Below are 115,343 nucleotides of genomic sequence, written 5' to 3'. Positions count from 1 at the left end.
ATCCGAAGCCAATCGCGATGATCACCGGGACGACACCGATACCGCCCGTGACTGCGATGATCGCGACCGCAAGTACAATCTCCGGGAACGCCCACTGCAGGTCTATGTAGCGCATCAGCAGTGAGTCGATCCACCCGCGATAGTAGCCCGCCAACATACCAATCGTCGTTCCTACGAGTAACGCGAACCCGACCGTCGCGAAGGCCACCAGCAGCGATATCCTGGCCCCGTAGATCAGTTCGGTCAGGATGTCTTTGCCCTGCGAATCAGTTCCCAGTGGATGCCAGATTTCCTCCGTCGTGCCGTCCAAGTCGAAGTCGCCTTCCGAGTGGCTGTTCGGTGGCTCAAGTAGGTCGTACGTGGTCTGTGGCTCGGTGGGCGCCAGATACGGTGCGAAGACCGCGAGGATGATGATCGAAACGACGACGACGGCACCAACTACCGCGCGCTTGTCTGAGAGGACGGTTCGCATCACGGGACCGAGCCAGTCACGTTGCAGTCGGTCCGGTGCGTGGGGTGAATCGGTGAGAGAACTCATCGGCGGGAATCACCACCGTAGGATATCTGTGGGTCCAGCACGGTGTAGGTCAGGTCGACGACGATATTGATCAGTATCATCATAGCGGCGATCAGAATGATAACGCCCTGCGTGACCGGGTAGTTCCGCTGGAGGATCGATTCGACCAGCAGCCGACCGAGCGCGTTGATTCCGAAGACGAACTCGACGGTCACCGTCCCGACGACGATGATTCCGAACTGGATTCCGGCGATGGTCACTACCGGAAGGAGCGCGTTCTGCAGGGCGTGTTTGTACAGTCGAACCCGGCTGCCGACCCCTTTTGCTCGCGCCGTTTTGAGGTAGGGGGCATCGAGCGTGTCGATGAGCGACGACCGCGTGATTCGCAGGACTACCGCACCGTACGGAAGCCCGACAGCCGTCGCGGGGAGCACCACCGACTTGAGCCACGGAATCACACCCTCACTGGGCGGCGTGTAACCGAAGACTGGTAACCACCCGAGGTAGACGCCGAACACCAGTGCGAGGAGGATTCCGATGAAGAACCCGGGCATCGAGAGCCCCATGTACGCGATGACTGTCGAAACGATGTCCGGCAGTCTATCCTTGTGGGTCGCGCTGATGATCGCCGCAGGGAACGCCAGTGAGAGTCCGATCACCGCGCCGAGTACCGCAATGGAAATCGATTTCGGTGCGGCCTGCAGGAGGATCGACGTGACCTGTTCACCGCTCGTGATACTACGGCCCCAATCGAGGAGGACGAGATTACTCATCCAGTCGAGATACTGCAGGTACAGCGGTTGGTTGAGTCCGAACTCGGCGGCCATTTTTTCGACAACCGCCGGGTTGGCCTGTTGGCCAAACATCGTCTGAAACGGGCCTCCCGGGAGCAATCGAACCCAGAAGAAGACGATGGTAGAGACCAACCAGACGAGAACCACCGACTGACCGAGGCGGGCTAACGCGTATCGTTTCATGATTTCAAACACCCGCGTCGGTCATTCGGAAGTCGAGAGATACTCCAGACGACGCTGGAAGGGAACGTGGACGAACCCGCTCACATGTGACCGGTGACCGACCACGTCTTCCCGGTGTCCGAAGAATGCGGTCGGCGCGTCCTTAATGACCCGATCCTCGATCTCCTGGAGTTGTTCGCGCCGCTCGTCGCGGTCCGTCGTCTCGCGCTGGGCTTCAAGCAGTTCGTCGACGCGTTCGTTATCGTAGCCCGCGTCGTTGAAAATACCCTCGCTGTGGAAGCTCCGGTAGATACCCGTGTCCGGGTCGTAGTCGCCAGAGGACCACGTAATGACGGCGTCCGCGTCCGGGACCCTATCCCAGTAGACCGACGTGGAGACCTGTTCGATACTGACATCGAGTCCAGCGTTGCTCAGTTGTCGCTGGATGATCTCCATCAGTCTCTTCGTCCGACCGTCAGCGAGCAACGTGACGCTCGCGTCGGCTACACCGGCCTCTTCGAGCAGCCGCTGCCCCTCTTCGGGGTCGTACGCCTGGTCTTGGGGCTTGTCTTCCCAGTCGCGGTAGATCCACTCGTGAGCTGGGGAGTACAGCGTCGGTTCGGGGTTGGCGTTCCCGAAGAACCCCTCCTCGACCATCTGCTCGGAGTCGATGAGTTTCGCAAACCCGAGCCTAGCCGTCTTCGTGGTGAACGGCTCCACATCGCTGTTCATCGACAGGTTGTAGTAGTTCAAGTCCGGTCGCTGGTGAGTGACGATGTCGGAACTCTGCTTCAACTGGGGCGCATTCTCCAGTGGCACCTCGTTGATGAAATCGAGATCGCCACTACGGAGCGCGTTCACGATAGTCCCCGCTTCTGGAACTGCACGGACAGTCACCCCATCCAGGTACGGCAACTGGGTTCCGTTCTCGTCTGTGCGGTAATAGTCGTCGAAAGCCTCGAGTTCTATTCTCTCACCGACATCGTGGGAGACGACTTCGAAAGGACCGGTTCCGACCGGGGTCCGCTTGAAATCTTCGCGCCCCATCTCCTCCAGTGCGGTCTGGTTGATCACGTTCGCGGCGCGCCCCTCGCGGCTGAAGTAGATCAGGCCCGGAATGTAGGGCTGTTCGAACTCGACCGCAACGGTATAATCGTCGATGACCGAGACGCCTCCGTCGTCAATGGGCTTGAGCGGCGAGAGAAGGTCGGAGTTCGGCGCTTCCTCGGTGATGGACCGCTCAACGCTGAAAGCCACGTCGTCTGCAGTGAATTTTTCGCCGTTGTGAAACGTCACGTCTTCGCGCAACTCGTAGACGATCCTAGCGCCGCCCTTTTCGACGGTCCAGTCAGTCGCAAGATCCCCCTGCATTTCGACCTCAGGGGTCAACATCGTTAGGCCGCTCGTAATATTAGCAATCAACTGGAATCGCTCTCCGCTGGTCACGTAGTGAGGATCGAGATCATCGAGTCCAGAGGCGTACCAGCCGGCGGTGATACTGTCGCCAGTATCAGGCGTCCCGTTTCCGGTCGCCGATGTGTCGCTGGTGTTCGTGTCGGCAGATCCGTCGGATCCGGCACAGCCCGCGAGTCCGGCGATACCTGCGCCTGAAAGGAGTTTGATAGTTGTTCTCCGGTCAATCGTGGGTCCCTGGAGATTCTCAAGGGAAACGCTCCCGGAATCCGTGACCATATCGGATCGGTCTTTCATTCGCTACGGCTCGATCGATCTGACGTATTTGATTAAGGTTTTATAATAGTGCTCCCGAGTCTTCTAAGCAGTTGATTGGCCGCTATATCGCTATATAGTGGGACAGGTCGCCTTAATTTGCGAACAGTCTGTGGACACGTCTCGGGGGCAATCGATAAACCGACTATACATCTCGAAGATCTCCCGACTCCTCTGCTGTTCTCTGTGGAAAAGTTAATTCCAACGGGAAGTTATGGCTACTGGAGAGACCCCAGAACCGTGTCTAACTGCTGCTTACTGGCTACTATGTACTCCGGATTCTGTGTATGAACTTCGAGAGAAAGCGTCCCGGTCCAGTCAGTTCGTTGTAACGTCTCGAACAGGGAACGGAAGTCGACAGTCCCGGAGCCGAACGGAAGATGTTCGTCCTCTGGATACCGGGAGTCGTTCAGGTGGACATGTGATATCCGGTCACTGTACCGTTTTACGAACTCACTGAGTCGGTCCCTAGTGTAACCGGATATGCGCGCGTGGCCCGTGTCAAGCGTCATCGATGTGTCGGTCTCGGCGAGCAGTGTGTCGAAGTTTCCGATCGTGAACGCCGTCCCGAAGATGTTCTCGGCACAGAGTTCGATGTCGTGACCGGACGCCTTTCGATGTAATTTGCGTATCGACTCGACGATTATCGGACGGAGTTCCTCGGCGTCATACGCCTTTTGCCACACGTTAGCCGTCGGATGGACGACGGCCTTCTCTGCGTCCAACTGGGCTGCAGTTGCGAGACAGTCCGACAGTTCCGAGACTGAGGCTTCTCTAATACGGTCGAAGGGTGAACCGATATCCAGAGAGAATGGGAGGTGAACGACCAGCGAAAGATTCGTTTCCTCGAGTTGTTTCTGATGGGTCTCCAAGTTCTCCATTAGCTGTTCTCTAGCAAACCGTCCCTCCATGAATAGTTCGATGAAATCGAACTCCTCCTGTTGTGCGACTGTTATTGATTCCTCAAAGGGGACGCCGATATCTGTCACGAACCCACGGGGCATGGACTGCATAATCAGCCTAACTGTATCCCGGCCCCGTTTGGACGTTTTATATTTGTTATATGTATTGTTACGTATGGGGGTTGTAGGGGTCATATGAATATTTAGAGTACATATATTTAAACCAACACATCTAAGCATACCTGATATTCAAAAAGATATGGTAGTTTATGAATTCCTGGATACAAACCGTTGAGAGAGCCGCTACAGCAGGAGCAACTGTCGCCAAATCTCATTTTGATAGCGATTTGACTGTCGATACAAAATCCGACAAAACTGATGTCGTAACGGTCGCGGATCGATCAGCACAAAAGCGAGTCATCGATGAGTTACGGAAGCAATTCACGGAGGAACCGATAGTTGCAGAGGAAGGCGAGTTGCAAAAACACCCCAGTTCGACGGGGACCTGCTTTGTGGTCGATCCTATCGACGGCACTAACAATTTCGTTCGGTCTATCCCACTATGGGCGACGAGTGTGGCTCGTCTTGAGGATGGGGAGTGCGTGGCAGCGTCAACCGTCGCCCCACTCGGTTTCGGAACCTTCGTCGCTGACGAACGTGACACGCGTCGGGACGGAGATTCTATCTCTGTTAGTGACCGTTCCGACCCGGAACTGTGCAACGTCGTTCCGACACTGTGGTGGGACTACAACGACCGAGACGAATACAGTGGTGTCTGTGAGGGTATCACCAGTCGGTTTGCCGACCTGAAACGGTATGGATCGACACAACTAGAATTGGCCTTCCTCGCGGCGGGGCAAATCGATGCGGTGGTCACGAACCGACAGGGGCCCGCCTGGGACACTGTCGCAGGCGCCCACCTTGTCCGACAGGCTGGCGGCACAGTAACGGATATCTACGGAGACCGATGGACCCACGAATCCAAGGGTCTCGTCGCATCAAACGGAGAAATTCACGAGATAGCACTCGAAGCTGTCGATGTGTAGATACTAACAGATGTCTTCAAAACTATCTAAATTAGTGTCTGTCAGAATCAGAACAAACCGACGAGGTCGACACCTGCTGCTCGGATACAAAAAGGGTGGGAGCTGATGAGTATGCTCTCGATACCGATTCTCGGATTAGTTCTCGCTGTCGTGGCCTCGGTCGGTTTTGCACTGCAATATATTTTTGTCCGCATCGGAACGAGGTCAGGCCGCGTTGAGGACGTGGTCTGGATATCACTCCTATGTAACACCGCGATCATCGTGCCGCTGGCGGTGGTGTTCTCGAACGGTGTGGTATCTCCCAGATCAATCATGGCGTTCGTAGCTGCCGGTGTCGCAGGGGCCTTGCTCTCGCGGATACTCATGTTCCAGAGTATCCAGCGAATCGGTGCGAGCCGCACGTCGCCCATCGTAGCCTCAAACGTCATCTTCGCTACCGTCTTCGCGATGTTCACTTTCGGTGACACTGTGACATTGATCCACTTCCTCGGGATCGTCCTCATTGTTGTCAGCATCGCGTACATCTCCTACGAGACTTCGAACGATCCAGAATCAGTGAACCAGAATCCAACGGCCAAAATAATCGCACTCCCAATACTCGCAGCGCTTTTTATAGGAGTGGAACCGATATTCATTTCTATCGGCCTGTCATTTGGTACATCGACTCTGACCGGACTCGCCGTAACGGTCAGCACAGCCTTCGTTGGGTTCAGTACATATCTTGCAGTCTCGTCCGGTATCCCACGCCCTGATGTGATATCCGATCCTGAATTCAAGTGGCACCTCGGTGCGGGGCTGATCATAACAATCTCGATGCTTAGCTACTTCGCCGCCCTGGAGAGTGCACCTGTCGTCTTGGTTGTACCTGTCATCCAGACATCGCCGCTGTTTATAATCCTCATCTCGATGTTCGCTCTTCCCGATCAGGTGGAGAAAATAACTTGGCGACTCACCGTTGCAGCTGTCGGCGTCGTGATCGGCGCTACGTTTGTCTCATTATACGGATAGCAATATCGATTATCGTAGTCCCCGAAGCAGGTTCTGTGAATTTCTCATACATCTGCTCGGCTCTGCTGAAACCCTCAGTGTGTTACATTTTCGCCGCGTAATTTGACGAAATGAAAGCCCTACCAAAGTCGCAGATTCTCCGGTTTACTGAGAAGACGATCCATCCGGCACGGCGAGCCGTCTCCCGGTACTCCTCGAAGTTCTCCAAACACCGCTATACACTCCTGCAGCACGTTGTTCTGCTGCGTCTCAAAGTTCGGAAGAACACGACCTACCGTGGCCTGCTTGACGAACTGATCGAGGGGCCACGCATCCGTCGTGCTCTTGGGTTAGCGCGGACGCTCGACGAAATCGCAGTCGTCAGCCGTGTCGACTCGCTGGAGATCAAACGCACCTACAGATACGTCGTTCGGGAACTCGACGTGCAGATTCCACCGACGGATCCAATAGAATACGTCGGGCGTATCGTCTCCGAACTGGACTGTAGCGATGACACGACGCGACAAGCCCGCCAACTGGTCGAAGCAGCTACGGCTCATGGTGTCCACAGCGGGAAAAACCCAGTCGGTATTGCTGCGAGTGCCGTCTATGCGGCGGGCAGGCTCTGTGGGGAACATATCACGCAAGACGACGTGTCTGCGGCTGCTGACGTCAATAACGTCACTATTCGGAACCGGTATCGTGAAGTTCTCAACGCCTACGAAGAGCGTGAAAATGGGTGAACATTCCGGGGATATCCAGTGCTATGCCTGCGGCCACAGTTACTGGTATATTGGGGAGGGAGTACATTTAGGCCGCTGTCCGAAATGTGACTCATACTGTGTTAGTCCAGCGGGCAAGCTGTCGACAGTGGGTTCTAATGCGGCTACAAAACGATCGATTACGGAACTGATTGTATTGGCGATTGACCAACGACATCGGCATTACCTCTATCAGTGTGTCGATAACGAAGATGGTTGCAAGCTTACTGCGCTACACGTTGAAGGGCATGTCGTCCGACCAATCAATGCGGACATCCCCATACCCGAAACGATAAGAGATGAAATAGAAGATTACAGACACGGTGCGAAAATAGAACAGAGATGAAATCTGTTGTGAAAATCTGCTCTGTTTAGCTTGACAGCCACGCGGAAGTTGATTTTCTAGTGTTACGCTTATTGCAACTGTAGAGACGACATCTACGAGAATCGAAGCTGATTGCAGGCGTTAGCCTCGTGTGCACAGCCCATTACTCGTCTAGCAGTTCGTCGAAGACCTTCTGTTGTGCAGCCCGGAGGTGTTGTGTCATCGTTGCACGAGCGATACCGAGCGTCTGGGCTAATTCGGACGCGGACACCTGGCGGGGCCGCTCGAAGTATCCACGAAAGTACGCTTGGCGGAGGACAGATTCCTGTTTGTCAGTGAGGGGGGCGAGCGGGGACGATAGCTCCTCGGGCGATTCCCTCTCGGTGTTCCACAACGCGGTCATCCTGACAGTCTCGAACTGTTCTTTGAGCGTGTCAACGATCGGGGTCGCAGTAGCTTGGTCAGGCACTGCTGATATGAGGTTGACTGTTCCGTCCATCGCGGTAACCTCCTCGACTGTCGCCCCATGAATCACCAGCGTTGCTTCCGGTGGGAATACAGTGCTGTAGACATCACAGCGAATGCCATCTGCGGTTTTGACTGGCGACTTCAGCTCGAACGTGCCCGATTCCTCAGCAGCCGCCTCAATTTCCTCAATCGAGCTATCTGCGATCATCGTCAGGTACTGCAGGGTTCCATCGTCTTGTCTGCGCGTCGAGAGCACACGAGCGCAGGTGGAGCCACCGAGGGTAGACGTGAGCTCGGCTAGAGGAAGTGACGGATCGGTTATCTCGAGTTCTACCCACTGGCTGGGGTCGCCGAGCAGTGACTGTGCCAATTCCTCGTTGTGTTGTGCGTGGCCGATTACGTCTGCGTACTCGGTGAGCGTTTTCCAGCGGCGTCCGGTTAACGGCGGATCGTCTGGGGAGAGATACACACAAAGCGTTCCGATTCGAACGTCGTCGTAGGTTATCGGGAGGGCAGCGGCAGTAGTAAATCCATGCTCACGCGCGAGTTCGGCCCAGCGCTCGGAGACGAGTTTGTACGCTGTGGGGACTCCCTCGCTGTCTTGGCTCTCGGGCACAGAAACGACAACGGGTTCGTCCCGAGAGAGGACTTTCGTTGCTGGATCAGCACTATCCGATCGAATGCCAGCCGAACCAGTTACTGCTTCGAGATACGACTGACACCCTGTGACTGCTCGTGGAACGACCGCACGTTCCGAATCCGTGTCAACTGCGCCGATCCACGCGCCGGTATACTGATTCTCCTCGACCAGAATCCGACAGAACTGTCGCAAAAGCCCCTCAGACAGCGTCGTAGAGCGGAGCAGATCCAGTATCGCCGTCTTGCTCTGGTACTCCCGGCTCAACTGCCGCTGGAAGTTAGCCGAGGCGATGGCGTTCCGCACCCGGTTGCCAATCAGTGTTGCCTCGCTGTCGTCGCGATTCTTGATGATATAGTCGGTGACACCCCGATTGATCGCCTGACTCGCAATCTGTTCGTCACCCCTGCCTGTAACGAGGAGAAACGGGCAATCCTGCGTCTCCTCTTGGATGTCCTCGAGCAAATCGAAGCCAGTCCCATCGCCCAGTTGATAATCACAGATGATGCAGCGCCACGGCTCCGCATCGAGCACCTCGCGTCCGCCTGTGAGACTGTTCGCGATCGTCACCTCTAGCTTCGGCTCGGTGGTCTCGAGCAATCGAGCCGTCGCTCGGGCCCACTGCGGGTCGTCGTCGACGAGAAGTACCGGCATAGGGCCGAGTAGTGGCTCAGTTGCTACATCTCGCCCATCGGTTCGTCCGTTCACGGCTCTTGGTTCGGTTGTATCATAGACGTGAATATAAGCTGTATACCTTCAAGCGCTGGTATGTGACACCGCTCAACCACTGACATGTGCGCTTTCGGTCTCGATTTCGGGTGGTCCTGTTTCGATGTGGACATCGAATCGGGCCCCGCCACTCGCACTCTCGGTCGCGGAGATCTCCCAGCCGTGGGCCTCGAAGATGGTGCGGACGATCGCAAGTCCGAGCCCCGACCCGGAGCCAGTACTCATACCGTAGTCGAAAATCTCCGTATCCTGTGTCGCAACGAATCCCGGCCCGTCGTCGGCAACGTAGAACCCCGATTCCGTTCGTCCGACAGTGACCGTTGATGCGCTTGTTTCACGCTGGATTGCGTTCGAGACGTCGGTCGGCGGCGTAGCAGACGCAGTCGACGAATCCGGTCGATTCCCTGGCCACTCAGTAGGGACGTTCCCGTGTATAACGACGTTCTCGAAGAGATTCTGAAAGGCCTGTTCGAGACGGGTGGCGTCACCGATGAGCTGGCGCGACGACACGATGTCGAGTTTCAATGGTCCGGTTTCGACAACGTCCCACGCTGACGCCGCGACGTCTGCCAGCTCGCAGTCTGTGGGGTCGCCGATCGATGCACTCTCGCGTGCCAGCGTCGGTAACTGGTCGGCAAAGGTGGTCAGACGGTCGTGGACCGCCTCCAGATCGTCGATGGTTTGCGCGGCTTCTGTGCCGGATACGCCCTCATCGAGACGGAGTAGCGTTGTCAGTTTATTCGCGGTCGATAGCGGCGTTTGAAAGTCGTGTGAGACAATGTGGGCGAGCCGTTCGAGCTGTTCGTTCTGGCGCTGTAATTCCAGCCGTTCCCGCCGGGTCGTCACGTCTTGGATCAACAGTACAACCCCGCTGGAGTGAATCTGTGAGCGGGTGATCTCGTAGACGCGATCGTTTTGCTTGACGGTGACCACCGGGTCGTCGATTGGGCGGCCTGCGAACTCGTCAAGAACAGCCGCCGCTGATTCACCTGTGGCTACGTTTGGACGCTCAAGACCGAGATACTCCGTAGCAGTCGGATTACAGCGGATGATGGTATCGTCCTCGGCGACGACGACACCGGCGTCCAGTTGGTCGAACGCCTGGTCGACTCCGATGTTCCCTGTTGCGGGCAGCACGCTGAACCCTTCTGCGACCGCGAAAAAATACAAATAGGCCGCAGCGGCGAACGGTCCGACGACTCGTGGCAACGGAAGTGTTCGGGGGACAATGCCGACGATGCCGACCGTCGCAGCGAGGAGAAACACCAGCGCGGGAACGGCGAGCACGGCTGCAGTTCGCACTTTGACGACGCGCTGGGAGAGTGCGGCTCGAAATAAGAGGAGACTCCCCATCAACAACGCAGCGAGTGTCGATAGCAGAACGACCGAGCCGACCGCGTCGAAACGCGGGCTCGAACTCGGCGTCCCCCAAAGCGGTGCGACGCTCGGCTCGACGTATATGCCCGGAATAGCCGCCAATAGCAGTGGGAGCCCGACTACTCCCCCCATCACCGCCGCTTGTTGCCACCGCGAGACGTCCGCGAGATAGCCGAGATATCCGAGAACGAACAACACCCAGGTCGCCGTTGCTGCCGGGGCGAGCCCTGTCGTGAGTACCTGTATCCGTTCGATGAGTGCGACGCTGCGCGTGGTGAGGACGGCGATATCCGACAGTGAAAAGAGGATGATAAAGACAGCTCCGAACACGAAGTACCAGACGCCGGGCTTGTGGCGATTCCACCACGCCACGAGGGTGACGGCCACGTACGCGAAGAGATTCACGATGAGAACGAGGAGGACTGCTTGAACCCCGCTGATCATACAAGACAAAACGCAGTACAGATATTATATAATTTCAGTTTGGATGTGGCGGGCAGCGCTTTAGGGCATGCCCCCTGGACGACTCACGGCTCGTCCCTTCGCCGCAGTGCCCACACGGCGACTACGACCAGCACAGCAGCCACCAACAGGACGAGGAATCGTCCACCAGGGGCCGATCCGTCGGCTGTGTCGGAGGGCTCATCGGTGGCATCTTCGGCGTCCGCGGTCGGTTGTACTCCCGCGTCTGTCGTTCGTTCGGACCCATCGGCATCGCTGTCTTCGACGGTGAACTCTCCCAACGATTCTCCTGCGATAGTAAGCGCCAGCCCATCGGCGTCGGGGACGGTCGCTCGCACGGTTGCCTCGACGGTCTCACCCGCCGGCACCGACACCTCGGTCTCTGCGAGGACGACACCGTCACCGCGCAGTCGAACCGTGTACGTCCCCTGCTCGGTCCCGATGTTCTCGACCGGGACGCTCGCGTCGATCACACCGGTCTCCACATCGGCTTGCTCGAGCGTTGGCTCTCCGAGGTCGAATATCGGGGCCTCTGTGCCGATCACGAACGTCGAGAAGCCCGGCGTGTCCGCCTCGAAGTAGTAGTACGCGTCGTCTTCACCAACGCGCCGCGTCGACAGCGCGCGGTAGCTCTCCGGTTCCTCGCGGTACAGGGCGACACTCTCGGCGGTCGCGCCAGTGGCCGCCAAGTAGCTCTTGCGAACACGGAACCGGTGTGTCGCCGTCTCGAGGTCGTCCGAATCGAACGTGTGTTCGACGGTGATGAAGCCGACGGGTCGAGCGGAAGTCGCCTCGACGAACCGTGTGCTCTCTTCGTCGAAGGCGTCCGTCGAGAGGTCCACCTCGCCGGACGACTCGCCCTCGCCACGATCCGTGTCCTCTCCGTCGGAAGGCTCGGCGTCGCCATCACCCGATTCGGCGGCCGTGGCGAAGACATCGACGTCGCGTGCGGTCACGGTGAGTTCGTGGTCGCCCTCCTCGCTGATGGTGAGTACGAGGCCGTCCGATTGGACGTTGCGGGGCGCCGACTCCCCAGATGGCGTCTCCTCGTTCTCCGTCGGCGGCGCGTCTCCGTCTGTGGGTTGGCTAGCCGTCGGTCGGCGCTGTTCGGTGAAGTCGACGGCGATCTGCTCGCCACCGTCGACGTTCCGCATCGAAACGACGAACCCGGTGGTCGAGGTCGGGGCCACATCGGACTCACCATCCTGCGCTCCCGCGGCGTCGGGTTGCGCCATCGAGCGGACGTCCACGCTCGAACGATCGTCATCGTCGTCGTTACTACTCCCACCGCTGGTACTGGCGCCGTTGCCGCTGTTGTCATCACTGTCGCTGCTGTCCTCGTTGCTTTGACCGCTGTCGGGATCGTCGTTGCCATCGCCGCCCGCCCCGGGTGTGGGAGCAAGCTCGTGTAGTCCCGGTGGCGGCGATTGAGTGTTGTTTAGCAGGTACGGGTAGGAGCTGTGTGTCTCGTTGTCCACGACATCCCACGTGTGCTGGAAGTCGAAACCAGCCAGACTCTCGTTGGCCTTGAGTTGGCTGGTGTTGAGATCGGTGCCGCCCTCCGAGGACGATTGGGCCGCCGTCTCGGTGTCCCAGTAGGCGCTCTCGACCGTCGGCGACGCCTGCGTCGTGCCGATCAGACCGCCGACATCGGTTCCCCCGGAGACTGTCCCGGCGGCATACGCCTCGGTTACGTTGGCGTTCGTTCCGGTGTGATTGCCGACGAGTCCGCCGACGGCCGTGTCGCCGGTGACGTTGCCGACCGCGTAGCTGTGGACGACCGTCTCGTTGCGGGTCGTTCCGACGAGGCCGCCCACGGACTCGTTCCCGGTGACGTCACCGGTGGCGTAGGACTCGCGGATGGTTCGTACACGCCTATTGTTACTCTCGGTCCCATCGGCGTAACCGACGAGCCCGCCGACGTGGGTGGCATCCGGCGCGTCGACAGTGCCGGAGGCGCTCGACCGGGTAATTGTGCCGCGATATAGCTGGCCGACGAGCCCGCCGACTTTCTCACCAGTCACTCCCGCTGGGGCGGTTACGGCTCCGGTGGCCGTTGAATTGCTGATTGTGCCGCCCGGGAATGATTGGTTCTTATTGAAATCAACCGGAAAACTCTCGCCTCCGTTTCCGCCGACAAGCCCTCCGACAGACTTGTTGCCTTTGACTTTCACGTTTGCGTGCGAATCAGCGATTCTGCTGAAGGTGCTGCTGAAGGTGCCACCGATGAGCCCGGCGACGAAGCTGTCTCCTTTGACCGTCGTTCTCCCCGTGGCTGAAGAGGCGTTCACTGTCCCGCCAGCGTGAATGCCAATAAGTCCACCAACGTGGAGAGTTCCATTGACGGATTTAATCTCCTCTGCTGATGAAGTGTGCACTGTTCCACCGGAATTTCCGCCAATAAGTCCACCAACCTGTAAGCTTCCCGCGACGGTTTCCATTCCCTCTGCTGAGGAGGCGTTCACGGTCCCAGAATTAATCCCAACGAGCCCGCCGACAAGAAGTCCCTTTTTGAGTTCCACCGTCCCGCGTGCAGTCGACGATTCGATCGTTCCGACGTTGTTACCAACAAGCCCGCCAGTTTGTCCGCTCTGTCCAGTTACATTTATTGTCACGTTCGCACTCGATCGTGTAACCGTACCCGAGCCCTCGTTGCTCCCAACGAGGCCGCCAACATTACGGCGGCCATCGGTACCACTGAGAGTACCATGCACAGATACGTTATCGACGAGACCACTATTCTTACCAACGATGCCACCAGTCGCAGGTCCCGAAGATGCTGACGTGAAGCTTAGATCGGTGACTATTAGATTATGTACAGTTCCGTCTTTGACGGTAGCGAACAGTCCAACATTACCCGAGGTCCGATTCATATATAGGTCCGAAATATTCTGATCGTTCCCATCGAACGTTCCGACAAATGGCTCGTCAGCCGATCCGATCGGCTCGAATCCCTTCCCGTCGTTCGCACTCGCATTAGCCACCTCGTCGTAGCCAGTCGTACTCGAATTCAGGTCGGCGAGGAGGGTGTAGTTCGCACCCGGGAGCCGACTTACGTTGTCAAGATGATACCAGTTTTTGATCTCGAACGGAGACGATTCAGATCCAGTGCCGCTAGCAAACAGACTCTCAAGCCCCGGTGGCGGCGATTGAGTGTTGTTCTGCAGATACGGGTAGGAAACTGCCGCCCCACTGCGGACATCCCACGTGTTCTGGAAGTCAAACGCTGTCATATTGTTCGATGCAGCACTGCCTCGCATCTGATCGGTGGCCAGTCCCGCCCCACCGCGACTCGACGCCTGCCCGGTCGTCTCCGTATCCCAGTACGAGTCCTCGGTCGTTGCACCGTCTTCTTTGAATCCAACAAGCCCCCCCACGTCGTTTCCGGAGCCGCTCACACCTCCGGTCGCATACGAGTTAGAAACCGTTCCACGGTTCGTGCCGACGAGCCCACCGACTTCCGCCTCCCCAGTTACTTCCCCTGTCGCATACGACTCGGAAATCGTTCCAACGGCAAAGTTACCCACGAGCCCGCCGATAGCATTGCCAGAAGCATTGACTGTGGCTGTGGAGTACGACGCCGAGATGGTCATTCCATCCGTCCCACCGACCAGTCCACCAACGCGGCCCTTACCACCGGACTGCGTCACCGTCCCGTGTGAGTCGAATCGGAGGATCTGATTCAGGCCTTCACCTGCTGAATTCCACCCGCTTCCGACGACAAGTCCAACGTACTGGTCAGTTCCAGTAACCGTCCCGCTTACACTCCCGTCTCTGAGCTCACCACCTTCCATTTTTCCGACGAGCCCACCGACACCTCCGTCCTCGTAGTCTCCGTTTCCAGTGACGTCCACGTTCGAGAGGTGGAGGTTTTCGATGACACCCTTCTCGCCAGCCGTCGTACCGACGAACCCGAACAGACCGACGCCATCCTCCGCTGGCCGGGCGATGACGATTTCGTCGATCTCGTTGTCCTGTCCGTCGAACGTCCCGGTAAACGGAGCTTCTGATGTACCGATCGGGTCGAATCCCTTCCCGTCGTTCGCACTCGTGTTAGCCACCTCGTCGTAGCCTGTCGTATTCGAATCGAGGTCGTCGAGGAGGGTGTAGTTGGCAGCGGGGTTCTCGCGCACGTTATCGAGGTGGTACCAGTTACCGATCCCGTAGGGATCACTCTCGGAGCCATTGCCCTCAGCGTATGTGATCATCGTGGCGGTGTCGGTGATCGATTTATCTACAGCCGTAAACGTGGGACTGTAGGCGGCCTCTGCTCCAGTCTCGACCGTGAACGTGGTCTCGCCGTTGGTCTCGGTGCTGTTTGTGTCCTTGTCGAAAGAGAGGCCGTCGGCATCTTGTACCGTGATCTCTACGCCCTCGATCGGGTTCCCGAATGCGTCCGTCGCTCTGACCGTTAGCGTATCCGTACTTTCCGAGGCGAGGGCGACGGGAACAGCTTCGATGTTGGCGACGGACGTACCGTCCACTGCTGCAGCCTCCCACTGGAACACCGGGTAGTCGCTAGCGACGCTCTGCCAGGTCCCATCCCAGTCGAAATCCATGTTCTCCTCGGCGGTGACACCCTGCATCTCGGCTGTCGAGAGCGGGGTCATATCGACTGTACCGTCCTCGTCTCTGACACCGAATCCGTCGCTTTCGAGTGAACTGTCCCAGTAGACGGAGGACTGGAAGTCGTCGCCGTCATCCCCGACGAGACCGACGATGGCTCCGACATTACTGTCGCCAGAGATGTTCCCCGCGTAATACATTTCTTCGAACGTAGACGGTTTGGTCGAGGAATGACCGACAATGCCGCCGACCTCGCTACCGGCAGTGATATCAGCCACGACGTAGCCGGTGCTGAGGCTCGTCTCGTACCCCGTCCTGCTCACCATTCCCCCGACCTGCGTCACGCCAGGGGCATCGATCTCCCCAGTGAAGACGGCTTGATCCTCGAGTAGGAATCCGTTGCTCCTGCCCTCAAAATCAACCGCACCGGCGACGATGCCAGCGACGTTGTAGCCGCCCCCGTCAGCGGTTATCGTTCCGTTCACGCTCACATTGACGATTCGCGCATGTGACGTGTTCGTCTCGGCATTGACACCGCCGAGGAGGCCTGCAACCCCGCCACCTCCCGTCCCGGCATATCGGTGACTCCCGGCCTGTCCGGTTATATTGACCCCCTCGAGCCGAAGATTTCCGATCAGCGGTCGGCTGTCGGTCGTGCCGACGGCGGCACCGAATAGGCCGACGAAGTTGTCGTTTGGCCGATCAATCGCTAGCCCCTCGATCGAGTTTGCGTTCCCATCGAACGTGCCAGTGAACGGCTGGCTGAAGTTCCCGATCGGCTCGAACCCCTTCCCGCCGTTCCACCCGCTCGTCGCCGAGGCGTCGACGTCGGAGACGAGTTCGTAGTGTGCATCGAGATCTTCCTCGATACACTGCAACTGGCTCACGTTCTCGATCTCGTAGGGATCGTCTGCGCTACCGTCACCCACCGAAAACGATACCTCGGAACACGTCGGTGCCGTGTCCTGTGCCGCCGCGACACCCACGAGTCCACTGCTCGTGAGGCCCACGACGGCGACGAGGACGACAGCGAGCCACACCAGCGGGCGTCTCACGCCGACTCACCCTCCCGAGTCGTTCGGCCACCGAGGACACGTTCTTCGTGTCGGTGCGGAGACGCACCCACTACAGAGGGTGTTCCCCCGTATCGAGAGTTCGCCGCCCGGTTCCCTGCCGTCAGCACGTCGACGGGAGGCCGACTCGTTGTCGATCCGACGCCACTCCCGGGCCGGCGTGTCGAGGGACCGCGTCCGTAGGCACTCATACGGAGATGATGTGGATGCGGGGCCAAAGGTAGGATACCAGCACTCGGTGGTATACCGAGCTACCGGACCCGAACTCCATTCGACAGGTGGAGCAAGTCAGGTGCCTCGGGGGCTGACCCCGAGGCGGTTCACGTCATTCGCGTCATTCGCGAACGGTAGCGTGCGTACAGATACGTCGGCTGCATCTCACCACTGACGCGAGGATCTTTTTGTCTCAAAACGCTACGAAGCGAATCAATTACAGCAGACGAGTGAAGACTGAGAGTGTGTATGAGACCCCCCCAGAATGCATATGCGTGGGTGCGTACTACGTTGAGTGAGTAGTTGTTCATCGCCAGCGACAACCCTTGCCGCGGAGTGTCGGCAACCACTCCGGCCAGAAGTGAGGACAGTGATGCCCGATCGATGATCTGTCCTGTCCGATTAGACAGAGCAAATAAAACGATATCAACAGCCAGCAGTTTCCGTGATGAGAATAAACGGATCGCGCTCGCGATTGTAGTCGGCGACGTCTCCGGCGACCGCTTCGATGAGTCGGCGATGAACTTCTCTGGCTGCTCGTCCCTCGTCTGGGCTCAAGTAGTGGAGCCCGCCCAGATCCGTCCAGAAACCACCGTCAAGCCAAAAGAGTGTCTCGTCGTTCGACTGATAGATAATGTCGCCGTTATCGGTCAGTCCCTCGGTGTCGAGTTGGCGACCCGAGAGCTGGGCGCGTGCCAGCACCGCGACAAGCTGCCGGCGTGAAATGGATGCATGAACAGCAACATCGTCGATCAAACTCCCAAAGTAGGCTTCGACAGTATCAATCGTTTGGGAGAACTCATCAAGCGTAACAGAATCTAACGGTATTGTATCCCTTGGTACTTCTCGAGTTTCCCAAGATCGAGAGCCGCTAAGCAATACGTCAGATGCAAGGTTGAGTTCAATACTATCCGCTGTTCGACAGTACTGTGTTCTATCCCTGCTCTCGTCCGCAGTGACCTCTTCTAAATACATATTCTCAGAAAGTTCCTTCACACGTCTATAACAGGTGGCAATCGGGATATCTAGCTCTTGACTCAGCCAGCTAACTGATCGCGGTTCCTTTGCCGCCCGCAGGATATCAACGCTGTATTTCCGCCCGAGTACCGCAACTGCTTCCGTCGACATCTTGTTACTACAATTGATTCTCAAGGGTGAATAGCTACACCCTATATTCATGGATCCAATTCTATCAGGGCCGATATGAAATGGTTCTCTAAGCAAAAACATAATACAGCGGAACAACAACATCGGATGTATGAGCGATGGAGACGCGTACACGGAACATACCTCCGCGGGACTTCTTGAGTTGTCTTCGGAACTGAACCAAGCCGGTTCGATTGAGGACGTCTCTGCCGTTGCTGTCCGAATGTTGGATCTCAATTTTGATGCGCCTCTTTCGGCGATCTGGGAATACGATGAAGAGGGAAACGAACTCCGCCCAATCGACGAATCAACTGAGGCACAAGAGGTGATCGGCGATGCACCGATCCTTCCACTTGATTCTCTCGCCGGGCGTGTGTACAGACAGAATCGTCCGGAAGTGTTCGACGATGTCCACGAGGCCGACGGCACGTATAATTCAGACACCCCGATTCGGAGCGAAATTCTTGTGCCAATTTCAGATTTCGGCGTCTTGAGTGTCGGAGCTACTGAAGTGGATGCCTTTACTCAGAAAGACGCAGAACTGGCGAAACTCGTCGCCTCGAATCTCGAACCTGCAATTTCACGAATCCGACACCTCGAGGAGTTACAGGCTGAGCGTGATTGGACACACACGTTGTTTGAAGGCTCCAACGATGCCATTTTGATTAGTGATTCAGATGCGAATTTCGTCCAAGTGAATCAGGCTGCTTGCGAGTTAACTGGCTATGAGCGTGAGGAACTCCTCTCGATGTGTATTCCCGATCTTCACGAAGAGGTCGACTTACATGCCTATCAGGATTCCCACGACAAAATTTTAGGTGGCGAACCAGCAACCACTGAGGCGAAACTACTTCGAAGCGACGACAGTAAAATCGATGTCGAGTTCTCGAACCGTCGGATCGAGCGCGATGGGGCGGCCTATATGCATACCGTGGCGAGAGATGTGACGGAACAGCGGGAACGCCGGCGTCGCCTAGAGTCGTTTCAGTCGGCCATCGAGAACGCGAGTGATGGGATTGCTATTCTGGAGAACGAGGAGTACACGTACGTTGATCAAACGCATGCCGAAATGTACGGGTTCGAGGACCAAGATGAGTTACTCGGGCAGACTTGGCGTGAGTTGTATACTGATGCCGTTGAAATCGAGCGCATAGAGGATGAGGCGCTTTCAGCGCTCCGATCTGATGGAGAGTGGAGAGGCACTGTAACTGCCTCTCCAGAAGGCAAGGGAGAATTTCCGACCGAACTATCGCTGACACGCTTGGAAGACGATCGAATCGTCTGTGTTGTCCGTGACGTGTCTGAAAAATATCGGCGTCAAGCGGAACTCCGGGAGAATGAGCGGCGTTTCGAGTCGGTGTTCGAAGACCCCGAAATGCTGGTGGCGTTATTAGAAACTGATGGTGAGACGATTGAGGTCAATGAAACAGCGCTAGACTACGTTTCGAACGACAAATCCGATATCTTGGGGGAACCGTTCTGGGAAGGAGACTGGTGGTCGCATTCCTCGGACCTACAAGAAGATCTAAAAGACTGGATCGAACAAGCGGCCGCTGGCGAGTACGTCAGTTTCCAGGCGGAACATCCGGATCGGGACGGTAATATGCGGTTCGTTACGGGCACAATCCGTCCGGTTACAGGGGAATCAGGCGTCGAATCGCTCGTTATTTCCAGTCGTGATATCACGCCCCGCGAGCAGCGCCGTCGCGAATTAGAGACGTTCCAACAAGCTGTCGAGGATGCGAAAGACGGCTTCGCCATCCTCGAAGATGAAGAATACACCTACATCGACGAGACACACGTGGATATGTATGGATTCGATGATACTGACCAACTCATCGGGAACTCCTGGCGGATGCTCTATGACGAAGATGAGGTAGAGCGCCTTGAGTCGGAAGCCTTCCCTGTTCTTGAGTCGGAGGGGCACTGGCGGGGCAAAGTAACCGGATCCCAACCGGACGGGACGACATTCCCGGCCGAAATCTCTCTGACCATCATCGATGATGGCCCTCTTGTGTGCACTGTGCGCGATGAAACTGCAAAACAGCAACGGCAGCGTGAACTCGAACTCAAGGAGCAAGCGATTGACTCCTCGAATGTTGGGGTCATGATCACCGACCCACAGCGAGAAGACAACCCAATCGAGTACGTGAATAAGGGATTCACCGACATTACTGGCTACGAAGAGGACGACGCGTTGGGTCGTAATCCACGTTTCCTCCAGGGACCCGAGACAGACCCAGACGAAATATCGAAGCTCCGAGAGGCGATCGCGGCCGGTGAACCGGTGACAGTAGAGCTGAAAAACTACCGAAAAGACGGGAGTGAATACTGGAATCGATTGTCTGTCACGCCAGTCACTGATGTAGATGGGACGCTTTCGAAGTTTATTGGCATACAGCAGGACGTAACAGGTCGGAGGCGACGGACTCGGAGCCTGGCAGAACAGAATCAGAAACTCGAATTGGTTCTTTCTGGAACGGACACTGGTATTGCAGAGTGGAGTCTTGAGACGGATTGGATATCATTCGACGACACGCTTGTCGAGTTGCTTGGTCACGATCCGGACAATCATGAAGAGTTCGTACAGATCGTCGCGCCAGAAGATCGGGATCGTGTTCGTGATTCACTAGAACGAGTCGGCGAGATCAACGACTTGTCTGCAGATTTCAGAGTTATCGGTGCGAACGAACAAACGCGATGGATACACACAGATGCTGTTCTGATATCCGATGACGAAACTGGAGAGAGGCTTGTCGCGATTGCAACGGACATCACGGAGCAAAAACGACGTGTTCGGCAGATTCAACAGGAGCGGGAGCGATTCAAAATCCTCTCCGAGAGTCTCGAAGAATACGCCTTCATACTACTTGACGACGATGGACAGATCGACAGCTGGAACGATGGAGCAGCCGACACCTTTGGGTATGATGAAAAAGCTGCAATTGGTATGCCAGCAGCAGAGCTACATCCTGAACAGGAGCAAAAGCGTGGAACTGCTGACCGGTTATTAAAACAGGCATCACTCGCAGGCGAAAGTACTCATGAAGGACAGCGAGTCCGTCAGGATGGATCGTCGTTTCCTGCAGAAGTCTCATACGTCCCGCTTCAAACTGAAGATGGAGTGTTCCTGGGATACGGGATGGTCATCAGAGATCTTACGAACCAGCGTCAACAGCGGCGTAGAACGGAGCGGTTCGTTGAGGAATCAGTCGACGTCGTGTCTATCTTGGATCGCGACGGGTGTTTCACCTATCTTAGTGGCTCTGCTGAACAGGTTCTTGGATATGATCCAACGCAGCTAAATCAAGAGAGCCTCTTCGATTATATCCACCCCGATGATCGGGAACGTGTAATGGAAGCATTTTTCGCCACCGTGGAGGACTCCGGTTCAACCGTTCAACTAGAGTTCCAAGCAAGGGATGCGGATGGCGGGTGGATTACCGCAGAAGCACGTGGACGGAACCTCTTTGACGATGACGCAATTGGCGGGTTTATGTTTTATATTCGCGACATCAGTGATATAAGAGAACAAACAAAAAAATTCGAATCCGTATTCAATCAAACGTTCCAATTAACGGGACTGATGACCCAGAGTGGTGAAATCCTCGAGCTAAACGACCCCCTCACGGAGTTCGGCGGCATACGTGCAGAGGAGAGCAGAGGCACACCACTCTGGCAGTGTCCTCTGTTCGCGCATTCGTCAGAAGTGCAAACTCAAATCAGGCAGGCAGTTACTCAAGCATCTTCGGGTTCATTCGTTCGGTTCAACGTGGAAGCAGAGGGCGTCGACGGACTCGCCAGCTTCGACTTCTCGGTCAAGCCGATCGCAAGCCAGCACGGGGAGCTTAGCTTCTTGGTATTCGAGGCACGAGACATTACAGCTCAGGAGCAACGTCGGCAACACGTCCAGGTCTTACACCGGATTATGCGGCACAATATCCGAAACGATCTGACGAAACTGAGAGGGTACGTCGATCTGCTTGCGTCGGACACAGAGACAGACACCCGTGAACAGCGCGCTGCGACCATCCGAGACATTCTCGACAAGTGGGAACGAATGGCAAATAAGAGCCAAGAGCTCCAGAATATACTCACGAGCGAGAGCGCTCTCGCTTCCCACCAGAGTGCTCAGCAAATAGCTGAGGATATTCAAGCCAAGAAAGAAAACGAGCATGCTAATGCGAATATCACTATCACAGCCGACCACGATATAGAATCACAAATACCGAGTGACCTTGAGAAGGCGATTTCTGAGCTCGTTGAGAACGCCATCACAGCGAACGATACTGAGCATCCATCCGTACAGATCAGTGTCTCGCAAGCCGATGAACGGTGGGTAGAGATTTGTGTGTCCGATACTGGGCCTGGACTCCCGGAAATGGAGAAAAATCTCCTCGAAACTGGCGAAGAAACGCCGCTGAGTCACGGGCAGGGACTCGGATTGTGGATGGTGCGATCACTGGTGACTCGTGCCGGGGGATCGATTTCAGTTGAAACCTCGGGCGAGGGGAGTGAGATCAGACTCGAAGTCCCCACCCAACCGCCTCGAGCGGACTCAGAAAAACCGAGTATCCTGTCGTAAACTATGACCCAAAACGGAAACACAAAAATCCTGGTCGTCGAGGATGACCAGAACTTGGCAGAGTTGTATGCGGAGTGGCTCGCAGATCGCTATGTTGTCGAAACCGCGTACTCTGGTGAAGAGGCCCTAGAAGTGTTTGATCAGACGGTCGATATCGTCCTTCTGGATCGGATGATGCCTGGATTATCCGGCGGAGAGGTTCTCACGCGACTCAGACAATACGAGTCGAACCCTCAAGTGGTCATTGTCTCTGCGGTGACACCGGACTTCGATATCGTCAAAATGGGATTCGATGCGTATCTGGAAAAACCCGTTGAAGCTGACGACCTCGAAGACGTTATATCGCAGATGCTCACTCGTGCGGAGTATAACGAGGATCTGCAAGAGTTGTTCTCGCTGATAGAACGCCAATCGACCTTGGAAGCGGTCGTGGACGCAGATACCCTCGAAGTAAGTCCGCAATACCAGGCACTCGCGAACCAAATCACAGAACTCGAGGACAAAGTCGAACGGTACCTCCAGAACCTGCCAGATAGGGATTTTCGAGTGGCTATCGAGCGCCTGCAACGAACAGCGGCAGAGCGCAGGGAACAACAGCAGTACCAGTCGCTCACTGAAGACGTACTGGACACATCAGAGGAGGGGGTGGTCGTAATTGATCGCGACAGACAGGTCGTATGGGCAAACGAAACGACCGAAGAATTACTCGGTGTGGATAGAAACGACATGCAAGGGTCTGACTACAGTCGCATTGCTTCTGAATCGTACCAGGAATATCCCTCAGGTGAGCAAACACTGTCTGACCTGGTAACTCATTCTCTAGAGAATATGCATTCCGAAGTCGAAGCCATCGTCCGAATCCCTGAGACGGCTTCGAAAGAGCAGCAGTGGTTGGAGTACTGGAGCGGGCCGATTCAAACTGGTCTTTATTCCGGTGGGCGGATTGAACACTACCACAACATTACAGAGAGATACGCGTATGAACAACAGCTTGAGGATCTGCATGCGGTTTCTCGCGGTCTAATGACAGCGGACTCGGAACGTGCCATCGGTGAGACCGTGACAACTGCCGCAGTTGGGGAACTCGGATTCGAGTTTGCCGCGATATATACACGAGAAGAGCACACAGGACGCTTGGTCCCACTAGCACACGCATCCATGGAGGATGGTACTGAAATCGAACTTCCATCCATCTCTGAAGGAGACACACCAGTCTGGACGACCTATGTGACTCGAACAGAACAATTGAGTCCCGACGACGTTGCAGATACTCAGTCGAGCAAGTGGTTAGCAGAGGAGTTCTCGTCGTGGCGTCTCTACTCACTAGAATCAGAGGGGGTTCTGTTGGTGGGGATGACCACGACGCCAGAGATTCCCTCAAGAAAGAACAAATTGGCAAAGACGTTAGCAGCGAACGCAGCAAGCGCATTCGAACGAACAGCACAAGAGGCGGCCCTTCGGGAACGCGACCAGCGGTTAAACGAGCAAAACGAACAGCTGACACGACTGGATCGCATTAACACACTGATACGGTCGATAAGTGCCACGGTTATCAGTGCAAATACACGAGAAGAACTGGAGCAAGAGGTCTGTAATGCTCTAGCTCACCTGGATCTGGTTAGTGGGGCCTGGATCGGTAAAAAAGATATTAATACGAATACGATCGAGGTCAGAGCCAAAACGGAGTCGCTCACATATCAAAACGTGGGAGCGGACGACGGTTCAGCAGATGACAATACCCAACGGAGTAACTCTACATTGCCACCTGCTGAACGGGCATACAGGATTGAAGATTCAGTCGTGGAGAGCGACTTAATCACCGCTCGCTCTGAAACGGAGTGGGAACAAGACGCACTGAAATACGGCACCAACTCAATTGTGGCTGTACCACTACAGAGCGAGGCTTCGATCCTCGGCGTATTAGAAGTCCATTCCAAACTGCCAAACGCCTTCGCCGAAGAAGAAGTGACAGCCCTCACAGAGCTCGGTCAAATAATAGGCCACGGGATATCAGCACTCCGGCAAAAGGCAGCGCTTCTATCCGGTGGGGGAACGATCCTCGAAATCCAGTTTGAGGACGATACCGGCCTCGCAACTCTTGTTTCCGATGTGGAGACAGATCTCGAAGTGTTGAATGTACTGACTAATAATCGACATAATTTCCTGTTCGCGCGATTGACCGGAGAAAACGTGACTCCGGAGGTGTTCGAAGCTGCTGGTTTCGATCCAGAGACGGTCGTTTTGAGCGACTCCCAGGATGGTCTTTATTGTAAAATCCCGGTGCAGAACAGCAGATTTTGCGAGAAGCTGACCGACCAAGGAGTTGCAATAAATCAAATCACCGCCGATTCCGATTCCGACGACATCGTCGTTTCAGTAACGGTGCCGTTCACCGTCGATGTCGGTGAGTATCTGAGCTCACTTCGTGAAGACTACAGTGATCTCATTCTGTTATCCAAACTGGACAGTGAGCGGGCAGATACCAATACCACTCTCTCAGCACGTCTTGATGGGGCTCTTACCGCTCGGCAAAAAGAAGTCTTGCAGACGGCACTCTACGCAGGATATTTTAATTGGCCTCGGGATGCAGATTCGACGTCAACTGCCAAGACTCTCGACATCGCACAGTCCACCTTTAATCAACATCTTCGAGCTGCTGAATCTAATTTGTTGACGACTCTCTATCAGGATGCAACGGAACTATAGACGCTGTTGAGGGCCCCTGGATGTTGGTTCACCTTTCAGTATAGGTCCAAACTTTAGCACTCCATTACATATACTAATAGCGGCTAACATCTCCCAACGAGGAGATCGCATTACAAGCAAACTCTCGAAATGAAGTGTGTTCTTATACCTGAAACGATCTCGGTACACAACTACTGATCTTTAGATGTTGTGTCTCTGGAGAGTGTCTACGATACTACTGCCGATTCCGCGCGAACTGGCACGTTATGGCCGATTTTACGTATAAATGAAGACTACCGCTGCCCTACTTACTGCTCTCGTTCTCGTTTCAGTCACAATTATACCAGCTGTTGGTTTTGGAGCTGTTTCTAATCAACCAGCCGTAAATAGTAATGTCCAGGTGACAATCGAAGAGGGTTCAAAAATAAACCAAATTACTAACGCCTCGTTAGATTCGAGTGATCCAGACGGCAATTCAGTCTCGTACAACGTCACCGTTGGTGTGTTGAATGGCACACTGTTTGTCGATGGAAGCGGGAGCGGATCCGCAAACGGACTCCTTGACGACGGCGAAGCTGTTGAAACTGAGACGTTTACACAAGCGAACATAGACAACGGGAGACTGTACTACAGCCACGACGGCTCCGAGTCGGCGAGCGATAGCTTCAGCTTCGAGATTACAGACGGAAACGGGAGTTCGTCTGGCCCCCACACGTTCAATATCAAGGTGACGGCGATCGACGATCCTCCAGCGGTGACTACGAGTTCGCGCGAGAGTAATTACACGGCCTCGGCCGACAGATTCGTCGTCGACGATAGCCTTACTGTGACGGACGCGGACGGTGGACCGATCGACGGCGCGACCGTTGCAATCGGGTCAGGCTTCGACGCGAGTGAGGATACGCTCGCAGTGAACAGCACTGCAGTGTCGGATGCCGGTCTCACCAGTAGTTACGATACTTCCACGGGTGTATTGACGCTCACCGGGACCGCGTCAGCTGACGAGATGCAGACAGTTTTGCGAACGGTCACCTACACCTACTCGGGCGACGCCACGGCATCGGCGCGCGACCTCGATGTGTCGTTTACGCTGGGAACCGATACCGGCCAGAATATGGAGTACCTCCCGGCAACCGGCCACTTCTACGAGCACGTCTCGACAGCGGAGACGTTCCAAGATGCCGAGCAGAAGGCTGGCGCACGATCGTATCTCGGATTGTCCGGGTACTTGACGACGATAACCAGCGAGCAGGAGGATACCACGGTAACGGAGCTATCCGACGCAGCATGGATTGGAGCCTCCGATAGAGACGAGGAAGGAAACTGGACGTGGATTGCAGGCCCAGAAAAGGGGATACAATTCTGGCAGGGAAGGGATGATGGGTCGGTCGAAAACGGGCTGTACACCGATTGGGGTACCTCAAATCCAAACGGTAATAGTGCTAGCGAGGACGCCATTGTGATAAACCAGTACGGTACTGGGGGGGATTGGCATGACGAGCTTACTGATGAAGATAGATCCTACGGATATGTCGTCGAGTACGGCGGGCTTAACAGTAGTCCGCCTACGACAGCCCGAGTAACCGTCACCGTCGATACTGAGGCACCGACACTGACGACGAGTTCCGGATCGGTATCGAACACCACCGCGAGTGGTGATTACCTCGTCGACGACGAGTTGACACTGACGAACCCAGACGGCGGAACGATCGACAATGTGACGGTGAGTCTCGGGGACTTTGACCCGAGCAGTGATGACCTCTCGGTGAACACGACCCTCGCCACCAATCGTGGTATCACGAGCACGTACGACGACACGACGGGCGTGATGACTCTCTCAGCCGACAGCCAGGCCACGGTGACTGCCGACGACTTCCAGGCAGTACTTCGCACCGTCACCTACAGATTCACCGGGGCATCTACTGCTGACGGGACAGATCGAACGGTTCCGATCAGGTTCACGCTGAATGCGAATCAACAACAGGTCACCGCCTACGACGGGCACTACTACGAATTCGTGTCGGACGGAGCGACGTGGGAAACAGCCAAGAGAAACGCCGAGAACCGGTCACACCTCGGGCTCCAAGGCTACCTTGCGACAATCACGAGCGAGCAAGAAGACGATGAAATCCATAGCCGGTTCAGCGATAGCGCATGGATTGGTGCATCCGACAAAGACTCGGAGGGTAATTGGACGTGGGCCTCCGGTCCAGAGAACGGGACGCTGTTTTGGGTAGGCTATGATTCAGGGTCCGAACAAGATGACGAGTACGCTGGGTGGGTATCTGGCGCGCCGAACGATGGTAACTTCGATGAAGACTATGCTGAGATCAATTACAATGGTGGGTGGAATGATAACAAAGAAAAATCTCAAGGCTACCTCGTCGAGTACGGCGGGCTGACTGCCGACTCGGCGATCACCGCCCAACGCACCGTCACGGTCGACACCGGTGCACCGAACGTCAGCGACGTCACAATAAAACGAGTCGATGGCGGCGGAGTCGTTACGACGAACGACACGATCGAGGTGAGTGCCACTGTGACGGACACGTCTTCGATCCAGTCGGTCACCGCCTCCGCGATCGCATTCGATGCAGGAACGGTGACTCTCAGCGACGAGGGTCCCAACTCCACTGCGGCCGACGACGTGTACAGCGCGACGTTCACTGTCGGTCCCGATCCGAGCGAGGAGACTCAGTCGGTGACTGTCACCGCGACCGATGCGGCCGGAAACGGCGGCACCCCACCGGGGAACCTCGTGTACGACTCGATCACGGTCAACCCAGGGGGGACGACCGACTTCCTGACCGTCAGGCTCCCGCGCTCGTTCGAGAACCCGGTGGTGATCGCAAAGCCGCTGGAGTCGACCTCTGATGGCAATGTCGCTCCGAACGACCTTCGCGGACACACCCGGATTCGGAACGTTCAGTCTACGTCCTTCGAGATTCGCGTCGAAGAGTGGTCGGTCCAAGACGACGAGGCGCACCCGGCTGCGAACGTTTCATACATCGTAGCCGAGGCTGGCACGACGACACTCAATGATGGGACAAACGTCTCCGCTGGGACGATTACGCTGAATGAGGATGACGGATCCCAGTCGATCACGTTCGAGGAGTCACTCAGCAATCCCGTCGCGTTCACGCAGCCGCAGACGGTCAACGACCCGGACGCAGTCAGCACGCGGAACAGCGGTGTAGGATCGGACGGCTTCAACTCGAAGATCGAGGAAGATGAAGCCGGCGGGAGAGTTGAGGGAACACACGGTACCGAGACGCTTGGGTACATTGCCATCGAACAGGGGGATTCGGTGCTGGGCGAGACTGGCTTCACTGCTGGGAGAAAGGGTAGTGTCAATCACAAATTGACCAGCATCAATTTCGGCGACTCGTATCCTGCCGGTTTCGTCGCGGATATGCAAACGAGTAATGGAGGTGAACGATCGTACCTCCGATACGACGACCGGACCAATACCAGCGTTAGTGTCAGAGTGGAGGAGGATCCGGTCGACAACAGTGACACTCACGTCGGTGAGGAGGTCGGCTACCTCGCCTGGAACGCCAGCACCCAGGTAACGGGCACTCGGTCGAACGACCTCTCAGTCGACACGTCTGCGCCGCAGATCGACGATCTATCTGCGTCGCTCATTGCCGGTAGCCCGCCGGTCTCGGCTGGAGACGAGTTCCGGGTGACGACGACCGTGACCGACGCCGGGGCCATCTCAACGGTCGAGGCTGACGTCACTGCGCTGGACGCGAGTTCCGACACGATCACGCTCGATGACACCGACGGCGATGGCACGTACGAGGGAACGTTCGTGGTCGGACAGAACCCGGACCCGACGCGAGCGATCGCGGTGACCGTGACAGACTCGCTGGGGAACAACGCCAGCGCAACGACGATTGCCGGGAGTCAGGCGTCGTGGGACCACACGGTCAACGGCACCGTCCAGACTGGCACGTTCGCCGGTAACGGGTCGACGGTGGACCCGTACATCATCGACTCGCTTGTCGATCTGCAGGCGATCAACAAGAACGCCACCACGCGCGGGTACAATTATCAGTTGGGCACCGACCTCGACGCCTCGGCCACGCGGTCGTGGAACGTGCCCAGCGAACACGGGAAGGGGTTCGCGCCGATCGGTGGACGGTTTGGCATCGACAGCGGCGACACATTTAGTGGCTCACTCGACGGCGGCGGCCACACAATTTCGAACCTGTCGATCGATCAGCGTCTGACTACAAAAAACGAGCTCGGGTTCATCGGTACACTGGAATCGGGTGGTGCAGTCCGGAACCTCGCTCTGACGAACGTTTCGGTCGTCGGTGACAGATACATCGGTGCGGTGGTCGGAGAAAGCGCCGGGACCGTCGAGAACGTCACCGTATCCGGGACGGTCGAGGGCCGCCAACAAATCGGTGGCGTCGTCGGCGCTGTCACGTCTGGAGGGACAGTGAACAACGTCAGCGCGAGTGTGACTGTCACCGCGAGCGGGCAGTACGCCGGTGGGCTCATCGGCGATCACCAGAGTTCGACGCCGGTGAGTGACGTGAACGCCTCCGGGACGGTCACCGGAACCAGCTACACTGGTGGTCTCATCGGGCGAGCACAGGCCGGCGTGGTCAACGCTTCCGCCAGCGGCGACGTGAACGGCACCTCTGGTGGATACGTGGGCGGACTCGTGGGATACTTGGACGCGCACTCCGACGAGGAGGTCAGGACAGTCAGGGCGACAGGCAACGTCTCTGCAGGAAGCTCCTACGTTGGTGGGCTCATTGGGTCCGTGGACCAGACCCACGGCAGTAACGAAGTTACGATGTCGGACGCCCACGCCACCGGCGGCGTCAATACGACGAACAGCGGTGGTAACGCGTATGTCGGCGGACTCGTTGGTCGCTTCCACGAAAGCAGGGACCTCACGAACGTCTCTGCAACCGGCGACGTTACCAGTGCAACTGGCAGCTATGTCGGTGGATTGGTCGGTCGACTCCAGATGGAAAACGGCAATCAGGTCGTCAGTAACGCTTCCGCAACTGGTGATGTCACCACCACGGGAGACAGGGTCGGCGGACTCATGGGCTCTTCTAACGGGATAATTACCGATTCATACGCGCGTGGTGCTGTCAGCACCACGGGGGGACGGGTTGGTGGACTGGTCGGGAGTCATCAGGATGGGCCGATCAGGAATGTCACAGCAACGGGTGATGTGCTGACTGAGGGAGGCAAAGTCGGTGGGCTCGTCGGCTACACACAGGCATCCGTCACGAACGCCAGCGCGAGCGGTGAGGTCACCACTGATGGACAGGAAGTCGGCGGGCTTGTGGGACAACTGGAGGCGCACTCCAACGAGGAAGTCAGGAACGTCAAAGCGACAGGCAACGTCTCTGCAGGTAGCTCCTACGTTGGTGGGCTCATTGGGTTCGTAGACCAGAACTCGGGTTTTGACGAAGTTACGATGTCGGACGCCCACGCCACCGGCGACGTCAATACGACGAACAGCGGTGGTAACGCGTATGTTGGCGGACTCGTTGGTCGCTTCCACGAAAGCAAGCACCTCACGAACGTCTCTGCCACCGGCGACGTTACCAGTGCAACTGGCAACTATGTCGGTGGATTGGTCGGTCGACTCCAGATGGAAAATAGCAATCAGGTCGTCAGTAACGCTTCCGCAACCGGTGATGTCACTACCTCCGGGATCTACGTTGGCGGATTGATCGGGAACCACGAGGATGGTCGAAGAATCAGGAACGCCACGGCGACTGGGGATGTGTCGACTACTGGAGATTATGTCGGCGGGCTCGTCGGTAATACACGAGCGTCGATCACGAATGCCAGCGCGAGTGGTGAGGTCACCACTAATGGACAGCGAGTCGGCGGACTCGTGGGATACTTGGACGCGCACTCCAACGAGGAAGTCAGGACTGTCAGGGCGACAGGCAACGTCTCTGCAGGTAGCTCCTACGTTGGTGGGCTCATTGGGTTCGTAGACCAGAACTCGGGCAGTGACGAAGTTACGATGTCGGACGCTCACGCCACCGGCGATGTCAATACGACGAATAGCGGTGGTAGCGCTCATGTGGGCGGACTCGTTGGTCGCTTCCACGAAAGCAGGGACCTCACGAACGTCTCTGCAACCGGCGACGTTACCAGTGCAACTGGCAACTATGTCGGTGGATTGGTCGGTCGACTCCAGATGGAAAACAGCAATCAGGTCGTCAGTAACGCTTCCGCAACCGGTGATGTCACTACCTCCGGGATCTACGTTGGCGGATTGATCGGGCGTCACGAAAGCGGCAGCGTCGAAACCTCGTACGCACGAGGCAACGTCTCTGCTGATGGTGACTACGTCGGTGGACTCGTCGGCGATGCTAACGGTGGGCCCGTCACCGACTCGTACGCGCGCGGTGACATCACCAGTTCGGGCGACAGCGTGGGCGGGCTTATCGGGAGAAGCAGCGAAGGTGTAACTCGCGTGTACGCGAGCGGTCGCGTTGAGGGCGGTAGCAGTGTCGGCGGCCTCGTCGGAGACAATAGCGGAGCCCTCTCGGACGCTTACTGGGACAAAGGCGCGACCAACCAGAGTGCTGCGACTGGAAGCGGTTCGTCGGAGGGCGCGACCGGCTACGGGACAGTCGGTGACACCCGCGCGCTGAAGATGCAGGGCCGAGCGCCGACGACGTTCATGAAGGCGCTGAACTACACGTCGCCGTGGAAGCTCACGAGTACGTATCCGGTCTTCCAGCGGGAGTCGAACACGACCGAGCCCTCGCTCTCGCCTATTGGCTCGATGGAGGCCTCCGACACGACAGCACTACAGACCGAGCAGACAACAATCAACGTTACCGCGACGATTGACGGCGAGCCTGCTGACGCAGGCTACGTAATTCGTGTCGACAACGCGGACGGTCTCACCGAACTCGTTGACGCCGGAGCTGTGACCGACGAAACCGGCACTGCAAGGTTCACGTTTTCGGAATCGAGCAATGGGACGTTCGAGCCGACGTTCGGCGCGGCGGGAGAATCGACTGTATCGACGAGTGCGACGGTCAAGGTGAATCCGGGCTCGGTGCGGACGTACACCCGCGATGACGGCACCGAGCTAACGGCGACGTACCCCGGGAAGGGGACGAACACGAAGCCGTACCTTCTCGACTCGCTCGCGGATCTACAGGCGATCAACATTAACGCGACCACGCGTGGTGAACAGTACCGACTCGCCGATGATATCGACACGTCAGCGACGAACAACGCCTCGTGGAACGGTGGCAGCGGATTCGAGCCGATTGGCGGTGCTTCCGGAGAGTCGTTCGAGGGTACGATCGACGGCAACGGGCACGCGATTTCAAACCTGTCGGTTAACCGGAGTGATACGAGTACGGCCGGGCTTGTCGGCGAGCTTGGGTCGAGCGGATCGATTCAGAACCTGACGATCGAGAATGCCTCGATCACTGGGAACGACGACCTCGGTGTAGTAGCCGGGACCAGCGACGGAGCAATCCAGAATCTGACCATCCAGAACGCCTCTGTCACCGGGAACAACGACCTCGGTGTAGCAGTCGGAATCAACGATGGTAGAGTCGAGAACATCACCGCCTCGGGGACGATCAGTGGAAACGATCGGATTGGTGGTCTCGTCGGGACGATTGAGGCCAGCGGGACTGTCACTGGTGTAACCACCACCGCAACTGCAAGCGGCAGCCAGTCCATCGGTGGACTGGTTGGAGAGAGTAGCGGCGCAGTGAACAACGCCAGCGCGAGCGGGACGGTCACCGCAACCGGGCAGTACGCAGGCGGGCTCATTGGCGATCACCAGAGTTCGACGCCGGTGAGTGACGTGAACGCCTCCGGGACCGTCACCGGCACGAGCTACGTTGGTGGTCTTCTCGGCCGGGGGCAGGCTGACGTGATCAACGCCTCCGCAGGCGGGACCGTGAACGGCACCTCTGGTGGATACGTGGGCGGACTGATCGGCCAATACAACCCTAGTCTAGCGGCAACAATCGCGAACGTTTCGGCGTCGGGCGACGTGTCGGCCAGTGGCAACCGAGTCGGCGGATTGGTCGGCCAGGCGTCGTCAAGCTCTAATAACCCGATCACCGTCTCTGATGCTCATGCTTCGGGCGCGGTCAACGCGACGGATGCTGAAAATACTGACTACACTGGTGGGCTCGTCGGCGAGTTCCAAGACGCAGGAAACGTGGCGGACGTCTCCGCGACCGGCGACGTGTCGAGTGAAGCCGGGTACGCGGGCGGACTGTTCGGCGAACTCGACCGCGCTTCGGCAGACTACGTCGTGGCGAACGCCTCGGCGACCGGCGACGTTGACGCAATCGAGAGCTACGTCGGCGGGCTCATCGGACATTCTGGTGAGGTGCCAATCACCGACTCGTACGCGCGCGGTGACGTCACCAGTTCGGGCGGCACCGTCGGCGGTCTCGTTGGTTACACAACGGCAGATATCACGAACGCCAGTGCGAGCGGTGACGTGACGAGCACATCTGACGACAACGTGGGTGGACTAATCGGACATTGGAGACTGAACGCTGATGATGGGGATCGTTTTTCAAGATCACCAGCACTGGCAGGTCATCAGATGGTGAACGCAACCGCGTCGGGCAATGTCAGTGCATCTAGTAGATACGTCGGTGGGCTAATCGGACAAGTGAGTACAGACTTCGACTGCAGAAAAACCACTGCCACCAACGTGTTTGGTAATACATATTATCCTTGTGTTGACGGTACGCGGCTACGTGGAAATGCGCCGATATCTGACGCGCACGCGACCGGTAATGTTAACACGACGTACGATGGCGCTGACGATGCGTACGTGGGCGGGCTCATAGGCTCCATGGACGGTGCCAGACAGCTCACCGATCTCTCCGCCAGCGGCGAGGTCACGAGTGCCAGCGGTAACAAGGTTGGTGGTTTGATCGGATACATACACCACGAGCATTACACTAGCCAAAATCATAACATCATAAATGTCTCCGCAACGGGCAACACCACGACTACCGGGAGCAACGTCGGTGGACTGATCGGGTATCATGATCGCAGCAGCAGTGGTAGCGTACAGCTCATCGAAGACTCGTACGCGCGCGGTGACGTCACCAGTTCGGGCGGCACCGTCGGCGGTCTCGTTGGTTACACAACGGCAGATATCACGAACGCCAGTGCGAGCGGTGACGTGACGAGCACATCTGACGACAACGTGGGTGGACTAATCGGACATTGGAGACTGAACGCTGATGATGGGGATCGTTTTTCAAGATCACCAGCACTGGCAGGTCATCAGATGGTGAACGCAACCGCGTCGGGCAATGTCAGTGCATCTAGTAGATACGTCGGTGGGCTAATCGGACAAGTGAGTACAGACTTCGACTGCAGAAAAACCACTGCCACCAACGTGTTTGGTAATACATATTATCCTTGTGTTGACGGTACGCGGCTACGTGGAAATGCGCCGATATCTGACGCGCACGCGACCGGTAATGTTAACACGACGTACGATGGCGCTGACGATGCGTACGTGGGCGGGCTCATAGGCTCCATGGACGGTGCCAGACAGCTCACCGATCTCTCCGCCAGCGGCGAGGTCACGAGTGCCAGCGGTCACAGTGTTGGTGGTTTGATCGGACACTTACGCCACGACCGATACAGTAACGAAAATCATAAGATGATAAACGCCTCCGCGACAGGCAACACCACGACTACTGGGAGCAACGTCGGTGGACTGATCGGGTATCGTTCTCCCCGCAGCAGTGGTAGCGTCGAGACCTCGTACGCACGAGGCAACGTCTCTGCTGATGGTGACTACGTCGGTGGACTCATCGGCGATGCTAACGGTGGGCCTGTTGTCGATTCGTACGCGCGCGGTGACGTCACCAGTTCGGGCGACAACGTGGGCGGGCTTATCGGGAGAAGCAGCGAAGGTGCGACACGCGTGTACGCCAGTGGGCGCGTCAAGGGCGGCAGCAGTGTCGGCGGCATAGTCGGGAGCAACGGTGGCACACTCTCGGACGCTTACTGGGACAAGGGCGCGACCAACCAGAGTGCTGCGACTGGAAGCGGTACACCGCCTGGAGCCACCGGCTACGGGACAGTCGGTGACACCCGCGCCCTGGAGATGCAGGGGCGCGCACCGACGACGTTCATGTCGGCGTTGAACTACACGTCACCGTGGAAGCTCACGAGTACGTATCCGATTTTCCAGCGCGAGTCTGCCACAAGTGGGAGTCTGCTTGCGACCGTCGACACCATTGAAGCGAGTACCGCGACGGTCGTCCAGACACAACAGATGACAGTCGAGGTCAACACGACGATCAACGGCAGCCGGGTTGGCCCGGGCTACCTCATCACCGTCTCGGATTCGAACGGTCTCGCCGAACTCGAAGGCCAAACGGCTCTGACCGACCAGAACGGGACCGCGACGTTCACCTTCGCCGAACAAAGCGCTGGGACATTTACCCCGACGTTCGAGGCGGTGAGCGACCCGAATGTCACGGCGACCGCGACAGTGGACGTGAACGAGGGAGCGGCGCGAACCTTCATCCGCGAAGACGGCACCACGTTGACTGCGGTGTACAGCGGAAACGGCACTGCTGGCAATCCCTACGAGATCGATTCGCTTGCGGACCTCCAAGCCATCGACAATAGCACCGCAGCACACGATGATCACTACGAGTTGAACACCAGTATCGACGCGTCTGCCACCGGTGAGTCGTCGTGGAACGGTGGCAGCGGCTTCGAGGCAGTCGCGAGTGCCACCGATGAGGCATTCACCGGCACGCTCGACGGTAACGGGTACACGATCTCGAATCTCTCGATCAATCGGAGTGGGACAAACAGAGGCGGGCTTGTCGGCGAGCTTGGGTCGAGCGGATCGATTCAGAACCTGACGATCGAGAACGCCTCGATCACCGGGAACGACGACCTCGGTGTAGTAGCCGGGACCAGTGCGGGTACCATTCGGAATGTTACTGTCACGGGGACAGTCAGCGGAAACGACCGAATCGGTGGTGTTGTCGGCAACGTCGACACCGGTGGGAGTGTTACCAGTTCGACTGCGGCAGTGGACACGTCTGGAAACAAAGCCATCGGTGGACTGGTCGGAGAGAGTAGCGGCACGGTGAACAACGCCAGTGCGACCGGGGACGTCACCGCGACTGGCCAGTACGCTGGTGGTCTCATCGGTGATCACCAAAGTACGACGCCGGTGCATGACGTGAGTGCGTCTGGGACCGTCACCGGAACCGACAGTACTGGCGGGCTCCTCGGTCGAGCACAGGCTAACGTGACGGACGCCACTGCCAGCGGTGAGGTGAACGGCACCACCGCCGGCACCAACGTTGGCGGACTGATCGGCGAGTACGACCCCAGCCAGCAGGCGACGATTGCGAATGTCTCGGCGTCGGGCAACGTTTCGGGCAGCACAGGGACCGGTGGACTGGTCGGTATCTCGAGGCTCAGTTCCCGCGTCACTGTTTCTGACGCCCACGCCACTGGTGACGTCACCGCGGCGGTGGGTGGTACAACTCACGCGTATGTTGGCGGGCTCGTTGGCGAGCTTCAAAACGCCGGAGACGTGAGAAACATCTCCGCAACCGGCGACGTCAGTGTCTCTGGTAACAGCAATTTTGTCCACGGGACGAAGGTAGGTGGCCTCATCGGCCAACTTACCCACACGTCGTCGACCAGGGTTGTGGCGAACGCCTCGTCGACCGGCGACGTCAGCACTACTGGCGGCGGGAACGTCGGTGGCCTAATCGGCCGCTACACCGGCGATGGGACGATCGAGAATTCATATGCACAGGGGAACGTCTCCGCTGAGTCGGGAGACAATATAGGCGGGCTCATCGGCCAGGGAAGCGGTGAGATCGTCCGCGTCTACGCCAGCGGGCTGGTCACTGGGAGCGGTAGCACCGGCGGCCTCGTTGGTTCTGGCGGACAACTCTCCGAGTCTTACTGGGACAGAGGCGCGACCGCCCAGTCGGATGCGACAGGAAGTGGAACACCGGACGGGGCAACTGGATACGGATCTGTTGATGACACCACGCCGGCACCGCAGATGCAGGGTCGAGCGGCGACTGAGTTCATGGATGGGCTACACTACACGACTACGTGGAACGTCACACGGGGCTATCCGGTCTTGCAGGCACAGTCGACTGGAACGGAACAGCCACCTCGCACGGTCGATACGGTCACTGCCACCAACGCCACTGGTGTCCAGTCCGAGCAAGTCTCGGTTTCGGTCACAGTGACGACGGCTGACACTGGCACCGGAGCGGCAGCAGGGCTCGTCGTCAGCGTTCAGGATACCGGAGGTCTCACCAGCCTCGACAACGCCACGGCCGTGACGAACGAGACGGGGACCGCGACACTCACCGTCACTGAATCGGCTACCGGGACGTTTACCCCGACAGTTACTGTGGTCGGTTATTCGAACGCAACGGCGAACGCGACGGTCACCGTGAACGAGGGAGCGGCGCGAAGCTTCATCCGCGAAGACGGCACCGAGCTGACCGCGGTGTACAGCGGAAACGGCACCGCGGAAAATCCGTACCTGATCGACTCGCTCGCAGATCTGCAGGCAATCGACAACAGCAGTGCTGCACGTGCCGATAACTACCGACTCGCAGCCAATATCGATGCGTCGGCGACGAGCGACGCCTCATGGAACGACGGCAGCGGGTTCGAGCCGATTACGCCATTCACTGGCTCACTCGACGGTAACGACACCACGATTTCGAACCTGTCGATCAACCGAAGCGGAGCGAGCACGGCTGGGCTCGTCGGCACGCTCGATTCGAACGGGGTAATCCAGAATCTGACAATCCAGAACGCCTCGGTCACCGGGAGCGACGAACTCGGCGTGGTAGCCGGGACCAACGACGGCACAATCCAGAACCTAACGGTCGAGGACGCCTCGATAGATGGGAATAACGACCTTGGCGTGGCCGTCGGAATCAACACTGGGACCGTCCAGAACGTCACCGCCTCGGGAGCCGTCCGCGGAAGCGATCGGATTGGTGGTCTCGTTGGAACCGTCAATAGTGGCGGTGTCGTTACCGACGCGACCACGACGGCGACTGCAAACGGCAGTCGGTCTACCGGTGGACTGGTGGGACAGAGTAGCGGCGCGGTGAACAACGCCAGCGCAAGTGGGACTGTCACCGCGACTGGCCAGTACGCTGGTGGCCTCATTGGGGATCACCAGAGCACAATTCCGGTGACTGACGTGAACGCCTCGGGGGCTGTCACCGGGACGAGCTACGTTGGCGGCCTCCTCGGCCGGGGGCAGGCTGACGTGATCAACAGCTCTGCAAGCGGGAGTGTGAACGGCACCCGTTCGACTGGAGCCTCGAATTCCGGTGGATACGTGGGCGGATTGATTGGCCAGGCGACGTCGAGTTCCGGGAACCCGATCACCGTCTCCAACGCTCATGCTTCGGGCGTCGTTAACGCGACGAACGCAGGAACATATGCGTATACCGGCGGGCTCGTCGGAGAGTTCCAGAACGCAGGAAACGTGACAGATGTCTCTGCTGCCGGTGATATCAACGCCAGCGAGCCCGGAGGCGGACACCGAGTCGGCGGACTATTCGGCGAACTTCACCACAATTCAGCTGATTACATCCTGGCGAACGCCTCGGCCACCGGTGACGTTGTCGCAACTGGACGGCGGGTCGGTGGGCTGATTGGGTACTACAAGGATGGCGATGGTGTCGAAACCTCGTATGCACGAGGCAACGTCTCCACTGACGGCGACTGGGTTGGTGGACTCATCGGCGATACGAATAATGACGGGGCTATTACCGATTCGTACGCGCGCGGTGATGTCACCACCTCGGGCGACAAAGTTGGTGGCCTCGTCGGCGAGACTGAGGGTGTAGATGTAACTCGGTCGTACGCTAGCGGACGCGTCAAGGGTGGGAGCACCGTTGGCGGGCTCGTCGGGAACAGTATTGGGCAACTTTCGGGCGCTTACTGGGACAAAGGCGCGACCAACCAGACGGACGCGACGGGAAGCGGAACACCGGTTGGAGCCACCGGCTTCGGGACCGTCGGTGACGACACTCGAGCCCTAGAGATGCAGGGTCGCGCGCCGACGCAATTCATGCCGGCGCTGGACTACACGTCACCCTGGAAGCTCTCGAACACGTATCCGATCTTCCAGCGGGAGTCGAACACGACCGGAAGTCTGCTCGCGACTGTCGACACGGTTGAAGCCACCGACGCGACTGGTGTCCAGACAGAACAGATTACAGTCAAAATCAATGCAACAGCTGACGGCGACCGCGTCGGTCCGGGATACACGGTCAACGTCTCGAATGCGGACGGTCTCTCCGAACTCGAAGGCGAAACGGCTCTGACCGACGCGAATGGCACTGCGAAGTTCACCTTCGCCGAACCGACCGCCGGGACATTCGAACCTGAGTTCGTCGCGGTGAGCAACTCGGCCGCTTCGGCGACCGCGACGGTTACGGTAGAAAGCGGAGCGGTGCGAACCTTCATCCGTGAGGACGGCACCGAGTTGACTGCGGTGTACCGCGGAAACGGCACGGTCGACAGGCCCTACGAGATCGATTCGCTGGCAGATCTCCAGGCGATCGAAAACAGCACCGCGGCACACGGCGATCAGTATACACTGGTCGCCAATATCGACGCGTCTGCCACCGACGATCCGTCGTGGAACGGTGGCAGCGGCTTCGAGCCGATCGCAAGCGCGACCGATGAGGCATTTACCGGCACGCTCGACGGCAACGGGCACACGATCTCGAATCTCTCGGTTGACCGAAGCGGAGCGAACAGAGCAGGCCTCGTCGGCACCCTCGGCTCGAACGGAACGATCCAGAACCTAACGATTCAGAACGCCTCGATCACCGGGAACAACGACGTCGGAGCCGCAGTCGGGACCAGCGCCGGTACCGTTCGGAACGTTACCGTCTCTGGAACGGTCAGCGGAACCGATCGGGTTGGTGGCCTCGTGGGTGAAACTACTGCTGATGGTGACATCACCGACTCGACTGCGTCCGTAAACACATCCGGAAACCAGGCCATCGGCGGACTGGTCGGAGAGAGTAGCGGCGCGGTGAACAACGCCAGCGTGAGCGGGACCGTCACCGCAACTGGGCAGTACGCTGGTGGCCTTATTGGTGATCATCAGAGCACGACTCCAGTGACCGATGTAACCGCATCCGGGACCGTTAGTGGGACCGGAAGTGTTGGTGGTCTAATCGGTCGGACAAACGTGTCTGTCAGGAACGCCACTGCCAGCGGCGATGTGATGAGTACCTCTGGCAATAAGATCGGCGGCCTGATCGGTAATCATCAGGCTGGCCAGACGATTGCGGACGTCAGCGCTACGGGCACCGTCTCGAGTGACGGTGACGATGTTGGTGGGCTCGTTGGATTCACGCGTGCCTCCCTGCGGAACGCCACTGCGAGCGGTGAAGTCGAAAGTACCACCGGAGCGAATGTTGGTGGGCTGGTCGGACGGTTGAGCCACGACAACAGTACCCAGGTTACGAACGTTACCGCGACAGGAGCCGTCTCTGCAGGCGCTGATTACGTCGGTGGGCTGGTTGGGCTCATCGAAGATCCAGACGACAACGGCAACATCACGATGTCTGGAGCACGCGCCACAGGCGACGTCGAGATGACGTCCGACGATGGAGGCCCCGCGTCCGTGGGCGGTCTCGTCGGACGGTTCGAACACGGGTCTGCGATTACCGACGTCTCCGCGACCGGCGATGTGCGTAGTGTCGGCGGGAATGAGGTTGGCGGCCTGATCGGACGGCTAGATCAACTGGCCAGCACTGATGTACTCAAAAACGCCTCGGCAACTGGCGATGTTTCCACGACGGGTGAGAAGGTTGGCGGGTTGGTCGGGTTCCACCGAACTGGAAGCGTGGACGACTCACATGCGCAAGGGAATGTCTCCGCCGGATCGGGCGACAACGTCGGTGGACTCATCGGACTTCACGGACGGAATGGGGGCCGCGTCGGTGATTCGTACGCGCGCGGGAATGTAACCACTTCAGGCAATGACGTCGGAGGTCTTATCGGTCGGAGCGAGGGCGAAGTACTCCGCGTCTACGCGAGCGGACGGGTTGAAGCCGGCAGTACCGTCGGCGGACTCGTTGGAAGCAACGATGGGACACTCTCCGAGGGCTACTGGGACAAAGGCGCGACCACCCAGACAGACCCGACCGGAAGCGGCACCGACATCGCCGACACGGTGAGCGGCTACGGATCTGTCGGTGACACCACGCCGGCACCGCAGATGCAGGGCAGGGCTGCGACTGAGTTCATGCCCGGATTAAACTTCACCACGACGTGGAACACCACGCGTGGCTATCCGGTCTTGCAGGCACAGTCGACCGGAACCGAACAGCCACCTCGCACGGTCGCCACGGTCACCGCTACCAACGCGACTGGAGTCCAGTCCGAGCAGTTCCCGGTCGCTATCACGGTAACGACGGCCGGCACCGGCACGGCTGCAGGACTCGTCGTGGACGTCCAGGACGCTGCCGGCCTCAGCAGTCTCGACAATGTCACCGCTGTGACGAACGAGACCGGTGTTGCGACGTTCACCATCGCCGAATCGTCGCCTGACACGTACAGTCCGACGTTTGGCGTGGCCGGCCATTCGACAGCACCGACAAACGCGACAATCATCGTGGACAACGGGGCGGTGCGAACCTACACCCGCGAAGATGGTGAAGCGTTGACCGCGGTGTACCGCGGGAACGGAACGGTCGACAGTCCGTACGAAATCGACTCACTCGCAGATCTCCAGGCGATCAACATCGACTCTGGTACGCGTGACGAACAGTACCGACTGGCTGCCGATATCGACGCCTCGGCGACGAACGACTCGTCGTGGAACAGCGGCAGCGGGTTCGAGCCGATTGCAGACTTCACCGGTTCACTCGACGGCGACGGGTACGCAATCTCGAACCTGTCGATCGACCGCGGAGACGAAGCGAGCGTTGGTCTGTTCGGCGACACCAACGCGGGCAGTAGCATTACCAACGTAACGCTTTCACAGCCTGCTGTCACAGGTGGGCAAGGGACTGGACCGCTCGTCGGTTCACATGCAGGATCGATCAGTCGAACTGTGGTGACGAGTGGAACGGCGACAACGGAAGCGGATGGCGAGGCACACCTGGGCGGATTGGTCGGTGTCCTCGTCGACGATGCGAAAATCACCGAGTCGCATACGTCTGCGATTGTCGATGCGAACGGACACAACGAAGCGGGCGGGTTCGCCGGAGATATCGGATCTAACGCTCGGGTCGAACAGGTGTCGGCAACCGGCGGTGTGAAAAATGGAGGAAGCGAGATCGGCGGCCTGCTTGGTGATGCAAACGACGGCTCCCAGATCGTCGAGGCGTTTGCAGCCGGGAACGTCTCGGGGACGACCAATGTTGGCGGCCTTCTCGGTCGCCAGGACGGTGGTGGCGTAACCGTCGATCGGGCGTACTGGGACGAGCAGTCGACCGGCCAGACGAAAAGCAAAGGCGACACCGAAACTGCCCTGCCGACGGTCAAGATGCAGGGTACGGCGGCGACTGAATTCATGCCTGGGTTGAACTTCACCACGACGTGGAACACCACGCGAGGCTATCCGGTCTTACAAGCACAGACGACCGGGACCGAACAGCCGCCTCGTTCGGTCGACACGATCGAGGCGACCGGCGCGACCGGAGTCCAGTCTGAGGCGGTCGCTATCACGCTCACTGTGACGACCACAGGTGGTGAGCCTCGTGATGGGTTTGTCATCACCGCCCGAAACGCAACCGGACTCACCGACCTCGAGAACGCCACGGCCACGACAGACCAGAACGGCACCGCGACATTCACCGTCACCGAGTCTAACGCGAGCACGTACGAACCGACGTTCGAGGTGGCCGGCAATTCGACCGTCTCAACGACGGCGACTCTCACTATCGAAGAGGGCGTGGTACGGACGTACACCCGCGAGGACGAGACGCAACTGAGGGCTATATATCGCGGTAACGGCACCTCCGAGAATCCGTATCTGATCGACTCGCTCGCGGACCTCCAGGCGATCAACAACAGCACTGCGGCGCGCAATGACCACTACCGACTGGCTTCCGATATCGACGCCTCGGCGACGAACGACTCGTCGTGGAACGGCGGCAGCGGGTTCGAGCCGATTACGGAGTTCAACGGAACACTCGACGGCAACGACAGTACGGTCTCGAACCTCTCGATCGACCGAAGCAATGCGAGCCCGGTCGGGATCGTCGGCAGCCTGGGTTCAGACGCAACAGTCCAGAACCTGACTCTCGAAAACGCGTCGGTCACCGGAGGCGACGACGTCGGTTTGGTGGCTGGCACAAGCAATGGAACGGTCCAGAACGTGACCGTCTCGGGATCGGTCACCGGCGATACGCGAGTCGGAGGGCTGGTCGGGACAACTGAGTCGGGTAGTACTATCACCGACTCTTCGGCGGCAGTACACACGTCCGGTTCTGAACGGGTTGGTGGACTGGTCGGCAGTGCCAGCGGACATCTAACAAGGTCTACAGCAAGCGGCGCTGTCACCGCGACTGGGCAGTACGCTGGCGGGTTGATCGGGGAACACCTGGGCACGACCCCGGTGACTGACGCGACAACATCAGGGAACGTCACCGGAACCGCCGACGTGGGTGGGCTGGTCGGTCGCTCACTGGCTCCGGTACGCAATTCCTCGGCGGCCGGTGCGGTGACCGGTAGCGCAGACGGTGTGGGTGGTCTCGTCGGGAACACAAGTGCCGACGTGACGAACTCCTCGGCGAGTGGTGACGTGAGCGGTGCGGCTGGGAGCGACGTGGGCGGGTTGATCGGACGACTCGACGGTTCATCTGACATCCGTGATTCGTACGCAAAGGGAGCCGTCACCGCGTCAGGTAGCAACGTGGGTGGCGTCGTTGGCCGGGTCGCTGCCGGCAGTGTGGCCCGTGTCTACGCTACTGGGCAGGTCGAGGGTGGCACCAGCGTCGGTGGACTCGTCGGAGACAACAACGGAACGCTCTCGGACGCCTACTGGGACAAAACAGCCACCAACCAGACAAGCGCTACCGGAAGCGGAACTCCCCAGACTGTACGCGGCTACGAGGCAGTCAGTGCTGACACACCGGCTGCCAAAATGCAAGGACAGGCAGCGACGACGTTCATGTCCGGATTGGACTTCACCACGACATGGGCCGACACGAGAGGGTATCCGATACTACAAGCACAGGCGACCGGAGACGAACAGCCGCCGGTGACAGTGAACACGGCCGAGGCTGCAAACGTGAGCGCGGTGCAGTCCGAGCAGGTCTCGATTCCGGTTACTGTGACGACGCCCGGCACCGGTAAGGGACTCGTCATTATGGTTCGAGACGCGGCCGGACTCACCGATCTTGAGAGCGCCACGGCCGTGACCGATCAAACCGGAACCGCGACGTTCACCGTTACCGAGTCCACTGCGGGCACGTACACGCCGACGTTTGGGGTGGCAGGCAATTCGACCGTCTCAACGACGACACTCACCGTCGAAGAGGGCGTGGTACGGACGTACACTCGCGGGGACGGGACGCCACTGAAGGCGGCCTACCAAGGGAATGGGACCTCTGAGAATCCGTATCTGATCGACTCGCTCGCGGACCTCCAGGCGATCAACAACAGTACCCAAGCGCGTGACGAGCACTACCGACTGGCTTCCGATATCGACGCCTCGGCGACGAACGACTCGTCGTGGAACGGCGGCAGCGGGTTCGAGCCGATCATGGGGTTCAACGGAACCCTCGACGGCGCCGGTAAGATGATCACGAACCTCTCGATCAACCGAAGCGGGACGAGCCCGACCGGTCTCATTGGGGTGACCGAATCAGCTGCGGTGGTCAGTAACCTGACCCTCGCAAACGCCTCGATCACCGGGGACAACGATGTCGGAACGGTGGTCGGCAGTAACGCCGGGACTGTTCAGAACGTGACTGTCTCGGGGAGCGTCCGTGGCGGTGATCGAGTTGGCGGCGTCGTTGGCACTATCAGCGACGGTGGTGCCGTCACCGACTCGACAGGCGCAACGAATACGTCCGGTGACCAGCGTGTTGGGGGGCTTGCCGGCCAGAGCAACGGAACGGTGTCCGGCTCTACCGCCAGTGGCGCTGTCTCCGCGGACGGAAACGAGGCTGGTGGGCTGGTTGGCCAGAGTAACGGTGCGATAGATCGTTCCAGCACGAACAACACAGTCACTGCGAACGGCAGTCGAGTCGGTGGACTGGTCGGTCAGAGCAACGGTAACATCTCTAACGCTAGTGCGAGCGGGACCGTCACTGCGAACGGGAGTAGCGCTGGCGGACTGGTCGGTCAAAGCGACGGGATAGTGTCTAACTCCGAGGCGAGTGGCGATGTCTCTGTCGAGGGTGACGAAGCCGGCGGACTGATCGGCCAGAGTACCGGTGATGTGAAAAACGCCAGTGCAAGCGGGAACGCCACCGCAAACGGCAGCCGGGCCGGTGGATTGGTTGGCCAAAGCGACGGGAATGTGACTAGTTCCAGTGCGAGTGGCGATGTCTCTGTCGAAGGCAACGAAGCTGGTGGGTTGATTGGTCAGAGTGACGGGGCGGTTACCAACACTAATGCGAGCGGTACCGTTAGTGCGGGCGGCAACAGAGTTGGTGGACTAATCGGTCAGAGCGACGGAGACGTGACGAGTTCGACAGCGAACGGCACTGTCAACGCGAGTGGCAACGAGGCTGGCGGGCTCGTCGGTCGGAGTAACGCTGCGGTCAAGAACTCCAGTGCGAGTGGCGACGTCTCCGCGAATGGAGACAAAGTTGGCGGGCTGTTGGGTGAGAGCAATGGCGCAGTTAACGGCTCAACTGCACGCGGCGATATCGCCGCAACCGGTCCCAACACCGGCGCGTTGATCGGGAATCAATCGAGTGAGAAGGCGATCACCGATTCGGCCGCCTCCGGTGACGTGCAGGTTGATGGCGACTCGACAGGTGACTTGGTGGGAGGGGCCGGCGGCTCTTCGACGCTGCCAAGCGTCGAGACTGTCACAATCACGGACGAAACCAACGGCGACGGCACACTCTCCCCGGGCGACCGCGCTCGGGTCACCGTGGAAACCGGCTCTGGAACGATTTCGTCAGTAACGGTCAACGCATCCGCGTACGACGCCGGAGAGGTCACACTGAGCAACGCAGAGACCGACAAACCCAGCACCCACACCGGCGTGATCACCGTCGGACCGACCGCGACAGACGGAACGGGCCAGTCGCTCACGGTGACCGTGACGAGCGAGAACGGGAACGAGATCACCCGAACGGTTGAATCGACCGCTGTCAGTGTTGATACAACGGCACCAATCACACCAGTCGATGCGGTGTACAACGTGACCGTCGAGAACGGCGTCTTCGTCGTCGATAACGTCCCGCGAGACACCCTGACGCTTGAGCGCGGGTCGACGTACCGGTTCGTCGTCGACGCGAGCGGCCACCCGTTCCACATTGCGACGACTCCGGGAGGCGGGAACTTCGACACCATCTACACGAAGGGCGTCACCGTCTCATCTCCCTCGAGCTCGAATACGAATGCTGTCGAGAAAGGGAACCTCACGTTCAGCGTCCCATCCAATGCGCCGGACGAGCTCTATTACGCGTGTGGTATCCATAGTGGAATGGGCGGGCGTATCGATATCGTCGATGCGAACACGGCCGGAGAGGACGGCGATACTAGTACGCCGGACGAGGAGGACTCGCCCGCTGAAGATAGCAATGATCAAGCGGGCATCGACACGGGAATCGCTCCGGCAGTCGCAGTAACAACGAGCGACCTTGATTCGAACACGCTGTCGGCAGTGGACGTGACGTACAACGCGACGGGCGAGGTTGGGTCGGTCGATGACCTCGAAATCCAACTGTACAACGACACCGACTCGACAACGACGCCGATCGCGACCCGTACCGTCGGGAGTCTCGAAGGACTCACGAGTCTTACCGTGCCATCGTCGGCGGTCGGCGGCGGGACGTTCACCGGTCGAGCGACGCTGGTGAACACAAGCGCTGGAGAGACGGAACTGGCGAACAAAAGCACTCAGATCGTCGCGTACGAGAACGTCTCGACGAGTGTCACAGCCGGATCACTCGAGGATGGAACAATCACTGTCGCGTACGACCTCGGAAGCCTCGATCCAGAAAATGCGATCATCCGGGTCTCCCCGATAACGATCGGGAGCACGTTCAGGACAGAGACGGTGCGTCCGGGTCAAAGCCAGGGCATGGTAACGATCGATGTGCCGAAACAAGCTAACAGCCGGTTCAACGTGCAAACCGAGATCGAAGACACGTCGCGATCCCGCCAGATTCAGTCTTCACTCGGCTACGGCTGTGTCGGCTCACAGAAGGACCCGTGCCCGACAGTGGGCGAGAGCGGGACCACGGTCGTCGACGCGACGACCGGTACTGAAGTCGGAATCGAAGTGAACGCCACGATCGATCATAACCGCGGCGCGGTCGACTGGTATCTTCACCCGACCGGCTCGCCGGAGCAAAAAGACATCAGCGTCGTCGATGGTGTCAACGCGAGCACACCGCTCGAAGTAACGCTCACCGTCGACGACTTCGATCCAGTGTTCGTGCTCGGAACCGGGAACGCCGACGGGTGGGAAAAGACTAGAGTTGGTAAGGGCACGAAAGAGATCAGCATCACGGTAACCCCTGCGGAGGCGTACGTCGAGCCAGACATCCAAAACCCCGATCCGAGGGAGTGGCCGTTGAGCGACCACACGGCCTCGAAGCGATATGGTGCTATCGTCGACATGATGGCCGTCTCGATGGAGGGCCAGGTGAATCCGAGCTACCGAAGCCGGCTCGACGGGGCCTTCATCGGGACCGACGCACAGGCATTTAGCGTCCCGCAATCCAGCGTTGGGGGGAGCGACTCTGCAGGGTCACTGTCAATAACTGTCGCAGCCCCGCACTACGAGACTGACGGCGAAACAGTCAACACGGGCTTTTACAACGCTCGGATTCCGATCAGGGTCCTCAATGCATGGGAGATCACTCCTGGCCAGGTGACGGCAACGTACAAAGGCGAATCCGTCGCTGAATCGGATCTGACAGTCGAGCGTAAGAAGGGGGCTATACTCGTCTCCATGCCGGTCACGTACTCGTCGGGGACCGTTACCGTGAGTGGATCACAGGACTCCTCGGACACGACGGCGCCAACGCTGTCGAATGTGGCGCTCGGCTCTGATGGGGCCGGCAACCTCAGCTTCACTTTCGACTCGGACGAGCAACTCGGTGCGGCGACGAATGACGTGTCCGTGCGTGTCGATGGGCCCAACGCGAACAACGTGTACGCCTTCGACAGAGACGACTTCGTCCAGTCCGGGGCCGGTCCGTACACGTACACGCTCGATTCGACACAGGCGTTCGACAACGGCGAGGGAACCTACACAGCGACGATCGACACTGCTACTGATAGTGTTGATAACGACGGCGGTGGATCGGGTCTGACAGCCTCACACGAACACACCGTGGAGGAGTCGACACCCGAATTCGTCTCGACAGGGACGATCACGAGGCTTGAGAACCAAGATGGTCCGCTCGTCGATGTGAATGCGACCGACGGCCCAGGTGGCTTATTCGACGACGGAGTCACGTACACGATCACTGGCGGCGCTGATGCCAGTTCGTTCACCGTCGACAGCGACACCGGCGTCCTGTTGTTCACCGACTCTGCAGACTTCGAGACTCCAGCAGATGCCGACGGCGACAACACGTACGAGGTCGACGTGACCGCGGCCACCACAAGTGCCAACACGACACAACCAATCACTGTCACCTTCTACAGCGACACTGACGGGGATGGACTGGCCGATGATAACACTGCGGTTGGCGTGCCGACTGACGACGACGACGACAACGACGGAATACTAGACGCCGACGATCCGGAGCCAAAGGTCCCACAGATGAGCTCCGTTAGCGGCACCATCACCGACGAGGACGGTTCGCCGGTGACGAGTGGTACCGTGACGATCGTTAGCTCAGATGGGAGCCACAGACAGTCGGTGTCACTCAATAATACCGGTGACTACACCGCGACGGTGCCCGCCGGGAGCTACCGACTCGTCGTCGATAACACCTCGGCACCGGTTCGAGAACTCGAGGGTATCGACGTTGGGCCAGAGACAGCGGAATCACAGGATCTCACGCTCGAAGGCTCGGGGACCGTCAGTGGAGCGTTCACGAATCCCAACGGCGCGCCCGCGACAAATATTCCGGTTCAGATTACGAGCCACGACGGGAGCGAAACCTACTACACGATGACGAACAGCACCGGGCAGTATGCCGTCACGGTAGCACCCGGCGAGTACGTCGTTGCGCCTCTCGGTAACGACGCCGGAAACGGCTCTCATAAGGTGAATGTGACACGTGGCGAGAGGATAAGCCAGTCCGTGCGGCTGGATCCACAGCCGGTCGAAACCTCGGCGTCACTCAGCATCGTCGATGGTACTCCGGGTAATCTGAGCGTCGACGGTCACAAGATGGTGGTGATTCCGGAGGTCACTGACGGACTGTTACAGATTCAAATCGCGAATGCGAGTGATCCGAATCGCGACACGTCTGTTGTACAAGACCCCTCGGAACTGGAGGCGTTCGGCGTGACGGACGACACCATGTTCGAGATCCGGGTGACCGTCACAAACTACACGCCGCACACGTTGTTTTGGGCGCTTCGCGACGCCGAATTCAGTTCGCAACCGAACGCAACGAACCCGGCGGCGACGGACATCACCATCACGGGCAGTCCGGTGTCGCTCGCGACGACGTCGAGTCAGAAAAAGCGGGTTGGACCGCTCGTCAGCGAGGATCCGTCGACGGTATCGTGGCCGAGTGGTGCATCAGACACCGCTGACGCTCGGTACAACCAGACGGTGTACTTCTCGATTTACGACCTCTCTACGAGGCCGGACTCGCTCCGGGAGCGCCTGACTGGGTTGGTCCTCTCGACGAACGCGCAGCGAATCTCGCTGCCTGTGGTGTCGAACGACCGACTGCGAACGTGGATCGCCGGGCCGCGGTACGCGACGGCCGACGGTACGGTATACGAGGGATTTTACCAGGCACAAATCCCGCAATCGCAACTCGAAGCGTGGGGGGTTGCGGACCATCCCGAGCACAAACTCTTTGGTGAGTACAAATCCAGCGACCGAGAACTGACGGTCGAATCCACAGACGATGGAATAAGCGTCGACGTCTCGGATATCTCGTACTCAGCATCATACGTGGATATCAAAGCCGACGCTGATGCACCGGTTCCGGGTGAGCCTCAGGGAGGTGATGAGGAGAGCGTCGAAGAAGAGCCACCGAGCGTCGGAGACGACACCGAATCTGCCGATACCAGCGATGACGGAAGTGGTGACGAAGAGCCACCGAGCGTCGGAGACGACACCGAGTCTGCCGATACCAGCGATGACGGAAATGGTGACGAAGAGCCACAGTCAAGCACTGGCGAAATCGGTAGCAGTGCTGGCACAAGTAGCGGCGTTGGAGGTGATGCTGGTACTGGTGGAAGCGGTAGCGGTGGCGGTAGCGGCGGCGGAGGCAGTGACAGCGCAGGTGGAGCCGTCGGCGTCCTGCTCGCTTCGTTAACCGCTCCGGTACGGTGGTTCGGCTCGCTGTCTACCGCCGGCAAGGCAGCGGTTACGGTCACCGGTGGTGCTGGTGCGGCTGGAGCCGCCTACAGCTTCGGTGGCGACCGGATCCAAACACCGATGAACATGGCCCGCCGCCGGCTTCAATCGTGGCTCAGACGCCGGTTGCGCGGCTCGACGCGCCAGCAGCTCACGCGGCTCGTCACTACCCTGCGAAAACGGCTCGCCTGGTCGAACATCCGTGTACGGCTGGCGGCGCTTCGCAAGTACTTTACGCGGTCGTACTGGCGTGAGTGGTTCGAGAGCCGCCGGGAACTAGCGACTCGCGAGGGACTCCAGGCGTTCCTCGTCGGGACGTACCGGTCGTACCGGAAGCGCCAGTGGCGCGGCTGGTTGCGGAGCCGCCTTCGCGGTGGCGTCGATGCCGCCTCTGGCGGGCTCGTCACCACGCTCATCCCCAGTTGGCTCGCACCCGTCTCTGGGCCTGTTGGGGCCGCACTGAGCGTCGTGGTCGCCGAGATACAGCGCTGGATCGAAGACATCGTGATGGGCAAGTTCGACGCACTCGGCAAACGCTACTCGACGCTCATGCTCCGGTCGGGTGCACTGCTCACGGACACAACCGATCGATTGTGGTACGCTGTCACCGGCGAGAACCCTCCGGCGAGTAATTCGTCGGTCTCGTCGATCGCAGGCGAGCACGCTGGGGCGTTGCGCGAGGTCGGCATCGAATCGGTCGGCCAACTCGCGTCGGCGGACCCCAATCACCTCGAGAACGCGGTTGCGGTTGCGCCCGCGGTTATCGACAAGTGGATCGAGCAGGCGGACCGGCGGGAAACGAAGTCCGACCGTCCCCCGATCGCGGAGACTGTGAATGGAAGGCGGGTCCGCCAGCGAGTTGATCGAGTCACCGCCCGAGTGGCCACAGCGAGTAAGACGATACTAATACGTACCGCAGAGACGGCGGAACTGGGTGTACGGTTGCTGCGCACGCGGACAGCTGTTGCACCGACATGGCTCCGTAAGGACGCGCTTCCCACCATTATCGCGTCGGCACAGCGAACACGCACTGCGGTACGACAGCGAACCTTTGAACAAGCAGAGCGGGTGCGGCCGACTCTCCGTCAGTTCATCATACTTATAAACGACCGGTTGGGGACGACAGACAATGGTTTGCGATCGATAGATGGAATCGGGCCGGCGTACAGCGAGCGACTCAGCGACGCGGGGCTCACGACTGTCGATGAGTTAGCGCGTTCCGACCCCGAGCGAGTGGCGGTGAGTATCGGCGTGTCGCCGAAACGTGTCTACCGATGGACTGCGCAGGCTAGGTCCGCAGAGTGGATCGGTCAGCGTCTCCGACGACGGGTCGCGGTCCGACTCGTGAAAACGGAGGCATCGGTCGCCGAGCTCCGCGACTCGGACCCTGCACCGCTTGACCCTGCTGTCAACAGCCGAGCGTGGGGGTCGTTAGACACGCCGTCGGAAGCCGCAATGCGATGTCTGTCAGCGGTCGGTATTGAGTCCGTCTCTCAGCTAGCCTCGGCGGACCCTGACCGCCTCGCTGCTGCAACGAACTTCGACACCGACCGCACGGCGGCGTGGGTCGAGGCAGCCCGCATCTATCATAAATACATCCTCGCACACTAAGTGATAATGAACTACACAGAAGCGCGATCGTTCACCTACGAGATATTCGCTCCACGATTAGGGGGAAGACTCGGGGCAGCGTTCGATTGGGGTATCATGGGGCTGATCGTGATCAATATTATCGCAGTGCTGCTCGAAACCGTGGACCCCGTTGCGGCCGCGTACAGACGTGAACTGTATCTGATCGAACTGATTTCGATTATCGTTTTCACGATCGAGTACGTGGCTCACGTCTGGTCGATCACCGAAACGCGGTCGTACGCGAAACCGATCCGAGGACGCATCCGTTTTATTTGTACACCGCTGATGATCGTTGATCTCCTTGCGATCCTTCCGTTCTATCTCGCAAGCATATTCGCCGTAGATACGCGCTTTCTCCGGGCGATGCGGCTTGTGCGGGTGATCCGGCTGCTCAAGATCGCTCGCTACTCCGAATCGATCAGGTCATTAGGAGCCGTCTTTCGGAATCAAAAAGAGAAACTGGTCGTTTCGGCGGCGATGAATATCATTCTACTCGTCTTGGCTTCATCAGTTATGTACCAACTTGAACATGAAGCACAGCCCGAACTATTCAGTTCGATCCCGGCGACGCTGTGGTGGGGAGCAATGACACTCACGACGGTCGGATACGGAGACATGTACCCGGTGACCAGAGGAGGACAGATTGTCGGTTCCCTTATCGCCGTGTTCGGGATTGGCTTGTTCGCTCTCCCAGCATCAATACTGGCCGCAGGCTTCATTGAGGATTCCCAATCAGGCTCGGAAAATACCTGCCCACACTGTGGAGAGTCGCTGGACAACCACTAATCACACCAGCAGGCACCAACGGTATGTGCTGTGACACGTGAACTGTCTCGGGCGCATCTCCTGAGGCAGTCGGATTATCGATCTGGTAGGCGTTCGTACGAAGTCTCTCGAAAGTACACCTATATGATTAGGTTTTTTTTTTGCTGTACCAATACTAGTAGGCTACATCATTAACACAGAGCACTATGTTTATTTTCCATGGCCGAGACGTCACCGTACTCTACGTCCGTAGTGGAAATATGGAGTACAGACACGCAACTTGTAAAAGGGTTTGAAAGACCGGTCGTGGTCTCCGAAGCAGTTCTTAGCACACTTATGGAAGCCGTAGATCACTGGCCAGAACTCAGTAGATCCCCACCGGTGTTCGAGTTCGTGGATGTAGACAAGCTAAATGGCTTGTTCAAAAGTCGTGCAGTCGACGAGACCAGCTACACGCCCTCTGTAGAGTTTCTTTTCCAAGACGCACTTGTTACGGTTCTGTATGGGTCAACGGTGCGTGTCATCGTCGAACGAGATGTGTAAGTAAAATAGATGACACATTGTAGCACTGTTCTGATCGTCGACGACGAAGAAAATCTCGCCGACTTATTCGGTATTTGGCTACGCGAGCAGTTCGAGGTTTATGTGACCTACTCTGGGGAAGATGCACTGGAAATTTTCGCTGAGGAATCCATTGATATCGTCCTTCTAGACCGTCGAATGCCGGGGCTCTCTGGCACGGAAGTGCTACAATCAATTCGCGAAAACGGTGATGGCCAGCAGGTGATTATGGCGACAGCTGTGCAGCCAACGGAGGATCTAGCGTCCATCGACGTGGACGACTATCTCATCAAACCGATTGACCGGAGAAAACTTCTTCGAACTGTCGAAGCTGCGGAGCTGGTTCTCACATACGAAGATTCACTCACAGAGCTTTTCTCACTCACCGCGAGGAAAGCCACACTAGAGGCGAACCTCGACAAAACAGAGCTTCAAAAAGACGATCGATACGGCAATCTCCTCAAGAGAATACGGGAGTTGGAAGAAGACGCTGATACGACACTCAAGCGTCTCGAGGCAGAGTATCAGATCGATATGCTGGTCAGAGACCAGCGTATCGGGTCCCAACCTGTAGATCAGCTTTGATATGCTTCGAGGAGCTGTGGCGTCCACTGATTATGCTACCAGCAGCAATGTCGCAGTACTCGCAGAAAACAAGTATCCGATGCTCATCGGATTGGCCTTCGTACGAGCTATTGCATTTTTTAATTATATTAATTATGCCATTTGCTATGCTGCCTTCTCTGTTTTAGTTTCTGCATTGAAGTTTCAAACCCCTTTTACAAACAGTGTATGAGAATGCCTTAGCCCTGCGGCAATTCACCGATCAAAGATAGAGAGGTAGCGTATTAATACCTATTAGTAAAGCTTGTCCACGCTTTACACTATACATAAAGGCATAATACAAATACCGTATATGAGCGATCGTTCTGATGTAATATGACCCAACCAGGCAGCGAGTCACTATGGCTGTGGCTAGGGACAGCAGGAATGCTCATTGGTATGCTATACTTCATCGCCCGCGGATGGGGTGAAAAGAATAGACGCCGTCAAGAGTTCTATATTGTCACGATATTCATCACTGCTATCGCATTCGTAAACTACCTGAGCATGGCACTCGGATTCGGGTTGACGACAATCGAGATCGGCGGTGAGGAGCTACCGATTTATTGGGCACGGTATACCGATTGGCTGTTCACAACGCCACTCTTGCTCATTGACCTCGGATTGCTTGCTGGGGCAAACCGAAACCAACTGTCTACACTCGTTGGCCTTGACGTACTGATGATCGGCACTGGTGCCGTGGCAACGCTATCGACAGCTGGTGTGCTGCTCAGCCCTGTCGGGGACCGCATTATTTGGTGGGGTGTCTCGACGGGCTTGCTATTGGTGTTGCTATACTACCTCTTCGGCACTCTGACCGAAGAAGCAAACCAACTGTCGGGAGCCGCCCGATCGACGTTTAGCACTCTTCGAAACCTCATCGTGGTCGTTTGGCTGGTCTACCCAGTGTGGTGGATCCTCGGCACGGAGGGGCTCGGAATGATCAGCCTCTACAGCGAAACTGCCGGGTTCATGGTGCTCGACCTCGTCGCCAAGGTCGGCTTCGGTATCATCTTGCTATCGAGCCGTGATGTTCTCGACGCAGCGGGCGAGGCTGCTGGTGCGGCGCTAGGAGACGCAGACCCCACTGACTAATTGCGAAAGGGAGTCTGCTACCTGTAGCTATCGACGAGAAACGTGCTCTCGGAGAGCGGTTTCCACTGAGTAAATAAAACGCGCACGCGTCGAACCAGTGTTGCACAGCGCGAACACCTGAACGTCGAGAATCGATTTGTGTCGATAGCTATTGTAGCATACTAACCGTGTCATAGAAGACAGCTCATGCGGTTACAGAAAGCAAGTGGCCGAAGTCTGATGTTCCGGGCTCTCTGATAACGAACAGATGCGTTAGTTTCGAAAAGCACGGTACGCAGTCGCTCTCCTGGTAATTCCACTCACTGGCACCGGCTTCACAACACAGATCGATGAGCACTCGCTGCGGTACGTTGTATTGGGATCTCTCATTTTGACAGGAATGGTTGTACTGTCCGTGAGGATCGAATACGCAGACCGTTCAGTAAACGAATGGCCCTCGGAGTTCGCGAGTGATTCTATGACACGCTGACTGAACGGATAACTCACTCCGGCTGTCGTCGAAAGAAAGGCAAGCATCAGTCCAACCCTCCAAAGCCGTGGCCGTGTGCAGTGAGATAGTTGGTCTCGATTTCCGATCCAACCTTCAGGCGTAAACGAGAGGGCCCAGTCGTCGCCGGGTTCGCCGTCCATCGCCGGGCCGAGCGATATCGTCTCCGCTAAGTCGTCAATCACGTAGTGCCACTCCGTACCCCGAGTGATTTGGTCGTGCCCCTCGGGTCGGGGAGCCCCAGGATCGACGTCATCTATCCTCCGAAACTGTGAACTTCCAACATTCGAATTTAGTATCGCGATAAGTGGTTTATATATCGCGTGTCTCAGCGTCCAACGCGGTTACTTTCGGCGTTTCCCTCCCGATTACGGCACTACTCGGCCTCCGAAGACGGCCCGAAGAACTGCGACCGACGATTTCGCACGGAGGCGTACCGCAGCGCGTACACTACTCAACTGAGGGACGACCCACGACCGACCAACTGCCTGTCCGGCGGGTCGTGTCGACCGCGGTTGTAACGCGAAAATGGGGGTTAAAACCTCTGCGTTGAGGCTGATCCAGTTGCCTGCCACGATCGAAACGAGGCGTTCTGGAACTGAGCTATGTACGGTACTCGTCGAATTTCTGGGTCACGTACGGGCTCGAACGGCCGGGCAGTTTTCACGCAGGGTCGACGACTGCACCGATCAGGTACGGTAACCGCCGTCCAGCAACGCACGTCCCTTCGCTCGGTGTTCGGTCAGACCGAGGTGTCGATGCCGTTGATCGTGACGAACCCGTACTCGCAGTTGATGCAGCGCCACTTCTTTTTGATACCGAGATGGATCCGCATGCTCGCTGATTTGTAGAACTCCGTTGAGTCACAGTCGGGGCAATCGGTCTCCAATGAGAGAGCCATACCGACACTTGCTCCGGGTACGCATTGTATTTTTCTGGTTCGGGTGGCCGCGTCGGATTGGGTGTCGGCCGGGGGTTTGATCGGTTCGAAGCCTAGAGCGGTGCTGAGTGCATCGTCCTCACGATCCATCTGAGACCAGTGTATGGCCAATAAATCATATATAGCGATACAAATTCCCAGCCGCGGTATCGACTCCACCTGTCGGCGGTTATCGGCGGGCCGCACGCGACGCGCCCGCCGAATCCACCGTCACCGGTATCGGCGAGTGGCGAGCCACGCGACGGCGAGGACCGCGGTAACGGCCGGGAGAACGCCGAATCCAGTTTGGTCGACGGGGGCTTCGTCGTCCAGTTCTGCCGCTTCGGTCCGCGCAGGGGTTGGGTTCGATGCCGATTCACCGCCGATGTTCGCCGCACTATCGGTCGTCTCACTCTCGCTGGAGCTATCGTCAGCGGCGGCGTTCTCCGCATCCGTCCTCTCGTCGTCCCCACGTGCGTCGGTGGGCTCTCCGATCCCGTGTCGCGTCCGTCCGTTCCGTCCGAATCGCTATCCGAACTGGTGTCCGACGAACTGGCATCGACATCGCCGCCGCCACTCCCCGCGGTGCTCGGATCTGTCTCAGAACCGTCGTCCGTACCGCCGTCGTTGGACGGTCCGACGGTGGCTGTCACAGAATTCGACTCGATCTCTCCGTAGCGCTCGCCCGCCCCGTCGAACAATCGGATCCCGCCAGTGCCCTCGATACTCCCGGCGGACACCTCGACCGCCCCGCTCGATTCGTCCATCACCGTCACCTCGGCGATCGAAACCGGACCGGTCTCGTTTGTGTCAAAACAACGCAGGCGGGACGGTCGGTCCCGGTGTGGCGTCAGATCAACTGGTCGAACAGCGCCTGAACGTCACCCACGTCGACGACCTCGTCTCCGTTGAAGTCGAACGCGGCTGCGTTGTTCTGGACTGCCTCGGTGTTTCGGTTCGCGAACAGCGCCTGTGCGTCTCCCATGTCGAACTCGTCGTCCCCGTTGACATCCTCGTAGAGACCATCCCCGTCGAGGTCCTGCGGCGGGGTCTCGAACTCGCCAAGCGCCGGCGGCGTGATGACGATCTCCGCGGTCGCGTTGCCGTCCTCGGTGACGACGCCGTGGGTGTACGTCCCGGCGGAGATCTCGCCGCTCGAAACGGTGAACGACACGTCGGCGCTCGCTCCGGGGTCGAGCTCGACGTCCTCGGAGTCGACGGTCGCCCCGTCGAACTCGAAGGAGACCGTCTTGATGCCGGTGAGTTCACCCGTGTTCGTCACCGTCGCGGTAACCGTGATGTCGTCGCCCTGGGCGACCTCGTCGGGCGCATCGAGGCTCGATACCTCGAAGAACGGCTCTTGGAGCTCTTCGACGGTCATGCCCACTCCTTCCGTCGCCCCGATCTCGTAACCGTCGCCGGACTCGTCGTAGACCAGCGCTTCCTGAACCGAGATGTCGACCTCGCCGGGTGCATCTCCGCTGACGTTCACGGTCCCGATGACTGCCTCTGCGCCAGCGACGCTCTGTCCGGCGACTTCGATACGGATCGCGTCGCCGGTCTCGATAACGTCGGTCAGGTCGGAGTCATCGCCATCGATCGACTCCCCGTCGACTTCGACGCCGTCGAAGGTGGCAACGCCGCCGTTGCTGAGCGCGAGCGTGATATCGTATGCGCCGACGCTACTCCCTTCGAGGTTGGACACGACGATGTCGAATTCGTCGGATTCGCCCTCCGTGATCGTCGACGCGGACGGTTCGAGACTCACGCCGATCCCGCTTCCGGGGGCGACCGGCGCGTCAGCGACCGAGATCGTCTGCGTCGCGGTATCGGTTTCGCCATCGTCGTCGGTGACGGTCAACGTGACGTCGTAGTCGCCTTCAGAATCGAAGCTCGTGGTCGTCGTTTCGCCGGTTGCATCGGAGGTGCCGTCGCCGTCGAAGTCCCACTCGTAGTTCGCGATTGCGCTATCATCGCCCGACCCCGAGGCGTCGAACGATACTTGCTCGCCCGTTTGCGGTCCGATCGGACTGTGCGTGAACGACGCCCCCGGGGGTTCGTTCTGGCTCGGCTCTTCGACGGTGATCGTCGTCTCTGTCGAACCGAGGACCTGTGTGTCGTCATCGGGATTGATCCCCGACCCCTCGACACCGACGGTATAGTCGTCCGGTTCGGCGTCACCCGGAACGTCGATTTCGTAGGTGATCTCGTACGTCTGGGTTCCCGCAGTGAGCCAGACGACCTCGAGGACGTTTGGGCTCCCGGATGGTGAATTTGGCGCGCCGCCGTCGGCGTCGGTCATCGTTCCCTGCCAGTCTGTCGGGAGGATGACCTGCACGCCGTGCCCAGTGATATCTTCGGTGGAGAAGGTCGTCGTCAGTTCGACCGTCTCACCCGGCGCCGCCGTCACCGCGCTCGCTGATTGTTCGACCGTTGCGTCCTGTGCTGCGACCGTCCCCACGCCTCCGAAGATCGAAAGGGCGACCATCAGCGCTACGAGGACCGTTGCCGTCTGTGTAATTCGTGTTGTCATAGTTCGTGTCCGCTAGCGTCGCTCTGTTGTCCACGCGGTGCTGCCGTTCTGACTGAAAATCGCCGGGCGGGTCGCCGGCGCGTTTGAGGATACTCCTCGGGTCGCCGGCGAATCCCGATATCCGGCGCGAGAGAGCCACCTCTCACGAGAGGCGACGGGACAACGGTGTCGTCCGCCGTCGGAGATCCGTCGTGACCGTCATTGGGAGGCCACTCGGTGACGGTAGGTGCGCCGCGATGGCCGTGTACCTCGAACGTCCGCGCGGATTCACTACCGATTCGGTCGGCTCGTATCATCGACGATCAGATCGATCCTCCCGCGCCGGTCGCGACGATCTCGATCGCGTTGACCTGCGGATTCTCCATCGGCCCCTGCTCGAAGTCGACGTCGACGGTCCCGTCGCTCGTGATGGTGACGCTCTTCATCGCCCCGTTAGCGTGGCCGACATCGGCGACCGGATCGTACTCAGTCAGGACCTGTTGCCCCTCGACCGAGACGTTGAACTGTCGATCTTCGGGCTCGCTGGTTCCGGGGTACTGATTGCTGAGGTAGAGTCGAATTTCGACCTCTGCGTCGACGTCGGTCGAGAACTCCCACTCCATCTCCCCATATCGCTCAGCGTCGAACACTGCTCCCGGCGTGCTATCGGGAATAGATCCGGTCGGAGTGACGTCGTCACCCCCGGCGTAGTTCCCGCTATCAGTTTCGGGGACCGAAACGAGGTACGGCGAGGAATCGTCCGCGACGCCGGTCCAGTCGGGTCCGTCGTCGATCGAGCTTACGTCAGCGCTTTCGCCCGCGTTGATCCGGTAGAGCACCTGTGGTTCGGGGTCGGCGGCTTCCTCGACGGTGAGCTGGAAGCTCTCGGTCGCGGCGTCGGTGCCGTCGTCCGCCGTGACGTCGACCGTGTAGGTACCGGCGTCGCCGGTTTCGGGTTCGATGGTGAGCGTTCCGGTGCCGTCTCCCGCGTCGGAAAAGCCCACGAAGGCCGGCCCGGCCGCGGACAGCGACAGCGCGTCGCTGTCGTCGGCAGAAGCACTGACTGGAACCGTCACCGAACCGCCCTCTGTCACGGTCTGATCGGCGATCGAATCGACCACAGGTGCCTGGTTTTCGTCACCACCGTCGTCGGCTGGCTCGACCTCGACCGCCGACAGTTTCGCGTTGTCCGCGACTGTCGAGAACCCGATGTTCAGCTCGCCATCGGTGACGTCGGCGGTGATCGTCTCTTGCACCGCGCTGAGCGACCCGCCAGCTTCCGCGTAGATGTCGTAGCCCGACAGGGCCGGTTCGCCCTCGACCGTCACGTCGAAGAGCCGTTCGCCGGTCTGGTCGGCGCCGGGGTTCGAATCTTCGGACGTCCCCTGGAAGATCTCGGCGAAGTGGAGCGTCACGTCGTAGCTCCCGTCTTCGAGCGGCACGTCGTAGCTGAAGTTCCCGTAGCGTTCGGTCTGGTAGAGCGGGTCGTCCTCGGTGCCGTCGATTGGCTTCGCGGTATCGTAGGCCGTCCCGCTGTCGAAGCCCGTGTCGGCTTCGAAGGCCGTCCCATGCGCAGCGGTGTACGCCGCCCCGCCCGCGTTCACGGCGAAGCTCGTGGCGCTGTCGCCGGTCCCGTCGTCGGTGCTGTCGTCGTACTCTAACACGACGACGTTCGAGTCGAGTCCGGTGTCGCCGCCTTCCTGGACGGCGGCAGTTATGTAGTTGAACCCGCCATCGGACGTCGAGTCGGTGAGCGTCAGATCGACGGTCGCCTCACCGTTTTCGTCGAGCGTGACGGTCGTCGTCTCGACATCGAGCGCCTTGTTCGCCTCGTACGCCTCGATGTCGTAGCCGGGTGATCCGGAACCGTCAGCGTCCGGTACGTTGTTCAGGTCCAGTCCCCCCTCGACGCGCGCGACCTCGACCGTTGCGTCGGCGGGACCGGCGACGGTAATCGTCTGCTGGGCCTCCGAGACGGTCGCGGCCGCGGTGTCGCCGCTCAGTGCCGTCGATTCGAGCGGGACGCCCTGCACGCCGATCGCAGTCGCGCTGGCCACGTCGCCCGTGATCGTCGATTGCGCGCCGCCGCCGCTACCGTCGCTGAACAGCGTGTTCGTCTGCGTCTCGCCGATGTCGTACTCAACGGTCACCGTCGCGCCCGCGAGTTCCAGCCCCGAGACGGGGCCGGCCGCCTGCGAGCCGACGGTCGCACCCTTGATGCTCGTCGGATCGTTGTCTGCCGAGAAGGACAGTTCTTCGCCAGCGTCGAAGTCCGTGAACTCGATCGTCAGCGTGTCGTAGCCGTCGTCGCCGTCGACGCCGTTGTGGGGATCGCTGAAGACGTCTCCGTCGGCGGTGCTGACGACGCCGACGCCGTCTCCGGACTCGCTGTCGACGACGAGGCCCTTACCGGTCGGGTCGCCCGCAGTTCCCTCCGGGTCCCACACGATGTCGGGTATGGTTCCCGAATCCAGTTCGATCGTCACCGAAGAGATTCCGGCGTCACCGGTGTTCGACAGCTGGAACGAACCGCCGCCGTAGGTGCTCGAATCGACGCCGCTGTCCGGCGTCACGAGCAGCTGCGACGATCCCTCCGCCGCCACGGGTTCGCTGACGGTGACGGTCTGGGTGGCGGTGTCGGTTTCGCCGTCGTCGTCGGCGACGATCAACGTGACGTCGTAGTCGCCGGCGGCCGCGAAGCTGGTGGTAGTCGTTTCGCCCGTTGTTTCGGTGGTGCCGTCGCCGTCGAAGTCCCACTCATAGCTCGCGATCGCGCTGTCGTCGCTCGATCCCGAGGCGTCGAGCGTCACGTTTTCGCCGACCTTCGGCGCGGCCGGGTCGGCGGTGAACGACGCGGTCGGCGGCTGGTTGTCGCCACCGCCCCCGTCGCCGACCGTCGCCTCCGATTGCCAGAGGCTGATGAGCTGTTGGATCGTCTGGAAGTCGATCGTTTGGCCGCCGGTTCCGGGGATCTCGGACTCACTTTGCCACCAGCTGATCGCCTGCTGGATCTCGGCGAACTCAATCGTCGCGTCGTCGCCGTCCTCGTCGTGGGCCGCGACGGCCTCCTCGACGCTCACCTCGCTGCCGGATCCATCGTCGAGTTTCACGATCTCGATGGCGTTCACCTGCGGGTTCTCCGCCGCGCCGTGGTTGAACTCCACGTCGATCGTTCCGTCACTCTCGACGGTGAACGCCTCCATCGCGGCGGTCTGGTCGCCGTAGGTGTCGATGACGTCGAAGTTCGAAAGGACCTGCTGATCCTCGACCGAGACGTTGAACACGCGGTCACCGACCGCGCTCGTGCCGTCCCACCCGTCGTGGAAGTACAGGCGGACCTCGTAGGTCGCCCCGTCGTCCGTGGGGAACTCCCACTGCATCGGCGGCTCCTCGGCCGGATCGTACTGCTCGGTCTGGAACAGTTCCGTCGGCGTCCCGTCCGGGACCGAGCCGTCGACGTTCTCGACAGTATAGGTGCTACCCGGAATGTCGCCGCCCGAGACGAGATACTCGCTCGGCGAGCCGCCCGTGTCGGCACTCCAGGCCGGCCCGTCGTCCGTCGCGGTGACCTCGGGACCGCCCGCGTTCACGCGGTGGACGGCGTCACCCTCGGCGTATGCATCGTCGGTGTCCTCGACGGTGATCGTCACCGTGTCCGTGTCGGTCTGCTCGCCGTCGGAGACGCTGACTCCGAAGGTGAGCGTCGTCTCTCCGTCGACGTCCGGCGCGGTGAACGTCGGGTCCTGCGCGTCGTTGATGCTGAGCCCGACGTCCGGGCCGTCGAGTTGCGTCCACGTGTAGCCGAGCATGTCGCCGTCGGGGTCCGAAGAGCCCGACGCGTCGAGTTGCACTTCGGTGTTCTCTTCGACGGTCTGGTCGGTCCCAGCGTCGGCGATCGGCGGCTGGTTCGTCTCGCCATCGTCCTCGAGCGGCGTGATGTGGAGGTTCGTCCACGTCGCATCGAAGCTCGAGCTCGCGCCGTTCGATGTCGAGACGACGCCGGCGGCCATCCCCTGGTCGGCCGACTCGATCCACTCTGCGGGAATCGTCGTCTCGCCGACGGCGACCGGCTCACCGCCGTCGGTCGCGTAGTACGCGTGGACTGTGTCGTTGCTCGGGTAGACGCGCAGGTAGAGATCGGTGTTCGTGCTTTGGCCGGTGACGCTCGCATCGTCCGGCTGGGCGACGCTCTCGAAGCTTCCGCCGACCTCCTTCGCGAACTCCACCCCGCCGGTGCCGCCGTTGGCGGAGACGACCAACTTCGCGTAGTTGTCCTGATCGCCGTTACCGAGATAGACCCCCGTGGACTGGTAATCCTCGGGGCTGTTGGGGAAGCCGTTCACCGTGGTGCTGACGACGAACGGTTCGTCGGGCGCGTTCGCGCCAATCTGGAAGCTGTACTGCTGGGTGTTGGTGTTCTGGTGGGCGTCTCCCTGCGGGACCCCCTCGACGGTCAAGACGTTCGCCGCGCCGCCGGCGATGACGCTGTCGCCGTCGTAGAGATCCATGTAATCGTCCTCGCCGTTCGTCATCACGCCGGTGAAGCCGAGACCGAGGACCGTCTCGGGCTGTGCGTTCGGCTCGAAGTTCAGTTCGATCGGCAGATCGCCGTCGAGGCCGTTCGACGCGTCGCGGGCGAACGGGTCCTCGCCGTCGGGCAGGCCGTCCCCGTCGTCGTCGTCGTCGGTGATATCGGAGACGCCGTCGTCGTCGAAGTCATTCGGCGTCGAACCCGCCGAACACGGGTCGGTGCCGGCCGCGATCTCGTCCGCGTTGCTGTACCCGTCGCCGTCTTCGTCGAGCGACGGATCGTCCGCACCGGTACACTGCCCCACGTCGCCGCCACCGTAATCGTTCGGCTCAAAGACGGTGATGTCGTTGCCGCCGTGGTTCGCCGTCCAGATCGTGCCGGGAAGCGTTTCCGCGTCGCCCTGGGCGGTGATGCCCAGCGCACCCCCTTGGGTCAGCGGCGATGACACGTCGGTGACCTCGTCGCCCGCGGCGTTCAGCTGCACACGCTTGATCGTGCCGCTGCCGGCCTCCACGACGAGCAGATCGCCGCTCATCGCGCTGCCGAAGTTGGAAGCGGTGTACTCCGTGATGCCGCCGGTCCAGCCGAACGTCGGCCCGATGGAGTTGTCCTCGGTGGGGTCCTGGTAGTCGCACTCGATCGGGTTCGCCATGTCGAACGGAACCGGGGTGTCCGACGCGTCGAAGTCGTGGTACTGGTTGCCGTCGGCGTCCCAGAGGCCGGCGCCGTCCGGGTTGGCCCGGACGGGCGCGGCGTGGCCGCCGTACGAGCCCTCGGTGGCAAGGTGGAGCTGGTCGCCGGTCCCGTAGCTGCCGTCCTCGTTGGGCTCGTTGGTGCACATCCCAGTCGAGCCCTCACCGACGGGCTGGCCACCCCAGCCGCCGTTCGGCCCGTTGTCGATGACGTAGAGCTGCCCGTCCTGCGAGAGGACGATGTCGTACGCGTTCCGGTAGCCGGGCGAGTAGATCTGCACCGGGCCGCCGTCGACGATTTTCGCCTGGTTCAACCCGTCGTTCCCGCCGAACGGGAGGGATCCACCCTGGACGGTCGGGATCGAGTAGTAGTAGTCGAGGTCGGGGTACGCCGAGTCCTCGTCTTGGAGGCTCTTCGGCTGGTTTTCGGCTTCGATCTGCGCGAGATCGATGTCGAGCACGGCCGCCGAGAGCGCGTACTCCGGCGTGTGCCCGAAGTTGTTCCCGGGCGCGCCCTTGTTGGTGTGGCCGCCGACGGCGAGATACAGCGTCTCGCCGTCCGTGGAGAGGTCCAGCCCGTTGGGCGAGTGGTTCTCCTCCGAGCGTGGTAAGCCGAGCACCATCACGTCGTGGTCGACGCTCGCGAGGCTCCCGTCGCCGTTCCAATCGAACGTCAGCCGTGAGACCGCTCCCGAGTTGGTGTCCTTCGAGTCGTCGTCGTCGCCGACGTCGATCTGCGCGTCGCTCGAGGAGACGTAGACGACCGGTTCGGCGGCCGTCCCGCCGGCGGTAATACCAGTGATCTGCCGGGCGGTCCGCCCCGCATCGTAGTTCCCGAGGTCGTCGTGGTTCGGGATATCCTTGATCGCGGTTATCACCTCCTCGTTGAGGACCTGATAGCTATCCTCGCCGTTGCGCTCGACCTCCAGCGCGTACACGTTGCCGCCCTGTGTCGAGACGTATGCGCGGCCGTCAGGGCCGAAGTCGACCGCCGTCGGGTTACCGGCGCTGAACCCCTGTAGCGTCGATTTGCTGAACCCGACCGGCACGTCGCTCGCGCCCTCACCTGAGAGCCCGATCGTCAACGGATCGTTCGTGCCGCTGTGGCTCACTTCGAGCGCGGCGGTCTTCGACTCGACGTCCGACGGCGAGAACGTCACCTGCACGTCGATCGACTCGCCGGGTGTGAGCGTCGTGCTTCCCGTGAAGTCGTGGGAGAACGCCGCCGCGTCAGAACCGGATATCGAGACCCCCGTTACGTCGATGTCAGCGTCGCCGCTCTCGCCGAGATTGGTCAACGTCACCGCCTCGGTCCCGCTGTCGCCGGCGACGACGGTTCCGAAGTCGACGCTCGACGAGCCACCGAGCGTGTCGGGCTCGGGCTCAGAGGGAACGATCTCGACCGCGGAGATCTTCGCGTTGTCCACCTCCGTCGTGAGCTCGATGTCGATCGTCCCATCCGTCGGGGCCACCGTCGTCGATTTCATCACGCCCGTTTCGGGGCCGACGTCGGCGTAGATATCGTAGTCGTCGAGGAACTGCTGTCCCTCGACGGACACGTCGAAGACCCGAGCACCGTCTCCCCCTTCGGGATTCCCGCCGGAGACGCCCTGATAGATCTCCGCGAAGTACAGGCGGACCTCGTACTCTTGACTGCTGTCAATCCCATCAGAAAACGTCCACTGCTGATCGCCGTACAGCTCGGATCCGAAGATCTCCGTCGGCGTCCCCGACGGCACCGACGAGTCGAGATCGACCGTTCCGGAGTACGCCTCGTACGTCGAGCCGCCACTCACCGTTACGCCGCTCGTTGATCCGGGCGGGGTCCAATCCATGCCGCCGTCGACCGCGCCGACGGTCCCGCTACCCGCGTTCACGCGATACTCGGCAGTTGCCGCCTGTTGAGCATGTGTCGGACCGACGGCGAACGCCACGCCGCCGAGGGCGATCGACGTTACCATCAGGACCGAAAATACGAGTGCGAGCGTCTTCCAGCGAATGCGATTCGAACGCCGCTGAACCAGGCTGGCCATGGTAGATGGCCATCTGTATACATAATAGTAATAAACCGGCTTCCGATCTTAATGGTGGATTTTTTATTAATTATCGAATGTATTCTAGCTAAGCGGTCTCATCGGGACGTTAGGGCCCGATTCTGTGGCTCATTGTAATGTTTTCATCGCAGTATTTTACGGGAGTAATACACTCCTACTTCGGTGAGCATCACGGATTCGTACACGACGAAAACACCATGGCTACGGGACATTCATCCACATCTGGCAGCCACTAATGGACCCGGATCGGTTTGGACGGACTTGTTCCCCAACCCATTCAGCGTTCGTTGCGAGTTAAAGGGATATTAACCTCTCCTCCGTACTCCCGGTCGAGTCACGACTGCCGGGATGGCTGTGTGCCGTCGTCGTCGGCCCTGCGATCCACACCGCGGCGGAGCGTCGCCCGCCACGAACGGCCGCTGGGCCGCCTTTCCGACCGGAACTCGTCGAGTCGCGTCTGGGTGTTCGGTGTCGGCTCCGGTGTCGGCTCGGCTCCGAGCAGCCGCGGGAGTGCGGTGTCGGCGAACGTCAGTCCCAACACCAGGATCATCGGGGCGAAAAACAGCCCGTAGAAGCCGAAGACGATCGGGCCGAAGATGTACGCAAGCATCAACAGCCCGACGTGGGTCCGCTTGCCGCTGAGATACGGCCGGAGGACGAGATCGGGGATCGTATCGACGACTACGGCCGCCAACACGAGAAAGCCGACGATGTAGCCGAACAGCGCGAGATCACCCCCGAGCGCGATCGGGAGCGATGCGATCCCCGCCAGGGGGAGATAGACGATCTTCATCCCGACGACCGGGATCAGGCTCGCGATGCCGGTCAACGCGCCCGCGAGCGACGGGTACGGAACCTCGACGGCGGTCGGGACGACCGCGTTGTAGGCGGTGAAGACGAAGATCGCGATGATCGAGATGACGATGACGTTTAGCAGGTTCCCGAAGAGAACCGCCTCGAGTTCCTCGTCGGCGGCCTCGAAGAACTCCCGGACGATGGCGTCGTCGTCGAAGCGGAGCAGCCAGGATCGGAACTTCGATCCGTCGATCAGGAGATAGTACGTCACGACGGCGATGATCAGCAGGTTCAACAGCAGCCCGGTCACGAGACTGGTCACGAACGCCGCGTGTTCGGCCGCGAAGTCGATGAACACGTCCAGCTGCCCGGTCTGATACGCGTCGATGATCCCGCCAATCGTCGGTTCCGGGAGCTCGTTGATCCCGTCGAACCAGACGATCCCGTCGGGGACGGCGTCGACGACCGGATACGTCTCGATGAACGCTCTGGCCTCGACAGCGAGCAGTACGATCGTGTAGCTCAGGAGCAGTACGAGCGGTACGGCGAGTACCGAAATCGTCAGCATGGCGCGTATCCGCTTCGGTAATCGGAATCGGCCGAGTTCGTTGTAGAACCGCCGCGTCGAGTAGTACAGAAATATCGAGACGGTGAACGCCGCGATGAAGCGATAGGCGACGTACGCGGTGATCGTGGCGACTAGAAGGCCGAAAGTCGCCACGATCAGACGCCGTTCGTTCATACTCCCATCAGTGTGGGTGGATAAATAAAGCCCGCGTCGGCCGTCTCGCCGGGTGAACGTTCTCCCGTCCGAACGGGAGATCCCGTCTACGATCGTGGAGTCGGCCCGTCGTGGGACGAATGGCACTCACCCGGCCAACGCGATGTCCAGATACAGCATGACGATCACGCCGATCATAAGGCCGAGCGTCGCCACGCGCTCGTAGCCGCTCTTGTGTGTCTCCGGAATGATCTCATCGGAGATCACGAACAGCATCGCCCCGGCGGCGAAGCCCATCGCGTACGGCAACAGCGGTTCGACCGTCGTCACCGCGACGGCACCGAGCACCGCGAGGGGGATCTCGACGACACCCGCGCGGACCCCGGCGAAGACCGCGTACAGCCGACGGTCGAGCCCGGCGTTGATCGCCGCGACGGAGACGGCCAACCCCTCGGGGATATTCTGCAGCCCGATCGCTAGCATCAGCGACAACGCGCCGCCGATCCGTGCCGGATCTCCACCGGCGGCACCGAACCCGACCCCGACGGCCAGCCCCTCCGGCATGTTGTGCAGCGTGATCGCGAGAATGAACAGCGTGACGCCGGCCAGTCGCTCGTCCGTGACCGGGAGCGTCTCGGCAGGGTCCGCGGCGTCCGTTCGTCGCCGCCCGGTCAGGAGGTAGTGCGCGTGCGGGATGAGCGCGTCCGCTCGATCGAGAAACAGCGCGCCGAGCGCGACGCCGATCAGCGTCGGAATCGGGTTTCCGCCCGAGTACTCCTCGATACCGGGGATTATGAGGCTTGTAAAGGCGGCCGCGAGCATCACGCCGGCTGCGAACCCGAGCATGCCGTTCAGCGCCCGCTGAGACGGGTTTCGCCAGACGAGGACGAGCATCGCACCGACGAGGTTCAACAGCGCGATGATGAACCCCCCCACCAGCGCCTGTCTCACCGGGGACGTCCCGAGGAGGGTGACGAAGCTCTCCGCGATCTCGACCTGCATTACGTACCCCTCGAGCGGGTGGTTTTATAAATTCGCGTGACGGGACCGCTGTTCGGTTCGGCTACGACGGAACGTCCGTCTCGCCGGGGCGCTCCGTTGTTTCGACCGGGTCGGCGTCGGCGGCTTCGGCTTCCAACGTGGGCTCGGCCTCTGGAGACCCGCTTTCGGTGGACTCCGCCGCGCCGCGTTTGATCTCGTCTTCGAGCTCCTGCCGTCCGCGTTTGAACTCGCCCATTGCCTCGCCGCTCGCACGAGCCAGTTTCGGCAGTTTGTTCGCGCCGAACAGGAGCACGGCGATGAAGAGGATAATCAGGAGTTCGGGACCGCCGGGAAGTCCGAACTGCATCGGTAACATCGGTTGCATTTCGATCGGCCGTTCGGCGGAGATGGGTGTATGTATGGTGCGTATACTAACCGAACCTGCCCCGAAGCCAGTGTCTAACGCTCCCGTTCTCCGTCCCCATCGGCATCGCCTTCACTATTCGAGTTCGAACGCGACTTCGAGTTCGGCCTGGTACTCTCTCCCCTCGACTGCGGCGAGTTCGACGCCGAACTCCGTGACTTCCGCCCAGTAGATGTTGTCCAGCGTGTCTTCGGCGCGGTCGAGCGCGTCGTCGGCCGCGGCGTCGAAGCTCTCGTCGCTCGTCCCGATGAGCGTGATCTTCTTGAAAACCATAACGATACGCAGTTCGGGCCCGAGGTTCCTAAATGTACCCTGATTAATCAGAAAAATAACATTAACTCGGGGGTTTTGGACCGTTTTGTGCTCTCGATGTACACGTCCGGGTAAGCGTGAGACATCGACGCGACCTACTCGGCCGGCCAGAAGCGCCTCTCCTGCCCGCCCGAGGCGAGTCCGCCGTCGGTCAACGCCGAGGCGATGGCGAAGATCACCGACCGCGAGGAGCCCGTTCGGTCCTGGTACTTCGATCTCTTCCTGCTCGAGGAGTACTGGGGCGACGAGCGCGCGTACCATCGCACGGCCCCGGTCAACAACGTTTACGCGCTTCGCGAGGCGCTCCGATTGGTCGCCGAGGAGAGCCTCGAAGATCGGTGGGACAGACACGCCCGGATCTCTGCGGCCCTCCGGAAGGGGCTGTGGGCGCTCGGTCTCGAACCGGTCGTGGCCCCTTCCGCGCGGCTGCCGAGTTTGACCACGGCGCGGCTTCCGGGTGGATTGACGCTGGACGATGTCGTCGCGACGATGCGTGAGGAGTACGACGTCGAGATCGCGACCGGGCTCGGCGCATTCGCCGATGAGGCGATTCGCGTCGGCTGTATGGGACACGGCGCGCGCCGCGAGCCGACCCTCAAGACGCTCAGCGGGACGCTTTCCGAGCACGGAATCGACGTCGATGCCGGCGACGGAGTCGTCGCCGCGGTCGACGCGCTGAACGATTAGGGCGCGGGCAGCACGTCCGCGCTCGGGTGGGTCACCTGATACTTCCCGTCCTCATCGATGCCGATGACCGCCCAGTCGTAGTCGGGTTCGATCGCGAGCAGTCGATCGCGAACCTCGGCGGCGCGTTCGGCGCGGGTGACAAAACACCGAAGCCGGCCGTGCGTGTTCGCCTCCTCCGGATCAGCGGTCGTCACGTAGACGGTCCGCCACTTCCGTTCGGCTCGAAACTCGCCGCCCTCGGCCGTCAGTTCGTAGCCGAGATCGCGGAAGACGGTCCGTGCCTCCTCGACGAGGGATGTGCTAACAGCTCCCATTCTCTTCGAGATTAGACGCGGCGGGGGATAAAGATTGGCACGTTCCCGGAGTGTGACGTGTACGATCGGTTTCACGCCGCGACCGAGCCCCGCTCACTCGTGGGCCGCGTCCCACTCCTCGGCTTTATGAAAGTTCGAGCAGCGGTTACACTGGATGCGACCCATCGAGTCGACCGCGTTGTCGAACGACTCGCAGTTCGTACAAAAGAATCCCCAGCGACGCTGGCCGTCGGCATCGGCGTAGACGATCCGAAACGGTCCCTTGTTCCCCTTTTCGACCTCCTCGGAGAGATACAGCGTCTCGCCGTTCGGCCCGATTCGTTTCTCCATACGCTCACTGCGCTATCGGCCGTCAAAACCGTCACGGTACGGATACGACGAGTCGCCGGCGCGACCGACGATACGGTTTTGCGGTCGCGGACCGTATCCTTCTCCGTGCGTCTGCTGCACTACTCGGACATCGAGAACGCCCACGACGACCCGGAACTCGTCGCCGGCCTCGCCGGGACGATCGGCGCGCTCCGCGACGACCGGACGCTCGTCTGTGGAACCGGCGACAACGTCGCCCCCGGCGTCCTCCCGCTCGTCTCCGAGGGCGAGATCGCGCTCGATTTCTTCGAGACCGTCTCCCCGACCGTCGAGACGTTCGGCAACCACGACTTCGACTTCGGCCCCGATCGAACCGCGGAGATCGTCCGGCGGTCCCCACAGCGGTGGCTCTCGGCGAACGTCCGTCTGAACGGCTCCCCGTTCGCCGGCGTCGACCCGTGGCACGTCGAGCGCGTCGGCGACGAGCGCGTCGGCTTCTTCGGGCTCACCGATCCGACCACGCCCTCGATCGGCGACAGCGACAACCGACTCGCATTCACCGATCCGATCGCTGCTGCCGGTGACGCCATCGACGCCCTCCGCGCGCACGATGTCGATCACGTCGTCGCGCTTTCGCATCTCGGCCGACGGGACGACGAACTCGCCGCGACGTTCGACATCGACGTCGTCCTCGGCGGCCACGTCCACTCAGAACGCGTCGAACGGCTCGCCGGTACGGTCCTCACGCGGCCCGGAAGCGGCGGTCACACGCTGTTCGAAATCGACCTCCCGACCGGCGACGTCACGAGACACGCGGTCGCCGACGGTTCGGTGGATTCGGCGTTGGCGGCCACGTATCGCGCGCGGATCGCGAACGCCGGCCTCGATACCGTGGTCGCCCGCGTCGACGACCCGATCTCACGAACCGACGCAGACGCCTTCCGCGGTGAGAGCCGCGTCGGGAACTTCGTCGCCGACGCCTACCGGTGGGCGGCCGAGCGCGCCCTCGGAACCGACCTGCCCGTGGTCGGTCTCCAGAACAGCGGCGGCATCCGAACCGGACCGCCGCTCGCCGGCGACGTCACGGCCGCCGATCTGATCAGTCTCGTTCCCTTCGACGAACCGCTCATCGTCGCGGAGCTTTCGGGCGATACGCTCCGGTCCGTGTTCGCCGAGGCGGCGGATACGCCAGGGTTCGGCGAATCGGACTGGTGGCACGCCCACGTCTCGGGAGCGCGATTGACGTACGACCACGACGACGGTCGGCTACGTGCGGCCAGCGTCGGCGGGGAGCCGGTCGTCGACTCGGCTCGATACGCCCTCGCGTTTCCGGAGTTTCTGCTGTACACGACCGTCGAGTTCCCGACGCTGACCGCCGACCTCCCGATCGAGCGACTCGACACCCAGTACGAACTGCTCATCGAGTACGCCGAGGCCGTCGGTATCGACCCCTCGATCGAGGGGCGGATCGTCAGAAACGGCGTGTGAACTACCCTCCCCTACTCGCTCACGGCAGACGCCGTTCGCTCCTTGAGGGGAGGGCTTCCTGCTTCCACGACGCGCTTTGCAGACACCGAGGTATCCACAGGGAGCGCAGTCTCCACAGGCGTTCACGAGAGCGAAGCGTCTCGTTCGCACACCAGAAATCGTTGATTTCTGGGGACGCTGTATCCCCTCCCTACTGCGCTACTCGGTCGCTTCGCTCCCTCCGTTGTCGTCCGAAAATCTTCGATTTTCGTGATCACGGGAGAGCAAAGCTCTCTCGAATGACTCCTGGAGGAAGGGGGCTTAGCGCCTCAATTCAGCTAAAACGGGGCGACCGCGGTCGGCGTTTCGATCGCACATAGGCTGTCGATCGACCGCAAGTTTCAGGCACGGGCGCGTGTTCGTTCCGGTAATGACGCTCGTCGTTGTACCCGTCCGGTACCCGCTGTCGCGGCACTCGCGGGCGACGCTGGAGCGAGCGATCGAGGTCGCCGAGGAACACGATGCCGACCTCACCGTGCTGCACGTCAACCTCTATCAGAACGACGAGAAAGTGACGCGGGGGGAACTCAAGCGAGCCGTCGAGGCGTCGTTCGGGCGGCTCGACCGGGCGCGGTACGTCGTCCGCCCGGGCTTTCTGATCGAGGAGACGATCCTCGATGAGGTGGCCGCCGAGGGCGCCGATTACGTCGTCATCGGTCGAAAACAAGCCGGTCGGTGGCGACGTATGGTTCGACGGCTCATCGACGATCCCGACATCGAGGGGTTCCTCCGGAGCGAACTCGACTGCGAAGTGATCACGGCGAGTCCGTAGCGTCGGAGTCGGTCTCGCGCTCGCCTTCTCGCTCTGACGCGTTGCGTTCCTCCGTTCCCGCCGATCCGTCGGCGCTTCCGACCTCGGGTGACGACTCCTCCGCCGTTTCGTTCTCCGTCTCGGCCGCCCGCGTCGTCGCGCCGCCAGGGCGCGAAATCGCCGCCTCGCTGGCCTGGTGCATCGACATCTGTAGTTCGCCGCTGGTGTCGTCGAACACCATGTGCCGGTGCGGGTACGGGATCTCGATGTCGTGGTCGTCGAACCGGTCCCACACCTCGGTCAGCACCTTCGAGCGAACCGTCGTCTGCTTGTACGGCTCGTTCGCCCAGTACCGGAGCTTCAACGACACCTCGCTCTCGCCGAATTCGCCGATATAACAGGTCGGGGACGCCGGATACCGCGCGCTGCCAATCCGGATGTCCGGACCGCCCTTAATCACGCCGTCGATCGATCTCGCGGCCGCTTCCATCTGCTTTCGGGCGACCGAGATGTCGCTCTCGTAGGTGACGCCAACGTCGAGCGTGAGGCGAACGCGGGTGTCCTCGGCGGAGTAGTTGATCACGTCGCGGCTGCGCATCGTCCCGTTCGGGAGCACGATGAACGTGTTGTCGAGGGTGAACACCTTGGTGTAGATGAGGGTGATGTCCTCGACGAACCCCTTCGTCTGGGTGTCCCCCAGTTCGATCATATCACCGATCTCGTACGGCTGCTCTGAGAGGACGAACACGCCGCTGATCAGGTTCCCGATGATCGGCGCGAGGATGATACCGACGACGGCGGAGAACACACCGACCGAGAGCGCGATGTTGCCGAACCCGAGGCCGAAGAAGCTCAGCGCGGTCAGGACCGCCCCCACGACGATGAACATCTGGAGGCTCCGCAGGATCGTCCGACTCACCGAGGGGCGCTTGAAACGCCTGGCGATCCGCCGGCCCAACACCTGCCGAACCATCTGCGAGAGATAATACGCGAAGACGACGAGCGCGACGGCGATGACGAGCCGATAGAAAAAAACTGGCACGGACTCCGGAAGCCATTCCGGCGGCGCGAGTCCGGGGCCGTCGCGAAATGACTGTGTCGGGGCCGGCGTTCGCGTTCCAGTCTGTAACGACACCGCGTCCATACGCCCCCGTCACCGGGCGATAGAAAAAGCGTTCCCCAACATCCGCCGGCCGATCCGCCTCGGAACCGTCGGTCAGGGGAACGGGTGGTAGGTTCGATCCAAGACCGGTTCGAACCCGAGCGATTCCGGGACGCTTCGGGCGCGCTCGCCGAAGTACGGGTCGCCGATGAACAGCGGCTGGGCCGAGGGAATCACCACGCGAACGACCTCGAAGCCCATCGACTCGACATCGCGCGGCGTCAACCGGGCCGCGTAGGCATCAAGGCCGGCGTCCCGAACGCGCGCGACGAGCCGCTCGAGTTCGTCAGCTCCCGACGGCAGGTCGGCTGGACCGACGCTGTCGACCGGGATCGTCGTCTCGGGAGCGACGAACTCGCGGGTCGTCTCTGGAAACGCGGCGTGCGTGCCGATCGCGCCGCCCTCCGACTCGGCCCGATCTTCGCCCATCCGACGGAGCTCGAGCCAGTTTTGGATCGCCTCCTCGAGGGCACCGCGAGCGGCGACCGCGGGATCGAGATCGGCCGCCGAACCGGCGGCGAACCGCGGCCACTCGCCCTCGCGGTGGACGCAGGCCGCGACGACGGGGACGTCGACATCTTGCGTGAGCAACAGCGCGGTCGCCTCGAGCCCCTCGCTCTTCGCCCGCGCGGCGAGTGTACGGTAGCCGTCGTCGTCGACGACGAGCCCCATCGGTTCGTACGTCGAGTACCACGCCACCATCGTGGCATCGCGTTCTACCACCTCGTACAGTCCCGACAGGAGCGCATCGACACCGCCGTTTCCGAGCCCGAGGCCGGTCGTGATCGCGGGGCGAATCGTCCGCTCCGGCGGCGGAAAGACGACCAGTTCCGCGGGCAACTGGACCGTTTCGCCCGTTGCGAGGTGCTCGGCGACGTGCCACCGGCCCACCGGGTCCGCTTCGGGCCACTCCGGGCGAACGAAGCGATCGGCTTCGATCGGATTCACCGGCTCGGTCTCGAAGTCGTCGCTCCGGTAGATCGCCGCGCTGTATCGCTCCAGTGCTTCCCCGAGCGCTTTCATGAATGCGGGATCCCAATCGAGACCGACCCCGGCGGCGTGGTCCGGCGCGTCACCGTCCGAGAACGGGGTTTCGGCGAGCGTCGCCAGGTAGTACGGGACCGGGAAGGACTCGGCCTCGCCGATCGAGGTGATCGGTCCCACGCGGTCGTCGAAGGCGACCTCGGCCATCGAGATCGACTCCTCCAGCGATCGGTCCTCGTGGTGTCGGGGAAGCTCCTTCGAGCCGGGGTCGCCGCACTCGCAGTACGGGACCGAGAGCACGCGCCGTTGGGCGTGCGGGACCTCGATGACGCCCCCGAGGAGCGCCGACTCCCTCCCGGAGACGAGCGACGCCAGTTCGCGCCCAGCGACCGCGCCCGCGAACCGCGCCGTCGCCGCGTCGTACGCCCCGTCGTCCGTCGCCGGATCGGTCGCTTCGACGCGAGATCTGAGACACGCGTGACAGGCCGTCCCCGGCGCGTAGCCCGAGATGGCCGCCTCGACGCCGGCGACCGGTCGTCCGCCGATCCCGCCGAGTTCGATGCTCACGAGCGGGGTTCGGCTCTCTCGGGCGTGCGCCGTCGCGCGTTCGAACGCCGCCGATCCGACTGGCCCGGCGAGCGCCGCCGCGTCGACCCGTCCGATGGCAGCCGGATCGACGGCGACCGTCTCGGCGGCCGCATCGCCCAGCGCGGCTCGGACGGCGTCGAGAGCGACGCTCTCGCCGAGTACGCCGACCGTCGTCACCGTGGCTCACCGACCATCGATGTGTCGAACGCTCTCACTCTCATACACGTGTCCTCCGGGCGGCGGGCGATAAAGGCGTGGGAACCGCGTGGAACCGCGGCGGTTGCCGTCGCGCCGTCGAGTGTTGTCGGCGGCGAGGCTTCAGGTGGCGAGCATCGACCGCGCGACGCGCGCGAACTCCTCCGCATCGAGGTTCCGGAGGCGTTCGTCGCCGAGTTTCAGCCGAAGTCTGGGTCGGCCGACGTCGATCGGCACCTTCTCCGTCTCGATCAGTCCCTGCTCTTCCAGCCGCGTCTTCGTCCGCGAGAAGGTGGCTTTCGACGCGATGCCGACGTCTTCACCCCACTTCGAGATATCGTACAGGAGGGCCTCGTTTCTCGCGGCGACGAGAAGCGACACCGTCACCTCGTCGATGGCCGCGCCCCCGTCGGCGTCGAGCGCGGCAAGCATCGCGTCGAAGTCCTCGGCGGTCCGCGCGCCGAGTTCGGTCTCGAGCGTCTCGCGCACCGTCGAGAGCGGCGGCGTCTTGAGGGCGTAGGGGGCCGCGTTCCGCCACGCCTCGGCGAACCGAGCGTTCGCGCTCTCGACAAACGCCCCGTCGTTCGTCGTCAGCCCCGCGACGTGTTCGTCGGCGCGGACGACGGCCACCACGGCCTCGTCAGTCACCACGAGCACGTTGGTCCCCTCCTCGTAGCTTCGTATGTCGAGGATACCCGCCTCGACGTGATCGGCGGCGCGACTCGCCAACAAAAACTCGTCCATCACCGCCTTGAGCGCCGCCGGCTCGGCGAGAAGATGGACGGATGGAGACGCGTTGTCGACGATCTGGATGAGCCGCTTGACCGTCTCCACGTCCGGAGCGACGACGAACGAGCCGTCGTCGGCCGCGGCGAGCGCCTCCCTGAGCACGTCCGCCACGGTTGGCTCCATGACATTTGATTTCATCAGCTTGGGTACAAATATGCTGCTCAATATATTTAACTTTTATAGCTCAAATCGCTGTTTCGAAGCCGCGTCAGCGAACGCGACCGAAGATAGTCTCTATACCAGACATATTCTGTCGCTCCCGGCGACCGGCGTCTGCTCGGCGGGAACGGGTAGCTTCTTGGTCCGTCGTTCCCCAGTTTCACCCACATGAGTTACGAGCAGGTCCGTCAGACCGACCCCGCGACCGCCGATGCCCTCGAAGGCGAAGTCAAGCGCCAGGAGAACACGCTGGCGATGATCGCCTCGGAAAACCACGTCTCCGAGGCCGTCCTCGAGGCGCAGGGCTCCGAGCTGACGAACAAGTACGCCGAAGGCTACCCCGGCGAGCGCTACTACGCCGGCTGCGGTCCGGCCGACGCCGTCGAATCGCTCGCTATCGAGCGCGCGAAGGAGCTGTGGGGTGCCGAACACGTAAACGTCCAGCCCCACTCGGGCACGCAGGCGAATACGGGCGTCTACCTCGCCATGCTCGAGCCGGGCGACAAGATTCTGTCGCTCGAACTCGAACACGGCGGTCATCTCAGCCACGGCCATCCCGCGAACTTCACGGGCAAGACCTACAAGGTCGAACAGTACGAGGTCGACGCCGAGACCGGCTACATCGACTACGAGGGGATCAAAGCGCAGGCCGAGGCGTTCGAGCCGGACATCATCGTCTCGGGGTACTCCGCGTACCCACGCGAGGTCGACTTCGAGCGGATTCAGGAGGCCGCCGACGCCGTCGACGCCTACCACCTCGCCGACATCGCCCACATCACGGGGCTCGTGGCCGCGGGCGTCCACCGATCGCCGGTCGGGGTCGCCGACTTCGTCACCGGGTCGACGCACAAGACCATCCGCGCCGGCCGCGGCGGCATCATCATGTGCGGCGAGGAGCACGCCGGCGCGATCGACGCGGCGGTGTTCCCCGGCGCGCAGGGTGGGCCGCTGATGCACAACATCGCGGGCAAGGCCGTCGGCTTCAACGAGGCGCTGTCGCCCGACTTCGAGGACTACGCACAACAGGTCGTCGACAACGCCGAGGCGCTCGGCTCGCGGCTGCAGGAACACGGCTTCTCGTTGGTTTCGGGCGGCACCGACACCCATCTCGTGTTGATCGACCTCCGGGATTCGCACCCTGACACGACCGGCACCGTCGCCGAGGAGGCGCTGGAGGAGGTCGGCATCGTCCTGAACAAGAACACCGTCCCGGGCGAGACCCGATCGCCGTTCAACCCCTCGGGTATCCGCGCCGGTACGCCCGCGCTCACCACACGCGGCTTCGACGAGGCCGCCTGCGAGCGGGTTGCGGACATCATCTACCGAGTCGTCGACGCGCCCGACGACGAGGATCTAAAAGCCGAGGCCGCAGCCGAGGTTGAGGAACTGTGCGCGGCGTATCCGCTGTACGACCGCGAGGGCTCGCTCGTCGACTTCGAGTAGTCGCTCGCCGAGTCGCCGTCCCTCGGACGCACGCGGCGCATTCGGGCTTCGATTTTTTATCACCCCGGTTCATCGTCGCGGTATGGACGAGACATTCGTCGTCATCGGCGGCGACGCGGCCGGTATGTCTGCAGCGAGCAAGGCGAAACGCGACGAACCGGACCTCGACGTGGTCGTCTTCGAGAAGGGACAGTGGGTCTCCTATGGGGCCTGCGGGCTCCCGTACTACGTGAAAGGCGAGATCCAATCGCTCGACGAGCTCGTCTCGGTCACGCCCGAGGAGTTTCGCGAGGAGCGCCACATCGATCTCCGGACCGGACACGAGGTCACCCATATCGATCCCGAGAACCGAACGGTGACCGCCCGCAGCGGGGACGGCGAAACCGTCCAGCCGTACGATCACCTGCTGATCGCGACCGGGGCGGCGGCGATCGAGCCGTCGATCGACGGAATCGACCTCGACGGCGTCTACACGCTCGGGTCGATGACCGATGGGAAGGAGCTCCGCGAGTTCGTCGCCCGATCGCGCGAGTCGTCGCCAAGCGACCAGCCCGACCGCGGTCCGGCGTGTCAGTATCTCGAGAACTGCACCGGGCCCGTCGCCGTCGTCGGTGGCGGCTACATCGGCATCGAGATGGCGGAAGCGCTGGTCGCGAACGATTTCGAGGTGCACCTCTTCCAGCGCGGCGACCGCGTGCTCAGGGGGTTCAGTCAAGCGACAAGCGAGGCCGTCGCCGAGCATCTCGAAGACCAGTCGGTCGCCGTGTATCTGGACGCCGAAGTCGAGTCGATCGAGGGTTCGGCCGCCGTCGAGGCCGTCGCGACGGCCGACGAACGGGTTCCCGTCGAGATGGTTCTCCTCGGAACGGGCGTCAGCCCGCGGACCGAACTGGCCGAGGATGCGGGAATCGAACTCGGGCCAACGGGCGCGATCGCGACCGACGCATACCGCGAGACGAACCTACCGGACGTGTACGCGGCCGGCGACTGTTCGGAGGCCGAACACGTCGTGACCGACGAACCGGACTACGTCCCGCTCGCGCTGACCGCGAACCGACACGGTCGGGCCGTCGGCCAGACCGTCGCAGGCACGCCGTCCGTGGCCGGGGGGATCGCCGGCACGGCGGCCGTCAAAGCCTTCGAGGTCGAGGCGGCTCGGACTGGACTGCTAGACGAGGAGGAAGCCCGAGAGGCGGGATTCGACCCGATTTCGAAGACCATCGATGCGAAGTCGCGAGCCGGCTACTACCCGGAAGGCGGAACGGTTCGCGTGACGCTGACGGCCGATCGCGAGTCCGGCCGAGTGCTCGGCGGCAGCCTCGTGAGCGAGTACGGCGAGGGGGCCGTCCACCGGAGCCACGCCCTCGTCGGCGCGGTCACCGAGGGGGCCACCGTCGACGACCTCGCGAACTACGACCTCGCGTACGCGCCGCCGTTCAACACCACGTGGGACCCGGTGTTGACGGCCGCAAAGGTGCTCGACGGGGAACTGTGAGCCCATCGGATGGCACGTTCGTGCCTATTCGAGCGCACAATACACGCAGAAACACCACGAACCCGAATCATTGATACGTCCGGGCGACCCCTCTTTCGACAATGACCGAGGTCATCGACGGAAAGGCCGTCGCCGCCGACATTCGCGAATCGCTCGCGGCGTGCATCGCGACGCTCGACGACGAGGGCGTCGAACCCGGACTCGCGACCGTGTTGATGAGCGACGATCCCGCCAGCGAGACGTACGTCTCGATGAAACAGCGCGACTGCGAGGAGGTCGGAATCGACGGGATCCACGTCGAAATCGACCCCGACGCGCCAGCAGCAGAGCTCTACGACACGATCGACGAACTCAACGCCGACCCCACGGTCAACGGTATCTTGGTCCAGATGCCCGTTCCCGAGCACGTCGACGAACGGCGCGTCCTCAGGCGGATCGACCCGGTGAAGGACGTCGACGGCTTCCACCCCGAAAATGTCGGCCGCCTCGTCGCCGGGAACGACCGCTATCGCCCGTGCACGCCCCACGGCATCCAGAAACTGCTCGAGGCGTACGAGATCGAGACCGAGAGTGCCGATGCGGTCATCGTCGGCCGCTCGAACATCGTCGGCAAGCCGCTCGCGAACCTCCTGCTCCAGAAAGCAGACGACGGGAACGCGACGGTCACCGTCTGTCACTCCCGAACGGAGGACCTGACCGAAAAGGCCCGAAACGCGGATATCCTCGTGGCGGCCGTCGGCCTCGCCGAAATCATCGACGCGGAGATGGTAACCGATGGCACGACGGTCATCGACGTGGGGGTCAACCGCGTGGATGCCGACACCGAGAAGGGCTACGAACTGGTCGGTGACGTCGACTACGACGCCGTCGCAGAGGTCGCCGGGGCGATCACCCCCGTCCCCGGCGGCGTCGGACCCATGACCCGCGCGATGTTGCTGTACAACACGGTGAAAGCGGCCGGTCTGCAACACGACGTCGACGTCGACCTCCCCTGACTGATGCCCTCGATCGACGATCTATCCGCACGGTACGGCGATTGCTACCGCAAGGTCGAACGCGTGGAGATCGATCCGGAACGCTTCGAGAAAGGAGTCGCCCGTGGCGACGACGGCGGCTGGGGCGTCGGTGCGCTCGTCGTGCACGACGGCCGCGGGCTGTTCGTCCGCGAGGGCGAGACGTGGCTGCTCCCCGGCGGTCGCCTCGAAGCCGCCGAGACGCCCGAGGCCGGCGCTCGTCGGGAAATTCACGAGGAGACCGGCCTCGACATCGATATCGTCGGGCTCGGCGCGATCGCCGAACAGACGTTCGTCCGACGCGACTCGAATGCGTCCTACGAGTTTCGGTTCGTCACGTTCGTCGCCCGTCCGACCGAGCCGCGTTCCGTTCTTCGGAGCGGCCCCACCGACCCAGCCATCGACGCCGTCGAGTGGTTCTCGAGCGTCCCGGAGCACACGTTCGATCGGGATCTCGTCCGTCGGCTCTTCGGTACGTACGTTTAAATACGAACACGCGGCCACCGACCTCATGCGCTGAGAGATCGACCGCGTTCCGCCGAGGCGGGTGTGCGAGACACGGAACGTGGAGTCGTCGCCGGTGTCGCCTGTTCGCCACCACCTGCGGCGTCGGTGTTACTCGAGCGAATCGAGCCGCGATTCGGCCAGCGTCAGCTCCCCTTCGTCACCGTCGATCAGGTAGCGGCCGATGGAACGTGCCGCCGCCACAAGCCTCTCAGCCTCCGGCGGCGGCACGTCCCCATCAAGCGCGCGGATCCGCTTGATGTGGGTACCGAGCCGCTCTAGCGCGCCGTCTACGGCGGAATCCGGATGTTCCTGAACGTAGCTCCGAAGGTCGGCTCGATACTCCCGAACCGCGTTGGCGCACGCGAGCCCGCGAGCGGCCCGCAACGATCGCGGAACCGAGTCGTTGTCGGGTCGATCCCCCTCGTCGGCGCGCAGCAAGCCGCTGAAGTACCACTCCTCGTCCTCGTCGACGGTCAGCCGCCGGCCGAGTTCTGCGGCGACGTGCTTGAGTTCCATCGCCGCCAGATACGCGTCGTCGAGCGGCCGGAGCCGCCCGGCGTCGATGAATCCGTATCCCCGAGTGAACCCACGCGCTCGATCGCTGGCACGGTCGGCGAGCCTACCGATCGGCTCCGAATCGACGTTCCCGCGAAGCGGCGTCAGATCCAGCGTCGCCGACGTGGCCGTGTGGAGAGTCCGCTCGTCGTCGGTGCCCACGCTGTGGTGGCTCCCACACGACGGGCAGGATATCTCGCCCGTCTCGTAGTACGACCACTGGGTCCCACACGCCTTGCACTCCCGTTGGCCGCGGATCTTCATACCGACACTGGGATGCCGCGGGTGAAAACACCCTCGGCTACACGCCGAACGACTCGAAATGCTCGTCGGCCCGGGCCACCTCGAGCATACTGCCGGAGACACGTCGATCCCGAAGCGGTCGGCGGGCGTTCCGCCAGCTCATGTAGCCCACGCGTGCGCGGCGCTAATCTCGAGCGGGAGGTGGACGTTTTGACCGGCGGGACGACCGACCCCGATCGATGACCAACCTTCATGTGTGTGGTAGCCGTAATTCGCATATGCGTGACGAAGCGGAGATACGCGAACAATATGAATTCCTGAAGGCGGAACTGGACGACGAAGATATGAACCACGAGGGCGTGCGTCAAATGTTCACGTATTATAAGAGAGCGCTCGGCTGGGTGCTCGAAGAGGAGTACATCTGATCGGACGCTCGGCGCGCCCGCTCCGGTACATTTATACCCCGGTATCCACTTATGTACAATGACGCTTCGCTTGGAGGGCCGAAGCGTCAGCGGGGACCAATTCAGGGCGGCAAGTGTCCGACCGGTCCTTTTCATCCGGTCGGCCGCTTTCCTCTCTCGCTGAACAACGATCGATAACGGGTCGTCCGTCCCGAGCGCGCCTTCGGCCGCTTCGCCATCGGGAACCAGTTTGCTCAACCATTTCGCCGTCTCGAATCCCTCACCGGGCTGTATGTTACGCAATCTGAGACGACACCTGCCGCCGGTTCGTGCATATCGAGACAATTTGCTGATATGGATTCCGATGTCCATGGTTGCCCTATTGTTTCGGTATACTGCTCTGTGAACGGGTTTCGACGGACTCTACTCGTGGGGTCGTTCCGATATATTTAACCTAACACGACGGTAACATGCGTATAGATCTCACCGATGCACGACCTGACAGGATTTCAGCGTGACCTACTGTACGTGATTGCCGGTCTCGAAGAACCTCACGGATTGGCGATCAAAGAGGAACTCGAGGACTACTACGAAAAGGAGATCCACCACGGACGGCTCTATCCGAACCTCGACACCCTCGTCGAGAAGGGCCTCGTCGAGAAGGGCCAGCGGGACCGACGAACGAACTTCTACACGCTCACCCGACGCGGCCGTCGAGAGATCGATGCCAGACGCGACTGGGAGGACCAGTACGTCGACATCGAATAGGGCGACCGAAGCCAATCTCGTTTTGTACGCGACGCCCGACAAACGACTATGCCTGCTGATCTCGAAGAGAAGACCGACCGGTACGAAACGCTGCTTTCGTCGGCGCTCGAAGCCGCCGAAATCGCACCACAGGAGGGAACACCGCTGTACGAGGCGGCCGTCGAGTTTCGCGAAATGGCGGCTTCGTATCTCGAAGATGGTCGGCATTTTCGGACACAGGGCGATCCGGTGAACGCCCTCGCGTCGTTCTCGTACGGCCACGGCTGGATGGACGCGGGCGCACGAATCGGTGTGTTCGAAGTCCCGACGGATGGGCACCTCTTCACCGTGTGATCGATGCTCACGGCTGCCGATACTCTTACAAAAATATTTATTACCAATATATCATTGAGGAATCGTATCGCACGACATTCGGTACCGTATAATACTGCTCAATACGCCGAATTTCGGTGCTTTCAGGATGTGCGCTTACGAAACATTTAAGTAGTTTTCGAACTAACGTTGAGATAGGAGTAGTCCGCCCGGATTCTTTGGTTCCCCCACCTCCGGAGCAGGACGTAACTCGCCCACCATGAGTGACACCAAAATTCGAACCTACACGGAGAAGAGCCGAACCGAACCGACGGAGCGAGTAGACAGCACGGAGTCCGTCTCCACCTGTCCCGAGTGTGGTGCCCGTTTGGAAGCTGACTCGGAGCACGGGGAGACGGTGTGCACGGAGTGCGGCCTGGTGGTCGAAGAGGACTCGATCGACCGTGGCCCGGAGTGGCGCGCCTTCGATAGCGCCGAGAAGGATCAAAAATCCCGCGTGGGTGCCCCGACGACCAACATGATGCACGACAAGGGGCTCTCCACCAACATCGGTTGGCAGGACAAAGACGCCTACGGGAAGCAGCTCTCGACTCGTCAGCGCCAGAAGATGCAGCGACTCCGCACGTGGAACGAGCGTTTTCGCACGCGCGACTCCAAAGAGCGCAATCTCAAGCAGGCGCTCGGCGAGATCGACCGGATGGCGAGCGCGCTCGGCCTCCCCGAGAACGTCCGCGAAACAGCCAGCGTCATCTACCGCCGCGCGCTCGACGAAAACCTGCTGCCCGGCCGCTCCATCGAGGGCGTCTCCACCGCCGCGCTGTACACCGCGGCCCGGCAGGCCGGCGTCCCGCGCAGCCTCGATGAAATAGAGCGCGTCTCCCGCGTCGATCGGATGGAGTTGACTCGGACGTATCGATACATCATCCGAGAACTGAATCTCGAGGTCGCCCCCGCGGATCCGGAGAGCTACATCCCCCGGTTCGTGAGCGATCTCGATCTCTCCGACGAGGTCGAACGACGCGCTCGCGAACTCATCGACGCCGCACGCGGCGACGGGCTCCTCTCCGGAAAGTCGCCGGTCGGGCTGGCGGCGGCGGCCGTCTACGCCGCCGCGTTGCTCTGCAACGAGAAGGTCACGCAAAACGATGTCAGCGAGGTCGCTGACATCTCCGAGGTCACTATCCGAAACCGGTACAAGGAACTCCTCGAAGCGGGCGAAATCGCGACCGCGTAGACTGGCGGTGACTTGGCTCTGTGATCTTTTGCCGGTCCACCGCCGTTTCCACGGTTCGATGTCGGGTTCTCCCTCGGCAATACTGTGACAAAGGTTTTCATACTTCGCCATCAATAGACCGGACATGGAAACGTACGTCCGTCTCCTGTGCCCCGAGTGCGGTAAGGCGTGGCAAAAGTCGCCCAACGAACTCCCGGAACCCGCCCGAACCTTCCACTGTCCGGGCTGTCACGCGAGTCGTCGACTCTCGGAGTTCGCGCGGACCGAACACGATCTGCAGACGCTCAAAGCGCTCTGAGCGCGTCCTTGATCGATCCGCGGCCGTTCGTCAGTAGACGTGATACAACAGCGCGTAGATCACGATCCCCATCGAGAAGGAGACGAGCCACAGGCTCGCGGCCACCCGGCCGGCTCGACGGTGGTTCGTCCCGTAGATCTCCGACACCGATCGCGTGCCGGCGGACAACAGCGCGTAAAACACGAACGGGATACAGATTACGGCGAGTGCGATGTGGATCGCGAGGAACGGGAGATACAGGTACGTTCGCACCGCGCTCGGCCCCGGGAAGTCGCTGGGGCCGACGAGCGTGACGCGGTAGAGATACAGCAGCAAAAACGCCGCGAACAGGGCGAAGCTGGCGAGCATCAGCGCTCGATGTCGGTCGACGTTTCCGCGTCTGATCTCGCGGACGCCGAGGAGGATCGTCCCGATCGCGCTCAGACTGATGATCGCGTTTACGTGCGGAATCGCGTTCAACAGCGATTCAACGCGGGGAAGTGCCGCGGCAGGAATCACCTGTAACGCTGCGCCGAAGACGAGCGCGAGCGAGGCGATCGACAGGATAGCGGTCAACGCAGGGACGTGCTCGCGAGCCCACGCACGAACCATCGTATCGCCGGTCGTCATACCCGCCTTACTCACCGCTTGGGAATATGTGTTGTTGATCGGAATCGTTCTATCCCCCGTCGCGGTCGACGGGACGAGTGGAGCGTGCGCTGTTCGCGCTGTCGCCGGAGAAGTTTGCGTGGGTGCTGTCTTCGAGCACCCGCACTGATATTCGGCGGCTGCGGGCCGCCAACAGTGCGTGGGACCGGATTTGAACCGGCGGACCTCTACAGGACAGCGCCCTCAACGCTGCGCCGTTGGCCTGGCTTGGCTACCCACGCACTCGTGTGCTGTCGTCGTTTTCCGCATTCACCCCTTTCCGAGGGTCGCTAAAAGGGTTGTCGGTTTTCGGGCTCGGTGGGGACGGACTCACACCCGGCGGGGCAGTGAACCGGGTTCCGATCGCGCGAACGCGGGGTTGAAGTACGCTCCCACGCTCATCTCTCGTATGACGAAATACTCCACCGGCGGTATCGGAGGTGACTCCGGTGGTGCCTGCGAACTCTGTGGGGCCGACGGGACGCCGTTGCAAACCGAAACCGTCGCCGGGGCGACGCTCGAGGTCTGTGCGGAGTGCGCCCGACACGGCGAGACGAAGCGGTCGACGTCGGCCTCCGCGAACGACGGGCGGGCGAGCGATCGCCGTCGGAAGGCCGCACAGAACGCCGCCAGACTCGACGACGCTCGAACCATCGAAACGGACTGGGAGAGCGGCACCGATTACGAGGACGATCCGCTGCCGTATCTGGTTCGCGGCTACGGACAGCTCGTCGAGGAGGCCCGTCAGAACGCGGGACTCCAGACCGACGAACTCGCGATCGAACTCGGTGTCGACGAGGACGACCTCGTGGCGGTCGAACAGGGCCGTGCGGCCCGCGCGAACGTCGGCGGATCGGTCATCGACGCGCTGGAAGAACGGCTCGACATCGAACTGTCCGACGAGTAGCCCGGCGACTTTTTTGTACGACCCCGTTCCAGTACCGGCATGTCATCCTCGAAGGCCCCCGACGACCCCGACACGCTCGAGTTCGAGGCGACCGTCGAACGCGGTGGCACCGACGTCGTCCTCTCGGAGACGTACTTCTATCCCGAAGGGGGCGGACAGCCCGCCGATCGTGGCACGCTCGGCGGTCACACGGTGCTCGATGTCCGAACCGACGACGGGGCGGTGGTTCACGTCGTCGACGAGCCGCTGGACGCGGGTTCGACCGTCTCCGGGATCGTCGACGCAGACTTCAGGCGCTACTGCGCGCGCTCGCATACGGCCAGCCACGCCCTCTATGGAGCGGGTCGACGGCTCTTTGATGACCTCGGCTACGGTGGGTTCGGGATCGACGAGCAGAAGGTCCGCGTCGATTTCGCGACGCCGATCGACGACGCGGCGCTCGTCGAACTCGAACGGCTGGTCAACCGCTGCGTCTGGGAGTCCCGTGCGGTCGACTGGGAACGACTCCCTCGCGAGGCTGCGCTCGCTCGCGACGACGTCGCGTTCAACGCGAAAACCGAGGACGAACTCGCCGGTGAGACGGTCCGGATCGTCGAGATCGACGGCTGGGACGCGGCCGCGTGCGGCGGGACGCACGTCTCGAACACCCGCGAGATCGGCCCCGTAACCGTGCTTGGGCGATCGAACCCCGGCGAGGGAATGACTCGCGTCGAGTTCTCGGTCGACCCGGTGGGCATCGATCGGCGGGCGGTCGAAAAGCGCGCGGTTCTCGACGCGGCGCGAACGCTCGGGACCGGCGTCGGAGGGATCGCCGATGCGGTCGGCCGGATCCAAGCCGAGCGCGACGAGCTTCGAGACGACCGCGACGATCTCCGGCAGAAACTCCTCGAACAACGGGTCGCCGAGATCGTCGACGACGCGTTCGAACGGGGCGATCTACGCTGGGCCGCCGGGGTCGTCGAGGCGGACGCGAACGCGCTCTCCGATGCGGTACGAGACCGCCCCGGCGAGGTCGATGTGCTCGTCCTCGCCGCACCGGACGGGAGCCTCGCGGTCGGTGCCGAATCAGCCGACGCGGGTGATGTCGTCGACGAGTTGACCGAGCGTTTCGGCGGGGGCGGCGGGGGCTCTCCCGACGTCGCACAGGCCGGCGGGCTCGACGCCGACGGCTCGGCGGTCGTTGCCTTTCTCCGCGAGTGATTATGCCTCGGACGCGCCGACGCGTCGACGCGCGTACAGATACACCGGAATCCCGATGCAGAGCCAGACGACCGCGCCGGTTCTGATCGCGAAGTTCGCGCGCTGTCCCCATGACGGGAGTTCGACGAAAAGCGACAGCGCCGCGACGACCGGCGCGCCGACGACGATCGTCAACACGAACGTCGTCTGCATGACCCAGCCGTAGTCGACCCCGTCCGGGTCGGTCGTCTCGACGTGCGGCGGCATTGGTCGATCTGCGCGGGTCGGCCGGTAAGCGGTTACGGTTTCCGTTTCTGCTCTCGCGGTCGACGGGCGAGTGGGAGCGTTTAACCCGACCGGCCCCAGAGGCTGAACTATGCGTGCGAAGGACATCCGTGCGAAGGCGGGCGTCGAGCCGATCACGATGCTCACCGCCTACGACGCGCCGACCGCCCGACTGATCGACGAGGCTGGCATCGACATCGCTTTGATCGGCGATTCGATCGGCAACACGCGGCTGGGCTACGATTCGACCCTCCCCGTTACCGTCGACGAGATCGCGAGCGCCACTGCGTCCGTCGCCCGGGCGACCGAAGACGCCCTCGTGGTCGCCGATATGCCGTTTCTATCCTTCGGTGCCGACGAGGCGGACGCGGTCGAACACTGCGGTCGAATGCTGAAGGAAGCCGACGCCGACGCGATCAAACTCGAGTGCGGCCCCCATACGATCGACCTGACGCGGACGCTCACCCAACTCGGGATCCCGGTCCAGGCCCACCTCGGATTGACGCCCCAGCGCGAGAACGAGACCGGGCTGTTCAGGCAGGGAACCGACGACGAATCCGCCCGACGGATCGTCGATCTCGCCCGCGAACACGAGGCGGCCGGGGCGTTCTCGCTCGTCTTGGAGCATATCCCCGCGAATCTCGCCGCGACGGTCACCGACGCGCTGTCGATCCCCACAATCGGGATCGGCGCGGGCCCCGATTGCGACGGGCAGGTACTCGTCATCGACGAGGTGATCGGCCTCTCGGAGCGGGTCGCGCCCTTCTCGAAGCGGTTCGGCGACGTCAGCAGCGAGATGCGAGACGCGATCGCCGCCTACGCCGACGCCGTCGAGTCGGGCGAGTTCCCCGCAGAAGAGCACAGCCACCACGAACCGGATCTGGACGACGTCTACTGACCGGACGAAGCGCTCTCGTCGTCCCAGTCGGCTCGACAGTTCTCGTCACAGAAGTGTACTGTGGTCACCATCCCGTCCTCGACGCGGGTGACGACCCTATGGGTCGGTTCGTTCACGATCGGCTCGCCGCACACCGCACACCGCGGAGCGGTCTCCTCCGTTACGTCCTCGCCGAGATCCGATGTCGGGTCTACCATCTTGTCTCACCGTTCGGGGGCACGCATATGAACGATTATGTTTGGCTGATACGGGAGCCCGCCCGTTCGGCTGATCGGCCTCATTCGGACCGCTCGTACTCGGGGTCGAACAGCTGTGCGGACATCGGCGCCGGATCGCCCGCCGTGAGGTTGTACCGTGAAAAGTCCTCGACGCCCGCCTCCCCGAGGAGTTCCTCGTCGTACACCGCGTTCCCAGTGTACTCGGCCGGATCGCGGCGCAGTATCTCGAGAACGGTGTCGGAGACGATCTCGGGTGAGCGCCAGTCGTCCTCGGTTCCCAACCCGAAGTAACGCGTCGCGCGCGTGTCGATCGCCGTCACCGGCCAGAAGGCGTTACAGCCGACGTCGTGCCCGGAGAGCTCCGTCGCGAGCGAGAGCGTGAGAAACGACATCCCCAGTTTCGACCACGCGTACGGAGATTCGCCGGGCGCGCGGTCGACGGTCACCGGCGGCGCGTTCGCGAGGAGCCACGCGTCCTCGTCCACCTGCTTGAGGTGATCGACGAACGCCCGCGCGACGAGGTATGTCCCGCGAACGTTGACTTCCGTCAGGAGGTCGAACCGATCCGCGGGGAGGTCCTCGACGTTCGCGAGTTGGATCGCGCTCGCGTTGTTGATCACAACGGTGACCTCGCCGAACCGATCGATCGCTTTCTCGGCGGCGTTCTCGACGCTCCCCTCCTTGCGGACGTTCAGTTCGATCGGAAGCGCTTCGACGCCGAACTCCTCGCACTCGCCGGCGGTCTGCTCGATCGTTCCCTCTAACCCCTCGTCCTCGCCGTAGTCGTCGTCTCCCGCTCGGCCAACGCGAGGGCGATCGCCCTGCCGATTCCGCGGGTCGTCCCGGTGATGAAGGCCGTCTGTCCGGAGAGATCCGGCTTTTCGAGCGACATGTGTCTCGGTTCACTGCGACGGAGATAAAACCCGGGCCAGCGGCATCGGTACAACTCGTTTGCAGTTTATTCGGTTATCGATCGCGGGTGACGGATTCGCCGGGCGCCGTCCGCGCGTTCGCCGAGAGGACGAGTCCCGGTGCGAGACTGGTGTTGATCCCCGTTTTCGCGCCGGGACCGGCGACGACGCCGTACTTCCGCCGACCCGTCGAGACGCGTTCGCCCTTCACGGTCTGTTCGACGTGCTCGCCGTCGTGTCTGAGGTTTCCGACCTGCGTTCCGGCCCCGAAGTTCACGTCCTGTCCCAGTAAGCTATCCCCGACGTACGAGAGGTGCGGCACGTTCGTTCCCGACATGAGTACGCTGCTTTTGATCTCGACGCCGTGGCCGACGTGACAGTTCTCCCCAATCAACGTCGCGCCGCGAACGTAGGCGTTCGGTCCGACGTCCGCGCCCGAGCGGACGATCGCCGGCCCCTCGATCACGACGCCCGGCTCGACGGTCGCGCCCGCCTCGATCACGACGTCGCCGCGGAGTTCCGAACCGCCCCGAACCTCGCCGTCGATGCGGCGCTCCAACTCGCCGACCTTCCACTCGTTGGCCGCCAACAGCTCCCAGGGCCGCCCGACGTCGAGCCACCGTGTGAGCGTCACCGGCGTCACCGCCTCCGCCTTGATCGCTTTCGACACCACGTCCGTAATCTCGTACTCGCCGCGCTCGCTCTCGCCGACGTCGAGCCACTCGATCGCCGCCTCGGGGAACGCGTACGCGCCGGCGTTCGCCAGCGTGGACGGCGGGTCGTCGGGCTTTTCGACGATTCCGGTCACGCGCTCGCCCGCCCCGTCCGTGGAGAGCACGCCGTAGTTCTCCGGCGTTTCGACCTCGATCGCAGCGATCGACGGGGCGGCCTCGAACAGATTGGCCACGCTCTCGGGATCGTAGATGTTGTCGCCGTTGAGCACTGCGAACGGGCCGTCGAGTCTGTCTCTCGCCGCCCGCACTGCGTCCGCGGTTCCGCGCTGTTCGCGCTGGACGGCGAACGACACGGGGACACCACGGTACTCGTCGTCGAAATATTCACGTACGGCGTCGGCCTCGTAGCCGACGACGAAGATGAGTTCCGACGCACCGGCCTCGACGGCCGCGTCAGCCGTGTGCGCACAGAGCGGCCGATCGGCCACCGGGAGCATCGGTTTGGGCACCGCCTCCGTCAGCGGTCGCATCCGCGTTCCCTCGCCGGCGGCGAGAATGACTGTCTGCATGCAGCCGCTTTCGCCTGGATCGGATAAAAACCGTTGGGCGTTACGCTGCCCTACTCTTCGAGCCTCGTGTCGTCGAGCGCCAGTGGCTCGCTCTCGTCGGCGCGTCGGCGGACATCGACGTGGTAGTTCTCGAGGATGTCCCGGCCCAAAAGGAGCGGATAGTCCATGTGGCTTCGGTCCTCGATGCTCGCTGTCACGGTGTGCTGTTTGCCGCCGACGCCGACCACGAGGTCGACGACCGGTCGCGATCGACTCGACTTGACGCTGCCCGATTTGATCTTGACGATGTCCTTGATCGGTCCGGTTCCGATGTCGGCGGCGAGGTGGGCATCGATGCTCGTCCGCGTCGCCCCGGTGTCTGATTTCGCCATCACGGTTCGCTGTCCGCTCGTCCCCATGGCGACTACTTCCTCGACGTAGCCGATCACTAGCGTTTCGGTCAGCGAACTCTTTTCGGGGCGCGGCATACACGCCGGTCGCGAATCGTCGAGGTTCGCCGTCAGATCGTAGACTCGGTCGGCGTCGACGTCGCCGCCGGCCCGCTCGATCGCGAGGCGGGCGATATGTGGTGCCGGCGAGCGCCCGGTCGCCTTGAACAGTCCCCGGAAGCCGGCCGTCGGGTTCACTTCGAGGAGGTGGTAGCCGTCCTCACCCTCTACGATGTCGACGCCGGCGTAGTCGAGCCCGATCTCGTCGGTCGCTCGCTTGGCCATCGTCACGACCTCATCGGGCAGGTCGTCGGTCACGTCCTCGACGTCGCCCCCCAACGCGACGTTCGTCCGCCACTCGCCCTCCGGCGCGTACCGGTTCATCGCGCCGACGACGCGCTCGCCGACGACGTAGATCCGGAGGTCGTGGTGGCGCATCCCGTCGTGTTCGATGAGTTCCTGCAAGAACGCCTGTCTGGAGCCGACCATCGGGTTCACGGGATCGTCGGTGTCGAGTTTCCAGGTGCCGCCCCCGTGCGTTCCGATCGCCGTCTTGTACACGACCTCCTCGCCGAACCGGTCGCGTCCCGCGTTCAGGATGTCACCCGAAAGCGCCATCAGCGCGTCCGGAACGGGCAGTCCGGCCTCCGCCAGGGCAGTCCCCGAGGCGAACTTGTGCATCGCGGTCATCGTCGCCGTTGGCGTGTTCAACACCGGGCGGATCCGATCGAGCATCGTCGCCAGCCCGAGCGCCTCCGCGGGCTGTTCTTCCTTCGAGAGCAGCAGGCGATTGACGACGATGTCGACATCGGGGTCGAGCGTCACGGTCCCGTCCGTGATGTCGACGGCGGTGTTTTCGGCGCGGAGCCACTCCGTCTCGTAGCCGAGGTCGTCGACGGCGTTCAGTATCGCTTTCGTCTCCTTGGAACTGTGCAGGCTGAGAACGCCGACGGTGAGTGAATTCGACATACTCGATCTGCGTTTGATTCGGGCAAAACGCTGCCGATCTATCGACTCTCTCGGCGGTGTCCGCGCGCTTATACGGATGCCCGCCGTGGCTCGGGTGTGGCTCCGAGATTCACGTACGACGGCGGGGCGGTCGATCCGGGAGAAATCGCGAACATCCGCTTTACCGTCAGCGAGACGTACCTCGGCGATCCGGTCCGAATCCCCGTGACGATAATCAACGGCGAGCGGGATGGTCCGACGCTCTGTCTCACGGCGGCGGCACACGGCGACGAACTCAACGGGATCGAGATCGTTCGGGAGGTCGCCCACGAGTGGGATCACTCGGCGCTCCGTGGGACGCTCATCTGTCTGCCGGTGCTCAACGTCCCCGGCTTCATCGCCCAACAGCGGTATCTCCCCATTTACGACCGGGATCTGAATCGCTCCTTTCCGGGCGACGGCTCCTCGACCAGCGCCAAACGGATCGCCGCAAGGGTGTTCAGGAACTTCATCGAGCCGTGTGATATCGGCCTCGACTTTCACACGTCGACACGCGGGCGGAGCAACATGCTCCACGTCCGCGGGGACATGGAGGATCCGTCCGTCGCTCGGGTCGCGAACGCCTTCGCCTCGAACGTCATCATCGCTAGTGAGGGGCCGAGCGGCTCGCTCCGTCGGGAGGCGAGCGAGGCCGGAACGTCGACGATCACGATCGAATTGGGCGAGGCCCACCGTTTCCAGCGCCCGTTGATCGACTCGGCGCTGGAGGGCGTCCTCTCGGTGATGGCGGAGTTCGGGCTGCTTGAAACCGAGACCGTCAAATGGCCCGGCTGGCGGACGATCATCGACGGGTCAGACGAGAAGACGTGGCTCCGGGCCGACGCGGGTGGTCTGGTCGAAATGCATCACGATCGCGGCTCGCTCGTCGAGGCGGGCGACCGCGTCTGTACGATCACGAACCCGTTCAAGACGGACGTGACGGTCGTCGAAGCGCCGTTTACCGGGCTTCTCATCGGTGTTCCGGAGAACCCCCTCGTCTATCCGGGCAATCCTCTGTGTCATCTGGTCGCCCTCGATGGGCCGACGCTCCGGGCATTCAGACAGAGTCAGAGCCAACCGGTCGATCGCGTCTGAGACCGCCGGTGGGATCGAACCCCCGCTCCATGCGTTCTCGACGCGCCCGTCGAACCCGTCGCCTTTGCGGCGATATCTGCTCGTTGCCGTCTGTGACACGTTCGCAGGTAGTAACTACTATACCGGCGGGGACCTCACAATACGTTGCATGAGTCAATCGTACGACCGGGGTCTGATAGAGGACTTCGGGCGATGGCAGGAGTTCTCCGCCGGTATGTGGGCCTGGATCTTCCACAAGTTCACCGGTTGGGTGCTCATCGGCTATCTGTTCACGCACGTAGCCGTACTGAGCACCGCCACAGTGGACGGAGCGACCTATACCCAGACGCTCCAGGGGCTGGAGAGCCTGCTCGTCGTCCGCTTCCTCGAAGTCGGACTGCTTGCGGTCGCCGTCTTCCACATCCTCAACGGGGTCCGCCTGCTCTTCGTCGATCTCGGTGTCGGACTGGACGCACAGGACAAGGCGTTTTACGCCGCTATGATCGCAACTGGGGCCATCACGGTCGCGAGTATTCCGACGTTCCTTTTGGGGGCGTTCTAACATGGCTGAACACTACTCCTCGTTCGAACCGAAGGGGACGCGCTGGCTACTGCAGCGCATCACGGCCGCGTTTCTGGTAGTCGTGTTGGCGTATCACTTCCTGCTGTTGCACTTTGTCAACCACGCAGCGGACATCACGTTCGCGGGGACGCAGGTTCGGATGAGCCAGGTCGGCTACTTCATCACGATGGTGTTGTTCTTGATCGCCGGGGCGTTCCACGGCGTCAACGGCGTCTACAACGCCCTCGTCAACCAGGGTCTCGACGGCACCCAACAGACCGTCATCAAGTGGTCGCTCGTCGCCGCCGGAACGCTCCTCGTCGTTCAGGGGATTCGCGTCGCGAGCGCCATGACGGGGTTGTTCTAACCATGAGTACGCAAATTCAAGAACCGGAAACCGAGACCGAAAGCGAGGAGACGTCGGAACACCAACAGCAGCGGCTGGCCGACAAGCGAGAGCGCGCGGACATGCGCGAGCGCGCTGAGGCCGATCTCTCCGACGCCGACGAGACGGTTCGAATCAAGGTGTTCCGCTACGACCCCGAGGTCGAGGGCAAGAAGGATCCCCGGTTCGACACGTTCGAGGTTCCCTTCTACAAGGGGATGACGGTGCTCGACTCGCTCATCTACGCGCGCGATCACTTCGATTCGAGTCTCACCTTCCGACACTCCTGTCGGCAGGCGATCTGCGGCTCCGATGCGCTCTTCGTCAACGGCCGCCAGCAGCTCGGTTGTAAGACCCAGATGGTCGACCTAGAGTGGCCGGTCCGCATCGAACCGCTCCCGCACGCCGAGGTCGTCAAGGACCTCGTCGTCGATATGGAGCACTTCTACGATCAGATGGAAGCCGTCGAGCCGTATTTCCAGACGAACGAACTCCCGTCTGGCGAAGAGCAGCGACAGACCCGCGAGAACCGAGAGAAGGTCAAGATGTCCACGCGCTGCATCTGGTGTAGCGCGTGCATGTCCTCGTGTAACATCGCCGCCGGCGACAACGAGTATCTCGGGCCGGCCGCGATCAACAAGGCCTACCGCTTCGCGATGGACGAGCGGGAGGGCGCGGAGATGAAAGAACACCGGCTCAACATCATCGAACAGGAACACGGCGTCTGGCGCTGTCAGACGCAGTTCTCCTGCACCGAGGTGTGCCCGAAGGACATCCCACTGACCGAGCATATTCAGGAACTGAAACGCGAAGCCGTCAAGAGCAACCTCAAGTTCTGGTAGCGGCACGCTAATAAATATCAAACACGAACTACAGACAATGACAATACATGAACACGATGTGATCGTGGTCGGGGCCGGCGGTGCCGGACTCCGGGCCGCGATCGCGGCCGACGAGGAAGGAGCCGACGTGGCGATGGTCACGAAGCTCCACCCGGTCCGCTCGCACACCGGTGCCGCAGAGGGCGGCATCAACGCGGCGTTGCGCGACGGCGACGACTGGGAACTCCACGCCTACGACACGATGAAGGGGTCCGACTACCTCGGCGACGCCCCCGCCATCGAAACGCTCGCACAGGACGCTCCCGAGGAGGTCATTCAGCTCGAACACTGGGGGATGCCCTTCTCTCGCGAGGACGACGGTCGCGTCTCCCAACGCCCGTTCGGCGGTCTCTCGTTCCCGCGAACGACGTACGCCGGGGCCGAAACTGGTCATCACCTGCTGCACACGATGTACGAGCAGGTCGTCAAACGGGGAATCCGGGTGTACGACGAGTTCTACGTCAGCCGACTCGCCGTGACGGACCACGACGACCCCGAAAATCGTGTATGTCACGGCTGTGCCGCCTACGACATCAAATCAGGCGAGATCGTCGGGTTCCGAGCGAGAAACGGCGTCATCCTTGCGACGGGCGGCGACGGACAGGTGTACGACCACACCACGAACGCCGTCGCGAACACAGGTGACGGCCCCGCGATGGCGTATCGCGCGGGCGTCCCTGTCGAGGACATGGAGTTCGTCCAGTTCCACCCGACGACGCTCCCGTCGACCGGCGTCCTCATCTCCGAGGGTGTCCGGGGCGAGGGCGGCATCCTCTACAACAGCGAGGGCGAACGGTTTATGTTCGAACACGGCTACGCGAACAACGCCGGCGAACTCGCCTCACGCGACGTCGTCTCCCGCGCCGAGTTAACCGAGGTCAACGAGGGCCGCGGTATCAACGACGAGTACGTCTACCTCGACATGCGCCACCTCGGCGAGGAGCGAATCTACGACCGCCTCGAGAACATCATCCACCTCGCGGAGGACTTCGAGGGCGTCAACCCGGTCGTCGAACCAATGCCGGTCAAGCCCGGCCAACACTACCACATGGGCGGCATCGAGACGAGTGAGCACGGCGAGACGTGCATCACCGGCCTGTACGCCGCCGGTGAGTGTGCGTGCGCGTCGGTTCACGGTTCGAACCGCCTCGGCGGCAACGCGCTACCGGAGCTCATCGTCTTCGGCGCCCGCGCCGGCCACCACGCAGCTGGCCGGGACCTCGGAGAGGCGCAAGTGCCTACCGGCCCGTCCGCGGCGACGGAGCCCGAGGACGGGCTCGACACGCCGGTCGAACCGGGCGCACTGGACGCGAGCGACGAGGACGTCGCCGCCGACGGCGCGTTGGTCGAACCCGCCGAGGTCGTCGACTATGCCGTCGAGTCCGAACGTCAACGCGTCGAGGACATGCTCGAACGCGACGGCACGAACCACGCCGAGATCCGGGAGGATCTTCAGAAAGCGATGACGGAGAATGTCAACGTCTTCCGGGAGGAAGAGAGTCTGAAACAGGCCCTGGAGGTCATCAAAGAGTGTCGCGAGCGATATCAGAACGTCGCCGTTTCGGACCCCTCGCGGACGTTCAACACCGACTTGATCCACACGATCGAGACGCGCAATCTCATCGACATCGCCGAGACGATCGCGCTCGGCGCGCTCGCGCGGGATGAGTTCCGCGGCGCACACTGGCGGCGCGCCCACCAAGAGCGAAAGGACGACGAGTGGCTCAAGCACACGATGATCTCGTGGAACGACGGGAAGCCAAAACTCTACTACAAACCCGTGGTCCTCGAGGGCGAGGAGAAAGAGTACGAGCCGAAGGTCCGCTCGTACTAACGACGAACGAGCTCTTTTCAGCCGACAAACCCGTCCGTGCTCCACTTGGCGTCACTTCCCTCGGGCTCGATCGAGGCGGGTGCACTCACCAAGACGAACGCGCTCTCCTCCTCGCCGTTTCGGATCTGTCGGGTCGCCTCGGGCGGGATCCAGATCGCATCGCCGCTCTCCATCCCGATTTCCTCGCCGTCGACGACGACGGTCGCTGAGCCCTCGATGAGGACGTAGATCTCCTCGTGGCCGTTTTCGGTGTGATCGTGCGGTCTGCTGTTCCAGTCCGGTTCACATCGGGTGATTGTCACACCGACGCGCTCGCTGTCGAGGGGTTCTCGGAGGAAGTGCATCCCGCCGGAAACGGGCGCTATCTCGCGGTAGTTGACGCGTTTGTACGTGCTCATGAGAGCGCTTCGACGCCCACCGAAATAGGTTTCACGCCCGAGTTGAAGTGTTTCGTTGGCTCTGGCAGTCGCGTTCGCGGTCCGATCGCGGTATCGTCGGTTTCGAGACAGCCGAGTTCTGCTTATGATTCGTCGACCTCTGTGACCGATTCGGCGATGTCCTCGTCCATCCGCCACAGATAGAGAGTCGCGTAGCTCCGGTACGGTGTCCACCGCTTGGCCCGTTCGACCATCGCCTCGCGGCTCATCTCGTCGTCGAACAGCGTTCGCATCCCCTTCCGGACGCCGAGATCGCCAACCGGGAACACGTCGGGGCGGCCGAGCGAGAACAAAAGCTGCATCCGGGCGGTCCACTCGCCGACGCCTTTGATCGTGGTCAACTCGTCGATGACCACCTCGTCGTCGAGCGATTCGAAGTACGCGCGATCGTACGTCGATTCGAACGCTTCGGCGACGTTCCGGACGTAGTCCGCCTTCTGTCTAGAGAGCCCGCAGTCGCGAAGCGTGGTCTCGTCCGCCGAAGCGAGGTCGGCCGGCGTCACGTCGACGGCTTCGAAGAGCCGCTCTCTCGTCGCTTCCGCGGCGGCCATCGAGACCTGCTGTCGGAGAATAGCGATGACGAGGCGCTGAAACATATCCGCTGCGGGATCGAGTTCGAGCCGACCGTATCGTTCGATCAGCGGCCCGATGTATGGGTCGGACTCCAGGGCGTCGTGTGGCGAACTCACGGTATCTCCTCGGTGGGCCGCGGAGAAAACTCATCGGGAGGTGGTGCGTCGGGATCGGTTCGCGTTGTCAACCGGTTCGGCCGGGACGCCAACGACGGTCGTGTTCGGTGCCACGTCGTCGACGACGACGCTGCCCGCCCCCACCGACGCCGCCTCGCCGACGGTGATGTCGCCGAGCAACGTCGCGTTCGCGCCGACCGTCACGCCGTCCTCGAGCGTCGGATGGCGCTTCTCGCGTCGCATCGAATCGCCGCCTAGCGTGACGCCGTGGTACAACAGCACGTCGTCGCCGATTTCGGCGGTCTCGCCGATAACGACGCCTGCCCCGTGGTCGATGAACAGTCGGCGGCCGATCTCGGCGGCGGGGTGGATCTCGACGCCGGTCAGAAACCGGACGAACTGTGAGAGAAAGCGCGCGGAGAATCGGAAGCCGCTCGTCCACAGTCGGTTGGCGATCCGGTGGCCCCAGACGGCGTGCACGCCCGAGTACAGGAGCGCGACGGTGATGAACCCCGTCGCAGCCGGGTCCTTCGTGCGGGCGGTTCGAACGTCCTCTTTGATCGTCTCGAGTAGCATGAGTGGATGCATCGCGAACTCGACGTCGAGTAACCGGTATCGAAAGCGGTTGCCGCAGCGCGTCTCGTGCTCGGATTCCGGGAACGAGGATATAAAAACTGTCGGTCGTTTCGCCGTGTGCCGATGTGCGAGCGCTACGCCGTGTCGTCGTCTCCGTAGATATCGCGGATCTGCTCGCCGAACTCCTCGCGAACGTTCCGGCGTTTGATCTTCATCGACGGCGTCAGCAGATCATTCTCCGGAGTCCACTCGAAGGAGACCAGCCGGAACTCCTTGATCCGCTCGTGCTCGGAGAGGCTCCCGTTGACCATCTCGACCTCCTCGCCGATGTACTCGATGACACGTTCGTCCGCACAGATCGCTCTGGTATCGTCCGGGAGGTCGATCCCCTCGGTCTCGGCCCACCGTCGGACTGCTTCGAAGTTCGGCACGAAGAGCGCCGAGACGAACTTCTCGTCGTTGCCGATCACCATCGCCTGATCGATCCGACCGGAGGTGGCGAACTCGTCCTCGATCGGCTGCGGAGCGACGTTTTTGCCCGTGTCGAGGACGATGAGCTGTTTGATCCGATCGTGATAGATCAGGTAGCCGTCGGTGGTCTCTTCGATGATGTCGCCGGTCCGGAACCAGCCGTCGTCGGTGAACGCCTTCTCGGTTTCTCGCGGGCGGTTCCAGTAGCCGTCGGTGACGCTCGGCCCCTTGACGTGGAGTTCGCCGATCGCGCCCGTGGCGGCCGCCGTCTGCTCTTCGGAGACGACCGACTCGTCGAGGCGGACCTCGACGTTCGACAGCGGCGGGCCGAGCGTACCAGATCGGTAGTCCTCAGGGAGGTTGACCGAGACGACCGGCGACGTCTCGGTGAGCCCGTATCCCTCGAGAATCGGGATCCCCATCCCGTCGAACAGTTCGGCGAGTCGCTTCGAGAGGCTGCCGCCGCCGCTGACGAAGAACTCGACGTTGCCGCCGAGTTTCTCTCTGACCGACGAGTAGACGAGCCGATCCATGATCGCGTGTTTGATCCGGAGTCCCACGCCGGGATCGTCGGTCGTCGCCCACTCGCGGGCGATCGGGACCGCTCGCTCGAACACCGCCTCCGGGGCCTCCTCGCGGAGGCTGTCGTAGATGCGCTCGTAGACCCGTGGCACCGAGGAGGCGCTCGTCGGGCTGACGGTGACGATGTCCTCGCCGACGGTCTCGGGCGACTCCGCGTAGGCGACCGTCGCGCCGCTGCCGAACATGAGAAAGTGCCCGGAGACGCGCTCGAAGACGTGCGCGAGCGGCAGAAACGAGAGAACGCGATCCGTCTCGTCGATCGACGGCGTTCCCTCGGGTTTGTCCGGGCGATCCGAAAACCGCTTGCGGATGCCGTTGACGTTCGATCGGAAGTTCCGGTGCGTCAATCGGACGCCCTTCGGCTTGCCGGTCGTGCCGGAGGTGTAGATCAACGACGCGAGGTCGTCGAGGTCGCGCTCGTCGATCCACGAGTCGTAGGTCGTCTCGTCGAACGCCTCCGACCCGCGTTCGTGGACCGCCGCGAGCGTGTGGACGTCGTCGCGGTCGTCATAGCCGTCGACCTCGTCGATGACGACGATGAAGGAGAGATCGAGGTCGTCCTCGACCGTCAAGAGCCGTTCGAGGAGCTCGGCGTTCTCGACGACGACGCCCGCCGCATCGGGGTCGTCGAGCAGATATTGCACCTGCTCGGCCGAGGATTCGGTGTACACCGTCGTCACGACCCCGCCGGCGGCAAGCAACGCCAGGTCGGTGTGTGCCCACTCCATGCGCGTGTTTGCGAAGATGCCGACTTTGGTGTCCGATTCGACGCCCAACCCGCGAAAGCCGGCCGCGAGGTTGCGGACGATCTCCCGCATCTCCGCGTACGTCAGCGACGCGTACTCCCCCGCCGGCGCCGCCGCCACCACATCGGGGGCCAGCGAGCGCTCGTAGATCCCGCCCTTGTACCATTGCGCGTCGCGGTCTGCGTACCGATCGGCGCTCTCCTCGAATAGGCGGGAGATCGTCGTGTCGCCGATCACCCCGTCCTCGTAGGCCCGCTCGGCGTCGAGGCGGGCGGCGGTGTCTCCGGACATGGCTGCTGTCGTGATCCACGCGAGCCTGATATATTAATTCGGGGCCATTTTGGACGTTTTCGAGTTCTTATAAACGATCGGGTAACCGCCAGCAGGGTGACCGGCTCGTAGCATGGCCTGGAAACAAGCCGACTGGATGTGCACACTCGATGAGCAAATTATCGAGGTGTTGACGAGGACTCGCTGGTGTCAACTCGTCACCTGGAGCGTTCGATCAACTTCAACGCTTCCAAACGACAAACCAAAGAGCGGCTGCGGATACTCACCTATTGGGTGCTTTCTGCAATTAATTCGATATTTCCGAAGGTCCGCGTGTAGTCTCCCTCAAGTTGAATAGCCATATCAACCTCTACTTGCTCTCCAACATCTAACGTAACTGGGCTGGTTTCATACTCAGGAGTTTCCACGTCATCTGAATCGTCGCCCCACTCATTGAACCAAATATAAACTTTGTCTTTATTAAGTGATATATTCCCCGGCCGGTCTGGGACTATATTCTGATTCCCATTATCATCTTTAACTGACTCTAATTTGACCTCAACCGTCTGGGTTCCTTGGTTCCTCACCACGAAAATATCTTTAATAATCGTGATGGCGTTTTTATTCACTCCAGATCCGCCCGTCTCTACCGTCTGATCTCTCGACGGATCACTGAGGTCTCCTATATCAATTTGTAACTGGCCATCGTCACCGGTTTCGCTTGCGTATGCACCGTTCGTCGCGTTCGTTGCATCAAGTGCTAAAAGTGCACTCGCGTCACCGGTCGTCTCAACGCTGACCCCGCGCTCTGCCTGCACCGAGGTGAACGCACCAGTTCCCAAGATTACACCGCCTCCGAAGATTAGTGAGCCGACACCGAACAGTACACGACGTCTACTCAGCATATCCACTATAATGGCTCCTACCCATATTGTATTGACCCTGTTGAATAGCTTCAAGCACGGCTTGAACGGCCGAGAATGTCCCACATTGGGTCGCACCTATCTATCTTTGTTCAAGGAGAGAACCCCGTCGTTCACGACGGGCGTGAATCGGACAACGCCGACACGAACCTTGTTCAACAGCAATACGGATAGGTACGTGGAATCGTTAGGTACCATGACGTACACCGAAGCGGTCACACCGCCCACTCAAATGCACAATATCGGGACTCCGAGGCCCAGAACGTTCGAGACACCCTCCCGAACCGCTGTGGTGTCTCCGTCAAAATACCTCCGAGTCCCCAGCCGGGAGAGGAGTACCGGCGGTGTGGCCCCGCCATCGGCCCGTCATGCCGACAGCTCCTAAACCAGCAAACATCCCAACCCAGCGGTGCGGTGCCGTGGGAAGCCCCGCCGGCTACCGCGAGGAGAAGGTCACAGTGTACCTGTTTTATGCGGCCAACGGGTCGACGGACACTTACTGGCTTTTGCGTACGTCGGCCACTCGCACGTCGGTCGTTCCTTCCCGTGAGGACACGGAGAATGACGACACATAAAATGCGGGAGAAGTGGGCCGGCACGAATTTGAATCACGGCCAGACGGTCACCTCACTGCGTTCGGTGCTGCGTCTGGTTTCATTCGAATTCAGCCGTCGCGTCGTGCCACGCGCCCCTGGACCGCTCGCTGTCGCTCGCGGTCGTTGGGGCGCGGGCAGAAAGTGGGCCGGCACGAATTTGAATCGTGGTTACGGCCACCCGAAGGCCGAAGGATACCAAGCTACCCCACCGGCCCGCACTCGAACAAAAGCCGTTGGATCTTTTAATCTTTCCGAATGTCGGATATAAGCGTGCGATCGACTGTCAGTAATCCCGATAGCCGTCCGTGTCGAGGTAGTTGTGCGCGACGGTGATCGCCTGGTTGGCGTGCAGGATTCGCGGGCCGAGCGACACCCGCTTGTCGGCGCGCGCTGCGAGCAGGTCGGCCTCTTCGTCGGTGAAGTCGCGGTGATCCGAGAGGACGAACGCGGGGTTCTCCGGCGGGTCGAGATCGACGACGGGCCGACCGTCGTCGTGGAGTTCGAGAAGCGTCACGTCCTCGAGGTCGTCGAGCACCGTCTCGAAGTCCCCCCGCCGAATCGAGACGCCCGGCGAGGGCGTGGCAGCCATCGCGCCGATCGCGCCCTCGCGCGCGGCGAAGGCGTCGCGGATGCGCGCCGCGGTCGAGCGCTCGTCGGGGTTGATCCGTCGGAGGTCTGCGCCCTCGAACCGGACGACGTAGCCGTCGGCGACGAGGTGAACCCGGACGTCTTCGCGGATATCGTGCGAGAGCAACAGCGCGCTTGTGACGCAGCGCGAGAGGAGGTCGAGCCGGCCCGTCCCCGGGAGGTCGTCGAGGCTGAGATCGGCCGCGTCCGGGGCGGCGAGTTCGTGGGCGAGGAGGACGAACTGGCGCATACCGATCGCTCGCTACCGACGCGTATAGCGCGTCCGGTTTCTCACCAGGTCAGCCCCTCGTAGACGATCCCGCGTCGGCGCTCGACGATCCGTCGGCCGTCGATCACGACGGGGTTGGCCATCGCGTCGAACGCCGCGTCGAGATCGGCGAACTCGGGCCAGTCGGTCACGACCGCGGCTCCGTGGGCGTCTTCCAGCGCTTCAGCGGCCGACTCGGCGTACTCGATCTTGGGGAACTCCTCGGCCATCGTCTCGGCGGCGAGCGGGTCGTAGGCGACGACGTCCGCACCGCGGGCGAGCAGCCCCTCGATCACCGGCTTCGCGCGCGTCCCGCGGATGTCGTCGGTGCCCGGCTTGAACGCGAGGCCCAGCACGGCGATCCGCTTTCCTTCGACATCGACGTGCCTGTCGAGGAGTTCGAGCAGGCGCTCGGGCTGGCGGTCGTTGAGTTCGACCGCCGCCTCGATCATCAGCGGTTCGTAGCCGGCGGCCCTGGCCCCGGCGACGAGCGCGGCGGTGTCTTTCGGGAAGCAGCTGCCGCCCCAGCCGACGCCCGAGCGGAGGAACTGCTCGCCGATCCGGTCGTCGAGGCCGATCGCGTCGGCGACCTCGTAGGCGTCGACGTCGAACAGCTTACAGACGTTGCCGAGGTCGTTTATCAGGCTGATCTTCGCCGCGAGGAAGGCGTTGTTGGCGTACTTGATCATCGCGGCCTCCCGACGCCCTGTCTCGACGACCGGCACCTCCCAGTCGCTCACGAGCGGCTGGTAGAGTTCGGCCAGAATGTCGAGCGCGCGCTCGTCGCCGTCCGTTCCCAGCACGATCTTGTCGGGCTCCATGAAGTCCCGCACTGCGCTCCCTTCCCGCTGGAACTCCGGGTTGACAGCGACGCCGATCTCCTCTCCGTCGGTCTTCTCGGAGGCGGCTTCGATCTGCGGAATCACCTCCTCGTCGATCACGTCCGGCATGACCGTCGACTTGACGACGACGAGGTGGTAGCCGTCCTTGTCGGCGATCGCGCGACCGATATCCTCGGCCGCAGCGAGCAGTATCGAGGCGTCGATCGAGCCGTCGGGGTTCGACGGCGTCCCGACTGCGAGAAAGGTTACGTCCGTCTCTGCCGCGGCGACGTGCTCCGTCGTTGCTTGCAGGCGACCGCCGGCGTACGCCGAGAGGAGCGGACCGAGCCCCGGCTCGTGAATCCTCGCTTCGCCCCCGTTGAGGCGCTCGACGGTCTCCTCATCGATGTCGATCGCCGTCACTTCGTGGCCCATGTCGGCGAGACAGGCCGACAGGGTCGTCCCGACGTAGCCGCTCCCGACGACGCTTGCGTTCATATCCCGCCTTCTCGGCGCGAGGATTTGAGCGTTGGGCTCTCCGGCTCTGCTTTCAGGCTCGATCCCACGCTGCGCGTTCGGCGTGTGCGTCTGCGACGTCTCTCACCGCAGAGATATCCAATATCCCGTCCTCGGTGACGAGTCCGGTGAGGTGGGACGACGGCGTCGTATCGAACGTCGGGTTCGACACGTCGACACGGCGGTCGCCGTCGTACACCTCCTCGTCCGGGCCGTCTTCTAGCGTCGGCGTTCCAGCCGGGCTGATCTTGTCGGTCGCCGTCACGGCGTACACCGGAATCCCCTCGGCTGCGGCCGCGATCGCCGCCCCGCGCGAGCCGACCTTGTTGACGAGCGTGCCGTCACGAAGGATCGTGTCCGCGCCCAACAGCACCGCGTCGACCCGTTCGGTCGCGAGGACGTGCGCGATCGCCGCGTCGACGCACACCGTCACGTCGATTCCGGCGTCTGCGACGCGCTCTGCGACGCCGATCCCCTCGCGTGCCGGACGGGATTCGGCGACGATCACGCGCTCGGGGCCGCTCGTCAGCGCGGGTAACACGGTCCCGGACCGAGAGAGCGTGAGAACCACGTTGTCGTCGACGTTCGCCGCCGCTTCGCTCGCGGCGCGTTCGTCCGCGCGCAGCGCGGTTTCGAGCTCTTCGACGGCGATCGATTCGACGGCGGCCGCGCGTCGGTCGTCCGAGGCACGCCAGAGGATCCGGTTCACCCGGTTGGCCAGCGCCGCCATGCTCGGCCGCGCGGCCAGCACGTCGTCGGCGATCTCGGCGATCGTTGCCCACTCGTCGTCCGGTCGATCCTCGCCGCCGACGATCGCCCCCGCGGCGTCACGGACGACCTCCATCGCGCGAATCGAGATGTATCCCGAGCCGTGTTCGGTGTCCGTCCGCAGCGTCTCCGGCGTCGGTCGAACGCGGTCGTACGCTTCCCAGAGCCCGTCTCGCGTCTCGCGGCGGAGCATTTCGGTCGGCGGAACCCACTCACGATCGGTCGCGTCCGCCGGAACATCGAACGTCCGCGACCGGCAGTCGAGCAGCACCGGGACAGCGGTCGCCTCGCGGCCGTCCGGTACGGGCGTGGAATACGGTTCTCCCACCTCGACGAGCGTCGCGTCAGGTGGTATCTCAGGCCGGGCCCCGAGTCGGTCCCGAACCGTCGCTGGCGTCGCGTCGACCGGGATCGTCACCGCATCCCATGCCCCGTCGAACGCCTCGTCGTCGGCCTCTACCGACCCGCGCGATCGAGTGAGAAGCACCGCCGCGTCGTGCCGGAAGAAGATCGTCGCGAACGATGCTCGATCGGTCTCTCGGGCCATCGAGTTCAGTGCTTGAACGCCCGCTGGCCGGTGAACGCCATCGCGATGTCGTGTTCGTTCGCGGCCGCGATCACGTCCTCGTCGTTCACCGAGCCGCCGGGCTGGACGACCGCCTCGATGCCCGCCTCGGCGGCGACCTCGATGCCGTCGGGGAACGGGAAGAAGGCGTCAGACGCCATCACGGCGCCCTCGGCGTCTTTCCCCTCCGCGTGCTCGTCGGCCTTGATCGCCGCCAGCCGGACGGCGTCGACGCGAGAGACCTGGCCCATCCCGACGCCGACGGTCTCGGTGTCCGTCGCAAAGAGGATCGCGTTGGACTTGACGTGTTTGATCGTCTGCCAGGCGAAACACATCGTTTCGAGTTGCTCGTCGGTCGGTTCGCGATCGGTGACGACCTCGAGGTCCGCGAGCGAGATCGACTGGAGATCGCGCTCTTGAACCAGCCGACCGCCGACGAGATCGCCCTCGACGAGTGGTTCGGAGATCTCGTCGAGGTCGCCGACATCCAACACTCGGAGGTTCTCCTTCTCGAAGAGGACGTCGAGGGCGGCATCGGTGTAGCCGGGCGCGATGACGACCTCCTTGAACGAGTCGGTGATCGCCTCCGCGGTCGCGGCGTCGCACTCGCGATTCAAGGCGACGATGCCGCCGAAAGCGCTCATCGGATCGGTCGCGAGAGCGGACTCGTAGGCCGACGCGAGATCGTCGGCGGTCGCACAGCCGGCGGGGTTCGTGTGTTTGATCACCGCCGCCGCGGGCTCGGCGAACTCCTTGATGAGGTTCAGCGCGCCGTCGGCGTCGTTGTAGTTGTTGTACGACAGCGCCTTCGCGCCCTCGTTCAGCTGGCCGGCGTGAACGACGCTCGCCTCCTCGCAGGCCTCATCGAGATACACCGCGGCGTCCTGGTGGGGGTTCTCGCCGTAGCGGAGTTCACGCCCGCGGTCCTCGCTGGTGAGTCGGCGCGCGGGAAACTGCCCGCCGTCGTCGCCGTCGACCGTCACGTCGCCGTCGGTAACGGTGACGCGATCCTCGGCGAACCACTTCACTGCGCGCGGATACGCGCTGAACTCCGCCTCGTGGAGGACGCGTCGTTTGAGATCGTCCGTCCCGTCGCCATCGTAGACCGGGACCGGCTCTTGGGTGACGATCGGCCCGCCGTCGACCGTCTCGTCGACGACGTGGACGGTGCAGCCGGTGACGGAGACGCCCGCTTCCAGCACCTGCTCGTGAGCGTCAATCCCCGGGAACGACGGCAACAGCGACGGATGGACGTTGAGCGTCCGCGGGGTCGCCTCGAGGAACGTCTCCGTTAGGATACGCATGTACCCGTCGAGACAGACGAGGTCGACGTCGTATCCGTCGAGGCGCTCGATGACCCGCTGCTCGTGTTCTTCCCGCGATTCATCGTCGTCGCGCGCGACGACTTCGGTCGGGATGCCGCGCTCCGTCGCGCCCTCGATGATGGGCGCGCCCTCCTCGTTCGAGAGGACGACCGCGAACTCCGCACCGCCCGGCGCGGTGTCAGCCATGTGAAGCAGATTCCGACCGCGGTTCGAAGCCATGCCGGCGAGTTTCATATCTGAAGTCGACTCCGCCCAACGCAAAGTAGTTGCGGTTGCGTTCGATCGATAATGCAACTACGTGCATATTTTTTCGGGACACGTGTGTATAATGGCAGTATATGTACACAATAATGCATTATCTTCGCTCGGAGCGGTCAGCGTGGAGCCGTCGATCGACACCCTTTTTCAACGGCTCGCCGGAGCCACACGTATGACAGATCGGGGGCCGCTACACGCCGTTTCACCGCTGGACGGCCGGTACGCACGCTATACGGAACCGCTCACCGAATACGCCAGCGAGGCCGCGCTCATGCGAGCGCGCGTTCACGTTGAGGTCGAGTACCTCCTCGCGCTGGCGGATCTCGACGCGACGCCGCTGGAACTCGACGAGGCGACGCGATCGGCGCTTCGGGGACTCTACACTGACTTCGACACCGACGACGCCGACGTGATAAAGGGGCTCGAGACCGAGGGCCACGCCGGCTACACCGCGACAAACCACGACGTGAAGGCCGTCGAGTACTTCGTTCGACTGCATCTCCCCGATGAGGAGTCCCAGGGGCCGTGGGTCCACTTCGGGCTGACGAGCGAGGACGTGAACAACCTCGCCCACCGGCTGTTGCTCAAGCCCGCCGTCGACGAGGTCCTCGTTCCGACGATCCGCGACCTTCGCGACGACCTCGCCGCCGACGCGCGGGAGTATCGCACCCTTCCGATGTTGGCTCGGACCCACGGGCAACCGGCGACGCCGACGACGTACGGCAAGGAGCTCGCGGTGTACGCCGCCCGCCTCGGCCGCGCGCTCGGCCGCCTCGACGCCGCGAACGACGAGCTCTCGGGGAAGCTCGCAGGCGCGTCGGGGACCTACGCGGCCCACCGCGCCGCCTACCCCGGCGTGGACTGGCGGGCGTTCTCCCGAGCGTTCGTCGAGTCGCTCGGTCTCGAACACGTCCCGCTGTCGACGCAGGTCAACCCCTGCGACGACCTCGCGGCGGTCTTCGACGCCCTCCGCGGCGTCAACAACGTGCTGCGCGATCTCGATCTCGACGTGTGGCTCTACGTCTCCGATCGCTACCTCGGACAGGAGGCGGTCGAGGGCGAGACCGGCTCCTCGACGATGCCCCACAAAGTGAACCCTATCGACTTCGAGAACAGCGAGGGGAATCTGACGAAGGCGAACTCGGATCTCACCTTCCTCGCCGACTACGTCACGACCTCCCGACTCCAGCGGGACCTCTCGGATTCGACGGTGAAACGGAACGTCGGCGCGGCGCTGGCACACTGTCTCATCGGCTATGAAAAAACCGCGAACGGCCTCTCGAAGGTGACGCCGAACGAGACGGTCATGCGCGAGGAGCTGCAAGCCAATCCCGAGGTGATCGGGGAGGCCGTCCAGACGATCCTCAGACGCGAGGGCGACACGGACGCCTACGAGCGGATCAAGGCGCTCACCCGCGGCCAACGGGCCACGCTCGAGGACTTCCGCGACCTGTTCGACGACCTCGACGTCGACGAGTCCGTGCGCGAGGAACTCCACGCGCTGACGCCCGCCGGTTACACCGGCTACGGCGACGAACTGGTCGACGAGCTGTGAGGCGCGTCCGCGTTCGATGAAAACGCGTCTTTTCGGCGTTGTTCTCGGGTGAGCGACGGTCCCCAACGCTCGATACGGCTCACTGATCGCCGGGCACTTCGTCCTCCAGCCGCGTCAAATCCTCGAACGTCTCCCGCCGTCGCGTCACGCGCTCGTCGTCGCCCTCGATGGCGACCTCGCCGGGCTTTGGCTGGGAGTGAAACTGGTTCGCGAGGTTGATCCCGTAGGCGCCGACGTTGCCGATCGCGAGCAGATCGTTCGCCTCAGCGCGCGGGATCGGTCGATCGGTGCAGAACACGTCGGCGCTGGTGCAAAGTGGGCCGCCGACGCTCGATTCGACCGGCTCGCGGTCGCCGCCGGTCACGTTCCTAATGTGGTGATACGAATCGAACATCGCCGGGCGGATCAACGCGGTGAGCCCGGCGTCGACGCCGACGACGCGCGTTTCCGGAGTCTCCTTGACCGTGTTGACGCGGGTGAGAAGCGCCCCGGCGTCGGCGAGGAGGTAGCGCCCCGGTTCGAGCGCGATCGTCGCGTCCACGCCGTCGGTCACCTCACGGACCATCTCGGCGGCCGCCTCGATGTCGAGCGGCGGTTCCTCGGGGCGGTACGGAACGCCGAACCCGCCGCCGAGGTCGAGGAACTCCAGACTGCCGACGCGCTCGGCGAGGTCGGCGACTTTCTGCAGCGCGCGCCGATGGTCGTCGAGGTCGCCGGAGAGGACGCCGCTCCCGACGTGGGCGTGTAGCCCGACGAACTCGAAGCGCTCGCGAGCGTCGGCGACGAGTTCCGGCACTTCGTCGTAGGCGACGCCGAACTTCGCGTCCTTCCCCGTGGCAACCTTCTCGTGGTGACCGGTCCCGATCCCCGGGTTGACGCGGATCGCAAGGCGGCCGTCGAAGCCGCGCGATTCGAGGCGATCGAGCGTCATCTCCGCGCCCGCCGTGATCGTCAGTTCGGGCGTGTCCGCCCAGAGATCGACCGCGTAATCGAGGTCGCGATCCGGTGGATTGACCGCGGTGTACTGGAGATCCTCGGGAGCGACACCGGCCTTCAACGCCCGGTCGAGTTCGCCGGCGGCGGCGCACTCGATGTCGGCTCCGGCGTCGTACAGCGTTTGGATGACCGCCCGTCCGGTGTTGGCCTTCGCCGCGTACATGACGTGGGCGAAGTCGAACGCCGCGTCAAATCGGGCGAAGTTCTCGCGGATCCGGTCGTGGTCGGTGACGTACAGCGGGGTATCGTGCGCGGCGGCGAGTCGTTCGAGGCGGTCGCCGTCCCAGTCGGCGAGCCGCTTGATCGCCGCGCTATCGACGAGACTCATTGCATACACTGGCGGGACGGCCGCTAACAAGGGTTCCGCTTCTCACCAGGCCGCGTCCCATCGGGTCGGTTTCAACTGGTTTCCACACTCGTCGCAGGAGAGCCGTCCCATGGTGTCCATCGCGGTGATGAGCGTCCCGCAGTTCCCACAGTAGTAGCTGTAGCGGTTCTCGCACTCCTCGTCGGTGTACACCGTGTAGAACGGACCCTCGGAGCCGCGTTCGGCGTCTCCGCGATCGATGAACAGATCCTGATCGTCCACGACGATCGGTTCGAGTTCGACGACCTCCTGATCGATGTAGATGTTCTCGACGAACGACGTGCCGTCGATATCGACGGTCCGCTCGCCGATGTAGTGGAGCCCGTGTTCCTCCCAAAAGCGGTTCCCCTCGGAGTTCATGGCGAGAACGAGCCCGCGGATCGTCTCCGCCCCCTCAGCTTCGAGTCGCTCGCGCGTCGCCTCGTAGAGCGCTTGCCCGATCCCCTCGCCACGATGCATCGCGGCGACGTGGATCCAGTGGATATCTCCCCGGTCGTCGATGAGGGCGCTCTCGGAGAACGCGACGGGTTCCTCGTTGCGCTCGACGATGAGGATAAGCACGTCGTCGTCCGCGAGGAGGTCGTCGAAGCGATCGTCGCCGTACCATTGTTGGATCGCGCTTTCGATGGTAGTCGGGCTCAACGAGTACGACGCTTCCATCGACTGCAGCGCGATGGAGCGAACTGCTGGACCGTCTTCAGCCGTGGCTTCGCGGATCTCCATGTCAGTAGATCCCACACGAGATACCATAAAACTAAATGATGGTGAAATTATATGAACGTTCGGTCACTTCTCCTGATCGACCCGGAGAGCCAGCGTGGATCGGCGTCTCCGGATCGGCCTCGATGTTCCTGGGCGTCGAAACGGACGCCCGACTATCGGTATCGGGCGGGAACGTACTGCGAGAGAGGGCTCGGAACTCGACCGAACACGACCGGCGCGAGCGCCGCCAGTCGACGGCGAAGGAGTACGTAGGCGATGCTGACGGCGACCGCCCCCGCGACGAGCGCGACGAAAGTTCCCTCGACGAGCGCCAGCAGCGGTGCGGCAACGACGAGCGCGATCCCGAGATCGCCCTTCGAGCCGTCGTACGTGACGAGCCGTCGCGGCGGAATCCACCTGCCAGCGACGTGATCGTACACCGCGCGGTCGGAGGTCGCCTCCCACGGGCGGAGTTCGAGTCCGCCGCCGTAGATATCCATCCGGCAGTGGACTGCTGCCCCGACGAGTACGAACGCGGCGGCGGTGGTCACCGGTGTCGACCAGACGAGCGCCAGGAAGGCCGCCGGAGCGGCGCTCAGGGGGTACAGCGTCGGGAAGTGCAGCGTTTTTCGGTGTCCCGAATACAGGTCGAGATCGGGGAGTATCCCGCCGACGAATCCGCCCAAAAGCGCCGCTGGCGCTAGCTCCGGGGCGAAAAGCGCGATCGGAAGCGCAAGCGCCATCCCCACGAGCGCGTGCGTCGGCAGCATCATACGTTCGAACGAACACACTCCCGGCATATAACGCCGACGCTGCGGCGGGTGCTAGCTGTCTACACGCTCGAATCGGTTCCTGTCGCCGCCGATGTCGCGCGCGGATGCGATCGGAGATGGACCGAGATCGATCCCCGACGGTGTCGTAAACCTAAAGAGTCGAACTACCCTTCATACCGACAAGATGATTGATGCGTTCGTTTTCCACACTGTGGGGGTGGGTACATGGGTGTCGAAATAGCGGAGTCGCCGGTTTCGGGCGAAGAGTACGATGAGATGAAGCGGTTCGTCTACGACTATCTCGCCGCCAGCATCGAGGGCGAGGAGGAGGGTGGCCGGATGCGGTGGTACCCCTGGCACTCGGCGGAGTACCGCTACAACCACATCCTCAACGTCGCCGAACTGGCCGCCGAGATCGCCGAAAACGAGGGGGCCAACGTCGACGTCACCCGTGTTTCGGCGCTGTTTCACGACATCGCCAAACTCGAAGCGGATCAGGACGTTCACGCCGAGGCCGGGGCTCGTGTCGCCCGCGAGTACCTCCGCTCGCGGACGGACTACCCCGACTCGTTCATCACGCAGGTGTGCAACGCCGTCGAAGAGCACTCCTACGAGGGCGATCTGGCGAACGTCGCGCTGGAAACGCGGTGTCTCATGGAGGCGGACCTCCTCGACAAGGTCGGCGCGAACGGGACGACGCTCATGCTCCTGCGGATGGGCTACGAATCGAGAACGCACATGGACGCCAACGAGATGGTGGGTCGCGTCCTCGAACGCGGCGAGGACGCCATCTCCCGCGTCCGATCCGACACCGCCGAAAGCATCGCCTACCAGCGGATCAAACGCGTCCGGTGGTTCAAAGAGTGGCTCGAAGAGGAAATCGCCGCGATGGAGCCGACCGACCCGCCGGAACTCGATCCGGAGTAGCGACGATCCCGGTGCGGACAGACGACGCTCGCTACACGAGCACGTCCACGATGAAGTAGACGCCGAACCCGCCGAGGACGACCGCGCTCCCGTAGGCGACGATCGGCGTGAGCGCCTCCGTCTTCGACTTTGCCGCGGTCAGCGCCGCCGGGAAGCCGACGATCCATCCGGCGACGCCACAGAACAGGCCGACGACCAGCGCCGCGCTCCCGGTTTCGACGACGACGATGTCGGACAGCGAGTCGCTCGCGTACGAGAGGACGTCGACCGTTCCGGGCGTCAATAGCCCGACGCCGGCCGTGAGCCAAAAGAGGATTTGGTAGGGATTGGTCAAAGACAAGACGAACGCCTTCGAAAAGCCGCGACTGTCCGGCGTCGCAGCGCGTTGAAACTGCGTGCGCGCGCTCCGGGCGGCCCCGTAGGCGAAGTACAGCATCAGCCCGCCACCGACCAGAAACATCGCCTCCCGGAGCGCCGGCAGCTCCCGAACGAACGTGACGATCCCCCAGAGTGCGAAAAAGAAGAACACCACGTCCGCAGTCATCGCGCCCAACCCCGTTTTGAAGCCCGCGCGCCAGCCGCGAAGGACGGACTCCTCGGCGATGATCGCGTTCATCGGTCCCGGTGGCGCAGCGAGCGCCAACCCGAAGATGGCGCCCACGATGAGCGTTTCGACAATGGCCATCGACGCGGCCTTTCAGCTACGAATATAAAAACGTGCCGTCGGCGCTCGGAGCGCCGTCTTACGGAGATTCAAGGAGAAAGCCCCGTGCTTTAGCGCGGGGATGAATCCGACACCACCTTTCACGAACTACCGCCGATAGCACGGCCTGATATTCCAATAGTTTCTTAAAATAACAGACTAAATTACAATTGTAATGGCCACGGTGACTGTCACCGCGAAGTTCCACAACCCATCCCTCTCACGGAGGAAAGAATGGCAACACACCACTCGTCTCTACCGCGACACCAAGCAGTTCTGTATCGACGGATGGGAGAACGGCGACTTCGGCAAATCCGTGACCACTGCCAGCATTGACAACGGCCTCTACTCGGCGATCCAGAACCAAGCCATCCGAGAGGCGAAATCCGACCACAACAAGGACGGAGAGGTTCGCTACCGAGAGAGTCAACCGTTCGCCGTCAACAACCAGAACTGGGAACTCGACACGACCGAGAACGGCACAGTCGTCGTCGGCTTCCCATGCGTCTCTCAATGGTGGTACACGCCTATCGAAGTGTACGACGACATTGCCGACCCCGTAGACCGACTGGTCGAGGGTGACGCGAAGAAGACGCGACTTCAAGTGTACCGCCGTGGTGACGACTGGTACTGTACGTTCAATGTCGAGTACGACGCCGATACATCGGGTGAGACGACCATCGGTGTCGATATTGGCGAACGCCACATCCTCGCTGTGACGGCCTACGGTGAGGGTGAGTCAATGCTGGTGTCGGGTGGTGAGGCGAAGTACGTTCGACGCAA

Annotated in this window: 71 protein-coding genes, 2 tRNA genes and 3 pseudogenes (1 of these 76 running past the window's edge); 34 read left to right on the top strand and 42 right to left on the bottom strand. The window is 61.5% G+C overall.

Annotated elements, in window-relative coordinates; genetic code table 11:
* The 4 genes from DM868_RS13960 to DM868_RS13945 form a co-directional block, all read right to left on the bottom strand.
* Positions 1 to 538: the 5' portion of an ABC transporter permease gene (locus DM868_RS13960; protein WP_137277448.1), read on the bottom strand. The gene continues 401 nt to the left of window position 1, outside the view; the window shows 538 of its 939 coding nt (coding positions 1-538); its start codon is at positions 536 to 538; its stop codon lies beyond the left edge, outside the window.
* Entirely contained in the window at positions 535 to 1,494 is a 960-nt protein-coding gene (locus DM868_RS13955) for an ABC transporter permease (protein ID WP_137277447.1), read from the bottom strand. The genes DM868_RS13960 and DM868_RS13955 overlap by 4 nt, the downstream gene beginning before the upstream one ends.
* Before the next feature lie 21 nt (positions 1,495 to 1,515).
* Positions 1,516 to 3,165, bottom strand: a complete 1,650-nt coding sequence (locus tag DM868_RS13950) for an ABC transporter substrate-binding protein (RefSeq protein ID WP_170964533.1) — start codon at positions 3,163 to 3,165, stop codon at positions 1,516 to 1,518.
* Between the two features lie 254 nt (positions 3,166 to 3,419).
* Positions 3,420 to 4,214 (bottom strand): sugar phosphate isomerase/epimerase family protein, encoded by a 795-nt coding sequence (locus tag DM868_RS13945; RefSeq protein WP_170964532.1) that lies wholly within the window; start codon positions 4,212 to 4,214, stop codon positions 3,420 to 3,422.
* 158 nt (positions 4,215 to 4,372) lie between these two features.
* Here DM868_RS13945 and DM868_RS13940 point away from each other — a divergent pair, with 158 nt between their 5' ends.
* From DM868_RS13940 to DM868_RS15580, 4 genes and pseudogenes are all read left to right on the top strand, one after another.
* Positions 4,373 to 5,149, top strand: coding sequence for an inositol monophosphatase family protein (locus DM868_RS13940; RefSeq protein ID WP_137277444.1), 777 nt, complete (start codon positions 4,373 to 4,375; stop codon positions 5,147 to 5,149).
* A 105-nt stretch (positions 5,150 to 5,254) separates the two neighbouring features.
* Positions 5,255 to 6,157 (top strand): DMT family transporter, encoded by a 903-nt coding sequence (locus DM868_RS13935; protein ID WP_137277443.1) that lies wholly within the window; start codon positions 5,255 to 5,257, stop codon positions 6,155 to 6,157.
* A 110-nt stretch (positions 6,158 to 6,267) separates the two neighbouring features.
* Positions 6,268 to 6,492, top strand: a pseudogene (locus DM868_RS15585) (IS5/IS1182 family transposase); the annotation flags it as partial.
* An 87-nt stretch (positions 6,493 to 6,579) separates the two neighbouring features.
* Positions 6,580 to 6,879, top strand: a complete 300-nt coding sequence (locus DM868_RS15580) for a hypothetical protein (protein ID WP_246049140.1) — start codon at positions 6,580 to 6,582, stop codon at positions 6,877 to 6,879.
* Positions 6,880 to 7,385: 506 nt separating this feature from the next.
* Here DM868_RS15580 and DM868_RS13925 read toward each other — a convergent pair.
* The 4 genes from DM868_RS13925 to DM868_RS15850 all read right to left on the bottom strand — a co-directional run bounded on the left by DM868_RS13925 (position 7,386) and on the right by DM868_RS15850 (position 17,575).
* Entirely contained in the window at positions 7,386 to 8,981 is a 1,596-nt protein-coding gene (locus tag DM868_RS13925) for a bacterio-opsin activator domain-containing protein (RefSeq protein ID WP_137277441.1), read from the bottom strand.
* 126 nt (positions 8,982 to 9,107) lie between these two features.
* Positions 9,108 to 10,877: a sensor histidine kinase gene (locus DM868_RS13920; protein ID WP_137277440.1), complete on the bottom strand. Its 1,770-nt coding sequence runs from the start codon at positions 10,875 to 10,877 to the stop codon at positions 9,108 to 9,110.
* Between the two features lie 83 nt (positions 10,878 to 10,960).
* Positions 10,961 to 16,516 (bottom strand): GLUG motif-containing protein, encoded by a 5,556-nt coding sequence (locus tag DM868_RS13915; protein WP_137277439.1) that lies wholly within the window; start codon positions 16,514 to 16,516, stop codon positions 10,961 to 10,963.
* Between the two features lie 657 nt (positions 16,517 to 17,173).
* A complete protein-coding gene (locus DM868_RS15850) occupies positions 17,174 to 17,575 on the bottom strand; it encodes a hypothetical protein (protein ID WP_137277456.1) in 402 nt (133 codons plus the stop codon).
* 430 nt (positions 17,576 to 18,005) lie between these two features.
* Here DM868_RS15850 and DM868_RS13905 point away from each other — a divergent pair, with 430 nt between their 5' ends.
* The 7 genes from DM868_RS13905 to DM868_RS13875 all read left to right on the top strand — a co-directional run bounded on the left by DM868_RS13905 (position 18,006) and on the right by DM868_RS13875 (position 55,515).
* Positions 18,006 to 22,478, top strand: a complete 4,473-nt coding sequence (locus DM868_RS13905; protein WP_137277438.1) for a PAS domain S-box protein — start codon at positions 18,006 to 18,008, stop codon at positions 22,476 to 22,478.
* A gap of 3 nt (positions 22,479 to 22,481) precedes the next feature.
* A complete protein-coding gene (locus DM868_RS13900; RefSeq protein ID WP_137277437.1) occupies positions 22,482 to 25,184 on the top strand; it encodes a response regulator in 2,703 nt (900 codons plus the stop codon).
* A 265-nt stretch (positions 25,185 to 25,449) separates the two neighbouring features.
* On the top strand, positions 25,450 to 52,470 hold the full coding sequence (locus DM868_RS13895) for a GLUG motif-containing protein (protein ID WP_137277436.1): 27,021 nt from the start codon (positions 25,450 to 25,452) through the stop codon (positions 52,468 to 52,470).
* Positions 52,471 to 52,476: 6 nt separating this feature from the next.
* Positions 52,477 to 53,277, top strand: coding sequence for an ion transporter (locus tag DM868_RS13890; protein ID WP_137277435.1), 801 nt, complete (start codon positions 52,477 to 52,479; stop codon positions 53,275 to 53,277).
* Positions 53,278 to 53,475: 198 nt separating this feature from the next.
* On the top strand, positions 53,476 to 53,799 hold the full coding sequence (locus DM868_RS13885) for a HalOD1 output domain-containing protein (protein WP_137277434.1): 324 nt from the start codon (positions 53,476 to 53,478) through the stop codon (positions 53,797 to 53,799).
* 9 nt (positions 53,800 to 53,808) lie between these two features.
* Positions 53,809 to 54,402: a response regulator gene (locus DM868_RS13880; RefSeq protein WP_137277433.1), complete on the top strand. Its 594-nt coding sequence runs from the start codon at positions 53,809 to 53,811 to the stop codon at positions 54,400 to 54,402.
* A 354-nt stretch (positions 54,403 to 54,756) separates the two neighbouring features.
* Positions 54,757 to 55,515, top strand: a complete 759-nt coding sequence (locus DM868_RS13875) for a bacteriorhodopsin (protein ID WP_137277432.1) — start codon at positions 54,757 to 54,759, stop codon at positions 55,513 to 55,515.
* Positions 55,516 to 56,744: 1,229 nt separating this feature from the next.
* Here the strand turns inward: DM868_RS13875 and DM868_RS15220 are convergent.
* The 7 genes from DM868_RS15220 to DM868_RS13845 all read right to left on the bottom strand — a co-directional run bounded on the left by DM868_RS15220 (position 56,745) and on the right by DM868_RS13845 (position 69,904).
* Positions 56,745 to 56,903 carry a DUF7838 family putative zinc beta-ribbon protein gene (locus tag DM868_RS15220; protein WP_170964530.1) on the bottom strand — a complete coding sequence of 53 codons (159 nt, stop codon included), beginning with the start codon at positions 56,901 to 56,903 and terminating at the stop codon, positions 56,745 to 56,747.
* Between the two features lie 868 nt (positions 56,904 to 57,771).
* Positions 57,772 to 59,454 (bottom strand): PKD domain-containing protein, encoded by a 1,683-nt coding sequence (locus tag DM868_RS13870; protein ID WP_137277431.1) that lies wholly within the window; start codon positions 59,452 to 59,454, stop codon positions 57,772 to 57,774.
* Between the two features lie 302 nt (positions 59,455 to 59,756).
* Positions 59,757 to 66,617 carry a malectin domain-containing carbohydrate-binding protein gene (locus DM868_RS13865; RefSeq protein ID WP_170964529.1) on the bottom strand — a complete coding sequence of 2,287 codons (6,861 nt, stop codon included), beginning with the start codon at positions 66,615 to 66,617 and terminating at the stop codon, positions 59,757 to 59,759.
* A 427-nt stretch (positions 66,618 to 67,044) separates the two neighbouring features.
* On the bottom strand, positions 67,045 to 68,247 hold the full coding sequence (locus tag DM868_RS13860; RefSeq protein WP_137277429.1) for an AI-2E family transporter: 1,203 nt from the start codon (positions 68,245 to 68,247) through the stop codon (positions 67,045 to 67,047).
* Positions 68,248 to 68,373: 126 nt separating this feature from the next.
* Entirely contained in the window at positions 68,374 to 69,228 is an 855-nt protein-coding gene (locus tag DM868_RS13855) for a ZIP family metal transporter (RefSeq protein ID WP_137277428.1), read from the bottom strand.
* Between the two features lie 61 nt (positions 69,229 to 69,289).
* Complete coding sequence (locus DM868_RS13850; protein WP_137277427.1) at positions 69,290 to 69,592, bottom strand: Sec-independent protein translocase subunit TatA/TatB; 303 nt, start codon at positions 69,590 to 69,592, stop codon at positions 69,290 to 69,292.
* Positions 69,593 to 69,706: 114 nt separating this feature from the next.
* Positions 69,707 to 69,904 (bottom strand): dodecin, encoded by a 198-nt coding sequence (locus DM868_RS13845; protein ID WP_137277426.1) that lies wholly within the window; start codon positions 69,902 to 69,904, stop codon positions 69,707 to 69,709.
* A gap of 204 nt (positions 69,905 to 70,108) precedes the next feature.
* On the opposite strand from DM868_RS13845, the gene DM868_RS13840 reads away from it, so the two are divergent.
* The gene (locus DM868_RS13840; RefSeq protein ID WP_137277425.1) at positions 70,109 to 70,630 is read left to right on the top strand and encodes an aminotransferase class V-fold PLP-dependent enzyme; all 522 of its coding nucleotides are present in this window, start codon (positions 70,109 to 70,111) and stop codon (positions 70,628 to 70,630) included.
* Here DM868_RS13840 and DM868_RS13835 read toward each other — a convergent pair.
* Positions 70,627 to 70,944 carry a DUF7116 family protein gene (locus tag DM868_RS13835; protein ID WP_137277424.1) on the bottom strand — a complete coding sequence of 106 codons (318 nt, stop codon included), beginning with the start codon at positions 70,942 to 70,944 and terminating at the stop codon, positions 70,627 to 70,629. The two genes, DM868_RS13840 and DM868_RS13835, sit on opposite strands and share 4 nt — an antisense overlap.
* 93 nt (positions 70,945 to 71,037) lie before the next feature.
* Positions 71,038 to 71,274 (bottom strand): DUF5816 domain-containing protein, encoded by a 237-nt coding sequence (locus DM868_RS13830; RefSeq protein ID WP_137277423.1) that lies wholly within the window; start codon positions 71,272 to 71,274, stop codon positions 71,038 to 71,040.
* A gap of 105 nt (positions 71,275 to 71,379) precedes the next feature.
* Between DM868_RS13830 and DM868_RS13825 the strand changes: the two genes are divergently transcribed.
* Together DM868_RS13825 and DM868_RS13820 are read left to right on the top strand one after the other, a co-directional pair.
* On the top strand, positions 71,380 to 72,741 hold the full coding sequence (locus DM868_RS13825; protein WP_246049136.1) for a bifunctional metallophosphatase/5'-nucleotidase: 1,362 nt from the start codon (positions 71,380 to 71,382) through the stop codon (positions 72,739 to 72,741).
* Positions 72,742 to 73,150: 409 nt separating this feature from the next.
* Positions 73,151 to 73,552, top strand: a complete 402-nt coding sequence (locus DM868_RS13820) for a universal stress protein (protein ID WP_137277421.1) — start codon at positions 73,151 to 73,153, stop codon at positions 73,550 to 73,552.
* On the opposite strand, the gene DM868_RS13815 is transcribed toward DM868_RS13820, so the two are convergent.
* The 3 genes from DM868_RS13815 to tbsP all read right to left on the bottom strand — a co-directional run bounded on the left by DM868_RS13815 (position 73,536) and on the right by tbsP (position 77,387).
* A complete protein-coding gene (locus DM868_RS13815; RefSeq protein WP_137277420.1) occupies positions 73,536 to 74,675 on the bottom strand; it encodes a mechanosensitive ion channel family protein in 1,140 nt (379 codons plus the stop codon). The genes DM868_RS13820 and DM868_RS13815 overlap by 17 nt on opposite strands.
* Positions 74,676 to 74,747: 72 nt before the next feature.
* Complete coding sequence (locus DM868_RS13810; protein ID WP_137277419.1) at positions 74,748 to 76,442, bottom strand: YcaO-like family protein; 1,695 nt, start codon at positions 76,440 to 76,442, stop codon at positions 74,748 to 74,750.
* 141 nt (positions 76,443 to 76,583) lie between these two features.
* Positions 76,584 to 77,387, bottom strand: coding sequence for a transcriptional regulator TbsP (gene tbsP, locus DM868_RS13805; RefSeq protein WP_137277418.1), 804 nt, complete (start codon positions 77,385 to 77,387; stop codon positions 76,584 to 76,586).
* A gap of 189 nt (positions 77,388 to 77,576) precedes the next feature.
* Here tbsP and glyA point away from each other — a divergent pair, with 189 nt between their 5' ends.
* The 4 genes from glyA (at position 77,577) to DM868_RS13785 (ending at position 81,845) form a co-directional block, all read left to right on the top strand.
* Complete coding sequence (gene glyA / locus DM868_RS13800) at positions 77,577 to 78,851, top strand: serine hydroxymethyltransferase (protein WP_137277417.1); 1,275 nt, start codon at positions 77,577 to 77,579, stop codon at positions 78,849 to 78,851.
* 82 nt (positions 78,852 to 78,933) lie between these two features.
* Positions 78,934 to 80,346, top strand: coding sequence for an FAD-dependent oxidoreductase (locus DM868_RS13795; RefSeq protein ID WP_137277416.1), 1,413 nt, complete (start codon positions 78,934 to 78,936; stop codon positions 80,344 to 80,346).
* A 101-nt stretch (positions 80,347 to 80,447) separates the two neighbouring features.
* Positions 80,448 to 81,341 carry a bifunctional methylenetetrahydrofolate dehydrogenase/methenyltetrahydrofolate cyclohydrolase gene (locus DM868_RS13790; RefSeq protein WP_137277415.1) on the top strand — a complete coding sequence of 298 codons (894 nt, stop codon included), beginning with the start codon at positions 80,448 to 80,450 and terminating at the stop codon, positions 81,339 to 81,341.
* Positions 81,342 to 81,344: 3 nt separating this feature from the next.
* On the top strand, positions 81,345 to 81,845 hold the full coding sequence (locus tag DM868_RS13785) for an NUDIX domain-containing protein (protein WP_137277414.1): 501 nt from the start codon (positions 81,345 to 81,347) through the stop codon (positions 81,843 to 81,845).
* Positions 81,846 to 81,974: 129 nt separating this feature from the next.
* Here DM868_RS13785 and DM868_RS13780 read toward each other — a convergent pair whose 3' ends face one another.
* On the bottom strand, positions 81,975 to 82,685 hold the full coding sequence (locus tag DM868_RS13780) for a DUF7117 family protein (protein ID WP_137277413.1): 711 nt from the start codon (positions 82,683 to 82,685) through the stop codon (positions 81,975 to 81,977).
* A gap of 257 nt (positions 82,686 to 82,942) precedes the next feature.
* Here DM868_RS13780 and DM868_RS15210 point away from each other — a divergent pair, with 257 nt between their 5' ends.
* The 5 genes from DM868_RS15210 to DM868_RS15205 all read left to right on the top strand — a co-directional run bounded on the left by DM868_RS15210 (position 82,943) and on the right by DM868_RS15205 (position 85,680).
* Positions 82,943 to 83,089, top strand: coding sequence for a hypothetical protein (locus tag DM868_RS15210; RefSeq protein WP_170964528.1), 147 nt, complete (start codon positions 82,943 to 82,945; stop codon positions 83,087 to 83,089).
* Between the two features lie 468 nt (positions 83,090 to 83,557).
* Entirely contained in the window at positions 83,558 to 83,836 is a 279-nt protein-coding gene (locus tag DM868_RS13775) for a PadR family transcriptional regulator (protein ID WP_137277412.1), read from the top strand.
* A 48-nt stretch (positions 83,837 to 83,884) separates the two neighbouring features.
* Positions 83,885 to 84,169 (top strand): DUF357 domain-containing protein, encoded by a 285-nt coding sequence (locus tag DM868_RS13770; protein WP_137277411.1) that lies wholly within the window; start codon positions 83,885 to 83,887, stop codon positions 84,167 to 84,169.
* A gap of 238 nt (positions 84,170 to 84,407) precedes the next feature.
* Complete coding sequence (locus tag DM868_RS13765; RefSeq protein WP_137277410.1) at positions 84,408 to 85,382, top strand: transcription initiation factor IIB; 975 nt, start codon at positions 84,408 to 84,410, stop codon at positions 85,380 to 85,382.
* A 124-nt stretch (positions 85,383 to 85,506) separates the two neighbouring features.
* Positions 85,507 to 85,680, top strand: coding sequence for a DUF7836 family putative zinc-binding protein (locus tag DM868_RS15205; RefSeq protein WP_170964527.1), 174 nt, complete (start codon positions 85,507 to 85,509; stop codon positions 85,678 to 85,680).
* 30 nt (positions 85,681 to 85,710) lie between these two features.
* Here the strand turns inward: DM868_RS15205 and DM868_RS13760 are convergent, their stop codons facing one another.
* Together DM868_RS13760 and DM868_RS13755 are read right to left on the bottom strand one after the other, a co-directional pair.
* Positions 85,711 to 86,289, bottom strand: a complete 579-nt coding sequence (locus tag DM868_RS13760; protein ID WP_246049133.1) for a DUF420 domain-containing protein — start codon at positions 86,287 to 86,289, stop codon at positions 85,711 to 85,713.
* A gap of 175 nt (positions 86,290 to 86,464) precedes the next feature.
* Positions 86,465 to 86,549, bottom strand: a tRNA-Leu gene (locus DM868_RS13755).
* 167 nt (positions 86,550 to 86,716) lie between these two features.
* On the opposite strand from DM868_RS13755, the gene DM868_RS13750 reads away from it, so the two are divergent.
* Positions 86,717 to 87,214: a helix-turn-helix domain-containing protein gene (locus tag DM868_RS13750; protein ID WP_137277409.1), complete on the top strand. Its 498-nt coding sequence runs from the start codon at positions 86,717 to 86,719 to the stop codon at positions 87,212 to 87,214.
* Between the two features lie 39 nt (positions 87,215 to 87,253).
* Entirely contained in the window at positions 87,254 to 88,414 is a 1,161-nt protein-coding gene (locus DM868_RS13745) for an alanyl-tRNA editing protein (RefSeq protein ID WP_137277408.1), read from the top strand.
* Here DM868_RS13745 and DM868_RS13740 read toward each other — a convergent pair whose 3' ends face one another.
* Positions 88,415 to 88,660, bottom strand: coding sequence for a DUF5822 domain-containing protein (locus tag DM868_RS13740; protein ID WP_137277407.1), 246 nt, complete (start codon positions 88,658 to 88,660; stop codon positions 88,415 to 88,417).
* Positions 88,661 to 88,769: 109 nt separating this feature from the next.
* On the opposite strand from DM868_RS13740, the gene panB reads away from it, so the two are divergent.
* The gene (panB, locus tag DM868_RS13735; protein ID WP_137277406.1) at positions 88,770 to 89,576 is read left to right on the top strand and encodes a 3-methyl-2-oxobutanoate hydroxymethyltransferase; all 807 of its coding nucleotides are present in this window, start codon (positions 88,770 to 88,772) and stop codon (positions 89,574 to 89,576) included.
* Here the strand turns inward: panB and DM868_RS13730 are convergent.
* From DM868_RS13730 to DM868_RS13715, 4 genes and pseudogenes are all read right to left on the bottom strand, one after another.
* The gene (locus DM868_RS13730; protein ID WP_137277405.1) at positions 89,570 to 89,773 is read right to left on the bottom strand and encodes a DUF7576 family protein; all 204 of its coding nucleotides are present in this window, start codon (positions 89,771 to 89,773) and stop codon (positions 89,570 to 89,572) included. The genes panB and DM868_RS13730 overlap by 7 nt on opposite strands.
* An 80-nt stretch (positions 89,774 to 89,853) precedes the next feature.
* A pseudogene (locus tag DM868_RS13725) lies at positions 89,854 to 90,686 on the bottom strand (SDR family oxidoreductase).
* A gap of 74 nt (positions 90,687 to 90,760) precedes the next feature.
* Entirely contained in the window at positions 90,761 to 91,948 is a 1,188-nt protein-coding gene (glmU, locus tag DM868_RS13720; RefSeq protein ID WP_137277404.1) for a bifunctional sugar-1-phosphate nucleotidylyltransferase/acetyltransferase, read from the bottom strand.
* A 50-nt stretch (positions 91,949 to 91,998) separates the two neighbouring features.
* Positions 91,999 to 93,345: a putative ATP-dependent zinc protease gene (locus DM868_RS13715; protein WP_137277403.1), complete on the bottom strand. Its 1,347-nt coding sequence runs from the start codon at positions 93,343 to 93,345 to the stop codon at positions 91,999 to 92,001.
* Positions 93,346 to 93,441: 96 nt separating this feature from the next.
* On the opposite strand from DM868_RS13715, the gene DM868_RS13710 reads away from it, so the two are divergent.
* The 5 genes from DM868_RS13710 to DM868_RS13690 all read left to right on the top strand — a co-directional run bounded on the left by DM868_RS13710 (position 93,442) and on the right by DM868_RS13690 (position 98,099).
* The gene (locus DM868_RS13710) at positions 93,442 to 94,458 is read left to right on the top strand and encodes a succinylglutamate desuccinylase/aspartoacylase family protein (RefSeq protein ID WP_137277402.1); all 1,017 of its coding nucleotides are present in this window, start codon (positions 93,442 to 93,444) and stop codon (positions 94,456 to 94,458) included.
* A gap of 148 nt (positions 94,459 to 94,606) precedes the next feature.
* Entirely contained in the window at positions 94,607 to 94,999 is a 393-nt protein-coding gene (gene sdhC / locus DM868_RS13705; RefSeq protein ID WP_137277401.1) for a succinate dehydrogenase, cytochrome b556 subunit, read from the top strand.
* 1 nt (position 95,000) lies between these two features.
* Positions 95,001 to 95,366, top strand: coding sequence for a succinate dehydrogenase hydrophobic membrane anchor subunit (locus DM868_RS13700; protein WP_137277400.1), 366 nt, complete (start codon positions 95,001 to 95,003; stop codon positions 95,364 to 95,366).
* 2 nt (positions 95,367 to 95,368) lie between these two features.
* The gene (locus DM868_RS13695; RefSeq protein ID WP_137277399.1) at positions 95,369 to 96,226 is read left to right on the top strand and encodes a succinate dehydrogenase/fumarate reductase iron-sulfur subunit; all 858 of its coding nucleotides are present in this window, start codon (positions 95,369 to 95,371) and stop codon (positions 96,224 to 96,226) included.
* 43 nt (positions 96,227 to 96,269) lie between these two features.
* Entirely contained in the window at positions 96,270 to 98,099 is a 1,830-nt protein-coding gene (locus DM868_RS13690; RefSeq protein ID WP_137277454.1) for an FAD-binding protein, read from the top strand.
* A gap of 17 nt (positions 98,100 to 98,116) precedes the next feature.
* Here the strand turns inward: DM868_RS13690 and DM868_RS13685 are convergent, their stop codons facing one another.
* The 10 genes from DM868_RS13685 to purH form a co-directional block, all read right to left on the bottom strand.
* Entirely contained in the window at positions 98,117 to 98,497 is a 381-nt protein-coding gene (locus DM868_RS13685; RefSeq protein ID WP_137277398.1) for a cupin domain-containing protein, read from the bottom strand.
* A gap of 122 nt (positions 98,498 to 98,619) precedes the next feature.
* Positions 98,620 to 99,225 carry a DNA-3-methyladenine glycosylase family protein gene (locus tag DM868_RS13680; RefSeq protein WP_137277397.1) on the bottom strand — a complete coding sequence of 202 codons (606 nt, stop codon included), beginning with the start codon at positions 99,223 to 99,225 and terminating at the stop codon, positions 98,620 to 98,622.
* 30 nt (positions 99,226 to 99,255) lie between these two features.
* Positions 99,256 to 99,813 (bottom strand): serine O-acetyltransferase, encoded by a 558-nt coding sequence (gene cysE / locus DM868_RS13675; RefSeq protein WP_246049131.1) that lies wholly within the window; start codon positions 99,811 to 99,813, stop codon positions 99,256 to 99,258.
* A 122-nt stretch (positions 99,814 to 99,935) separates the two neighbouring features.
* A complete protein-coding gene (locus tag DM868_RS13670) occupies positions 99,936 to 101,891 on the bottom strand; it encodes an AMP-dependent synthetase/ligase (protein ID WP_137277396.1) in 1,956 nt (651 codons plus the stop codon).
* Between the two features lie 266 nt (positions 101,892 to 102,157).
* Positions 102,158 to 102,781, bottom strand: a complete 624-nt coding sequence (locus tag DM868_RS13665) for a hypothetical protein (protein ID WP_137277395.1) — start codon at positions 102,779 to 102,781, stop codon at positions 102,158 to 102,160.
* 750 nt (positions 102,782 to 103,531) lie between these two features.
* A tRNA-Pro gene (locus DM868_RS13660) sits at positions 103,532 to 103,604 on the bottom strand.
* A gap of 68 nt (positions 103,605 to 103,672) precedes the next feature.
* Positions 103,673 to 104,266, bottom strand: coding sequence for a tRNA (pseudouridine(54)-N(1))-methyltransferase TrmY (gene trmY, locus DM868_RS13655; protein ID WP_137277394.1), 594 nt, complete (start codon positions 104,264 to 104,266; stop codon positions 103,673 to 103,675).
* Between the two features lie 41 nt (positions 104,267 to 104,307).
* Positions 104,308 to 105,603, bottom strand: a complete 1,296-nt coding sequence (gene aglM / locus DM868_RS13650; protein WP_137277393.1) for a UDP-glucose 6-dehydrogenase AglM — start codon at positions 105,601 to 105,603, stop codon at positions 104,308 to 104,310.
* Between the two features lie 52 nt (positions 105,604 to 105,655).
* Positions 105,656 to 106,936, bottom strand: coding sequence for an initiation factor 2B (locus DM868_RS13645; protein ID WP_137277392.1), 1,281 nt, complete (start codon positions 106,934 to 106,936; stop codon positions 105,656 to 105,658).
* Positions 106,937 to 106,941: 5 nt separating this feature from the next.
* Positions 106,942 to 108,513, bottom strand: coding sequence for a bifunctional phosphoribosylaminoimidazolecarboxamide formyltransferase/IMP cyclohydrolase (gene purH, locus DM868_RS13640; protein WP_137277391.1), 1,572 nt, complete (start codon positions 108,511 to 108,513; stop codon positions 106,942 to 106,944).
* 196 nt (positions 108,514 to 108,709) lie between these two features.
* Here purH and purB point away from each other — a divergent pair, with 196 nt between their 5' ends.
* Complete coding sequence (gene purB, locus DM868_RS13635; protein ID WP_137277390.1) at positions 108,710 to 110,092, top strand: adenylosuccinate lyase; 1,383 nt, start codon at positions 108,710 to 108,712, stop codon at positions 110,090 to 110,092.
* Positions 110,093 to 110,171: 79 nt separating this feature from the next.
* Here the strand turns inward: purB and lysA are convergent, their stop codons facing one another.
* From lysA to DM868_RS13620, 3 genes are all read right to left on the bottom strand, one after another.
* Positions 110,172 to 111,416 carry a diaminopimelate decarboxylase gene (lysA, locus tag DM868_RS13630; protein WP_137277389.1) on the bottom strand — a complete coding sequence of 415 codons (1,245 nt, stop codon included), beginning with the start codon at positions 111,414 to 111,416 and terminating at the stop codon, positions 110,172 to 110,174.
* Between the two features lie 42 nt (positions 111,417 to 111,458).
* Entirely contained in the window at positions 111,459 to 112,205 is a 747-nt protein-coding gene (locus DM868_RS13625) for a GNAT family N-acetyltransferase (RefSeq protein WP_246049128.1), read from the bottom strand.
* 125 nt (positions 112,206 to 112,330) lie between these two features.
* Positions 112,331 to 112,930: a metal-dependent hydrolase gene (locus tag DM868_RS13620; protein ID WP_137277388.1), complete on the bottom strand. Its 600-nt coding sequence runs from the start codon at positions 112,928 to 112,930 to the stop codon at positions 112,331 to 112,333.
* A 225-nt stretch (positions 112,931 to 113,155) separates the two neighbouring features.
* Between DM868_RS13620 and DM868_RS13615 the strand changes: the two genes are divergently transcribed.
* Positions 113,156 to 113,857 carry an HD domain-containing protein gene (locus tag DM868_RS13615; RefSeq protein WP_137277387.1) on the top strand — a complete coding sequence of 234 codons (702 nt, stop codon included), beginning with the start codon at positions 113,156 to 113,158 and terminating at the stop codon, positions 113,855 to 113,857.
* Between the two features lie 31 nt (positions 113,858 to 113,888).
* Here DM868_RS13615 and DM868_RS13610 read toward each other — a convergent pair whose 3' ends face one another.
* Positions 113,889 to 114,509, bottom strand: coding sequence for a LysE family translocator (locus DM868_RS13610; RefSeq protein WP_137277451.1), 621 nt, complete (start codon positions 114,507 to 114,509; stop codon positions 113,889 to 113,891).
* A 226-nt stretch (positions 114,510 to 114,735) separates the two neighbouring features.
* Here DM868_RS13610 and DM868_RS13605 point away from each other — a divergent pair.
* A pseudogene (locus DM868_RS13605) lies at positions 114,736 to 115,343 on the top strand (RNA-guided endonuclease TnpB family protein); the annotation flags it as partial.

It is taken from the genome of Natronomonas salsuginis (assembly GCF_005239135.1).
Lineage (GTDB): Archaea > Halobacteriota > Halobacteria > Halobacteriales > Haloarculaceae > Natronomonas > Natronomonas salsuginis.
This window is presented reverse-complemented; position numbering and strand designations above follow the sequence as displayed.

What these genes read in the sequence shown, in the direction of transcription:
- DM868_RS13920 (WP_137277440.1), bottom strand. Translation starts at nt 10,877, where the DNA reads ATGATCAGCGGGGTTCAAGCAGTCCTCCTCGTTCTCATCGTGAATCTC.
- DM868_RS13890 (WP_137277435.1), top strand. Translation starts at nt 52,477, where the DNA reads ATGAACTACACAGAAGCGCGATCGTTCACCTACGAGATATTCGCTCCA.
- DM868_RS13815 (WP_137277420.1), bottom strand. Translation starts at nt 74,675, where the DNA reads ATGGACGCGGTGTCGTTACAGACTGGAACGCGAACGCCGGCCCCGACA.
- DM868_RS13945 (WP_170964532.1), bottom strand. Translation starts at nt 4,214, where the DNA reads ATGCAGTCCATGCCCCGTGGGTTCGTGACAGATATCGGCGTCCCCTTT.
- purB (WP_137277390.1), top strand. Translation starts at nt 108,710, where the DNA reads ATGACAGATCGGGGGCCGCTACACGCCGTTTCACCGCTGGACGGCCGG.
- DM868_RS13670 (WP_137277396.1), bottom strand. Translation starts at nt 101,891, where the DNA reads ATGTCCGGAGACACCGCCGCCCGCCTCGACGCCGAGCGGGCCTACGAG.
- DM868_RS13790 (WP_137277415.1), top strand. Translation starts at nt 80,448, where the DNA reads ATGACCGAGGTCATCGACGGAAAGGCCGTCGCCGCCGACATTCGCGAA.
- DM868_RS13870 (WP_137277431.1), bottom strand. Translation starts at nt 59,454, where the DNA reads ATGACAACACGAATTACACAGACGGCAACGGTCCTCGTAGCGCTGATG.
- DM868_RS13765 (WP_137277410.1), top strand. Translation starts at nt 84,408, where the DNA reads ATGAGTGACACCAAAATTCGAACCTACACGGAGAAGAGCCGAACCGAA.
- panB (WP_137277406.1), top strand. Translation starts at nt 88,770, where the DNA reads ATGCGTGCGAAGGACATCCGTGCGAAGGCGGGCGTCGAGCCGATCACG.
- cysE (WP_246049131.1), bottom strand. Translation starts at nt 99,813, where the DNA reads ATGCATCCACTCATGCTACTCGAGACGATCAAAGAGGACGTTCGAACC.
- DM868_RS13940 (WP_137277444.1), top strand. Translation starts at nt 4,373, where the DNA reads ATGAATTCCTGGATACAAACCGTTGAGAGAGCCGCTACAGCAGGAGCA.
- DM868_RS15205 (WP_170964527.1), top strand. Translation starts at nt 85,507, where the DNA reads ATGGAAACGTACGTCCGTCTCCTGTGCCCCGAGTGCGGTAAGGCGTGG.
- DM868_RS13740 (WP_137277407.1), bottom strand. Translation starts at nt 88,660, where the DNA reads ATGCCGCCGCACGTCGAGACGACCGACCCGGACGGGGTCGACTACGGC.
- DM868_RS13935 (WP_137277443.1), top strand. Translation starts at nt 5,255, where the DNA reads ATGAGTATGCTCTCGATACCGATTCTCGGATTAGTTCTCGCTGTCGTG.
- DM868_RS13750 (WP_137277409.1), top strand. Translation starts at nt 86,717, where the DNA reads ATGACGAAATACTCCACCGGCGGTATCGGAGGTGACTCCGGTGGTGCC.
- DM868_RS13925 (WP_137277441.1), bottom strand. Translation starts at nt 8,981, where the DNA reads ATGCCGGTACTTCTCGTCGACGACGACCCGCAGTGGGCCCGAGCGACG.
- DM868_RS13795 (WP_137277416.1), top strand. Translation starts at nt 78,934, where the DNA reads ATGGACGAGACATTCGTCGTCATCGGCGGCGACGCGGCCGGTATGTCT.
- DM868_RS15220 (WP_170964530.1), bottom strand. Translation starts at nt 56,903, where the DNA reads ATGGCTCTCTCATTGGAGACCGATTGCCCCGACTGTGACTCAACGGAG.
- DM868_RS13875 (WP_137277432.1), top strand. Translation starts at nt 54,757, where the DNA reads ATGACCCAACCAGGCAGCGAGTCACTATGGCTGTGGCTAGGGACAGCA.
- DM868_RS13865 (WP_170964529.1), bottom strand. Translation starts at nt 66,617, where the DNA reads ATGGTAACGTCGATCGCCCTCGGCGGCGTGGCGTTCGCCGTCGGTCCG.
- DM868_RS13860 (WP_137277429.1), bottom strand. Translation starts at nt 68,247, where the DNA reads ATGAACGAACGGCGTCTGATCGTGGCGACTTTCGGCCTTCTAGTCGCC.
- trmY (WP_137277394.1), bottom strand. Translation starts at nt 104,266, where the DNA reads ATGCGCCAGTTCGTCCTCCTCGCCCACGAACTCGCCGCCCCGGACGCG.
- glmU (WP_137277404.1), bottom strand. Translation starts at nt 91,948, where the DNA reads ATGCAGACAGTCATTCTCGCCGCCGGCGAGGGAACGCGGATGCGACCG.
- sdhC (WP_137277401.1), top strand. Translation starts at nt 94,607, where the DNA reads ATGAGTCAATCGTACGACCGGGGTCTGATAGAGGACTTCGGGCGATGG.
- DM868_RS13905 (WP_137277438.1), top strand. Translation starts at nt 18,006, where the DNA reads ATGAGCGATGGAGACGCGTACACGGAACATACCTCCGCGGGACTTCTT.
- DM868_RS13855 (WP_137277428.1), bottom strand. Translation starts at nt 69,228, where the DNA reads ATGCAGGTCGAGATCGCGGAGAGCTTCGTCACCCTCCTCGGGACGTCC.
- glyA (WP_137277417.1), top strand. Translation starts at nt 77,577, where the DNA reads ATGAGTTACGAGCAGGTCCGTCAGACCGACCCCGCGACCGCCGATGCC.
- DM868_RS13715 (WP_137277403.1), bottom strand. Translation starts at nt 93,345, where the DNA reads ATGTCGAATTCACTCACCGTCGGCGTTCTCAGCCTGCACAGTTCCAAG.
- lysA (WP_137277389.1), bottom strand. Translation starts at nt 111,416, where the DNA reads ATGAGTCTCGTCGATAGCGCGGCGATCAAGCGGCTCGCCGACTGGGAC.
- DM868_RS15210 (WP_170964528.1), top strand. Translation starts at nt 82,943, where the DNA reads ATGCGTGACGAAGCGGAGATACGCGAACAATATGAATTCCTGAAGGCG.
- DM868_RS13620 (WP_137277388.1), bottom strand. Translation starts at nt 112,930, where the DNA reads ATGATGCTGCCGACGCACGCGCTCGTGGGGATGGCGCTTGCGCTTCCG.
- DM868_RS13760 (WP_246049133.1), bottom strand. Translation starts at nt 86,289, where the DNA reads ATGACGACCGGCGATACGATGGTTCGTGCGTGGGCTCGCGAGCACGTC.
- DM868_RS13955 (WP_137277447.1), bottom strand. Translation starts at nt 1,494, where the DNA reads ATGAAACGATACGCGTTAGCCCGCCTCGGTCAGTCGGTGGTTCTCGTC.
- DM868_RS13780 (WP_137277413.1), bottom strand. Translation starts at nt 82,685, where the DNA reads ATGAAGATCCGCGGCCAACGGGAGTGCAAGGCGTGTGGGACCCAGTGG.
- DM868_RS13820 (WP_137277421.1), top strand. Translation starts at nt 73,151, where the DNA reads ATGACGCTCGTCGTTGTACCCGTCCGGTACCCGCTGTCGCGGCACTCG.
- DM868_RS13895 (WP_137277436.1), top strand. Translation starts at nt 25,450, where the DNA reads ATGAAGACTACCGCTGCCCTACTTACTGCTCTCGTTCTCGTTTCAGTC.
- tbsP (WP_137277418.1), bottom strand. Translation starts at nt 77,387, where the DNA reads ATGAAATCAAATGTCATGGAGCCAACCGTGGCGGACGTGCTCAGGGAG.
- DM868_RS13615 (WP_137277387.1), top strand. Translation starts at nt 113,156, where the DNA reads ATGGGTGTCGAAATAGCGGAGTCGCCGGTTTCGGGCGAAGAGTACGAT.
- DM868_RS13830 (WP_137277423.1), bottom strand. Translation starts at nt 71,274, where the DNA reads ATGGAGAAACGAATCGGGCCGAACGGCGAGACGCTGTATCTCTCCGAG.
- aglM (WP_137277393.1), bottom strand. Translation starts at nt 105,603, where the DNA reads ATGAACGCAAGCGTCGTCGGGAGCGGCTACGTCGGGACGACCCTGTCG.
- DM868_RS13700 (WP_137277400.1), top strand. Translation starts at nt 95,001, where the DNA reads ATGGCTGAACACTACTCCTCGTTCGAACCGAAGGGGACGCGCTGGCTA.
- DM868_RS13685 (WP_137277398.1), bottom strand. Translation starts at nt 98,497, where the DNA reads ATGAGCACGTACAAACGCGTCAACTACCGCGAGATAGCGCCCGTTTCC.
- DM868_RS13645 (WP_137277392.1), bottom strand. Translation starts at nt 106,936, where the DNA reads ATGGCCCGAGAGACCGATCGAGCATCGTTCGCGACGATCTTCTTCCGG.
- DM868_RS13845 (WP_137277426.1), bottom strand. Translation starts at nt 69,904, where the DNA reads ATGGTTTTCAAGAAGATCACGCTCATCGGGACGAGCGACGAGAGCTTC.
- DM868_RS13625 (WP_246049128.1), bottom strand. Translation starts at nt 112,205, where the DNA reads ATGGTATCTCGTGTGGGATCTACTGACATGGAGATCCGCGAAGCCACG.
- DM868_RS13745 (WP_137277408.1), top strand. Translation starts at nt 87,254, where the DNA reads ATGTCATCCTCGAAGGCCCCCGACGACCCCGACACGCTCGAGTTCGAG.
- DM868_RS13900 (WP_137277437.1), top strand. Translation starts at nt 22,482, where the DNA reads ATGACCCAAAACGGAAACACAAAAATCCTGGTCGTCGAGGATGACCAG.
- DM868_RS13885 (WP_137277434.1), top strand. Translation starts at nt 53,476, where the DNA reads ATGGCCGAGACGTCACCGTACTCTACGTCCGTAGTGGAAATATGGAGT.
- DM868_RS13775 (WP_137277412.1), top strand. Translation starts at nt 83,558, where the DNA reads ATGCACGACCTGACAGGATTTCAGCGTGACCTACTGTACGTGATTGCC.
- DM868_RS13730 (WP_137277405.1), bottom strand. Translation starts at nt 89,773, where the DNA reads ATGGTAGACCCGACATCGGATCTCGGCGAGGACGTAACGGAGGAGACC.
- DM868_RS13835 (WP_137277424.1), bottom strand. Translation starts at nt 70,944, where the DNA reads ATGGGAGCTGTTAGCACATCCCTCGTCGAGGAGGCACGGACCGTCTTC.
- DM868_RS13785 (WP_137277414.1), top strand. Translation starts at nt 81,345, where the DNA reads ATGCCCTCGATCGACGATCTATCCGCACGGTACGGCGATTGCTACCGC.
- DM868_RS13880 (WP_137277433.1), top strand. Translation starts at nt 53,809, where the DNA reads ATGACACATTGTAGCACTGTTCTGATCGTCGACGACGAAGAAAATCTC.
- DM868_RS13695 (WP_137277399.1), top strand. Translation starts at nt 95,369, where the DNA reads ATGAGTACGCAAATTCAAGAACCGGAAACCGAGACCGAAAGCGAGGAG.
- DM868_RS13770 (WP_137277411.1), top strand. Translation starts at nt 83,885, where the DNA reads ATGCCTGCTGATCTCGAAGAGAAGACCGACCGGTACGAAACGCTGCTT.
- DM868_RS13850 (WP_137277427.1), bottom strand. Translation starts at nt 69,592, where the DNA reads ATGCAACCGATGTTACCGATGCAGTTCGGACTTCCCGGCGGTCCCGAA.
- purH (WP_137277391.1), bottom strand. Translation starts at nt 108,513, where the DNA reads ATGAAACTCGCCGGCATGGCTTCGAACCGCGGTCGGAATCTGCTTCAC.
- DM868_RS13950 (WP_170964533.1), bottom strand. Translation starts at nt 3,165, where the DNA reads ATGGTCACGGATTCCGGGAGCGTTTCCCTTGAGAATCTCCAGGGACCC.
- DM868_RS13840 (WP_137277425.1), top strand. Translation starts at nt 70,109, where the DNA reads ATGGCGAAGATCACCGACCGCGAGGAGCCCGTTCGGTCCTGGTACTTC.